The organism is Pseudomonas sp. SHLD1, assembly GCF_028640935.1.
Taxonomy (GTDB): Bacteria; Pseudomonadota; Gammaproteobacteria; order Pseudomonadales; family Pseudomonadaceae; genus Chryseomonas; species Chryseomonas aestiva.
This window is the reverse complement of record NZ_JAQZAD010000023.1, coordinates 284,516-397,089: the sequence shown is the minus strand read 5'-3', so window position 1 is coordinate 397,089 and position 112,574 is coordinate 284,516. Positions and strand designations below refer to the sequence as shown.

Below are 112,574 nucleotides of genomic sequence, written 5' to 3'. Positions count from 1 at the left end.
TTTGATTTTTTGATATCAAGCTGGCTGTAAATTCTATTTTACTAAAGTAGATTATTTTCTGCGATTTCAACTGTGATGGCTAATGAGTATGGTGAAAATGTATTTTTCGATATTAATGTTGGGTCAGAAGTAGGTAGTCAGTACAATAAATCCGTCCCCATTTATTTAAATTGTAGTCATACAGCTGCAATCGAATATAAATAGAGAGTCCCTGAATGTCTAAGTTGGCAGACCTTATTTGGAAAAGCGCCGAGTTGCTGCGCGGCGCGTATAAGGAAAACGAATACCGCAAGGTCATCTTGCCCTTTACCATCCTGCGTCGCCTCGATTGCGTGTTGCAACCCACCCGCGAAGCGGTGCGGGCACGCTATGCCGCCGTCCACGGCAAGGGCTACGACTTGGACAAGATGCTGAGCCCCGTCAGTGGCTACCCGTTTTTCAATACGTCCAAATTCACGCTCCCCAACATTGCCGAGACCCCCGACGATGTGCGCGACAACCTGGAAGCCATGATTAACGGCTTCTCTCAGAACGTGCGCGATATCTTCGACAAGTTCGGCTTCACCGCCACCCTGGACAAGCTGGCCGAAAAAAACCGCTTGTACCTAGTAGTGCAACGCTTCGCGGAAACCGACCTTGACCCCCAGAAGGTGACGAACCACGACATGGGGCAGGCGTTTGAAGAGCTGCTGCGGAAGTTCAACGATGTGTCCCCGGCGGGTGAGCAGTACACCCCCCGCGACGTGATTGAACTCATGGTAACGCTGCTGTTCAACGGCGACGACGACATCCTGTCCGTGCCCGGCGTGGTGCGCACCATGTACGACCCTACCGCAGGCACTGGGGGCATTTTGAGCGTGGCCGAAGAGCACCTGCGCAAGTTTAACGACCGCGCTACCTTGAAGCTATTCGGGCAGGAGCTGGAAGACGAGACCTACGCTATTTGCAAGGCCGACATGCTTATTCGTGGGCAAGACCCGGCCAACATCGAGAACGGCGACACGCTGGAACTTGATCGCCACCCTGGCAAGACCTTCGAATACCAAGCCGCCAACCCCCCATATGGCGTGGAATGGAAGCCCGCCGAAACCGCCGTCAAGAAAGAGCACGCTAAGGGCGCGGCGGGGCGCTTCGGTCCTGGTCTGCCCGCCATCCGCGATGGGCAAATGCTGTTTTCCCTGCACCTGTTGTCCAAGATGCAGCCCGTGGTTGCTGGCAAAGGCGGCGGGCGCATCGGCGTGGTGCACAACGGCTCCCCGCTCTTCACCGGCGACGCGGGCAGCGGCGAGAGCGAAATCCGCCGCCATATCTTGGAGCATGACTACCTCGATTGCATCGTGGCACTGCCCACGGACATGTTTTACAACACCAGCATCACCACCTACCTGTGGTTCATGACGAACCGCAAGCCCGTCGAACGCAAGGGCAAGGTGCTCCTGATCGACGCCAGCGTCATGAGCACTCTGATAAAAAAGAACCTGGGCAAGAAGCGCCGTGAATTCACGCCCAATTGTGTGGAGCGCATCGCCAAGGCGTATGCCGACTTCCACTCCATGGAGTGGACTGAGAACCCTAACGCCAAGGATGGCAAGACCGGGCGCGTGCTTAAAGCCAAGGTGTTTGACCGCGATCATTTCTTCTACCGCCGCATCACCATTGAGCGCCCCTTGCGCATGCGCTTCCAGGCCAGCGAACAGGGATTGAAGATGCTTGGCGACGACACCGCCTTTAGCAAACTGCGGCAGGAGCAAAAAGACCTGCTTACCCAAAGCATTCAAGGCGTGGACGCGCAGGCCACATACATGGATGCCGACTCGTTCCGGGCAGCACTGCACGCATCCGCCGCCTTGGTGGCCGATGCCAGCGGCCTGAGCGGCAAGGCCGCCAAACTGGCTGCCAAATCGTTGGAGCTGGCTCGCAAGCACCTGGGCACCAAGGACAAGAATGCCGAGCCCACCACCAACGAAAAGGGCGATATCCTGAGCGACTCCGAGTTGCGCGATGCCGAGTACGTGCCGTTCAACGACGACATTGAGGCGTACTTCGAAAGTGAGGTGCGTCCGCACTGGCCGGATGCGTGGGTTAACTACGACGTGAAGGACGCCAAGGACGGAAAGACCGGCGTGGTGGGCACCGAAATCAACTTCAACCGCGAGTTCTACGTGTACACGCCCCCGCGCAGCCGCGAGGCCATTGCGGCGGACATTGAGGCCAAGGAGCACAAGTTCATGGAGCTGCTTCGCGGCATCAAGGACGAGGTACTCCCATGAAGCCGTATGCAAGTTACAAGCCTTCGGCCGTGCCGTGGTTGGGGGAGGTTCCGGCGCATTGGGCTGGAAAACGGCTGCGTGATTGTGTGGAAGGTTGTTCCAACGGCGTCTGGGGCGATGATCCCGATGGGGGCGATGATGATATTCCAGTCATTCGCGTGGCTGACTTTGACCGGCCTGGTAGGCAAGTTGTTGAGTATGGAACTCTCCGCAAAGTAGACAGCGGTCAACGGGGAAGTCGGGCATTGGTCCCTGGTGACATGCTGATTGAAAAGTCGGGTGGTGGAGAACAGCAGCCCGTCGGTATGGTCGTTTCTTACTTCGGACCAGAGGGCGCAGTTTGCTCCAATTTTGTCGCCCGCATGCGTAGTCGTGAGGGAGTCGTATCTAGGTTCATGGTGTACCTCCATGCTTATCTGTATGCATCGCGAGTTACCAATATTAGTGTCAAACAGACCACAGGAATCCAAAATCTGGATTCAACGGCCTACCTGTCCGAAGCCTGTTTTGTGCCCCCACCCGACGAACAGCAAGTCATTGCCGACTACCTCGACAGGGAAACTGCCCGCATCGACACCCTGATTCATGAGAAGGATGAGCTGATCGGGTTGTTGCGGGAGTGGCGGCGGTCGGTGATTGCGGAATACACATCGGGAGCAACCCAATTACAGGGAAAGAAAGCTACCGGTAACGTGCACATGCCATGGATTCCATCGGACTGGTCGATGGTGCGCCTGGGAAAGTACGCGCGCATCGGGAATGGTTCGACCCCCCTGAAAGACAACGCCAGTTACTGGGATGGTGGCACCTTTCCTTGGCTCAACAGTGCGGTGGTTAACCGCGATACAGTGGATGAAGGTAGCGAATACGTTACTGACGGGGCCTTGCGTGCCTGCCATTTGCCTATTGTTGAGCCTGGCGCGTTGTTGGTTGCTTTGACCGGGCAGGGAAAGACACGCGGGCAAGTAACCGTTCTGCGCATCCAAGCCACCATCAACCAGCATCTGGCATATCTCGCTTTGGATGAGGCGCGTTTCGACGCCAACTTTTTGTTCTGGGCACTGACTGGCATGTACGCAGCTTTGCGAATGGTCAGTGATGGGCAGGGTGGAACCAAGGGCGCTTTGACTTGCGACGACCTGGCGCGGTTTGAAGTGCCTATGCCTTCCTTGACTGTGCAGCAAGAAATCGCATCGGCGGTATCGAGGGAGACCGCCAAGATTGACGATCTCATCGCCCACACCCACGACGAAATAACTCTCCTAAGAGAACTGCGGGCTGCCACCATCGCGGATGCGGTGCTGGGACGCATTGATGTTCGATGTGTTGCAAAAACGATAGCTGCTTGCGCTTGATGGATAACCGCCAACGGCCAATTTGATTCGCAAAAATACGAGAAGGACATCCATGGCAGCCATCCACACTGAAGAGCAGTTCGAAGACGAGATTTGTGAAGTCTTAAAAGCCCAGGGGTGGCTGCTCGATGGACCTTTGCCGTTCCAAAAAGGCTTTGCGTACGACAAAGGCTACGACCGCCGCACGGCGCTGTATCCCGAGGACGCGATTGCCTGGGTGAAGGACACGCAGCCCGATGCCTGGGAGAAGTTTGCCAAGAACCACGCCAAGAACCCGGAGGCGGTGTTCATCCAGCGGCTGGTGGAAGAGCTGGACAAGGACCGCCCGACCATCAAGAAGGAAACCCCGCAGCTCTGGGGCACGCTCTACGTGCTGCGCAAGGGCTTCAAGGATATCAACGCCACGTTCAAGATGGCCCAGTTCGCGCCCAGCAACCAGCAGAACTCTACAACCTGGGAGCACTACAAAAAGAACCGCCTGCGCGTGGTGCGTCAACTGCATTACTCGTTGCACAACCAGTTGTGCATCGACTTCGTGCTGTTCCTCAATGGCCTACCCCTGGCAACCATCGAGCTGAAAACCGACACCACGCAGAACATCGAGGCCGCGGTGCGGCAGTACAAGTACGACCGCAATCCGGTAGACGTGGCAACCAAGCAGTCCGAGCCTTTGCTGTCGTTTGGCAAGCGGGCGTTGGTCCACTTCGCCGTGAGCACCGACGAGGTGCAGATGGCGACCAAGCTTGCGGGTGCGGCCACGTGCTTTTTGCCCTTCAACCGTGGTAACCCCGATGGCATGGGCGGCGCAGGGGCGGGCAACCCGCCCGATAACGCTTCGGGCTATTCCACCGGCTATCTGTGGCACGAAGTGTTCCAGCGCGATGCCTGGCTGGCGGTAGTGGGCAAGTTCTTGTCGGTGGAGGTGTCCGAGTCTAGGGACGCCAAGGGCAAGAAGGTATTCAACACGGCGCTCTTGTTCCCTCGCTACCACCAGTGGGATGCGGTCAACAAGTTGCTCAATGCCACCCTGGTCGAAGGCGTGGGGCAGACCTATCTGGTTCAGCACTCGGCGGGGTCGGGCAAGTCCAATACCATCGGATGGCTGGCACACCGCCTTGCATCTCTGCACGATGCCAAGGACCAGAAGGTGTACAGCAGCGTGATTGTGATTACCGATCGCCGGGTGTTGGACACTCAGTTGCAAGACACCATTTACCAGTTCGACCATCAGCAAGGCGTGGTCGAAAAAATTGACGAGAACAGTACGCAGTTAGCGGGAGCCCTGGACAAGGGCAAGCTCATCATCATCACCACGTTGCAGAAGTTTCCCTGGGTGTTGGACAAAGTGAGCGGCCTGGGCGATAAGCGCTTTGCGCTTATCTTGGACGAAGCCCATTCCAGCCAAGCAGGCAAGGGCGCGGTGAAGCTGCGCGAGGTGTTGACCACCAAGGGCAAGGAGGCGGCACCCTTGGGAGCTGAACTGTCCCCGTCCACGGCCTATGACGCTGCGGTTGCGGCAGCACAGGAAGATGCCGAGCTGACAAATGAGGATGTACTTAACTCCATCATGGCGTCGCGCCAGCGCCCGCCCAATGTGTCGTACTACGCCTTCACGGCAACACCCAAGTTGAAGACCATGGAACTGTTCGGGCGCACGGGTGAAGATGGCACGCCTGAGCCCTTCCATGTGTATTCGATGCGCCAGGCCATCGAAGAGAAATTTATCTTGGACGTACTGCGCGGTTACACCACCTATGGCTTTGCCATGAAGCTGGAGCAGGCGGGCGATGACAAGATGGTGAAGTCAGGCAAAGCCAAGGCCAAGTTGTTCCGTTATGGGCTGATACATCCAACCAGCATTGCCCAGAAAGTGACGGTCATCGTGAAGCATTTCCGCGAGCACGTCATGCACCAGTTGGGCGGTCACGCCAAAGCCATGGTGGTATCGGACAGCCGCGTGGCGGCAGTGCGCTACAAGAAGGCATTCGACGACTACATCAAGAAGATGAAGTACACCGACTGCAAGGCGTTGGTGGCGTATTCGGGCGAGGTAACGGATGAGGAATCCAAGGTACTTAAAGCCAAGGAAGGCGACCTCAACGACCACAAGGAGCACGACGACGGCATCAAAGAGGCGTTCAAGACCGACGGCTATCAGGTGCTGATCGTTGCGTCGAAATTTCAGACGGGCTTTGACCAGCCCAAGCTGTGCGCCATGTACGTCGACAAGCGCCTGGATGGGGTGTTGGCGGTGCAAACTCTGTCGCGCCTGAACCGCATGTACCCAGGCAAGAAAACGACCTTCGTGCTGGACTTCCGCAACGACGCCGAAGGCATCCTCAAAGCCTTTCTGCCGTTCTACCGTACCGCGAAGATGTCGGGGGTTACTGACCCTAACTTGGTTCACACCCTGCGCCAGAAGCTGGACGACGCCGGCATCTACCTGTGGGAAGAGGTGTTGGCCTTTGCAAAAGGCTATTTCGACCCCAAGGGCAAGCAGGCTACGATTCAAGCGCCATTGAAGAAGGCGCACGAGCGGTTCAAAGCGCAGACCAAAGAGGTGCAAGATCTGTTTCGTGGCGATATTTCGTCGTACATCAGCGCCTACGACTTCCTGTCGCAACTGCGCTCCTACGACGATGCCGATCTGGAGCGCCTGCATGCGTTTTGCCGAATGCTGTTGCCTCGCTTGCAAGGCAAGGCCGGAGGCGATGAGGCCCTGGATGAATCTGTGCGGTTGGCGGGCTATAAGGTCGTCAACGAACAAAAGCACAAGCTGGACATGGAGGCGGGCACCGCCGAACCAATGAAGCCCTTGGGCACGGGCGGCGGGAAAGCCTGGGACGACCCGGAAGACCGGCTGTCGGCCATCATCAAGAAGATGAACGAGGTGTTCTCAGGCAATCTGTCGGATGCCGATTTCAAGGGCTACGCCACTACGCTGATTGGCAAAATGGTGAGTGACCCAATTTTGCAGGAGCAGGCGCAGGCCAACGACACGGTGGATGCCTTCGCCAACGGCGCTTACGAAACGAAGCTCAACAATGCCGTGGTGGATGCCTTGGAGAACCACAACGCGATGGCCGACCAGGCGCTACGGCATGAGAAGGTATTTGAGGGGCTGGCGAGTCTGCTGGTGGAGGAGGTTTATAAGCAGCTAAGGGAATCAAGTCAGCCTGCTGCCTAGGTACTGAATTACAGCGGATGCCTCGGGTTACTAAGCATCAAACCGAGCAGGCTCCTGTGCTTAACGAAGTTAGATAACCGTATCCTAAACTTTGGGATTATCTCCCTCTGCGCTTGCTACCGTCGGTGACGAGCTTACAGTAGGCAGTGCTTAAGAAGCTCTGTAGAGGGAGGCGTATTTTTTATAATTGGTGTATGGCATTATTCATGGTATCTAGAGGGTTGATATTTTAACTTGTTTATTTTTACTGATAAAAATTATTATTTATAATAGAGTGGGAGTGATCCCGCTCGGCGCCTGGCGCTGATCGGCTAGAAAGCCCGCCTGTTGGCGGGTTTTCTCATATCCAAACTACTCACCAAAGCTTCGTCAACGATGCATCCGCTGCATCCAGGGGTATAAGCGCACATCGTACATCGCGCATCGCAAACTCGACAGATCAAACTGCCAAAACCCTGTCCAACTGCTCCCCCTCCAACCAACCCCTAATCTCACTCGCCCGCATCGGCTTGGCGAACAGATAACCCTGCGCCCTCGTACAACCAAGATTCTTCAGCGCACCCAGTTCTGCAGCCGTCTCCACCCCTTCCACGATGCATTCCAGCTGCATGTCCTGGCACAGGGCGATCAGGGATTTGACGATCTTGAAGCTGGCCGGGTCGAGGTGGAGGTTGGTGACGAAGGTGCGGTCCACCTTGAGTTTGGTCAGCGGCAGCGCGTGGATCTGGCTCAGGCTAGAATAGCCGGTGCCGAAGTCGTCGAGGGAGATGCCGCAGCCCAGTTCGCGGAAGCGGCTGATGGCGCGCTGGGTCTGGCGCAGGTCCTGGATGGCGGCGGTTTCGGTGATTTCCAGGTCGAGGCAGGCCGGGTCGAACGGGCTGCACCTGATCAGTTCGACGATCTGCTGGGCGGCTTCCTCGGAGGCACAGTCGTGGGCGGAGAGGTTGAAGGCCAGGCGGATGCCCGCAGGCCAGCGCGCGGCCGCGTTTAGCGCCTTATTCAGCAGCGGCAGGGTGAGGCGATTGACCATGCCGACGCGCTCGGCGGTGGCGATGAAATCACCCGGCGGGACGTTGCCCAGCTCCGGGCTTTCCCAGCGGGCGAGGGCCTCGAAGGCCACGGTCTGCTTGCTGTGGATGTCCACGATGGGTTGGAAGACCATGTAGAACTCGCGCTCCAGGTCGGCCCGGCGCAGGGCCTGTTCGGTCAGGCCTTCGCGATTGAGTTGCTGGCGATGGGCGGTGCTGAACAGGCAGGCCGTGCCGGGGCGGTGGCGCTTGCTCTGGTACAGGGCGTAGTCGGCATGCTCATAGACGTCCGTGGCGGAAAAGGCCTGGTCGGGAAAGGTCGCGAGGCCCAGCGAGCCACTGATCTGGATGGGCAGGTCCACCAGCAGGAAGGGCTCGCGCAGGCTGGCGCAGACCCTTTCGCCAAACGCCCGCAGCTGCTCATCGTTCAAGACCCCGGTGGTGATCAGGCTGAATTCGTCGCCGCCCAGGCGGGCCAGGTGGACGTCTTCGCCCAGCAGCGTGCTCAGGCGCTGGCCGACCTGACAGAGCAGCCGGTCGCCCACGCTATGGCCATAGAGATCGTTGACCGGCTTGAAGCCGTCCAGGTCGATCAGGCCCACGGCCAGACGGGTCCCCTGGGCACGCGCGTCGGCCAGTAGCGTATCGAGGCGGGCAAAGAACTGTCGTCGATTAGCGAGGCCGGTCAGGCTGTCCTGATTGGCCAGCTTGAGGTTCTCCTCGCTGAGTTTCGCCGTCTGCGCCTGCATGTTCACCAGGCGGGTGAAGTCGCCGTACTGCGCCTTGAGGATGACTAGCATGGCGATGGACACCAGCAGGACGTCGATCGCCGTGGCCACGAAGGTGCCGATGGTGGTGGAGGCGAAGAACACCACGAAGGCGGTGTTGACCACGGCGGTGGTGGCCAGGGCCGCGGGCAGCAGGTGCATCATGCAGAAGATACAGCCGATCACGGTGATCGCCATGTAGAAGCCCACATGCGCCTGGGTATAGCTGTCGCCATAGGGAAACAGCGCCAGCGCCCAGGCGGTGAAGGCCGAGGCCACTATGGGCGCGAGTAGGTTGGTGCGCTTCAGGGCCGTCAGCATCTGCGTCGGACTGCGCGGCTGATTGCGCGTGCGGAGCCATTCGGCCGCGCGGATCACGCCGAACAGCGTCATGATCAACGGGCAGTAGACCACCAGCCAGCGTGGCGCGACGGCGTAGTGGGTGCCGGCCAGCATCAGGGTGTTGGTCAGCAGGATGAAGTACATCATCGGCAGCTGGCGCGACAGCGCGAGGTATTGCGCCTTGACCAGGCCAGGATTGTCCTTGGGCACCGACATCAGGGCACGCACGCCGAGCAGGAGTCTCTTCATCGGGCAAGGCTCTGAAAATACGACCAGGTAATCGATTGCACGGAATATCCTTTCCAGCCTGGGCGGAGCAGGGTTAAGGCTGCGCTCATGAGAGGCTGTCGGCAGGCGCCGGGATTTCTGCAGTCTTTGCGACTAGTGGCACTTGGGCAGCAGGGCAGGGGTGCAGCGCGGAAAACAGCCGTGTGCAGGCGTTGACGGGGCGCAGTAAAAAGCCCGCCGGTTGGCGGGCTTTTTCAGGTGCTTAGCTCTTAACCCAGCTTGGTCAGCAAGGCGTCCGCCGCGGCTTCCGAGCTGGCCGGATTCTGGCCGGTGACCAGGTTGCCGTCCTCGACCACGAACTCGCCCCAGTCCGGGCCCTTCTCGTAGCGGGCGCCGAGTTTCTTCAGCTCGTCTTCCACCAGGAAGGGCACCACGTCGGTGAGTTGCACGCCGGCTTCTTCGCTGTTGGTGAAGCCAGTGACGGTGCGGCCCTTGACCAGCGGGGTGCCATCGGCGGCCTTGACGTGGCGCAGCACGCCGGGGGCGTGGCAGACCAGGGCGAAGGGCTTGTTGGCCTGGGCGAAGGCTTCGAGCAGGGCGATGGAATCGCGGGATTCGGCGAGGTCCCAGAGCGGGCCATGGCCGCCGGGATAGAAGACGCTGTCGTAGTCGTCGGCCTGCACCTCGGCGAGCTTGACGGTGTTGGCCAGGGCCTGCTGCGCCTCGGGATCGTTCTTGAAGCGTTCGGTGGACTCGGTCTGGGCGTCGGCGGCGTCGCTCTTGGGGTCCAGCGGCGGTTGGCCACCGGCGGGGGAGGCCAGGGTGATCTCGGCGCCGGCGTCCTTGAAGACGTAGTAGGGAGCAGCGAATTCTTCCAGCCAGAAGCCGGTTTTCTTGCCGGTGTCGCCGAGCTGGTCATGGGAGGTCAGGACCATCAGGATCTTCATCGCGCGTTCCTCGTGTTCGAAAGGGTATCGCTAGACAGACCCTGGGTTCCTGCCGTGAGTGCCCGACTTCTTCGGCAAGCCACGAATACCGCACATAAGCAGCCGGCGAGCCGCCCGGTTGATCGCTCTGGGCGGCAAGCCGTGCGGCTCAGGGGCTATCAGGCCCAGCCGAGGGTGCCACCGGGTTCATAGCGTTCACGGGCCGCCACGGTGCTGGCGACATCATCGAGGTTATGGACGCCGATCAGCTGGACCAGGGAGTCCAGGTTATCGACCTGGCCTTCGTAGCCGGAGTCACGGAAGACATAGGTGTCCTGGCCGTAGTGGAAGACCGCGGCATTGACCAGCCCGGTGGTCGATTGAGTGACGATATTGAGCGCGGCGTACAGGCTGTGGGCGTTGGTCAGGGCTGAATCCTGGACGGTCACCACGGCCTTGGGGTCGGTAATTGCGAAGCCAAAGATAATGTTGTCTTCGCTCGCCTTGAAGTCGGTGACCGTCACATGGTTGGCCGCCAGCGCACGGTTGGCGGCGGCGCTGCTGCCGCCATCGAAGTTGGCCAGGGTGGGGTTGAGCAGGCTCAGGGTGTCACGGCCTTCACCCAGGGTGACGGTGGCGCCATGGCCGTAGTTACCTCGCAGGGTGGCATTGTGCGCGGCCACGCCTTCGGTGATCAGGATGTCGACGAAGTCACTGCCGGCGCCGGCATTGATGACCATATCAGCTTGCTGGATGTGGGCACCGATCTGGTCGCCGCCTGCGCCGGTATCGACGGTGATGGCCTTGACCCGCGAGTTGCTCAACGCCGCCACGTGCTCGAGTTCCGGGGCGGTACGGGTGCTGACCTGGATCAGATCGCCGCCGCTGCCGGTGGTCACGCTTTTGAGGAATGCGCTCTGGCTGGCATAGGTGTAGTCCGCGCCTGCGGTGTAACCATGCAGGAAGTCGATCGACAGGCCGGCCGTGGAGGTGGAGCCGTCGAAGGTCTGCAGGCCATCGAAGTGGTCCAGGGTGATCAGATCGCCTTCATTGAACTGATTGGTCGGCACGTCGGTGAGGCTGACGGTCAGCTTGGCGATGCTCGAATCCAGGGTGCTGTCACTGGCAGTGGCACCGCGGGTGTGACCGTCGAGGCGAAGGATCTGGTCTTCCCAATGACCGGTCAGGGTCAGTTCGTTCAGGGTCGAACCAGCCGTATAGTGCGGGCCCTTGGCGTCGAAGGTCTTGGCGAAGCCGACGTATTCGGGCGCGGTATTGATGTCGAGGGTGAGCCGGGGCTGGCTCTGGAAGGCGTAGTAGGTGACGCCGTCAGAGGTGCCGGCAGCCTTTGCGGGCGCGGCAACCAGGGGCGCCTTGGCAAGGGCAGCGGTGAACAGGGGGGCGGTGGTGTCCAGGGGATTATTGTAGGTCATGGCGGTCATCCTTAATGCATGTCAGGCCGAGCGCTCGCTGGACACGTTCTCGCGCAGGGCAAGACGTTTCATACAGCCGAACGTCACGCCGACAGTGCCTAGCTTTCCACGGAGCTACAGCGAACCACGCCGCAATTTCATCGGGCCACTAGTGGCACGCCGCTAAACGGTAGTGCGCTAAAAGTTCAACAACCACGCGGCCAGAACGACCAATAGCGCGATCAGGACGGGCGACCAGCGGGTGCTCAGGAGCAGCGCCAGGGCCAGTGCGGCCAGAGCAACGTCCAGTGGGCCGCGGATGCCTCCCGTCCAGACCGGATCGTAGAGCGCCGCCAGCAGCAGGCCGACCACGCCGGCGTTGAGGCCGGTCAGCGCGCGTTGCCAGCCGGGGTGGTTCCGCAGGGTCTGCCAGAAGGGCAGGGCGGCGAGCAGGATGAGCGCGCCGGGCAGAAAGATCAGGGTCCAGAGCAGGCCATTGAGCCAGGCGGGCACGGTGGCGGGCACCAGGGCACCCAGGTAGGCGGCGAAGGTGAACAACGGACCGGGCACCGCCTGGGCCAGGCCGTAGCCGGCCATGACCTGGCCCTCGCTGACCAGGCCGCTGGGCACCACCACGGTCTGCAGCAGCGGCAGCACCACATGGCCGCCACCGAAGACCAGGGCCCCCGCTCGGTAGACACCCCCGGCCAGCGGGCCCCAGGCGGGCAACAGCAATAGCGGCAGCAGGAACAGCAGCAGCGCGCCGACCCCCAGCCGCCGGGAGAGTCCGGTTCGCAGGCCCAGGGCCGGCGGCGTGGCAGCGGGCGCCAGGGCGAGACGTCCGACCAGGGCGGCCAGGCCCAGCCCCAGCAGTTGCCCCGCCGAACCGGGCAGCCAGAGCGCCAGGCCGGCGGCAACCAGCGCCAGGAGGCGACGCGGCGTATCCGGGCACAGGCTGCGGCCCATACTCCAGACCGCCTGGGCCACAACCGCCACGGCGAAGACCTTGAGGCCATGCACCGCGCCCGAGTCGGCCAATCCCGGAAAGTGGGCAAGGCCCAGGGCGAACAGGATCAGCAGCAGGGCGGAGGGCAGGGTGAAGCCGAGCCAGGCCGCCAGCAGGCCCCAGCCGCCGGCGCGCCCCAGGCCCAGGGCCATGCCGACCTGGCTGCTGGTCGGACCGGGCAGCAGCTGGCAGAGCGCGACCAGCTCGGCATAGGCGGCTTCGTCCAGCCACTGGCGCCGCGTGACGAAGGCCTGGCGGAAGTAGCCGAGGTGGGCGATGGGGCCGCCAAAGCTGGTGCAGCCAAGGCGCAGGAAGATCAGGAAGACCTGCCAGGCGCTGTCCTTATCGCGGGCGATGTCACGCATGGCGGCCCCGATCAGCCGCGCGGCGCCGCAGAGGGAATTACTACCTCGCCATCTTCCTTGACGAAGGGACCGCGCTGCGGCTCGGGCAGAATATCGAGTACCCGTTCCGAGGGCCGGCAGAGGCGGGTACCCAGGGGGGTCACCACGATCGGTCGATTGATCAGCAGGGGATGCTGCAGCATGGCGGCGATCAGGGCCGCGTCATCCAGCTGCGGATCGTCCAGGCCCAGCTCGGCGTAGGGCGTACCCTTCTGACGCAGCAGCTCGCGCACCGGCATGCCGAGGTCGGCGATCAGCCGCTCCAGCTGCGCCCGGTCGGGTGGAGTTTCCAGGTAGTGGATGACCGTCGGCTCGACGCCGGTGTTGCGAATCAGGCCCAGCACGTTGCGTGAGGTGCCGCAGGCGGGGTTGTGATAGATCGTGATGGCGCTGTTCATGGACGGTCTCGATGGTGGGAAGGGGCACCCCGTTCGTACCAGCCACGCGAGCCGTTCACCAGGCGCACGACCAGCAGCATCAGCGGTACCTCGATAAGAACGCCCACCACGGTAGCCAGGGCGGCGCCCGAGTGGAAGCCGAACAGGCTGATGGCGGCGGCCACCGCCAGTTCGAAGAAGTTGCTGGCGCCGATCAGCGCCGAGGGACAGGCCACGCTGTGGCTCTCGCCCACCAGGCGATTCAGCCAGTAGGCCAGGGCCGAATTGAACAGCACCTGGATCAGGATAGGCACGGCCAGCAGGGCGATCACCAGCGGCTGCGCCAGGATGGCCTCGCCCTGGAAGGCGAACAGCAGCACCAGGGTGGCCAGCAGGGCGGCCATCGAGAGAGGGCCCAGACGGGCCAGGGTGCGGTCGAAGGCGGCCTGACCCTGGCGCAGCAGCGCCCGCCGCCAGAGCTGGGCGAGGATCACCGGCAGTACCAGGTAGAGGACCACCGAGAGCAGCAGCGTGGCCCAGGGCACCGTGATCGACGACAGGCCCAGCAACAGGCCGACGATGGGGGCGAAGGCGAAGACCATGAGGGTGTCGTTCAGCGCGACCTGAGACAGGGTGAACAGCGGATCGCCCTGGGTGAGTCGACTCCAGACGAAGACCATGGCGGTGCAGGGCGCCGCTGCCAGCAGGATGAGCCCGGCGATGTAGCTGTCCAGCTGCTCCGTCGGCAACCAGGGCGCGAACAGCTCCCGAATGAACAGCCAGGCGAGCAGGGCCATGGAGAAGGGCTTGACCGCCCAGTTGACGAACAGGGTGACGCCGATCCCGCGCCAGTGCTGGCGTACCTGGCCGAGGGCGCTGAAATCCACCTTGAGCAGCATGGGTACGATCATGACCCAGATCAGCAGGCCGACCGGCAGATTGACCTGGGCCACCTCGATCCGGCCGATGCAGCGGAACAGCCCCGGTGCCAGCTGGCCGAGGGCGATGCCGGCGAGGATGCAGAGCGCGACCCAGAGGCTGAGGTAACGCTCGAAGGTGTTCATGGCGGGTGCTGCCGGAGGGCAGGCGGGGGGACTGTGCATGGCGGGCCTGGTCTTGTGGTTGGCGGTGGAGGGACGGAGGTCAGCAGGAGCAGCGCGGCGGTGCGCTGACCGCGCAATCATCGCCGGCGCAACAGTGCTCGGTCAGGTAACCGAGCAGGGCATTCATCTGGTCATAGGCCGCGCGATAGATGAGATTGCGGCCCTGCTGTTCCACCGAAACCAGACCGGCATTGGCCAGCTCCTTGAGGTGGAAGGAGAGGTTGCTGCGGGCTACCTCGAGCTGATCGGCCAACTGGCTGGGGGTAAGGCCGGTCGTGCCGGCGACCACCAGGGCGCGAAAGACCCTCAGGCGCTGGGCGTGGGCGAGGGCGGCAAGGGCGGAAACGACAAGTTCTTCATTCATGGTTCAATAATACAAGAATCGTTGAATCATTGAATGATAGGGCGTGGTGGGCGTTTGGTCGAGCCCCTATCAGCGGCGCAGCTGTCGCAACGCTTCCAGCACCTGCTGCAGCGGGCGACTCAGGGGTTTGTCGCGGCGCAGCACCAGGGCCAGGGTGCGGGTCAGGGGCGGTGCCAGCGGCTGCACTCTTAGTCCGTGGCGATGGTGCTCGGTGGCCACGGCGATGCCGGGCACCAGGCTGTAGCCGAGGCCGGCGGCCACCAGTTCCTTGAGCGCCTCGATGCTGCCCAGCTCCATCACCGGGCGGCTGGCCTGGCCGGCGCGGCGAAACCAGTCGTCGATCAGCAGCCGGGTGCTGCTGCCGGTCTCGAAGGCCAGAAGCGGCGTCTCAGCCAGGTCTGCCGGCGCCAGCGCGTGCGATGGCAGGGAGCTGGCGGGGGGCAGCAGGGCGACGAAGGCATCCTCCAGCAGCGGCTCCACCTGCAGGTTGCGGCCACTGGCGGGCAGGGTGACCAGGCCCAGGTCGAGGCGGTTGTCTTCCACCGCCCGCAGGACGTCCAGGGTGTTGCCGGTACTGACCCGCACATCCAGCTGTGGAAAGCGCTGGCGCAACTGGCCCAGCAGTGGTGGCAGGAGATGGATGCAGGCGGTGGCGCCGGTGCCGATGGCGATCCGTCCGCTGACCGTCTCGCCATGGCTGGCCAGCGCCTGCAGGGCCTGGTCCACTGCGGTCTGGATCTGCGCGGCGTGATCCAGCAGCAGACGGCCCGCCGCGGTGGGCTTGAGTCCGCGCCCCAGGCGCTCCAGCAGCTTGAGGCCCAGGCGCCGCTCCAGCTGGCGGATCTGCAGGCTGACCGCCGGCTGGCTCAGCCCCAGGCGATCGGCCGCGGCGGAAAAGCTGCCGGTGGCGACCACCTGGACGAAGGTCTGCAGCTGTGTGAGGTTGAGGTCGGCCATGAAGGTTTTGCTTATACCGGTGATAACCGAGCATAGCTTTATCTTTGGCTGGCCGTCCCGGCATGATCGCTTCATCGACCCCGCGAATGGACCTCTCCCGTGAACACCGCCCTGCAGTTGCGCGATGCCACCCCCGCCGATCTGCCGGCCATCCAGGCCATCTATGCTGAACATGTGCTGCGCAGCTGCGCCAGCTTCGAGCTGGAGCCGCCGGACCTGGCCGAGCTGGAACGCCGGCTGGCAGCGGTGCGCCAGGCCGGGCTGCCTTACCGGGTGGCCGAGCTGGACGGGGAGGTGGTGGGCTATGCCTATGCGGTGCTCTATCGCCCGCGACCGGCCTATCGCCATACCGCGGAAGACTCGGTGTATGTGCGCGACGGCCTGGGTGGCCAGGGTATCGGCCGGCGGCTGCTGGAAGAGATCATCGCGGCCTGCACGGCGGCGGGCTTTCGCCAACTGGTGGCGGTGATCGGCGACAGCGCCAACCAGGGCTCCATCGCCCTGCACCAGCGGCTGGGTTTCCGTACCGTCGGCACCTTCGAGGCGGTGGGCTTCAAGCATGGGCGCTGGGTGGATACGGTCATGATGCAGCGCAGCCTGGGAGAGGGCGAGCGGACCCCGGGTACGCGCTGATGACATTGATGCCGAGCGATCGCGCCATCTGGCAACTGGGGCTGATGCAGTTGCTCGCCTGGGGGGTGGCCTTCTATCTGCCGGGCGTCTACGGCCCGGCGATGGCCGCGGGACTGGGCTGGGACGCGCGCTGGGTCTATGGCGGCTTTTCCCTGGCGATGCTGACCATGGGCCTGGTCTCGCCCTTCAGCGGCGCGGTGATCGAACGCCTGGGCGGCTGTCGCACCCTGCAACTCGGCCTGGTGCTCGATGCCCTGGGCTGCCTGGGCCTGGCAGCGGCCCAGTCGGCGCCGCTGTTCTACCTGGCCTGGGTAACCCTGGGCGTGGGCATGCGCCTGTCGCTGTACGACGCCGCCTTCGCCACCCTGGCGCGCCTGGCCGGCGAACGCTCGCGGGCGGTGATGGTGCGCATCACCCTGCTCGGCGGCCTGGCCTCGGCGGTGTTCTGGCCGCTGGGGCACTGGTTGCTGGAGGTGCTGGGCTGGCGCCTGGGGTTGGTGGTCTATGCCGGCATCGCCCTGACGGGCTTGCTGCTGCTCTTGCCACTGCCCAATGTGCGTGGACGCTTGCCCAGTGCCGAGTTGCCGCCCGCGGCAGGGGACGGCTCGCCGCGCCTCGCCGGCGTGCTGTTCGCCACCGGGATGGCGTTGATCGGCTTTCTTTCGGCGGGATTGTCGGCGCATCTGCCGGCGCTGCTGGCCGAGCGTGGGGTACCGGTAGGGGTGGCGGCACTGTGGGGGATCGGCCAGGTCTGCGCGCGGCTGGCGGAGCTGGCGTCCGGCCAACGGCTCTCGGCGCGTCAGCTGAATCTGTTGCTGGGCCTCGGCCTGCCGCTGAGTTTCGCCCTGGCGCTGGCGAGCGAAGGCCATCTCGGCCTCACCGCCGGCTTCGTCTTTCTCTATGGCGCCCTCAACGGCCTGGTGGCGGTGCTGCGAGCCAGCCTGCCGCTGGAGTTGTTCGATCGGGCGCTCTATGCGCGCCTGACCGGCAAGCTGCTGGCGCCGAGCTTCCTGCTCTCGGCGGCAGCCCCCTGGTGCTATGCCCTGGCGCGGGAGAGTTGGGGGGATCGCGGCCTGCTCGGGCTGTGCCTGCTGGTCAGCCTGGGCGTGACCCTGGCGGCGGTGGGGCTGCTCGGTCGGCGGCGTCCGGCGCCGGCCTGAGTGGGGCGCCAGTCCGTGAGCTAGTTCAGGCGGCGGGCGAACTGACCCACCGCACCGACCACGCGCTGGGCCCCGTCCTGGATCTCGGTGATGCGGGTGCCGGCGGCGTTGGCCAGTTGCAGGCCCTGTTCCGCCTGGTGCTTGCTCGCCGCCATGTTGGCCACGGCGGTCTGCGCCAGTTGCTGGTTCTGCTGCACCACGCCGACGATCTCCTCGGTGGCCTTGCTGGTGCGGCCGGCCAACTGGCGGACCTCGTCGGCCACCACGGCGAAGCCGCGGCCCTGCTCGCCGGCCCGCGCCGCCTCGATGGCGGCGTTGAGCGCCAGCAGGTTGGTCTGTTCGGCGATGCCGCTGATGGTCTTGACGATGGTGCTGATCACCAGCGACTGCTCGCCCAGGGCCTCGATGCCGTTGGAAGCGACCTGCAATTCCTCGGCGATCTTGCGCATCACCGAGACGGTGTTCTGCACCACCTCGGCGCCTTCACGGGCGCTTTCATCGGTCTGCTGGGAGATGTCGAAGGCTACCTTGGCGGCTTCGGCCACCGCCTGCTCCTGCTCCACCTGGGCGGTGATGACGGTGGCGAATTTCACCACCTTGTACAGCTCGCCACGGGTGTTGAGGACCGGGTTGTAGGAGGCTTCCAGCCAGACGGTGCGACCGTGGCTGTCGATACGCTTGAAGCGGCTGGCGATGAATTCGCCGCGATTCAGCCGTGCCCAGAACGCCTGGTAGTCGGCGGAGTGACTCTCTTCGCTGGTGCAGAACATGCGGTGGTGCTTGCCCTGGATCTGCTTGAGCGAATAGCCCATGCCCTGCAGGAAGCGGTCGTTGGCGGTGAGCACCTCGCCGGCCAGGTTGAATTCGATGACCGCGGTGGATCTCAGCAGGGCGTTGATGAGACCGGAGTGTTCGGTGGAGGTCTCCACCTGTTCGGTACGGTCGTTGCCGTAGCAGATGGTCTTGTGGATGCGGCCATCGGCGTCACGCAGCGGCTGCCAGGTGGCATAGAGCCAGGCTTCCTGGCCGTTAGCCCGCAGCAGGCGGTACATGCCGCTGGTCTGGTTGCCCTGGCTGAGCGCGCTCTTGAGGTCGCGATAGCAGGGCAATTGTTTGACGTATTCGGGAATGAAGGCGTCCAGCGGACGCCCCACCACGTTCTCCGGCCGGTAGCCCATCTCCCGGCAGAAACGTTCGTTGACCCGCTCGACGTTACCCCGGTCATCCACGGTAAGACTTAGCGCCTGGCTTTCGAAGCCAGCGTGCAACTGACGCAATTCGGCGACCTCGGCACGCAGTTGGGCGAGTTCGGTCTTGAGCGGGCGATTAAACATGGCAGGGCACCGAGAGGAGTGAAAGTATGACTTCCACTACTTCGACGGTGCCGGGATTTTCTTAAGGGAAGCTAAGCGACTTTCGACTAAAGCCGCAGGCGTCAGGCCTGACGGCTGGCGATGAAGCGCCGGAAGACAGCCAGGGTGGCCTCGCTGACATGGTGTTCCATGCCCTCGGCATCGCGCCGTGCGGTATCGGCGTCCACGCCCAGGGTCAGCAGGAAGGTCTCCACCACATGGTGGCGGGCGCGACTGGCTTCGGCCAGGGCTTCGCCTTCGGGGGTGAGGAAGACGCCGCGATAGGGACGCTGCACGATCAGGCCGGCGGCGGCCAGGCGCTTGAGCATCTTGGCCACGGTCGGCTGGGCGACGCCGATGCGCGCGGCGATGTCCACCTGGCGGGCTTCACCACCGTCCCGGATGAGGTCGGAAATGAGCTCGACATAGTCTTCGATCAGCTCCTGACGATGGGCTTCGCGGACCTGTTGAAAACCTTCCATATGAATGGATGGATCGACCAACCGATTCAGCAGTTCGTCGTCCTTTGTCATGTTGCCCACCTGAATGACCTTCTCCGCAAAGACCTGAGGCGCGTCGGGAGGACGCGTGCGGGCGCCATTTTGACCGAGTTGCGGGCGAATACCAAAGATTCCTTCGCCAATGGGCGTTATCGACGGATGAGATAGAGATTTTTTATTGCTGGATGTGTGAATTTTAGCCTAGGCTAAATTCTCCAAAGGGTAGTCCTACCTAGCCGCACGAGTCCGTCATGAAAGAATCCGCCAGCTACGTCGAGCCTGCCTGGCAGGAGCCTGCGCCGTCCGCCCGGCCCAGCCTGGGGCGGATGAACGCCAGCGTGCCGGTGCCCGAGGGCGGCAGCTGGTTTCGTCGGCTGCTGGCGTTCGTCGGCCCGGGCTACATGGTCTCGGTGGGCTACATGGATCCGGGCAACTGGGCCACGGACCTCGCCGGTGGCTCGCAATTCGGCTACCTGCTGCTGTCGGTGATCCTGCTCTCCAATCTCATGGCCATCCTGCTGCAGGCCCTGGCCGCGCGCCTGGGCATCGCCACCGGGCTGGACCTGGCCCAGGCCTGCCGGGCGCGCTATTCGCGGCCGGTGAGCCTGCTGCTGTGGATCGCCTGCGAGATCGCCATCATCGCCTGCGACCTGGCCGAGGTGATCGGCACCGCCATCGCGCTGAATCTACTGTTCGGCATCCCGCTGATGTGGGGCGCCATCCTCACGGCCCTGGACGTCTTTCTCATCCTGCTGCTGATGAATCGCGGCTTTCGCTGGCTGGAAGCCTTCGTCATCGCCCTATTGACGCTGATCTTCGTCTGCTTCGGCGTGCAGATGGTGCTGGCCCAGCCATCCCTGGCCGCGGTGTTCGACGGGTTTCTGCCCAAGGCGGAGATCGTCACCAATCCAGCCGCGCTGTACCTGGCCATCGGCATCATCGGCGCTACCGTGATGCCCCATAACCTCTACCTGCATTCCTCCATCGTGCAGACCCGCGCCTACCCGCGAACCGAGGCGGGGCGGCGCATGGGCCTGCGCTGGGCGGTGGCCGACAGCACCCTGGCACTGATGCTGGCGCTGTTCGTCAACGCGGCCATCCTGATCACCGCCGCGGCGGTGTTCCACAGCGCCGGGCGCACCGACGTGGCCGAGATCCAGGATGCCTACCACCTGCTGTCGCCGATGCTGGGCGTGGGTATCGCCTCGCTGCTGTTCGCGGTGGCGCTGCTGGCCTCGGGCATCAACTCCACGGTCACCGCGACCCTGGCTGGCCAGATCGTCATGGAAGGCTTCCTGTCGCTGCGCATTCCCGACTGGGCGCGGCGGCTGATCACCCGCGGCATCGCCGTGATCCCGGTGGTGGTGGTGACCGGTCTCTACGGCGAGAGCGGTACGGCCAAGCTGCTGGTGCTGAGCCAGGTGGTGCTGTCCATGCAGCTGCCCTTCGCGGTGATTCCGCTGGTGCGCTTCGTTTCGGATCGCCAACTCATGGGGAGCTTCGTGATCGGGCGGGTCACGCAGGTGCTGGCCTGGGCGATCGCCGGATTGATCGTGGTCCTCAATGTGAAGCTGCTGGCCGATATGCTGCTCGGATAGCGGACAACTGAGGTCCTATGACCTCTGAAGGCTCTGGAACAAAGGTTTGGGAACTTCCAAAAGCGTGACGGTATCAATCCGTTACCACAATAAGTTCTTCCCATAACCACCCGGAGCACATGCCATGTCCTATGACGCCCGCCACACCCCAGCCTATGCAGCCACCACGGCCACCGCGACCGCGCCCCTGTTGAAGCGTATTTCCTGGAGTTCGATCATCGCCGGCGTGGTCATCGCCCTGACCGTTTCGCTGCTGCTGAGCCTGCTCGGCACCGCCATCGGCTCGGCTTCCATCGATCCGCAACAGGGAGCCAATCCGCTGTCCGGCCTGGGCAAGGGCACCGGTATCTGGGTCGGCGTCAGCGCCGTGGTCTCGGTCTTCATCGGCGCCTGGATCGCCGGTCGCCTGGCCCAGCGCGAAGGCGCCCTGCATGGCATCCTGGTCTGGGCCAGCGTGACCCTGGTCAGCGTCTATCTGGTGTCCAGCGCTGTGAGCGGCGTGGTGCGTACCGGTCTGAACGTGGCGGGCAGCGGCCTGTCGATGATCGGCAGCGGCCTGTCCCAGGCGGCACCGGCGCTGACCAACCAGGTTCAGGACCAGCTGCGTCAGCAGGGTATCCAGCTCGACCTGGGTGATCTGCAGAACGAACTGGAAACCGCGCTGCGCCAGACCGGCAAGACCGAACTGCAGCCGGAGAATCTGCAGCGGCAGGCTCAGGGCGCCGAACAGGATGCCAAGAACACGGCCCAGAACAGCGCCAACAATCCGCAGCAGACCGATGACCAGCTGAGCGCCCTGCTGGATCGTCTGAAGCAGCGTGGCGACCAGGCCTGGAACGCCGCTGACCGTCAGGCACTGGTCAACCTGATCAAGGCCCGCACCGGCAAGAGCGACGCCGAGGCCAACGCCATCGTCGACAAGGCCCAGCAGACCTACCAGCAGGCCTATGCCAAGTACCAGGAGCTCAAGGCCCAGGCCGAGCAGAAGGCCCGCGAAGCGGCTGACGTGGCTGCCCGCAAGGTCTCCCAGGCCAGCTGGGTCCTGCTGATCAGTCTGGTGATCGGTGGCATCGTCGGTGCCATCGGTGGTGCCCTGGGTCGTCGTACCCAGCCGGCCAACAAGGTGGTCGCTGCCTAAGCGTAACCTCTGGCGGATCCCGCGGGATCCGCTGTCAAGGCACGCGGCCCGGACTGGCGACAGTCCGGGCCTCGTCGTTTAGGGGCCGGTGCTTTTCCTAGCGGTCTGGCCGCAGTACCCGGGCGAGCAGCTGCAGGCACAGCGCCAGGTCGGGGCGTTCGGCGCCGAACAGGGTGCGATAGATCAGCGGAGCGACCAGGCCGTCGAGCAGGGCGTCCAGGGGCGGTGCCGGCTCGCCACGCCGGTGGGCACGTTCGAGCAGCAGCTCCAGGCGTTCCCGGGTCGGTTCGGTACAGCGCACCGCGCAGCACGGATCGGTGGCCGCCAGGGCATCCCTGAGCATGGCCTGGCCCGGCGTGGAGGCGAGGTCGTCGACATAGTGTTCCAGCCAGCGTTCGAGATCGCCTCTGAGGCTGCCGGTGTCCTCCGGTGGCTGGTCCGGGCGCAGGCGCTGCAGGTCGACGTCGGCCAACAGGCTGGGCAGATTGCCCCAGCGGCGATAGAGGGTCGAAGGCGTGACCCCGGCGCGCGCGGCGATCAGGGGGACGGTGAGGGCTTCCCGGGGCTGCTCCTGCAGGAGCGTCAGGACGGCCTCGTGGATGGCTTGCTGAACGCGGGCACTGCGGCCGCCGGGGCGGGCTTGCTTGTTGGTCATGGTGACAGGATACCCGGCTCTTAACGCAAACGCATTGCTTTTGCCGCAGGAAGGGTTCAGGCTTTAAAGCAATTATTTAGCTTTAAGGTATGGGCATGTCTTCTCTGAACGGCTCTTCCTCCGCACGCCTGACGCTGCTGGGCTCGGTACTGCTGGCCTTCCTGGCCGCGTCCAGTGCACCGACCCCCCTTTATGCCAGCTACCAGCAGGCCTGGGGCTTTTCCACCTTCTGGCTAACGCTGGTGTTCGCCGTCTATGCCTTTGCGCTGCTGGCCGCCTTGCTGGTGGGTGGGCGGCTGTCCGATCACCTGGGGCGCCGGCCGGTGATCCTGGCGGCGCTGGTGCTGGAAGCCGGCTCCATGCTGCTGTTCCACCAGGCGCATGACCTTGCCGACCTGGTGCTCGCCCGCGCCTTGCAGGGCCTGGCGACCGGAATCGCCACCAGTGCCCTGGGGGCGGCGCTGCTCGATGTGGATGCCGAGCGCGGCCCCTGGTTGAACAGCCTGACGCCGCTGCTCGGCATGGCGGTCGGCGCGCTGGGTTGCGGTCTGCTGGTGGAATTCGCGCCGGCGCCGTTGCAACTGGTCTATCGACTGTTCCTGCTGCTGTTCGTGTTGCAGGGCCTGGCGCTGTTGCGCCTGCCCGACCGCGTACCGCGCCGGCCGGGCCTGCTCGCCGCCTTGCGTCCCCAGCTGGCGGTGCCGCCCCAGGCCCGCGCCACGCTCTGGCGGGTATTGCCGCTGGAGCTGGCGGTCTGGGCGGTGGGCGGCTTCTATCTGTCGTTGATGCCGGGGCTGGTCAAGGCGGCGACCGGTACGACGTCGATCCTGGTTGGCGGAGTGGTGGTGGCCGGTCTGACGCTCACCGGTGCGGCCTGTCTGCACGGCTTGCGCCTCTGGCCGGCGGCGCGCCTGCTGCGGCTGGGGGCGGGCACCCTGGTGGCCGGTCCGGCAGTGCTCTGGCTGGCGGTGGCCAGCGGTCAGCTGGGCTTCTTCGCCCTGGGTACCCTGGTCACCGGCGTCGGCTTCGGCAGCGGTTTTCTCGGCGCCACCCGCAGTCTGCTGCCGCTGGCGGAACCGACCCAGCGCGCCGGGTTGCTGGCCGCCTTCTATGTGCTCAGTTACCTGGCCTTCTGCCTGCCCGCCCTGGCGGTCAGCGCCCTGGTGCCGCGGCTGGGCCTGGCCGGCGCCGCCGAACTCTATCTGGGCGGGGTGATCCTGCTGGCGGCGCTGGGGGTGCGCAACAGCCTGCCGCGCGCCTGCGTGCAGCCGGGTTAGGCGTTGTCTGAAAAGGGCCTGCGCTCGGTCAGGCGGCATTAAAAATCCGCTGGATCGCCAGCCCGGTCGGAATGCTCATTTACCCCTCGTGAACTCGAGCGCGAGCCCGGTCCACTTCCCCACGGATTTGATTCGCTGGCGCTCACCCTTCGGGCCAGCCGTTGGCTGTTACTCCCCTTGGTCGTTGCGCCTTGCCTGACCTTCGCTCGGCGACGTTACAGACAAGCCCTAGAGCAGAATGTCGGCTGGGCCGAAGATGGCCCGTTCGACGGGGCTGCCAGTGGCTCGCTCCTCATTGGAAAAGCCGTCGTGGTCGCGCAGCGAACCGAAGTCGATGCCGGTCAGCTGCTCGATGTGCAGGACGCTGCACTGGTAGGTACGCAGGCGGCCGAAGGCGATGGACAGCTGGTCGAGTTCGCGGCGCTGGTCGATCAGATAGGCGCTGGCGGAGGGCTTGCCGTCGTCACCGAGAAAGGCCACCACCTTCCAGAACGCCTCGGGAATCCGGGCCTCGCGATAGGGGCGGTCATCCGCGCGCAGGACCGGGCCGCTGAAGACGGTGATGCGCGCCTGCCAGCGCTGGGTGTTGTCGAGCAGATAATCCTCCAGCTCCAGCCAGGTCCGCTGGTTGAAGGCGGCCATCTGCGGTGCGCAGTTGGTGAAGTGGAAGGTGTCGCGGTTGGCCTGGGTGGCGGCGGCGCCCCAGTTGGGGTCCTGGCGGCGCACCAGGTGGCCGCGATCGAGCAGGTTGTCGGCATAGAGCGCTTCCCCCAGCTGGGCCTCCAGCGGCACCCGGCCGTCGTAGGCCCAGGCGTCGCGACTGCGGGGCACCTCGACGTGCTGGTCGCCATCGATGTTGACCCCGACCCAGAGCGCCATCCGCCGGCTGCGCGAGAGGCTGACCGAGAAGTGGGTGTAGTCCAGGCGATCGCCGGAGGCGGGCAGCGGATGGACGTCGCCGGCCAGGGGCGCGCTCGGACGCGGCCAGGGGACCTGGAAGTCGCCCAGGAAGTCGGCCTGGTAACCCTGGCGATCCGCCAGGCTGGCGGCGGGGGTGATGCGCGGCGCAGCGCTTCTCAGGTTGGCGGGTTGCGCCGGCAACAGGGGATGCAGGTCGGCGAGGCGCGGACGATAGGCGAGATCGACGGCAAAGGGCTGGCTGGGCATGGGTTGTCTCGACGCAGAGGGCGAACCGCCAGCGCAGCACAGGGAGGTGACCGGACGATGACGACGGTCAGCGAAGTGGTATGCACTGGCGCTAGCTGGCAAACTCGTTCGCGACCTAACGATTCCAACCGAGATCCCTGAGTGAACCGCCCATGAAGCTATCGCTGTTTTCCCCCTTTGCCCGTCGGAGCGTCTGGCTGCTCGGCGTGCCCGGCCTGCTCCTCAGCGGCGCCGCCCTGGCCAGTCAGCAGTCCGATGCCAAGGGCTTCGTCGAAGACGGTGACCTGACCCTGCTGCTGCGCAACTACTACTACCTGCGCCAGAACGAGGGCGACGGCCATGGCGCCGCGGCGCGCAACAGTCGCGATCCGCGCAGCTGGACCCAGGCCTTCCTGCTCAACTACACCTCGGGCTTCACCCAGGGCACCGTGGGCGTGGGCGTGGATGCCTATGGCTACCTGGGCCTCAAGCTGGATGGCGGCGATGGCCACGCCAACACCCCGAACATGCCGGTGGACGGCGACGGCAGCCAGCGCAGCGAATTCAGCAAGGGCGGCGCGGCGGTCAAGCTGCGCGTCTCCAACACCGTGCTCAAGTACGGTGACCAGCAACCCACGGCGCCGGTGCTGGCGGCGGGTGGCAACTGGCTGTTTCCGCAGACCGCCCGGGGCTGGAGCCTGGTGAGCCAGGAAGTCGATCACCTGATGCTCGAAGGCGGTCATTTCACCGCCGCCACGGCGCCGCGCACCACAGGTTCGGACGGCGGCATCTTCGCCGGCTACGCGGGGGTGGAAGCGGCCTCGGCCAGCTATGCCGGGGGCGTCTACAAGTTCAGCGATCACCTGAGCGCCTCGCTCTACGCCGGCCACTTCGAGGATGTCTGGGACCAGTATTACGGCAACCTCAACTATGTGGTGCCGCTGGCCGCCGAGCAGAGCCTGACCTTCGACGCCAACCTCTATCGCACCCTGGACGCCGGCAGCGCCAAGGCCGGCAGCATCGCCAACACCGCCGGCTCGCTGGCCGCCGCCTTCCAGACCGGCGCCCACACCTTCACCCTGATCCACCAGCGCATCCATGGCGACCAGCCCTTCGACTACGCGGTCTTCGGCGCGCCGGTGCCGGGTTCCTTCGGTGACTCCATCCTGCTCGGCAACTCGATGCAGTTCTCCGACTTCAACGGCCCGGGCGAGCGCAGCTGGCAGGCCCGCTACGACCTGAACATGGAAAGCTACGGCGTGCCGGGCCTGAGTCTGATGGTGCGCCATACCCGTGGCAGTGGCATCGACGGCACCCACGTGGCGGCGGATTCGGCCTACGCCGGCCTCTATGGCGACGGCGACAAGGAACACGAGACCGATCTGGAGGCCAAGTATGTCCTGCAGAACGGCCCGGCCAAGGACCTGAGCTTCCGCCTGCGCCAGGCCTGGCATTCCGGCAGCCAGAGCACCGGCGGCACCGTGGCCGAGACCCGGCTGATCACCGAATATCCGCTGAATATCCTCTGATGGGCGGCGCTCTGTAGGTTGGGCCTTGTAGGTTGGGTTGAGCGTCGCGAAGCCCAACAGTCCGTTGCCATCGGCATGTCCGGGGATGCCCTCACCCCAGCCCTCTCCCAGGGGGAGAGGGGGTAGTTCGGTGTGGGCGGGTGCCTCGTAGGTTGGGCTGAGCGTCGCGAAGCCCAACGGTCCGTTGGCCATCGGCACGTCCAGGAATGACCTCACCCCAGCCCTCTCCAAAGAGGAGAGGGGGTAGCCGCGTAGAGTGGATAACGGCGCAGCCTTATCCACGTCCAGGTGCAGTTGATCAGCGGAAAACGCTGCGCGGTTTTCCACGCTACTGACGCCTTGGCAGCGCGACACCAGGGGACAAGCCACCCCCGCGCCGGACCCAATCGCCCCCTCTCCCTTGGGGAGAGGGTTGGGGTGAGGGTTGCCCCCACCAACGGTGCCAGGGTCATGCGCGGCTTGTTGGGCTTCCGCGATAGAGATGCCTCAACCCAACCTACATGGCTGGGCCTCGTAGGTTGGGTTAAGCGTAGCGAAGCCCAACAGCCCGTTGGCATCGGCATGTCCGGGAATGCCCTTGCCCCAGCCTACCTCTAAGAGGAGAGGGGGTAGCCGCGTAGAGTGGATAACGACGCAGCCTTATCCACGTCCAGGTGCAGTTGATCAGTGGAAAACGCTGCGCGGTTTTCCACGCTACGGACGCCTTGGCAGCGTGTTACCACGAGCAAACCACTCCCCGCGCCGGACCAACCGCCCCCTCTCCCTGGGGGAGAGGGCTGGGGTGAGGGTTGCCCTCACCAACGGTGCCAGGATCGAGCGCGGCTTGTTGAGCTACGGCGATGGAGTAGCCTCAACCTAGCTAAGTCCAACCTTGGCTACTTGCCACCTTTGGCCATCGGCATGTCCGGGAATACCCTCACCCCAACCCTCTCCCAAGGGGAGAGGGGGCAGTTCGGTGTGATCGAGTGCCGTGTAGGTTGGGTTGAGCGCAGCGAAGCCCATTTCAGACTTTCGCTCGCGATTCCTCCAGCAGCCGCTCGATCTCCCCATGCAGTCGCTCGGTGGCACCGGCGCGGTCGATCCACCATTCGGTGGACCAGACGCGCAGCAGCGTCCAGCCGAGGCCCTGGAGGATGGCGCTGCGGGTCTTGTCGCGGTCACGGGCGGTGGCGGCGCTGTGGTAGGTGGCGCCGTCGCATTCGATACCCACCAGGTAGTCGCCCGGGCGGTCGGGATGGACGATGCCCAGGTCGATGCGGAAACGCGACACGCCGATCTGCGGCACCACCTGCCAGCCCTTGGCCTGCAGCGCCTGGGCCACGGCTTCCTCGAAGGGCGAATCGTGCCCGCCCAGCGAACCCTTGACCGCGGCGGCCAGGGCCTGGGGCCCGCGCTGGGCGAATTCGAGGAACAGCTTGAGATCGCGCACCGCGCGGGCATTGGTGCGATTGAGGTCGATCAGCCCCGGATCGAAGGAGGAGAACACCAGCATCTCCCGCCGCGCCCGGGTCACGGCGACGTTGAGCCGGCGCCAGCCACCGTCCTTGTTCAGCGGACCGAAGTTCATCGACATCGTATTGGCGCCGGGCTCGGTGGGACCGAAGCCGATGCCGAGCATGATCAGGTCGCGCTCGTCGCCCTGCACCGTTTCCAGGTTCTTCACCACCACCGGCTCGGCCAGGTCCTCGGCGAAGTGCGCCTCGATCTCCGGGTGCTGTTGACGCGCGCGGTCGAGCAGGTCGGTGACCAGCCGCTGCTGTTCGCTGTTGAGGGTGATGATGCCCAGGCTGAGACCGGCGAAGGCCGGATCGAGCAGGCGCTTGACCGCTTCGGCGACCATGGCCTGGGCCTCCAGGGCGTTGTGCCGCCCCTTGCCCTTGGCGTAGACGCCGTCCACCCGCCGCCATTCCACCGCGCTCGGACGGATCTCCGGCGCGGGAAAGGTGATGAGCTTGCCGTCGTAATAGTGGTGGTTGGAAAAGGCGATCAGGCTCTCGTGGCGACTGCGGTAGTGCCAGTTGAGGCTGTGGCTGTAGATGCCGGCGCCCAGGCATTCGTCGAGGATGCTCTCCAGGTCCTCGGCGGTGTCGTCCTCGCCGGCGGCGCGGTCGAAGAAGCGCGTCGGCGGCATCTGCCGGGGGTCGCCGGCGATCACCACCTGCACGCCGCGGGCGATGGCACCCACCGCGTCCCAGGGGGCGATCTGCGAGGCTTCGTCGAAGATCACCAGGTCGAACAGACCGCCGTCCGGCGGCAGGTACTGGGCGATGGACAGCGGACTCATCAGCATGCAGGGCGCCAGTCGCGCCAGGGCGTCGCCCATTTCCAGGGCCAGCTGGCGCAGCGGCTTGTGCCGCCGCTGCTTCTGCAGTTCGTGCTTGAGCACGGCGAAGCCGCCGCCCTGGCGCGCCGCGTCGTTCTTCGGTGGCAGGCCGTGGCAGAGCAGGGCGCGGATATGGCGCACGGCCAGGGTCTGCAGGCGATCGTCCAGCCGGCGATAGGCCTGGATGTCGCTCTCGTGCTCGGCCGGGACGAAGTCGCGCAGCAACGGCTCGGCGTCCAGGGCGGTGGCGGCGAACCAGCGGGCATAGGCGGTTTCGAACAGGGCTGCCAGGTCCTCGACCGAAGCGACCGTGGCGCGGGCGATCAGAGTTGCCAGGCCGAGGGCGTCGGCTTCCTCGCGGACGCGCTGCCAGTCGCACCAGGCCTTGAGGCGACCTGGCTGACGCAGCAGCGCGGCAGCGGTACGCACCAGCTCGGCGGCGGCGGTATCACCGGCCAATCCCGCCTGCGCGGCGAATGCCTGGCGGGCGGCTTCGGCCGCGTCGAGGGCCTCGGCGAAGGCACTGCCGGCCGGGGCCAGGGTGGTGTCCACCGGCTGGTCCTCGGGATGCTGCAACCGGCGCGCTGCCGCCTGGCGCAGGGCCAGCAGCTGCTCGGGCGTTTCGGCCAGGGCCGGCAGCGCCGCGCTCAGTCTTTCCGCCAGGACGCGGCGCGCGAGCAGGGCATCGAGATCGCTGGTGACACCCTGCCAGCCACTGATGCAGGCCAGGGTGGGCGCCAGTTCGTCCAGTTCGGTGAGCAGGGTGCGCTGACGCCGCAGCCGCGGCAGATCGGCCGCCACATCGGGCTGACCCTGGGTTTCGCCCTGGCGGGCGAGATCCTGGGTGACCTGTCGCTGGGCGCGGCTGGCGAAGATCCAGAAGCGCTGCCCGGCGGCGTCCCAGGCGGTTTCCAATTGGGTCAGGGCGACACGGCGACAGGCTTCGGCGGCATAGGGCACCGACAGCTCGCGCTCCAGCGTCTGGTAGTCGCGCAGCAACTCCAGGGCGCGCCCCAGCTGGCGCTGACGCTCGGCGGCGCCAGGCCCGAAGGCGAAGGCCAGATCCTGGCCAGCGGCGTTCTGCAGCAACTCGGCGAATTCCAGCAGGCGACGGGGCGCCACCTGGTCCGCCAGTGGCAGACCGAGGACATCGCGCAGGCGTTGGCGCGCCTGCTGCAAGGCGTGTTGGCTGTCGCGGAGCCGTTCGGCGGCGGTAACCAGGGCATCCTGCCAGGCGTTGGACCAGGGATGGGCCGGCAAGAGGGCGAAATCCGCCGCCAGGCTGCGGCCGGTCTCGGCGTGCAGGGCCAGGCGCCGCACGGCGTTGCGCAGCTCGGCCAGGCCCTCGGCGTCATGGGCGTCGGCGTTGGACCAGGCGAGTCGCGGGGTATCGGGAGCGGCGTCGCGCAGTACCCGACCGATGCTCTGCTGCAGGGTCAGGCCATTGGGCCAGCGCCGGTGCAGGCGCTCCACCACGGCATTGAGGCGATCGCGCAGGCGCTCCACCTCGGCGGCCTCGGCCAGCCATTCCTCTTCGTCGAGGCCGTCGCGGGTATCCCAGGCGCGCTCCAGCTGCTTGAGCACCTCGGCCTTGGAGGCCTTGCTCGAATGCAGTTCCAGGCAGAACTCGCCGAGTCCCTGGGCCTCCAGGCGGCGATACACCACGTCCAGCGCCGCGCGCTTCTCGGCGACGAACAAGACTCGCCGGCCGAGCGCCAGGTTGTGGGCGATCATGTTGGCGATGGTCTGGGACTTGCCGGTGCCGGGCGGGCCGTCGAGCACGAAATCCTGGCCACCGGCCGAGGCCAGCACCGCCGCCAGCTGCGAGGAATCCGCCGGCAGCGGGGTGAAGAGTTCCGCCGGGGTCACCTGGCGATCCAGCTCGCGCTCGCGGGGAAAGCTGCCGCCGCTCAGGTAGGCGCCGGACTCCGCGGTGCGTTCCAGCAGGTGGCGCACCAGCGGGCTTTCCAGCAGCTGGTCGCTGCGTTCGGTGAGGTCCTTCCACATCAGGTACTTGGCGAAGGAGAACTGGCCCAGCAGCAATTCGCTGCTGACCTCGAAGCCGGGCAGGTCGCGCACCGCACGCCGCACCTTGGTCCAGATGTTGTCCACGTCGATGCCGTTGCCATCGCCGGGCAGCGGGCCGTCGAGTCCGGGGATGTCCAGATCGAAGTCGTGACGCAAGAGCTCCAGCAGGGTCAGGTTGAAGCGCGGCTCGTCCTCGAACAGGTGCAGGGTGATGCCGCTGGCGGCGCTCTGCCGTTCCAGGCGCACCGGCAGCAGGATCAGCGGCGCGCGGTAGTGCTTGGGATCGTCGGCGGCCTTTTTCCAGCGCAGGAAGCCCAGCGCCAGGTAGAGGGTGTTGGCGCCGCCCTCGTCGAGATCGCTGCGGGCGCGGCGATAGAGCTCCACCAGCGCCGCGTCCAGCTTGGTCGCATCCAGGGGGGCGACCACCTCGCCGCGGGCCAGGGCGCCGCGGGCGTATTCGTCGTCGAGATTCTCGTGTTCGCGGGCTTCGTGCAGCACGGCGTCGCGGCCGCTTACCGCCAGGTCCGGCAGCGGCACCAGGCGCAGCGCCCGGCCCTCGGCCAGGCGATCTTCCAGCGCCGCCGGCTCGGGGCAGAGCAGGGGCACGCTGCGGGCGTTGTCCGGCACGTGCAGCAGGCGATTGCGGGTGGTGAGATCGAGCAGCTTGCGTTGCCACAGCGCCAGGCGCCCGACCGGGGTGGTCGGTGCCGCCTCGACGTCCACGTCGAACGCCGGCAGCGGCGGGGCCTCTTCCAGAGCTTCGCCCGGCAGCAGCAGACCGTCCGCGTTGCTGGCCGGCTGGCCGGGCACCGCCAGCGGGCGGATGCGCTGCAGGCGGGCACGGCGGACGTCCAGGGCCAGTACGAAGGTCTCGTCGTCCAGCTGCCGCTCGGCCAGTTGCATGGCCTGACTGAAGGACGGCGGCGGCGAGGCGGTGGCCTGGGTGGTCTCGAAGACCAGCAGGTCCTTGAGCGCCACCCGCTTGCGTACCGGCTCGGCGTCGTCGGTGAGCAGCTGGGCGAACTCCTGGGGCTGCAGCCAGACCCCGGCGAAGGCATGGCCGCGGGTGATGACCAGCAGCGGATTGAGGCCGGCCTGTTCCAGCGCCGCGCAGGCGAGCAGGGCGAGATCCAGGCAGGTGGCCAGGCCACCGTCGAGGATGCTGCCCGGCGTGCGGATCTTCTGGCCCTGGCGCTCGAAGCTGGCGGGCGGCACCGCGTAGGTCAGCTGCAGACCGCACAGCGCCGACCAGAGCGCCGAGCCCAGCTCCCAGACGCGTCGCCGCGAGCCGCTCTCGTACCCGTCCAGCGCCGTGGACTTGCCGGCGCGGCGCAAGACCTCGGCGGCCGCGCCCAAGAGGCGATCCACCGCCGGATCGTTGGGCATGACGAAGGCCGCCGCCAGTTCCGGCATGCTGTCCACGCCACCCCACTGGTTGCGGGCCAGCAGCTCGACCGGATAGCGCCGCGTCTGCAGGATCGTATCGCCCTGGCGCACCGTGAAGGTCAGCTGGGCGACCAGGCTCTCCTGCAGGCTGCCGAGCAGGGCGGCGTCGAATTCGAGGTCGCGGTCATCGAGGTAGAGGGTGCCCTGGGGATCCAGGCGCTCCAGGTGCCAGGTGCGCGGGATCACGAAGGCCGGCTCGGCCGTGACCGTCAGACTGAGGTCGGCGAGGGATTCCTGGCCGCTGTGGGTGAGGCGCAATTCGCGCAGCACGGGCACCGCGTTCTGGTGCGCCGCGAAGCCGATCTTGCCGGCCAGCACCAGTTCGACATCCACGCTCATCGCCTACCACCCTTGCTTATTGCCTAAGGTAGATGAATGTACAGTAGTGGGCGAGTCGATGCAGCCCATAGCCCGCCTGGGCAAGCGGAAAAAGTCCTTTGGTGACGGGCGGTTGCGTGGTTTGAGCGATAGGTCGCGGTTCAGGCTGCCAGGGTCGGGAAGACCAGGCTGAAATGGATGCCCCGTTCATTCTGCTCGACCTCGGCACGACCGCCGTGCAGGCGCATGATCGCCGCGACGATGGCCAGGCCCAGGCCATTGGAATCATGGGGTTGATGGCGGGAGGGATCGGCGCGATAGAAGCGGTCGAACAGCCGTTGCAGATGCGCGGGCGCCAGGGCGGGGCCGGTGTTGCTGACGCTGATCCGGCCACCCTCCGCCTGCAGGCGGATTTCGCCATCCGGTTCGGCATAGCGAATGGCGTTGGCCACCAGGTTGCTCAGGGCGCGGCGCAGCATCAGCGGATCGGCGACCACCTGGCCGCCACCGGCCACCACCAGGCGCAGGCCGCGCTCGTCGGCCGGCCCTTCGAAATAGTCGGCGATGCGCGCCAGCTCTTCGTCCAGCCGCAGCGGCTGCGGGGTCAGTACCGCCTGGGCGTCGTCGGCGCGGGCGAGAAAGAGGATGCTCTCCACCAGCCGCGAGATGCGCTCCAGCTCTTCCAGGTTGGACGCCAGCAGCGCCTGGTAGTCCTCGGCGCTGCGCACCTGGCGCAGGGCGACCTCGGTATGGCCCATGAGGGCATTGATCGGGGTGCGGATCTCGTGGGCGAGGTCGGCGGAGAACTGCACCAGCCGGCCATAGCCGTCGGCCAGTCGCGCCAGCATGGCGTTGTAGTTTTCCACCAGCGGCTGCAGCTCGCGCGGGGCATCGGCCAGCTCCAGGGGCGCGGCCAGCCGGGTCGGGGTGATGCCGCCGGCGTGGCGGGCGATGCGCCGTAGCGGCGCCAGGCCGCGCCGCAGCAGCAGATAGCCGAGTCCGGCGGTGGCGAGGAAGGCCAGGGTCACGGCGCCGAGCAGTCCGAGACGGAAGTCGGCCAGGGTGGTGTCCTCGTTACGCAGCACATGGGCGGCGGTCAGTTCCACCGGGCCCTCGGGGGTGTTCACCGCGACCCGCGCCGCGCGCCAGCGGGTGCCGTCGGCCAGCTGGCCTTCGCGCAGATCGGCCCGTGTCGGTCGCCGCGTCTGCGGCACCACGGCCAGGTCGGGGAGGGTGATCTGCAGCGGATTGGAGGCGATCACCGGCTTGGCGCCCGGCGTGCCGATGAGAAAGACGTCCTGTTCGTTGCCCAGCATGTTGGCGAACAGCTGCGGACTGCGCCCCAGGGTCTCCAGCGACAGGTCGGCGCTGAGCAGGCTGCGAAAGTGCGCCAGCCGCCCGAGCAGCGCGTAGTCGGCGCGCTCCAGCACGGTACGTTCCAGGCTGTGGTAGAGAAAGGCTCCCGCACCGCCCACGGCGAGCAGCGCCACCAGGGCGAAACCCAGGGTGGCGCGCAGGATCAGCGAGGGTGACCGCGCGCTCAAGGCCGCACCTCGCAGACGTAGCCGATGCCGCGCACGGTATGGATCAGCTTGACCGGGTAGGGGTTGTCGACCTTGGCGCGCAGCCGCTTGATGGCCACGTCCACCACATTGGTGTCGCTGTCGAAATTCATGTCCCAGACCTCGGCGGCGATCAGGGTGCGCGACAGCACCTCGCCTTCGCGACGCAGCAGCAGGTGCAGCAGGGCGAATTCCTTGTTGGTCAGCACGATGAGGTCGTCGCCACGGGTCACCCGCCGCCGCAGGAGGTCCAGCTGCAGGTCGGCCAGGTGGAACTGCTCGGGCTCGCGCACCACGCCACGGCGCAGCAGGGTGCGGATGCGCAGCAGCAGCTCGACGAAGGAGAAGGGCTTGACCAGGTAGTCGTCGGCGCCCAGCTCCAGGCCGCGGATGCGATCCTGCAGGCCGTCGCGGGCGGTGAGAAAGAGCACCGGCACGTCGAGCTTCTTGCGCAGGACTTCCATGATCTGCCAGCCGTCGATGCCGGGCAGCATGACGTCGAGGATGACCAGGTCATGGCGGCCGTCCAGCGCCAGGTGCAGGCCATCGGCGCCGTGCTGGGTCCAGTCGACCGCGTAGCCGGATTCGCCGAGCCCCTTCTTCAGGTACTCGCCGGTCTTCTGGTCGTCTTCGATGAGGAGAATATGCATGACGTCATGGTAGGGCCTCCGGTCGCTTCGCTGGGTGACATTTTTGTCATTCGCCGGTCATCTTGCTGACCCCCCACGCGTCGCACTGTGGCGGGGCGATTCCCTATCCCAGGAGGTTTCATGCGTACCCAGACTCTGCTCCGCGGTTCCCTTGCCCTGCTGCTCGCCAGCAGTACCCTGCTGGCCCAGGCCGCGCCCATGCCCACCGTCAAGCCCATGCGCGGCACCGTGGACAGCGTCCAGGGCGACACCCTGGCCTTCACCACCCGCAACGGTGCCCACCAGACCCTGATGCTGGATGACAAGACCAGCTACCGCGCCGTGTCCAAGGCCAACCTGGATCGCATCGAAGCCGACAGCTTCATCGGCTCGGCCGCCACGCCGCAGCCGGACGGCACCCTCAAGGCGCTGGAAGTGACGGTGTTCGAGGCCAGCCTGCGCGGCTCCGGCGAAGGCCACTACGGCTGGGAAAACGCCGATGGCAGCACCGGCACCATGACCAACGGCACCGTGGGCGAACTCAAGAAGGCCAACGGCCGCACCCTGACCGTGCAGTACAAGGGCGGCGAGAAGCAGCTGGTGGTGCCGGAAGACGTACCCATCGCCTATGTCGAGAAGGGCGACCGCAGCCTGCTCAAGCCCGGTGCCAAGGTGGTGCTGTTCCCCGCCGAAGACGGCAAGCACGCCAAGGGCGTGGCGGTAGGGAAGGACGGTTTCACCCCACCCATGTAAGAACCTACTCACGGTCTGCTGCGCGTCGGCCAAACTGTGTTGAAAATGTCCTGGGTCGCCAGCCCGGTCGGAATGCTCATTTACCGCTCGTAAACCCGAGCGCGAGTCCGATCCGCTTCCTCAGCCATTTTCGCGGGGCCGCCTAGGCCTTGTTTGTCTCTAGCTCGCGAGATCGTGAGCAGATTCTAAGACCTCCGGCGGTCGGGCAACCGACCGCCTCCATCTCGCGGTGAAGAGGGAATGTCATGACCACCTCGCGACGGCGTCTGGTGCACCGCTGGCCGGTGCGCCTCACCCATTGGCTCAACGCCCTGGCGATGCCCTGCATGTTCATGAGCGGCTGGGCGATCTACAACGCCTCGCCGCTGTTCCCCTTCACCTTTCCTGCCTGGGCGACCCTCGGCGGCTGGCTGGGCGGCGCCATCGCCTGGCACCTGGCGGTGTTCTGGCTGCTGCTGGTCAATGGCCTGATCTATCTGCTCTATGGCCTGTTCAGCGGCCACTTCCGGCGTGATTTCCTGCCGCTGTCGCCGCGTGCCATCGGCCGTGATTTCGCCGCGGCCGTGCGCCTGCGCCTGGGTCATCGCCTCGGCACCTACAACGCCGTGCAGCGCCTGCTCTACTGGGGCGTACTGGTCCTCGGGGTGCTGGTGGTGCTCTCCGGCCTGGCGATCTGGAAACCGGTGCAGTTGCAGGGGCTGGCGGCCCTGCTCGGCGGCTTCGACACCGCCCGCTACGTGCATTTCTTCGCCATGGCCGGCATCGGCGCCTTTGTCGTCGTGCACCTGGCCCTGGTCATCCTGGTCCCCCGCACCCTGCCGCCGATGATCACCGGTCGGGCGCACGAGGAGGTTAACGATGAGTCGGCGTGAACGGCTGCGCCTGGAGCCGGCGCAACAGCGACAGGTGGAAAATCTGCAACGACGCCTGCTGCTCAAGCAGGGCCTGACCGTGGGCGCCCTGGCCATGCTCAGTGGCTGCAACCTGCAGGACGGCGACAGCGTCGACAAGGTGCTCTGGTCCATGTCGCGCTTCAACGACCGGGTGCAGGCCTGGCTGTTCGGCCGCGAGCGCCTGGCGCCGACCTATGCCGCCAGCCAGATCACCAACCCCTTTCCCTTCAACGCCTTCTACCCCGAATACAACGTTCCCGAGGTGGACCTCAGCGACTATCGCCTGGAGGTCTCCGGCCTGGTCGCCAACAAGCAGGCCTGGACCCTGGAAGACCTGCGCCGCCTGCCGCAACGCGCCGACATCACCCGCTTCATCTGCATCGAGGGCTGGAGCGCCATCGGCCAGTGGGGCGGCGTGCCCCTGCGCACCTTCCTCGAACGCATCGGCGCCGACACCAGCGCCAAGTATGTCGGCTTCAAGTGCGCCGACCGCTACTACTCCAGCATCGACATGGCCTCAGCGCTGCACCCCCAGACCCTGCTGGCGCTGGACTTCGGCCAGGTGGCCCTGCCGCCGGACTACGGCTATCCGCTGCGGCTGCGGGTACCCACCAAGCTCGGCTTCAAGAATCCCAAGCACATCCAGGCGCTGTTCGTGACCAACGACTATCCCGGCGGCTACTGGGAAGACCAGGGTTACAACTGGTTCAGCGGGATCTAGGGGCAACGTCCGCTGCGCGTCGGCCGAACTGCGTCGACAAGACCCTGGGTCGCCAGCCTGGCCTAGGCGGCCCTATCGGAAGGCTCATTTACCACTCGTGAACCCGGGCGCGGGTCCGATTCGCTGCCTCGGGTCTTCGCGCCCTGTCTGGCTCCCGCTCGCGAGACGATGACTAGGCCTTTGATGGCGGAACCCCGGCCTGGAGGTAGAGTCGAGATACCACCATCCTCTACCGGGAGCTCCCCTCATGTCCGCTCATCCCTCGATCGGTTTCATCGGCTTCGGCGCCATGGCCCAGCGCATGGGCGCCAACCTGCGCGAGGCCGGCTATACGGTCAGCGCCTATGCCGAACACCAGCAGGACGGCGAGCGCCATGGCACGCCGATGGAGTCCCTGGCGACCCTGCTGCCCCAGGCCGAGGCAGTGATCGTTTCCCTGCCCAACGACGCCATTCTCGAACAGGTCCTGCTCGGCCCCGACGGCGTGCTCGCCCGCCTGGAAAGCGGTCGGCTGCTGATCAACACCAGTACCAACTCGCCCGCGCTGTCGCTGCGTCTGGAAGCGGCCGGCAGGGCTCGCGGCATTGCCGTGGTCGAGGCGCCCGTGTCCGGTAGCACGCCCGAAGCGGAAAAGGCGCAGCTGGTGGTCCTGGCCGCCGGCGAACCCGAAGCGGTGGAGCGTGCGCGGCCGATTCTCGAAGTCCTGGGCAAGACCGTGCACCACGTCGGTCCGACCGGGCAGGGCGCGGCCATCAAACTGGCTATCAACGGCCTGATGGGCGCCGGGCTCGCGGCCCTCGCCGAGGCGCTGGCCTATGCCACCCGCGCCGGCCTGGATGCCGAGGTGCTGTTCGAGGTGTTCGGCGACCTGGCGGTGCTCTCGCCCCATCACCAGCGCAAGCTGGCGGCGCTGCGCGACGGCGACTTCGCCCCGCAATTTCCGGCCGCGCTGATGCATAAGGACATGGGCCTCCTGCTGGCCGAACTCAACGCCACCTTCCAGGGCGCGCCGACCCTGGCCGCCGCGGCGCAGCAACTGGCGCTGGGCGCCGAGTTGCATCCGGATGCCGACTACCTGATCACCGCAGATGTCCTGCTGGAAGAGGCCGAAGACGCCGCCACCCGTTAACGGACCTGGCCGCACGCATGGGCGTGCGGCCAGGAACACCTCAGACGTCGGCAATCCCCAGGACCTTGGCGGTCTCCGCGCGACTCTGCCGGCAGGCCGCAGCATCGGTCTTCAGATCGACGCCGTAGGTCGGCAGGATGCGCCTCAGTGCCGGCAGCCAGGCGTCTTCGGTGAGGCGCTCCGGGAAGCAGGTTTCCAGCACTTCCAGGGCGATGGCCGCTGCCGTCGAGGCGCCGGGCGAGGCGCCGAGCAGCGCGGCGATGGATCTGTCCGCGGCGCTCACCAGTTCGGTGCCGAATTCCAGTTCGCCCTTCTTGCTCAGCAGGCCGTGCTGGCCGGTGGGCTTGATGGTCTGCACCCGCTGCCCGGCCACGGCTTCCTGCCAGTCGCGCTTCTTCGCCAGGGGGAAGAATTGCTGCAGCATGGCGAATTGCTGGCTGGAGCTCTGGAAGATCTGCCCGATCAGGTATTCGGTCAGGTCGATGTTGTCCTTGGCCACGTTCAGCAGCGGCAGGATATTGTCGTGGCGTAGCGAGGTGAAGAGATCGGTCAGGGCGCCGTGCTTGAGGAAGCGCGAGGAAAAGCCCGCATAGGGTCCGAACAGCAGCGAGCGCTGGCCGCCGATGATACGGGTATCCAGGTGCGGCACCGACATGGGCGGCGAGCCCGAGGGCGCCTTGCCATAGACCTTGGCCTGGTGCCGTTCGGCCAGTGCCGGGACGTCGCAGCGCAGCCAGATGCCGGAGATGGGAAAGCCGCCGAAGCCGTGGCCTTCCGGAATGCCGGACTTCTGCAGCAGCGGCAGCGAGCCGCCACCGGCGCCGATGAAGACGAACCTGGCGGTGACCTCCGTCCGTCCGCCATGCTCGACGTCCTCCACCGTCACCCGCCAGCGACCGCTGTCGGTACGCGCCAGATCCACCACCCGCTGGTGATAGTGCACGGCGAAACCGGATTGCTGACTGAGCTGGCGCACCAGCAGGTGGGTGAGGGCGCCATAGTCGACGTCGGTCCCGGTCACCATGCGCGTCGCGGCCACCGGCTCGTCGGCACTGCGCCCTTCCATGAGCAGCGGTGCCCACTGGGCGATCTGGGCGCCGTCTTCGCTGTATTCCATGCCGTGATAGCAGTGATGGGCGCTCATCGTCCGATAGCGTTCACGGAGGAAGGCGACGTTCTCCGTCCCCCAGACGAAACTCAGGTGCGGGCAGGCATGGATGAAGGCCTGCGGATCGGGGATGGTGCCCTTGCGCACCAGATAGGCCCACAGTTGGCGCGAGAGATCGAACTGGGTGTTCACCTTGAGCGCCTTGGCGATGTCGACGCTGCCGTCGTCTCGCTGCGGGGTGTAGTTCAGCTCGCAGTTGGCGGCATGGCCGGTCCCGGCGTTGTTCCAGCCCTGGGAACTCTCTTGGGCGCAGTCGTGCAGACTCTCGAACAGGGTCACGCTCAGGCTGGGGTCGAGTTCCTTGAGCAGGGTGCCCAGGGTGGCGCTCATGATGCCGGCGCCGATCAACACGACGTCGGGTGAATCCGTGGAAGATAAGGACATGCCAGGTTCCTCGCGGTCAGGGGTTTGACGGTGGTGCAATACGACGGGGCGGCCGAGCGGCCAGGAGGCCATGGCGCGCTCCTGCAGCCCTCCGATCTGCCGGGGCTCGCGGCTTGCGCCGCGCGAGCCCCGGACAGGCTAGAGCAGGGTGGTCAAGGCGATGCCCAGGGCGATACCCGGGATGGCAACCAGGGTGCTGAACAGCACGCTCCGCGCGGCGTCCTCGGTGTAGACGCCGTGGGCCATCGCCAGCGTGGGCGCCGCCGTGGCCGCCGGCAGTACGCCGAGCAGGAATACCTGCTGGAGCAGCGCGCCCTGCAGGCCCACGGCCAGGCCGACGCCCAGCATCACCAGCGGTTGCAGCAGATTCTTCAGGGCCACATTGAGCCCGATGTCGCGATCCAGCCGCGGTTGGATGCCGGACAGGATCAGGCCCAGGGTGAACAGCGCGACGCCCCCGGCTGCCCGCCCTATCTCGTCCGTCGCCGTCACCAGCAACTGGGGCAGGCGGATACCCAGCAGCGCACAGAGCAATCCCAGCAGCGGCAGGATCACCAGCGGCTGGCGCAGCGCCTTGCCGAGCGCCTGGCGGGCGCCACCGCCGCTCAGCAACAGCAGCGACAGCGGGATGACCACCAGGGTGAAGATCAGATTGCCGACGATCACCGCCAGCACGGCGGAGGGGCCGATGGCGGCGGTCAGCACCGGCGGCCCGCAATAGGCCATGTTGGGAAAGGCCACCGTGATGCCGCGCATGGCCCCTTCGCGCCACGTCCGCCCACCGCGGTAGCGACCCAGTAGCAGACCCAGCAGCCAGACGCCGATGAGTCCGCTAGCCAGGGTCGCCACATAGGGCAGGTTGAGGACCTGCTCGGGGCGGGTGTGGGCGGCGGCGAGAAACAGGGCGATAGGCAGGGCGAAGGTGACTACGAAGGTTGCCAAGGGCTTGCTCGCCGTCTGCGGCAGCACCTTCCAGCGGCCGGCGCCCCAGCCCAGGACGGTAACGAAGATGATAGGGGCGAGTGCCTGGGAAATGGTCTCGATCATGAGCGAGGCCCCTTGGGAGCCAGGGACATGGCGAAAGACTGGCTGAATGGCGTTGGATCATCGAATGGACTGCAAGGCATCCGAAACTCCTGTGCCCGCCCAGATGCGGGTCTTCGATTGAAGAACTCATCGCGGCCTCTTCCCGCGTAGCGCCAGTATCGGAGTGCCGGCCGTTACGCCTGAAGGGCTCTGCAATGCAGGTTTACCGTTTCTCTGAGGGCAAATGGAAACGTTTGTTTGTACCTGCTGGTGCGACATTTCGTCGCATCTAGACCTTTGTCGAGTTCCCGGGGAAGCCTCTATATGAACCTCATGCTGGCCGCGGAAAGGCGCCGGCCTGTCCGGATGCAGCGCCAGCGAGCGTCCGCTAAGCTGACTGGCCTGGCCCGATACCGGTGGCCAGTGGAAGTACCCGGTGCAAGGAGACGGCATGACCGCGACCACCCCACGCTTCTGGCACGATCCCGCGCTGCCCTTTCTCGAAGCCCGTTCCATCCAGGACGGCCGCACGCTCTGCTATGCCCCGCATTCCCACGAAACCTTCTCCATCGGTACCGTGCTGGGTGGGCGCAGTCGCTATCACAACGGCTCGACCCGCGAACTGGTGGGGGCGGGCACCCTGGTGCTGATGAATCCCGGTGACGTCCATGCCTGCAATCCCCAGGGCGAGGACGCCTGGCGCTATCGCATGCTGCACGTGGACGCCGGCTGGCTGGCCGACCTGCAGCGCCCGGGTGCCGACGACTTCCAACCGCTGGCCGTACCGCTGTCCCGTGACGCCCAGCTCTACGCCGGGCTGGAAGCCCTGCATGCCTGCCTGACCGATCCGGATAGCCTCACCCTGCAGCGCCAGAGTCAGGCGCTGCTGTATTTCGAAGCCGTACTCGCCCGCCTGGGTCGGACCCCGGTCGCGGCGACGCGGGCCCGCGAGGATCGCCGCCTGAGGCGCGCCGCCGAGTTTCTCGATGCCCACTGCAGCGAGGGCGTCAGCCTGGACCAGCTCAGCCAGGTGGCGGATCTCTCGCCCACCCAGCTGATTCGCAGCTTTCGCCGGCGCTATGGCCTGACGCCCCACGCCTACCTGATCGACCGCCGCATCCGCCTGGCGCGGCAACGCCTGCGTCGGGGCGATGACCTGGCCGAGGTCGCCCTGGCCACCGGCTTCGCCGACCAGGCCCATCTGCAACGCACCTTCAAGCGCCTGGTGGCGGCCACCCCCGGTCAGTACCGCGCCGCTTCAGCCCTCCCATAGCAGTGAGGCGGCGCACAGCACCAGCAGCGCGGCGAGGACGCGATTGAGCAGGCGCAGGCGGGCCGCCGACGGTGAGTGGCCACGCAGCCATTGGCCGGCCACGGCCCAGCAGGCCAGGGAGGCGAAGCAGATCACCAGATAGAGGCCGGCGAACAGCGCCAGGCGCCCGCGATCTTCGCCGACGAACAGCGCCACCCCGGCCGCGGCGGCGAGCCAGGCCTTGGGATTGAGCCATTGCAGCAGGGCGCCGTCGCGAAAGCCCGGGCAGGCTGCCACCACGCCGCTGCCCAGGTCCCCTGTGGCCCGTGCCAGTTTCCAGGCCAGGTACAGCAGGAAGAGGGCGCCGGCCACGCGCAGGATCCAGAGCAGCGCCGGCCAGGCGGCCAGTACCTCGTGCAGGCCGAGGCCAACGGCCAGCAGCAGGACGACGAAACCCAGGGTGGCGCCGGCGACATGCCACAGGGCCGATCGCCAGCCATGGGTGAGGCCGGTGTTGAAGCCCACCAGGTTGACCGGGCCGGGAGAGAGGGACGCCACCAGGGCAAAGGCGGCCATGGACAGGATCAGGGTCATCGCGAGGTCTCGACAGTTATGGAGACCTCAACCTAGCGATAGTGACCCCTGGCGGTATTGAAGAAAATGACCCTTCCGGCCCGACGAAAGGCGGGAATTCGCAGCGTTTCGCTGACGTCCATTACAGCGAGCCTAGCGCTCCCCCGGTGGTTTCAACGTCGCTGTCGGCCACCGGGGCTTTCTCTTCGCGGATCCTGGCGCGCTAGGGCGCGATAGGCAGGGTAAACCTGAAGGTGCTGCCCTGACCCAGGGCGCTGGTGACGCTCAGCTCACCGCCGTGGGCCTCGACGATACCCTTGGCGATGTACAACCCCAGACCGTGACCGGTGGGATTGTCTTCCTGCACGTGCCAGAAGCGCTCGAACACCCGTGCCTGCTGCGCCTGGGTCATGCCGCGGCCGTTGTCGGTCACGCTGATCTCGGCCAGGTTGCCGAGCTGCCGCATGCTGAGTTGCACCAGGCCGCCTGGCGCGGTGAACTTGATGGCATTGCCCAGCAGGTTCATCAGCACCTGGAAGATGCGCTCGGCTTCCACCAGTACCTGGAGATCCGGATCGGCGGCGTATTCCAGGCTGATGTTCTTGACCTCCGCCAGCGGCCGCGACAGCAGGATCGGTTGCGCGCAGACGTCTGCCAGTCGTGCCGGTTTGAGGTCCAGCACCAGGCGATTCGACTCGATCTTCGACAGGTCCAGCAGGTCGCTGATCAGGGCGTTCATGCGGTTGGCCGCGGTCTCTATCACCTGCAGCGAACTGGGCAGCCGGTCATCGCCCAGCGCCAGCTTTTCCAGTTGGCGCTGCAACATCCCCACCTTCATCAGGATGATGGTGATGGGGCTGCGCAGGTCATGGGAAACCGCCGCGACGATCTCGTCGCGCAGGCGTACGGCCTGACGCTCGCGTTCGACCTGACGCGCCAGGTCCAGCTCGATGGCCGAACGGCGCAGGTCCTTGGCGGCAAACAGATCGGCCGGGCGCCAGCGTTCGGAGCGCAGGCGTACCAGCTCCTTCCAGGCATCGAAGGAGCGCCGCGGATGCGGATAGTTCAGTCCCGGACCCGATGCGGATGACGTGGCTTCCAGCTTGGCCGGGTTGCCACTCCAGACCACGGTGGTGACGATCTCGGGACGGAACCAGAGCACCAGGTTGCGCACCGGTTTGGGTAGCGCCAGTGCCAGGACGCCGCTGACCCGGTCGCTATAGCGGCGGGCCTCGGGCAATTCGTCGGCCAGGCAGCGGGTCGCATAGATGCCCGAGGCGTCCATCTCGGCCGTCACCCAGGCGGCGAGGGTACGGATGTCTTCCGCGTTCGGGCATTCGCCCAGGGTGCTGAGCTCATCCTCCACCAGCACCGCGACACCGCCGGCATTCACCAGCTCCAGGAGATCGGCGGGTCTTTCGGCGAGGCCACTGAGTACCTCGCCACGGCTGTCGCACATGCCCTGGATCAACGCCGCCAGTTGCGCCTCGCGGGCATCGATCTCGCGTTGCACCTGGCGATTTTCCAGCGCGCGAATCATCAGCGACACCAGCACCCCGACCGAGCGGCAGGCCATCCGCGTGCGATAGGGCAGATACAGGGGTTCGCGGTGGCCACAGCTGATCAACCCCCAGAGCTTGTCGTCGCTGATCAGCGACACGCTCATGGAGGCACGCAGGCCCTGGTTGCGCACATACTGGCAGTGGATGGGCGAGACACTGCGCAGCACGGCATGGGTCAGGTCGATGGGGTCGCGCTCGGTGCCATGCAGAAAGGCCGGTACCAGCGGGATCGCCTCGTACTGGGCGTCGGGAATATTGCGGATCCAGTTTTCGCGATAGAGCGCCCGGGCCTGGGCGGGAATGTCGGCCGCCGGAAAGTGCATGCCCAGATAGCTGTCGATGTCGTCGACACGGTCCTCGGTCACCACCTGGCCATCGCCGCCGTCATCGAAGCGATAGACCACTACCCGGTCGAAACCGGTGAGGGCGCGCACCTCGCGCACCGCACCCTCGCACAGCTCGGGCAGGGTGCGAGCCTGCTGCAGGCGGGCCAGGGCGCGCGCCAACCCGGCGGGCTCGACGCCGCCATGGTCGTCCGGCTCGAATTCCAGGAACACCAGGCCGTGGCTGCGATGCAGGATCACGTCCATGTCGCGAAGCGGACGCGCCCAGCTCAGCGGATTGGCTTCTTCCAGATGCTCCAGCGTCAGCGCCTGCTGCACCTGTTGGACCAGCTCGAGCGGCAGCGCCTGCTGAAACGGACGATGCAGCAGCTCGACCTGCGGCTTGCCCAGCAGCTCGGGCAGGTTGCGGCTGACATGCTTGATCAGCCATTCCCTCTCATCGAAGGCCAGGAGGTAACCGTGTGCCTGGATGGCGCCTGGAATGCGGATTGGCTCGCTTTCGCAGCTTTGCAGCGACTGACCGGAAGGTGCAGCAATCATGCGACTGTCTCAGATGAACTCTTGAATAGGACCGCGCCGAGGCGTTCCTGTTAAGGCTTCGGTACCGAATGGCTGTGAATGTGATGTCGATCACAGGCGCTTCCCAGGCATCGCACCCGCTTTGTATTTTCTGCATTCGATAACAATTATCGCGATCATTTTCTGACGAGAGGTTCATCTCCGGCGTCGGGTCCCATGGCTGGCCTCCCGGGCTGACGGCGGTATCATGGCGCTTTGACCAGAGTTCAGCCATGGCCCGCTTACGCCCCTTGCCCATCATCGATCGCAGCCGGGATGACCTGTTCATGCGCGAGGCCCTGGTCCTGGCCGAGCGGGGCGCCGAACAGGGCGAGGTGCCGGTCGGGGCCGTGGTGGTACTCGACGGAGAGGTCATCGGTCGCGGTTTCAATCGGCCCATCGGTGCCCACGATCCCAGCGCCCATGCCGAGATGGAGGCCATCCGCGATGCCGCCGCGCGGCTGGCCAACTACCGGCTGCCCGGGGCGACGCTCTACGTCACGCTTGAACCGTGCAGCATGTGCGCCGGCCTCATCGTCCACAGTCGCATCCAGCGGCTGGTCTATGGCGCCAGCGAGCCGCGCGCCGGCATGGCCCAGAGTCGCGGGCGCTTCTTCGAGCAGGACTTTCTCAATCACCGGGTCCTGGTGGAAGGCGGGGTGCTGGCCGAGGCCTGTGGCCAGGTGCTGACCGGGTTCTTCCGCGCACGGCGCAATCCCGCGGCCAGCGAAGGCTAGGCCGCCAGTTCGCGCATCCGCGTGAGCACGGCGTTCAGGCCGTTGCTGCGCGATTGCGACAGCTGGCGTTCCAGCCCGAGTTCGCCCAGCCAGCCGTGGATGTCGAGGCGACCCAGTTCTTCACGGGTCAAGCCGTTGGCGCGCACCAGCACCACGGCAAGCAGCCCCTTGAGCACCCGGGATTCGCTGCTGGCGCGAAAGAAGTGACGATCGCCCTGGGCTTCATGGGTCAGGCGTACCCGACTCTCGCAGCCCTGCACCAGATCCTCGTCGCGTTCCTCGAGCACCGCCTGCAGGCGCTCGGCCCACTGCAACAGCAGTCGCGAGCGCGCCTCCCAGCCCTTGGCGATGATGAAGGCGCGGCGAGCTTCCGCCGCATCGGGAAGCAGATTCATCGCAGCAGCTCCAAAGCGTTGTCCAGGGCAGTGAAAAAGCGCTGCAGGTCCTCGGCATCGTTGTACAGGCCCAGGGATACCCGCAGTGCACCAGGCGTCTGCAAGGTCTGGAACAGCGGCATGGCGCAGTGCTGACCGGCGCGCACCGCGATGCCCTGTTCCCCCAGCAGATGGGAAAGATCGCCGACATCGATGCCCGCGACCTGGAAGCTGGCCAGGGCGATCTGGGGTTCACCCAGCACCTGGACGCCGTCGCGGGCAGCCAGTCCGGCCAGGAGCTTCAGACTGAGCGCCTGCTCGTGACCGCGGATCAGCGTCTCGTCCTGACCCTGTAGCCAGTCGACCGCTGCACCCAGGGCGATGGCCGCGCCTATGGGCGGCGTCCCGGCTTCGAAGCCCATGGGCGCGGCATGGAAGCGGGCCTCGGCAAAGGTGGTGTGCTGCACCATCTCGCCGCCGAACTGCCAGGGCTTGAGCCGCGCCAGACAATCGGCCTTGCCCCAGAGCACGCCAATGGCCTCGGGGGCATAAAGCTTGTGGCCGGAAAAGACATAGAAGTCGGCGTCGAAGTCGCCCGGGCGATGGCGGCCATGGACCGCGCCCTGGGCGCCGTCCACCACCAGCCAGGCCGGCGAGCGCGCCCGTACCAGGGCCGCGAGCTCCGCCAGCGGTTGCCAGGTGCCGAGCACATTGGACAGCTGGCTGACCGCCACCACGCGCGTTCGAGGGCCCAGCAGCCGCTCGGCGGCTTCCAGGTCCAGATGACCGCTTGGGGTCAGGGGGATGACCCTGAGTTCAAGGCCCCGACGCCGGGCCAGCTGCTGCCAGGGCAACAGATTGGCATGGTGCTCAAGGGCGCTGATGAGAATCTCGTCACCCGCCGCGCAGGCGTCTTCCAACCCGTAGGCCAGCAGATTGAGGGCCTCGGTCGCGCCGCGGGTCAGCACCACCTCGTGCGGCGAGGCCGCGCCCAGCCAGGCGGCGATCCGTCCACGGGCGCCTTCGTAGGCGGCGGTGGTCCGCTCGGCGGCCCAGTGCTGGGCGCGATGCACATTGGCTGCACCCAGGCTGTAGCTGGCCAGCAGGGCATCCAGCACCACCTGGGGCTTCTGCGCCGTGGCGGCGCTGTCGAGGTAGGTGATGCCGTCGGCGGCGAAGGCGGTGAAAGCCGGAAACTCGGCTCTCCAGGGAGAGGGTAGCGACATGGCGACAGCTCCGGGGTAGCCCGCCTGGAGCGGGCTGCCCGGTTGTGGACTCAGTTGTGCGCGTGCAGCGCTTCGTTGAGTTCGATGGCGGTCTTGTTGGTCTTGCACTCGACCGCGCCGGTTTCCGAATTGCGGCGCAGCAGCAGGTCGCTCTGACCGGCCAGTTCGCGCGCCTTGACCACCCGTACCAGCTGGTTCTGGTCATCCAGCACGGCGACCTTGGTACCCGCGGTCACATAGAGGCCGGATTCCACGGTGCAGCGATCGCCCAGCGGGATGCCGATGCCGGCGTTGGCACCGATCAGGCAGCCTTCGCCGACGCTGATGATGATGTTGCCACCGCCCGACAGGGTGCCCATGGTCGAGCAGCCGCCGCCCAGGTCCGACCCCTTGCCGACGAAGACGCCCGCGGAGACGCGGCCTTCGATCATGCCCGGGCCGGCGGTACCGGCGTTGAAGTTGACGAAGCCTTCGTGCATCACCGTGGTGCCTTCACCCACATAGGCGCCCAGGCGCACGCGGGCGGTATCGGCGATACGCACGCCGGCCGGCACCACGTAGTCGGTCATCTTGGGGAACTTGTCCACCGAGAAGACTTCCAGCAGCTTGCCGCGCAGACGGGCCTCCAGCTGCTCGGCCGGCAGCTCGGCCAGGTCCACGGCGCCCTGGTTGGTCCAGGCCACGTTGGGCAGCAGGGCGAAGATGCCGCTGAGGTTCAGGCCATGGGGTTTGACCAGGCGATGGGACAGCAGATGCAGCTTCAGGTAGGCCTCGGGGGTGGAGGCGGGCGCGGCGTCCTCGGCCAGCAGCGTGGCCACCAGCGGCTTGTTGCTTTCCGCCAGGCGGGTCAGCAGCGCCGACTGCACGGCATCGATGCCCTTGAGGGCTTCGGCCAGACCGCGGGCCTGGGCCGGAGCGAAGGCGATGGCCTGGTTGCCGCCCTGGTACTCCAGCAGTGGCGCGACCGCTTCGACCAGCGCCGCCGAGGGATTCAGCAGAGGCTGTGCATAGAAGACTTCCAGCCAGGCGTCCTGGCGATTCTGGGTGCCGACACCGAAGGCGATACTGAAGAGGGCATTCGACATGAGACTGTTCCTTTGCAGAGGCACCGATCCGGTCGGTGCGAGATGTTCGGTAGTAGGGGCGGTGGCCGCGGGGTCAGTTCAGGGCCGCGGCATAGAGCTCGGGCTTGAAGCCCAGCAGGGTACGGTCGCCGAGATCGAGCACGGGTCGCTTGATCATCGAAGGCTGCGCCAGCATCAGGTCGATGGCCCTGGCGGTATCGAGGTTGGCCTTCTGGGCGTCGTCGAGTTTGCGGAAGGTGGTGCCGGCGCGATTGAGCACCTTGTCCCAGCCATGCTCCGCGCACCAGGCCGCCAGCCGTTCGCGGTCGATGCCGCTCTGCTTGTAGTCATGGAAGTGATAGGCCTGGCCATGCTCATCGAGCCATTGGCGGGCCTTCTTCATGGTGTCACAGGCCTTGATGCCGTAGAGGCTCAGGCCACTGGCCGCTGCGGGCATGGCGTTCTCCTGCGAAAGACTGCAACCGCGGATTATGCCATGACGGGCCGGAAAAGGGCCGGGCGTCGCGCCCTGGGTGACGAGGGCAGGCGCCGGAAAGCAGAAGGCCGGGGAGTCCCCGGCCTTGGCGATCAACCGCGGCTTTTCACGCCGTAGGTTTCGTCGAGGGTGCCGGGGGTGCCGTCACCCTTGGGCGCGTAGTCCCGCGGCGCCTCGGTCGGACCGTCGATGCGCTCGCGACTGGACGGGTAACGCTGCTCGGCGCTGTGCAGCGAAGCCAGCAGGTGCTGACGGGTCAGCTCGTCCTGGGCCAGACGCTCGGCGCCTTCGGACAGGTGCGACTGCATGTCCTGGTAGGTCTGGGTGAGCTTGCGCACCAGGCCGGCGGTGGTGCTGAAGTGGCTGGTGACCTCGTGCTGGTAGTCGTCGAACTTCTTCTGCAGGTCATCCAGCTGGCGCTGCACGCGGCTCGGCGCGGCACCCGGCACCAGGCGCGCCAGCAGAAAACCTATCCCGACCCCGATCAGCAGCGCGATCAGGGGCAACAACCAGGTAGTGAGCGACTGTTCCACGAAACTTCCTCTATGAGCGGCTTTGCTTTACGGTAACGGCAGACCGACGAGCCTGTACACTGGGTTGCGTCATCTGCCATTCGCTGGGCGTCATCATACCCCGCAGTCAGGCATCGCGCAGGATCGACCCTATCAAAATCAACTCCTTGGATGAGCACTGTTCGTCCGGGATCACGGAGTCAAGCGTGTCAGCCCGTGAACAATCCCTGCTGCTGGAGGGCCCCGCGGGCACTCTGGAAGCGCTGTACCAGAGCCCGGATGCCGCCACCGGCGCGGTCCTGCTCTGTCATCCCCATCCGCTCCATGGCGGCGCCATGCAGAACAAGGTGGTCGCCACCCTGCAGCGCATCGCTCGGGACGCCGGCCAGGCCACCCTCAGATTCAACTTTCGTGGCGTCGGCGCCAGCACCGGCGTGCATGCCGGCGGTGAAGGCGAGATCGACGATGCCGCGGCCGCCGCGGCCTGGTTGCGCGAGCGCCATCCCGACCTGCCGCTGACCCTCTGCGGTTTCTCCTTCGGTTCCTGTGTCGCCGCCTGCCTGGGCGGCCGCCTGGAAGGCGAGGGCGTGGCGGTGGAGCGGCTGTTCATGCTGGCGCCGCCGGTGGAGCGTTTCGCGGTCGACGGTCGCCTGCCACAGCGGGCGCGCCTCACGGTGATCCAGCCCGAAGCCGACGAGGTGGTGACCCCTGAGCGGGTCTATGCCTGGTCCGCCGCGCTCGAACAGCCGCACGAATTGCTCCGCGTCGCCGAGTGCAGCCATTTCTTCCATGGCAAACTCGTCGAACTCAAAGATCTGGTCCTGCCGCGCCTGCAGGCCTGACCCTCGTTAGTCTCTCGGATTCCCAGCGCCTCCATGACCACTCGCATTCTCACTGGCATCACCACCACCGGTACCCCGCACCTGGGCAACTACGCCGGGGCCATCCGTCCCGCCATCCGCGCCAGTCTGGCCGACGATGCCGACTCCTTCTATTTCCTCGCCGACTACCATGCCCTGATCAAATGCGACGACCCCGCGCGCATCCAGCGTTCGCGCCTGGAGATCGCCGCCACCTGGCTGGCCAGCGGCCTGGATCCGGAGCGGGTGACCTTCTATCGCCAGTCCGACATCCCCGAGATCCCCGAACTGACCTGGCTGCTCACCTGCGTCGCCGGCAAGGGCCTGCTCAATCGCGCCCATGCCTACAAGGCCGCGGTCGACCGCAACCTGGAGCAGGGCGAAGACCCCGACGCGGGGGTGACCATGGGCCTCTACAGCTACCCGGTGCTGATGGCCGCGGACATTCTCATGTTCAACGCCCTGCGCGTGCCGGTCGGGCGGGACCAGATCCAGCACGTGGAGATGGCCCGCGACATCGGTCAGCGCTTCAACCACCTGTTCGGCAACGGGCGCGACTATTTCGCCCTGCCCGAGGCGGTCATCGAGGAAAGCGTCTCCACCTTGCCCGGTCTCGATGGCCGCAAGATGTCGAAGAGCTACGACAACACCATCCCGCTGTTCGGTAGCGCCAGGCAGCTCAAGGACGCCATCGCCCGCATCGTCACCGATTCGCGCCTGCCCGGCGAGCCCAAGGACCCCGACAGCGCCCACCTCTTCACCCTCTATCAGGCCTTCGCCACCCCCGAGCAGAGCGCGGCCTTCCGCGCGGCCCTGCTGGATGGTCTGGCCTGGGGCGAAGCCAAGGGCCAGCTGTTCGAGTTGCTCGATGCCGAGCTGGGCGAGGCCCGCGAGCGCTACGCGGCGCTGATCGCCCGTCCCGACGATCTGGAAGACATCCTGCTGGCTGGTGCTGCCAAGGCCCGCCGCTATGCCACGCCCTTCCTCGGCGAGCTGCGCGAAGCCGTGGGCCTGCGTTCGCTCAAGACCCAGGTCGCCACGGGTGGCGCCAAGAAGAAGGCCAGCAAGACCGCCCGCTTCGTCAGCTTCCGCGAAGGCGATAGCTTCCGTTTCCGCCTGCTCGACGCCGACGGCACCGAACTGGCGCTGTCGATCCCCTTCACCGAGGCCAAGACCGCCGGCATCACCAGCAAGCAGCTGGTCAGTACGCCGGCCACCGTCGTGGCGGCTGAGGGCAACGGCTTCCAGCTGCTGCTGGAGGATCAGATCGTGGCCGAGGGCGTCGCCAGCGATTCCCCCGCCGCGCGCGATGCGCTGATCAAGCGCACCCGGACCGCGCTCGCACAACTGGCCGAGTCCTGAAGGGCACCGGTGGTCCCTGGCGTTGTCAACGCCAGGGACCACCATTACAGTGACCACCCTTTTTTCCCATCCGACCAGAAGCCGCCATGACCCCCCTCGAGCGTTACCAGGCCGACCTCAAGCGCCCGGAGTTTTTCTACGATGCTGCCCAGGAAGAGGCCGTCCGCCATCTGCAGCGCCTCTATGACGAACTGCTCGTCGAGCCCGCCGCCAAGGGTGGCCTGTTCGGCAAGCTGCTCGGGCGCAAGACGGTAACGCCGATCAAGGGTCTGTATTTCTGGGGTGGGGTAGGGCGTGGCAAGACCTATCTGGTCGATACCTTCTATGACGCCCTGCCGTTCAAGCAGAAGATGCGCACCCACTTCCACCGCTTCATGAAGCGTGTCCACGAAGAGCTGCGCACCCTCAAGGGCGAGAAGAATCCCCTGACCATCATCGCCCGGCGCTTCGCCGACGAGGCGCGGGTGATCTGCTTCGACGAATTCTTCGTTTCCGACATCACCGACGCCATGATCCTGGCGACCCTGCTCGAAGAGCTGTTCAAGAACGGCGTGAGTCTGGTCGCCACCTCGAACATCGTGCCCGACGGCCTCTACAAGGACGGTCTGCAACGCGCGCGCTTCCTGCCGGCCATCGCGCTGCTCAAGGAACATACCGAGATCGTCAACGTCGACAGCGGCGTGGATTATCGCCTGCGCGCCCTGGAACAGGCCCAGCTGTTTCACTATCCGCTGAGCGAAGCCGTCGAGGCGGCGATGGCCAAGAGCTTCCGTTCGCTCACCGTCGAGTGCAACGACCTCTGCGAAGATGTGCCGCTGATGATCGAGAATCGCGAGATCCGCGCTCGCCGTACCTGCGAAGACGTCGCCTGGTTCGATTTCCGCGCCCTTTGCGACGGTCCGCGCAGCCAGAACGACTACATCGAGCTGGGCAAGATCTTCCAGACGGTGCTGGTCAGCAATGTCGAGCAGATGGATGCGCTCAAGGACGATATGGCGCGACGCTTCATCAACCTGGTCGATGAATTCTACGATCGTCAAGTCAAGCTGATCCTGTCCGCTGAGGTCGAGCTCAAGGACCTCTATTCCGGTGGCCGTCTGGAGTTCGAATTCCAGCGCACCCTTAGCCGTCTGCTGGAAATGCAGTCCCACGAATACCTCGCCCGACCGCACAAGCCCTGAACCCTGCCTGGGTTAGAGGATCAATCCCTTGACCCAGGTTCTCGGGAGGTACGTGTGAATTCCGATCCCTTCGCCGAGTGGGATGGCTCGCCCACCCAGGCGCGCATCCTGCAGAAGCAACTCGCCAAGCAGGTCCTGCTGCACGACGACTTCGGCACGCCGCGGCGTTACGCCGGTGTCGATGTAGGTTTCGAGGAGGGCGGCGAGATCACCCGCGCGGTGGCCGTCCTGCTGGATGCCGAGACCCTGCAGCCGCTGGCCCATGCCGTCGCCCGCATCCCCACGGTGATGCCCTATGTCCCGGGACTGCTGTCCTTTCGGGAGCTTCCCGCACTGCTCCAGGCGCTGGCGGAATTGCCGGAGACTCCCGACCTGGTGTTCTGCGATGGCCACGGCGTCGCCCATCCCCGCCGGCTGGGCATCGCCGCTCATCTGGGTGTGGTCACCGGTCTGCCGACGATCGGCGTGGCCAAGAAAATCCTTACCGGCCACCACGGCGAACTCGCCGAGACGCGCGGCAGCCAGGTCGACTTGCTGGATCGCGAGGGCGGAGTGATAGGAACGGTGCTGCGCAGCAAGGATCGGGTCAAGCCGCTGATCGTCTCGCCCGGGCACCGGGTCGGCCTGGCCACTGCGCCGGCGCTGGTCATGGCCTGCGTAAGGCGCCATCGCCTGCCGGAACCCACGCGACTGGCAGACCACCTGGCCTCACGCCGTCAGGGCTCGGCGGCTACCCAGGCGCTATTTTCCTTCTGATTCTCTGCTTGCTTTTTTACCCTGAGCGGGTATCATGCCGCAGCTTTCTTGGCGGGGGATGCCTAAGCCTGCCGAGATCGCCGTAGCGGACGCCGACCCGAGCCCCCGAAGAGCGTCTGTTTCCGGCTGCCCCTGACTTGTCTGGGGTTGCACTGTTGTGTAGAATTTGCCGTCTTTTTACCAGGGCGGCCTCTGAGGCCATAGAGAATGAAAACTTTCACCGCAAAACCGGAAACCGTTAAGCGCGACTGGTACGTCGTCGACGCTGCTGGCCAGACTCTGGGTCGTCTGGCTACTGAAATCGCCACTCGCCTGCGTGGCAAGCACAAGCCCGAATACACCCCTCACGTTGACACCGGCGACTACATCGTCGTCATCAACGCCGAGCAGGTTCGTGTGACCGGTGCCAAGACTACCGACAAGATGTACTATCATCACTCCGGTTTCCCGGGTGGCATCAAGTCGATCAACTTCGAAAAGCTGATCGCCCGTGCTCCCGAGCGCGTCATCGAGACCGCCGTCAAGGGTATGCTGCCGAAGAACCCGCTGGGTCGCGACATGTATCGCAAGCTCAAGGTGTACAAGGGTGCGAACCATCCGCACACCGCTCAGCAGCCCCAAGAACTCAAGTTTTAATCGGGATAGTACAACATGTCGGCAACTCAAAATTACGGTACCGGCCGTCGTAAGACTGCCACCGCTCGTGTCTTCCTCCGTCCGGGCACTGGCAAGATCTCCATCAACGATCGCGCTCTGGACACCTTCTTCGGCCGCGAAACCGCGCGCATGGTCGTGCGTCAGCCCCTCGAGCTGACCGAGACCCTGGAGAAGTTCGACATCTACGTTACCGTCGCTGGCGGTGGTGTGAGCGGTCAGGCCGGTGCTATCCGTCACGGCATCACCCGTGCTCTGATCGAGTATGACGAAGGCTACCGCAGCTCCCTGCGCAAAGCCGGTTACGTCACTCGTGACGCCCGTGAAGTCGAGCGTAAGAAAGTCGGTCTGCGCAAAGCGCGTAAGCGTCCGCAGTACTCCAAGCGTTAATCCTTCGGGATACGCTCGAAAAACCCAGCCAATGGCTGGGTTTTTTTATGCCCAGGATTTTTCCCACATGGGCGCCGGAGTCTCGGGCAGGCGGGCTATCTCGCCTGTCGTTGGGCTTCGCTGCGCTCAGCGCCGACCTGCCCGGTATGTCGAGGCACCATAGGTTAGGTTGAGGCAGCTCCATCGCCGAAGCCCAGCCCGTCTATCTCGCCAGCACCGGGCTGCGCTGCGCTCAGCGCCAACCTGCCCGGTGTGGCGAGGCACCGTAGGTTGGGTTGAGGTAGCTCCACCGCCGAAGCCCAGCAGCCCGTCTAGCTCTCCAGCATCGGGCTTCACTGCGCTCGGCGCCAACCTGCCCGGTATGGCGAGGCGCCATAGGTTGGGTTAAGGCAGCTCCATCGCCGAAGCCCAACAGGCCGTCTATCTCGCCAGCACCGGGCTTCGCTGTGCTCAGCGCCAATCTACCCGGTATGGCGAGGCACCGTAGGTTGGGTTGAGGCAGCTCCATCGTCGAAGCCCAACAGCCCGTCTATCTCGCCAGCACCGGGCTTCGCTGTGCTCAGCGCCAACCTGCCTGCTATGTCGAGGCGCCCTAGGGTGGCTGAGGCAGCTCCAATTCGGCGCCCGGCACCCAGGGCCTATGCCTCTCCGTCTTGGGCTCGGCGTCGGCCTGTAAAAGGCTTCTATAGCCTTACCTGGGCCGGCGCGAGTACGTATTCGAGCGTGTACCGCCGCCTGTGTGGATTCCAGGCATAAAAAAAGGGGCGCCTAGGCGCCCCTTTTCATGGGTGGCTGAGATCAGCCGGGGTGATTTTCCCGGGAGTCCTTGAGCTTGCGATCGAGTTCGGCCTGAGTGGCTTCATCCTCTTTCACGGCATCGGCCTTGGGCGCTTCGTCAGTGACACTTTCCTGACCGGTCAGGGCGACGCTGGCCGCTTCTTCCTGGGCCGGGCTGGGCACGACCTCGACCGGCTCTTCCATCACGATCGGTGCCGACTCGGCCTCGGCTGCGGGCAGCTCTTCGGTCGCCTGGACGGGCTGGGCCTCGGGCGCCTGCTGCGGCTCCACGGTGCCTACCGCTGCGGTGGCGAAGGTTTCCTCGGTTTCGGCGATAGCCCCCAGGGCGGGTGCCTCGGCCTGCTGCTCGGTCTGGTTGGCGCGAGCGGCTTCAGCTTCACGAGCCATGCGCTCACGGCGACGACGCTCGCGCGGGTCGTTGGAGGCGCGGCCCGCGGCCGACTCTGCAGTTTCGGCTTCGACCGGTGCGGCAGGAATGGGGGCGGGGGTCGTGACCGGGGCGACCTGCTCGGCGGCAGGTGCGGCAATTTCCACTTCCTGATGCGGTGCGCGCTCGTCCTGGAGCTGGCTCACGTTGGGCGTGAGGATCTCCGGCTGGGCAGGCGCCTCGGCGGCAGGCTGCTCCATCGCGGTTTCCCGGGTGAATTCAGCGGCAGGAGTGTCGGCAGCCACTACCGGCTCGTGCTGGCGAACCTCGCGAGCCTCTTCCTGGGTGGCGACGGCAGTGACGCTCTCGCTCACCACGACAGCGGTACCCAGAGCTATGGCGGCGGGCGCTACAGTGGCGTCGGTACCCGGCTCCTCGTCTTCGATGAAGTTGCCATTGGCATCGCGCTGGCGCTCGCGACGGTTGCTGCGGCGACGCTGACCGCGGGAACGACGACGCGGACGCTCTTCGCCTTCTTCCAGCTCGTCATTGCCTTCCAGTACTTCTTCTTCGTTCAGCTCTTCGGCGCTGGCCGCTTCCTGACGCTCTTCGCGCGCCTTGCGCTCTTCACGGGGCTGACGCTCTTCCCGCGGCTTGCGCTCCTCGCGCGGCTGGCGCTCTTCGCGAGCCGGACGCTCTTCGGCACTCACGTGCTCTTCGCGCGGCTGGCGATCTTCACGGGGTTGACGCTCTTCGCGCGGCTGACGCTCTTCGCGAGTGGCACGCTCCTCGCGGGGCTGACGCTCTTCACGAGGCTGACGCTCCTCGCGCGGCTGGCGTTCTTCACGCGGTTGACGCTCTTCGCGGGTGGCGCGCTCTTCGCGGGGCTGACGCTCCTCGCGCGGCTGGCGTTCTTCACGCGGTTGACGCTCTTCGCGGGGCTGACGCTCCTCGCGAGCCGGACGGTCTTCACGGGGCTGACGCTCTTCCCGCGGCTTGCGCTCTTCGCGGGCTGGACGCTCGCTGCGCTCGCCACGATCGGCGCGGGGCTGACGCTCTTCGCGCGGCTTGCGCTCGTCGTCACGACGACCTTCGCGGCGGCGATTCTGCTGACGGCCGTTGCGGCGTTCGTCCTGGCTGCGCTGCTCGTCGCTGCTCTTGGCGGCGACCGGTGCGGCAACGGCCTTGTCGGCCATGGGCTGCTCTTCGGTCTTGCCGGCGAACAGGCTGACCAGGGACTTGACCAGGCCCTTGAACAGATTGGGCTCGGCGGTGGCCTTGGCTGCGGGAGCGGCGGGCGCCACGACTTCGGCGGTGACCGGGGTAGGGGCGGGTGCGCGCTCGGGCGCGACCTTCACCGCCGCTTCCTGGCGCACCAGGGTGCGGGTGGAGCTGACCGGCTGCACCTCTTCGGCTTCGGTGTTGGCCATCTCGTAGCTGGACTGGCTGTTCAGCAGCTCGGGATTGTCGTCACGCAGACGCTGCACTTCGAAGTGCGGGGTCTCGATGTGATCGTCCGGCAGGATGATGATGCGCACGCGGGTGCGCAGCTCGATCTTGGTGATGCTGTTGCGCTTCTCGTTGAGCAGGAAGGACGCGACCTGGATGGGTACGTGGGCGCGGACTTCGGCGGTGCGATCCTTGAGAGCTTCTTCCTCGATCAGGCGCAGGATGGCCAGCGACAGGGATTCCACGTCGCGGATGATGCCCTGGCCGTTGCAACGGGGGCAGACGATGCCGCTGGTTTCGCGCAGGGAAGGGCGCAGGCGCTGGCGGGACATTTCCAGCAGGCCGAAGCGGGAGATACGACCGATCTGCACGCGGGCGCGGTCTGCTTCCAGGGCTTCGCGGACGCGATCTTCCACGGCGCGCTGGTTCTTGACCGGAGTCATGTCGATGAAGTCGATGACGATCAGGCCGCCGATGTCGCGCAGGCGCAGCTGGCGGGCGATTTCCTCAGCCGCTTCCAGGTTGGTCTGCAGGGCGGTTTCTTCGATGTCGCCGCCCTTGGTGGCGCGCGCCGAGTTGATGTCGATGGACACCAGGGCTTCGGTGGGGTCGATGACGATGGAGCCGCCCGAGGGCAGCTTCACTTCACGCTGGAAGGCGGTCTCGATCTGGCTTTCGATCTGGAAGCGATTGAACAGCGGGACGCTGTCCTGGTACAGCTTGATCTTGCTGGCGTACTGCGGCATCACCTGGCGGATGAAGCTCAGGGCTTCTTCCTGGGCTTCGACGCTGTCGACCAGGACCTCGCCGATGTCCTGGCGCAGGTAGTCGCGGATGGCGCGAATGATGACGTTGCTTTCCTGATAGATCAGGAAGGGACCCTTGCGCTCGCCCGAGGCTTCGTTGATGGCGGACCAGAGTTGCAGCAGGTAGTCGAGGTCCCACTGCAGCTCTTCGGTGCTGCGACCGAGGCCGGCGGTGCGCACGATCAGGCCCATGTCGCCCGGGGCGTTCAGGCCGTTCAGGGCTTCGCGCAGTTCGTTGCGCTCTTCACCCTCGATGCGACGGGAGATGCCGCCCGCGCGGGGATTGTTGGGCATCAGCACCAGGTAGCGACCGGCGAGGCTGATGAAGGTGGTCAGGGCGGCACCCTTGTTGCCGCGCTCTTCCTTTTCGACCTGGACGACTACTTCCTGGCCTTCGGAGAGCACTTCCTTGATGTTGACGCGGCCTTCCGGGTTCTTCTTGAAGTATTCCCGGGAGATTTCCTTCAGTGGCAGAAAGCCGTGGCGGTCAGCGCCGAAGTCGACGAAGGCGGCTTCCAGGCTGGGCTCGATGCGGGTGATGCGGCCTTTGTAGATGTTGGCCTTTTTCTGTTCGCGGGCTCCGGACTCGATGTCCAGATCGAACAGACGTTGACCGTCGACCAGGGCAACCCGCAATTCCTCGGGCTGGGTCGCGTTGATGAGCATTCTTTTCATGTAATACCACTACGTTCCAGGCTCTCGGCCTACGTGGTGGCAACAGGATTCAGGAGAAGGGTGCACGGGGTCGTATCGAAGCCGGTCCAAGCCGGCCTTCGTGTCCAGCAGCAGGCCCGGGGGGCGTGCCGCGACTACGTCTCCTGCAGGCGCTTGAGCGACTGCCGTTGCAGCTCCACAAGAGGAGGAATCAACCAGGCATGGTGCGGGCGTGACAGCCGAAAGGCTCAGGCAGCCGGGTCGTCGCGGGATTCGTGTCAGGTGTCGCGGTTGGAGCATCGGCCGTTGGCCTTGAGGCTTCCACCTGCGATCGTCACCTTGGCCGAAGCTGGGCGCGAAGCGGGCTGCAGGCGTACTGTCAGGCTACGCGATACGCTGGTTGTGCATCTCCATCCTGCACACAATCTTCAGGAATCTGGTGCCGCCCGCAAGGTCCGGAGCGGTTGTCGTTTTACAGCTGACACCCTGGGTGCCGCTGCCTTGGTTACCAGGCGGATCGCAGCTCGCCACTCACCCCCTTGGGCAGAGTCGGCGGTCTGCTGGACGGCCAGACGTCCAGTGACTATTGCATTTGCAGCCTATTATTCGCGGGCGGAATCTACGGCCTCGCGAGCGGTGCCATCCAGACAGGACTGATAACCGCCTCCGGACTATAGCAGCAAGCTTTAAGTGCTTCAAATAAGGGAAAATTGCTATCATCTGCCGATGACTAAGCCTCCTTCTCCCAGCACCGGCGTTCAACTGCTCGATGTGCCCGCCGACTATGCCGGCCAGCGTATCGACAACTTCCTGCGTACCCAGCTCAAGGGTGCGCCCAAGACCCTCATCTATCGCATCCTGCGCAAGGGCGAAGTACGGGTGAACAAGGGACGCATCAAGCCCGACTATCGTCTGCAGGCCGGCGACCAGATCCGCGTCCCGCCGCTGCGCCTGTCCGAGCCTGACGAGCCGGCGCCCCTGGCCAAGGGACTGCTCGAGCGCCTGGAGGACTCCATCGTCCACGAGGACAAGACCCTCATCGTCATCAACAAGCCGGCCGGCATCGCCGTGCACGGCGGCAGTGGCCTGTCTGGCGGGGTCATCGAGGTCTTTCGCCAGCTGCGTCCCGACGCCCGCGACATCGAGCTGGTCCATCGTCTCGATCGGGATACCTCGGGCCTGCTGATGATCGCCAAGAAGCGCAGCATGCTGCGCTTCCTGCACGAAGCCTTGCGCGGCGACGGCGTGGACAAGCGCTATCACGCCCTGGTGCGGGGCCATTGGCCGGCAGCGAAGAAAAAGATCAGCGCGCCGCTGCTGAAGAACACCCTCAGGTCCGGCGAGCGCATGGTCGAGGTTAACGACGAGGGCAAGGAGGCGCTCACCGAATTCCGGGTACTGCGGCGCTATGGCGATTTCGCCACCCTGGTCGAGGCGCGGCCGGTGACCGGGCGGACCCATCAGATCCGCGTCCACGCGCGCCATGCGGGGCACGCCATCGCCGGCGATCCCAAGTACGGCGACGAAGCCTTTTCCCAGGAGATCCGCGAACTCGGCGGCAAGCGACTGTTTCTGCACTCGGCGAGTCTGGTGATTCCCTTGCCCGAGGGCGGTGAGCTGCGCCTGGAGGCACCGGTCGACAGCACCTGGAGTCAGACGCTGGAGCGTCTGGATGCCTGACTACCAGCTGCTGATCTTCGATTGGGACGGGACCCTGGCGGATTCCATCGGCCGGATCGTCGAGGTCATGCACGTCGCGGCCGAGCAGTTGGGGTTGCCGCCGCGTAGCGACGTGGCCATCAAGGGCATCATCGGCCTGGAGCTGGTCGCGGCGATCCAGACCCTCTATCCGCATCTGGTGACCCCGGCGCAGATCGAAGGCTTTCGCGATGCCTACAGCGCAGAGTTCGTCCGTCGCGAGCAGGCGGCGTCGCCCCTGTTTCCCGATGTGCTGAGCGGGCTGCAGCGCTTTCGCGCCCAGGGTTATCAGCTGGCCGTGGCGACCGGAAAGAGCCGGCGCGGGCTGGCGCGTTCGCTGCAGCAGCATGGCTTGAGTGAGTTCTTCGACATCACCCGCTGCGCCGACGAGGCCGCCGGCAAGCCCGATCCGCAGATGGTGCGGGAAATTCTCGCCCACTGCGGCGTGGCGCCGGAGCGTGCCCTGCTGGTTGGGGATGCCGTCTTCGACCTGGAAATGGCGCGGCGTGCCGGGGTCGCTGCGGTCGGGGTCGCCTATGGTGCCCAGCCGGCCGAGGTCCTGAGGGATTTCGGGCCGCGCCTGGTGATCGAAGCTTTCGCGGACCTGGCGCTATGGCTGGGTGACAATGTTGTGTGCAGGAGTGATGGCGGGCATGGCTGACGAGTGGAAGGAAGACAGCGGACGTACGCGTCCGGCGGACGACAAGACCTGGGCCCTGATCGAGAAGACCATGCTTGCCAGCGTGCGCGAGCAACGGCGAGCGCGGCGCTGGGGCATCTTTTTCAAACTGCTGACCTTCGCCTACCTGATTGTCATGCTGGTGCTGTTCACGCCCCTGCTGTCCCTGGGCAAGAAGGGCGGGGTGACCGAGTCCGGCGCCCATACTGCGCTCATCGAACTCAAGGGGATGATCGCCGACGACGAGAAGGCCAGTGCCGACAATGTCGTGACGGCGCTGCGCAAGGCCTTCGACGACAGCAACACCCGCGGTGTGGTGCTGCGGATAAACAGCCCAGGCGGCAGTCCGGTGCAATCCGGCTACATCTATGACGAGATCAAGCGTCTGCGCGGCCTGCATCCGGACATCAAGCTGTACGCGGTGATCGCCGACCTGGGTGCCTCGGGCGCCTACTATGTGGCCAGTGCGGCCGATGCCATCTACGCCGACAAGGCCAGTCTGGTCGGCTCCATCGGCGTGACCGCGGCTTCCTTCGGCTTCGTTGGCACCATGGAAAAGCTGGGCGTGGAACGGCGGGTCTATACCTCCGGCGAGCACAAGGCCTTCCTGGATCCCTTCCAGCCGCAGAAGCCCGAAGAAACCCGCTTCTGGCAGCAGGTGCTGGATACCACCCATCAGCAGTTCATCGACAGCGTCAAGAAAGGCCGCGGCGATCGACTCAAGGTCGAGGGCCATCCCGAGTTGTTCTCCGGACTGGTCTGGTCCGGCGAGCAGGCGCTTTCCCTGGGGCTGATCGATGGTCTTGGCAGTGCCAGCTACGTGGCACGGGATGTGGTCAAGGAGGAGCGCCTGGTCGACTTTACCCAGGAGGACTCGCCCTTTGATCGCTTCGCCAAGCGCCTGGGTGCCAGCGTCGCCGAGCGTCTGGCCCTCTATATGGGCTGGCAGGGTCCGGCGCTGCGTTAGCCGCTGCCAGCTGCGGCTGGCCTAGGGCACCTGCAGTCCTGCCTGGCGCAGCAAGGCGGCCAGGCGGATCAGTGGGAGGCCGATCAGGCTGGTGGGATCCTCTCCCTGCATGGCTTCGAACAGGGCGATGCCGAGGCCCTCGGCCTTGAAGCTGCCAGCGCAGTCATAGGGTTGCTCCGCCCGCAGGTAGCGGTCGATCGTCGCAGCATCCAGCGGGCGAAAGCGCACCTGAAAATCCACCACCTCGCTTCGGCACTCGCCGGTCCGACTGTCCAGTACGGCCAGTCCGGTATGGAACACCAGGGTGCGACCGCTGGCCCGGGCCAACTGCTGGTGGGCACGGTCGTGATTCAGGGGCTTGCCAAGAATCTCTCCGTCTATGGCAGTCGCCTGATCCGAACCGATGATAAGGGTCGGCTCCCGCTGATCGGCCAGGGCGGCGGCCTTGGCTCGGGCCAGGCGTTCTACCAGCGCCCGCGGGCTCTCGCCGGATAGCGGCGTCTCGTCGATGTCCGGCGACTGGTGGGCGAAGGGCAGGTGCAGCCTTTCCAGCAATTGGCGGCGGTAAGGCGAGCTGGAAGCGAGTAGAATGAGAGGCATCAGTTTGTTCTCGGGCGAGGTCGACCAAAGGTCGGTCGGAGTCGCTTCGGGGTTAATTTCCTTTGACAGCCGTAAGGCCGTCCCTATAATGGCGCGCTTATGTTGAATGGGCCAATTCCACCTCAGGTCGATCCTCGCAAATTGGCGGATCGCGGCGTAACCCTCAAGGGTGAGCTGCCTCTCGCGAACATGCGGCGTGTCGGCGAGCAGCTCGTGAAGTCCGAAGGCGCGGTTGCCGTCGTCCTCGACTTCGGGCGTGATCAACAAAAGCAATTCGTCATCCATGGTGTCCTGGATACCAAGGTCGAGATGATTTGCCAGCGTTGTCTGGAGCCGGCAGTGCTTCCCATTAGCAGCGAATTCGATTTCGCCGTGCTCTGGGAAGGGAAGTCGGCCGATGCCTTGCCACAGGGTTACGATGCCCTGGAGGTTGGTGACGAACCCCTGGATCTGCATAGTCTGATCGAAGAAGAGCTGCTGCTCGCGCTGCCGATCATTCCCGTGCATCCAGAAGGTGCTTGCCAGCATCCGGAAGGTTTCGAGGCGCCCGAAGAGCCGGCGGACGAGGAAAAGCGACCCAACCCGTTCAGTGTACTTGCGCAGTTGAAGCGTGACCCAAACGTTTAGGAGTTAAATCATGGCTGTTCAGCAGAACAAAAAATCCCGTTCCGCTCGCGACATGCGTCGTTCGCACGACGCCCTCGAAGCGAACGCTCTGTCCGTGGAAAAGAGCACCGGTGAAGTTCACCTGCGCCACCACGTGTCGCCCGACGGTTTCTACCGCGGTCGCAAAGTGATCGACAAAGGTTCCGACGAGTAATTCTCGATCGAAATCGTCATCGCGATCGATGCAATGGGCGGGGACTTCGGTCCCCGCTGCATTGTTCCTGCTTCACTCGACGCCCTCGAGCGTTTCCCCGCCTTACACCTCCTTCTCTGTGGTCAGCGCGACGCCCTGTCGGCCTGGTCACCGCCTGCCTCTCTTGCCGCTCGCCTGCAGTTCGAATACGTCGATGGCCTCGTCGGGCCCGATGAGCGTCCCGCCAGTGTGGTGCGCAGTCGCACCCGTACGTCCATGCATGCCGCGCTCGAAGCGGTACAGCAAGGCCGTGCCCAGGGCTGCCTGAGCGCCGGCAATACCGGGGCGTGGATGGCGCTTGCGCGCCTGCTGCTCGGCACGCTGCCGGGCATCGATCGCCCGGCCATGATGTCGGCGCTGCCCGGGCAGGGCCGGCATCAGACGCTGCTGCTGGATCTTGGCGCCAATCTCGACACCACCGCCGAACAGCTGGTGCAATTCGCCTATCTGGGGGCGGGTGCGGCCCAGGCCCGGGGCGTGGTGCGGCCAAGGGTCGCGCTGCTCAATGTCGGTCGCGAACCGGGCAAGGGCACGCCGGTGATCCAGGACGCCGCACGGCGCCTCGCCGAGAGTCAGGCCTTCGACTTCATCGGCTTCGTCGAGGGCAGCGATCTCTATGCCGCGGTGGCGGATGTGGTGGTTTGCGATGGCTTCACCGGCAATGCCGTGCTCAAGTCGGGAGAGGCGTTGCTGCGCCTGCTGGTCGAGCGCAGCGGCACGGCCTCCTGGCTCGAGCGTCAGTTGCTGCAGCCGTGGCTGGCCCGGCGTTTCCGCCACTGGGATCCGGAGTTGCGCAACGGCGCGAGCTTTCTCGGCCTGAATGCGGTGGTGGTGAAAAGCCATGGCGCGGCAGGCGAAGTCGGTCTCGTTCAGGCCATCGAGCGTTCCCTGCGCGATGTGGAGACTGATCTCCCCGGGCGGATCCGGTTAAACTTGGCGGTTCTGAAAGCGGTGTGACCGACCGGTCGACACCGACATCTCAGTCTGTCAGTGGCGGAACCGCGGTTTCGCCGGCAATGGACCTACAAGAGACCTGCCTATGTCCGCCTCTCTCGCTTTCGTCTTTCCCGGTCAGGGTTCCCAGGCCCTGGGCATGCTGGGTGAGCTGGCTACGCACCACGCGCTGATCGGCGAAACCTTCGCCGAAGCGTCCGCCGTCCTCGGCTATGACCTCTGGGCGCTGACCCAGCAGGGCCCGCAGGAGTCGCTCAACCAGACCGACCGTACCCAGCCCGCCATCCTGACCGCCTCCATCGCGCTGTGGCGTCTGTGGCTGGCCGAGGGCGGCGCCAGGCCGGCCTATGTCGCCGGTCACAGCCTGGGCGAATATTCGGCGCTGGTCGCCGCGGGCAGCCTGCCGTTCGTCGAGGCGGTACGCCTGGTGGCGCGCCGCGGTGAGCTGATGCAGGAAGCCGTGCCCGCCGGGCAGGGCGGCATGGCCGCCATCCTGGGTCTGGAAGATGCCCAGGTGCTGGCCGCCTGTGCCGAAGCCGCCCAGGGTGAAGTGGTGAGCGCGGTCAACTTCAATGCCCCGGGTCAGGTGGTGATCGCCGGTGCCGCCGCTGCGGTGGAGCGCGCCATCGAGGCCTGCAAGGCCTTGGGTGCCAAGCGCGCCGTGGCCCTGCCGGTCAGCGTGCCCTCCCACTGCGACCTGATGCGTCCGGCGGCCGAGCGCTTCGCCGAGGACGTGCGTGGCTGCGCCTGGAGCCAGCCGGAGATTCCGGTGGTGCAGAACGTCAATGCCGGCGCCAACACCGATCTGGCCAGCCTCCAGCAGGATCTGCTGGCCCAGCTGTACAGCCCGGTGCGCTGGGTCGAGTCTGTGCAGTACCTGGCTGCCCAGGGCATCACCCACCTGGTGGAGTGCGGCCCCGGCAAGGTACTGGCCGGCCTGAACAAGAGATGCGTCAAGGGCGTGGAAACACTGGCCCTGGACACCCCCGACGCCTTCGCCGCCGCGCGCGCGGCTTTTTGAATCGAGGAAAACGAGATGAGTCTGCAAGGTAAGGTCGCCCTGGTCACGGGCGCCACGCGTGGTATCGGTCAAGCCATCGCCCTGGAACTGGGTCGGCTCGGCGCCACGGTGATCGGCACCGCGACCAGCGAGGCGGGCGCCCAGCGCATCGCCGAGTCGCTCAAGGCCAATGGCATCGAAGGTACCGGTCTGGTGCTCAACGTGTCCGACAACGCCTCCGTCGCGGCCGCCCTCGAGCAGGTCCAGGCGCAATTCGGCGCGCCGTCGATCCTGGTCAACAACGCCGGCATCACCCGCGACAACCTGATGCTGCGGATGAAGGACGATGAGTGGTTCGACGTGATCGATACCAACCTCAACAGCCTGTTCCGTCTCTCCAAGGCCGTGCTCAAGGGCATGACCAAGGGTCGCTGGGGTCGTATCATCAGCATCGGCTCGGTGGTTGGCGCCATGGGCAACGCCGGTCAGGCCAACTATGCCGCCGCCAAGGCCGGTCTCGAGGGCTTTACCCGGGCGCTGGCCCGCGAGGTGGGTTCGCGCAACATCACCGTCAATGCCGTGGCCCCGGGGTTCATCGACACCGACATGACTCGCGAGCTGCCCGAAGCCCAGCGCACCGCGCTGCTGACCCAGATCCCGGCCGGCCGCCTCGGTCAGGCCGACGAGATCGCCAAGGTGGTCGGCTTCCTGGCGGACGAGGGCGCGGCCTATGTGACCGGCGCCACGATCCCCGTGAACGGCGGAATGTACATGAGCTGACCGACGTTACCCCCGCGCGGCTATTGCGCTAAGCTGGTAAACTGTCGGACCAGCAATGGCCGCGCATACGTCTTGATGTCGCGTCAGCTTGAAATACGGAAATCCCTTTCTATACACTTACGCGCAATCCGTTGTGCGGATTTTTCCTTTAGGAGTGAGAACACGGTATGAGCACCATCGAAGAACGCGTTAAGAAGATCGTCGCTGAGCAGCTCGGCGTGAAGGAAGAGGAAGTTACCAACAGCGCTTCCTTCGTCGAGGATCTGGGCGCCGACTCCCTTGACACCGTCGAACTGGTGATGGCTCTGGAAGAGGAATTCGAGACCGAAATCCCGGACGAGCAGGCTGAGAAGATCACCACCGTCCAGGAAGCTATCGACTACATCGTTGCTCACCAGCAATAAGTAGTCGCCAGTTTCGGACAAAAGAAGCCGCACGTCCTGTAGGGCGTGCGGCTTTTCTTTAGGTCCAAGGTCAAGATCGATGCAATCGGCTGTTTTCAAGAGGGGTGGCCGCCCCGGAAGGACAAGAGGAGTTGGGTGTGTCGCGTAGACGTGTCGTGATCACGGGTATGGGCATGGTATCGCCGCTTGGCGCCGATGTGGCGAGCAGCTGGGAAGGCATCCTGGCCGGTCGCAGCGGTATCGCGCCGATCGAGCATATGGACGTCTCTGCCTTCAGCACGCGGATCGGCGGATCGGTCAAGGGATTCGACGTGGAGCAGTATCTGTCCGCGAAGGAAGCCCGCAAGCTGGATCTGTTCATCCAATACGGTCTCGCCGCCAGCTTCCAGGCCATGCGTGACAGCGGTCTCGAGGTCAACGATGGCAATCGCGAGCGCATGGGTGTCGCCATGGGTTCCGGCATCGGCGGACTGACCAATATCGAGGCGAATTGCCAGTCGCTGCTCGCTCAGGGTCCACGCCGTATTTCCCCCTTTTTCGTACCGGGCTCCATCATCAACATGGTGTCCGGCTTCCTGTCGATCCATCTGGGTCTGCAGGGCCCCAATTACGCCATCGCCACCGCCTGTACCACGGCAACGCACTGCATCGGCATGGCGGCGCGCAACATCGCCTATGGCGAAGCCGACGTCATGGTTGCCGGCGGTTCGGAGATGGCGACCTCGGGTCTGGGTCTGGGTGGCTTCGGCGCGGCGCGTGCCCTGTCGACCCGCAATGACGATCCGACCCGCGCCAGCCGTCCCTGGGATCGCGATCGCGATGGCTTCGTGCTGTCCGACGGTGCCGGCGCCCTGGTGCTGGAAGACTACGAGCACGCCAAGGCGCGGGGCGCCCGCATCTATGCCGAGCTGATCGGCTTCGGCATGAGCGCCGACGCCTTCCACATGACCGCCCCGCCGGAAGACGGCGCGGGCGCCGCTCGCTGCATGAGAGCGACGCTCAAGGATGCCGGTATAGCGCCGGAAGCGGTCGACTACGTCAACGCCCATGGCACCTCCACGCCGGCCGGCGACCTGGCCGAGGTGGCGGCCTTGAAGCAGGTGTTCGGCGAGCAGGCCAAGCGTCTGAGCGTGAGCTCCACCAAGTCCATGACCGGTCACCTGCTGGGCGCCGCGGGCGCGGTGGAAGCCATCTTCACGGTGCTCGCCCTGCGCGACCAGGTGGCGCCGCCCACCATCAATCTGGACAATCCCAGCGACGGCTGCGATCTGGACTTCGTGCCCCACGAGGCGCGGCAGCGGCCCATCGAAGTGGCCCTGTCCAATTCGTTCGGCTTCGGTGGCACCAACGGCAGTCTGGTGTTCCGGCGCTTCGAGGCTTGATCCAGGACTGGCTCAACGGCCAACCGCTGGACCCTGGTCTGCAACGCGATCGGGGTCTGGCCTATGGCGATGGGCTGTTCGAGACCATCGCGGTACGCCGGGGCCAGCCGCGTCTGCTCGACCGTCATCTGCAGCGGCTGGCCACCGGTTGCCAGCGGCTGCGCATTCCCTGCGACCTCGCTCAGCTTGAGGTTGAAGTCCGCGCCTATGCGGCGCTGCTGGGGGAGGGCGTCGCCAAGCTGCTGTACACCCGCGGCGATGGCCTGCGCGGTTACGCCCCGCCGGCCGAACCCGAGGTGCGGCGCCTGCTGCTGGCCTCGCCCACGCCGGCCTACCCACCGGCGCACGCGATCGAGGGCATCGCCCTCTATCCCTGCGCGACGCGCCTGGCTATCCAGCCGTTGCTGGCCGGGCTCAAGCACATGAATCGACTCGAACAGGTCCTGGCGCGCGGAGAATGGACCAGCACCGACTATGCCGAAGGCCTGATGCTGGATCAGGACGGCCGGCCGATCGAAGGGGTGTTCAGCAATCTGTTCCTGGTCTGCGCGGGGCGGCTGCAGACCCCCGCGCTCGATCGCTGTGGCGTGGCCGGGGTGCTGCGCGGTCTGCTGCTCGACCTCGCCGCTCAGGCAGGCATCCAGAGCGAGGTCCGGCCGCTGGCGCTGGACGATCTGCTCGGTGCCGACGAAGTTTTCCTCTGCAACAGCCAATACGGTATCTGGCCCGTGCGCCGGTACGCAGCCGCGAACTGGTCCGTGGGGCCGGTGACCCGTAAACTGCAAGGTTCGATAAACGAGATTCTGGAATAGCCGATGCGCAAGGCGAGAGCTCTGCTTACGGCGGTATTGGCCGCCGGTGGCCTGCTGCTGGTCCTGGCCGGTTGGCGCCAGCACCAGGCACTGATTCAGCCGCTGAAAGTCGACGGCGAGCAACTGATCGAGATCCCCAAGGGCGGGACCCCGGGCGGCAGTCTGCTGCGCCTGGAAGAGCAGGGCGTACTCGACGGCGCCTTCTGGCTGCGCCTGTACTGGCGCTTCAATCTGGCCGGGCAGACGCTGCACAGCGGCGAATACCGTCTGACCCCGGGCATGACGGTGGAGCAATTGTTCAGCCTCTGGCGCAAGGGCGAGGTGGTGCAATACGGCCTCACCCTGGTGGAGGGCTGGAATATCCGCCAGGTTCGCGCTGCGCTGGCGCGCCAGCCCAAGCTCGACCACGACACCGCCGAGCTGGACGATGCGGCCCTGATGAAACGCCTGGGGCTGGACGGCCAGCACCCCGAGGGACGTTTCTTTCCGGATACCTATCGCTATGTGAAGGGCCAGCGCGAATCCGACCTGTTGCGCCAGGCCAATCAGCGGCTGCAGTCCGTGCTCGATCAGGAATGGCAGGCGCGTGATCCCGCGGTGCCCTACAAGGACGCCTACCAGGCGCTGATCATGGCCTCGCTGGTGGAAAAGGAAACGGGCGTCCCCGAAGAGCGCGACGAGATCGCCGGGGTCTTTGTCCGGCGACTGGCGGCCGGCATGCTGCTGCAGACCGATCCCACCGTGATCTATGGCATGGGCGACCGCTATAACGGCCGGATCACCCGCGCCGATCTGCGCGAGCCCTCGCCCTACAATACCTATCTCAACGCGGGACTGCCGCCGACACCCATCGCCATGCCCGGTCGCGAGGCCATCCATGCGGCGCTGCATCCCAAGGAGGGTGACAGCCTGTACTTCGTCGCCCGTGGCGACGGCAGCCATGTCTTTTCCAAGGACCTGGAGGCGCACAACCAGGCGGTCCGCGACTTCCAGCTCAAGCGACGTGCCGACTATCGCTCCAGTCCCGCTCCGCAGACGTCCGAAACCAAGGAAACCCCATGACGGCAAACGGTCTGTTCATCACCCTCGAAGGTCCCGAGGGTGCGGGCAAGAGCACCAACCGCGACTATCTCGCCGAACTTCTCGGCGCCAGCGGGCGCGAGGTGGTGCTGACCCGCGAGCCGGGTGGTACGCCGCTGGCCGAGCGCATCCGCGAGATCCTGCTGGCGCCAGCGGCCGAGCCGATGGCCGTGGATACCGAATTGCTGCTGATGTTCGCCGCGCGCGCCCAGCACCTGGCCCAGGTCATCCGGCCCGCCCTGGCGCGGGGTGCCCTGGTGCTCTGCGATCGCTTCGTCGATGCGACCTATGCCTACCAGGGCGGCGGCCGCGGCGTACCCGTCGAGCGCATCGCTACCCTGGAGGCCTTCGTGCTGGGCGACCTGCAACCCGATCTGACCCTGGTGTTCGACCTGCCGGTGGACATCGGCCTGGCCCGTGCCGCCCGGCGTGGCGCCCTGGACCGATTCGAACAGGAGCAGCGCGCCTTCTTCGAGGCGGTGCGCCAGACCTATCTGGATCGCGCCCGGGCCGTGCCGGCCCGCTATCGCCTGATCGATGCCTCGCGCAGTTTGGCCGAGGTACAGGCGGAGCTGCGCGCCCTGGTCGCCACCCTGGAGCCGACGCTCGGTGGCTGACGTCTATCCCTGGCAGCAGGACCTCTGGGCGCGGATCTCGCCCCGGCGGCAGCATCCCCATGCCTATCTGCTGCATGGCCCGCGCGGCATCGGCAAGCGTGATCTGGCGGAACGCCTGGCCGCCCTGCTGCTGTGCCAGGCGCCCCAGGGCGATGCCGCCTGCGGCCAGTGCAAGGCCTGTTCCCTGCTCAGGGCCGGGACCCATCCCGATTACTGCGTGATCCAGCCGGAAGAGGCCGAGAAGCCCATCCGCGTCGATCAGATCCGCGGCCTGGTGGACTTCGTCACCCAGACCGCCCAGCTGGGCGGGCGCAAGCTGATCCTGCTAGAGCCGGTCGAGGCGATGAACCTCAATGCCGCCAACGCCCTGCTCAAGAGTCTGGAGGAGCCCTCGGGCGCTACGGTGCTGCTGCTGGTGAGTCACCAGCCGAGTCGCCTGCTGCCCACCGTGCGCAGCCGCTGCGTGCAGCAGGCCTGTCCGGTGCCCTCGCGCGCCGAGAGTCTCGCCTGGCTGGGTGAGCGCCTGCCGGACCTTGAGGAAGAGATCCGCATCCAGTTGCTGGTGCTGGCCGGCGGCTCGCCGTTGGCGGCCCTGCGCCTGCATGGCGAGGACGTGCTCGCCCGTCGAGCCCTGGTGGTGGAGGGGGTGAAGCGCCTGCTCAAGCGCCAGGCGGCGCCCAGTCAGCTGGCCGAGAGCTGGAACGCCGTGCCGCTGCCGCTGCTGCTCGACTGGTTCTGCGAATGGACCCATGGCGTCCTGCGCCAGCAGTGGGGTGGTGCCGATGCCGAAGCCGCACCGGACATGGCCAAGGTACTGGGTTATCTGGCCGAGAAGAGCGCGCCGCAGACGGTGCTGGCCCTGCAGGAATGGCTGCATGCCGAGCGGCAGAAGGTGCTGGGCAAAGCCAACCTCAACCGCGTATTGTTGCTGGAATCGCTGTTGATCCGCTGGGCCGGCCTGGTGCCCGGGCGCTAGCGATCCGCGCGTTCGTCTTGCCTGTCTCGAGAGAATCTCATGAGTTTGCCGCAGAACCTGGGCCCCCGTAATGGCATCCTGTCCCTCACCATCAAGGACAAGTCGGTGCTCTATGCCGCCTACATGCCCTTCATCCGCAACGGTGGTCTGTTCATTCCGACGGGCAAGACCTACAAGCTCGGCGACGAGGTCTTCATGCTGCTCAACCTGATGGACGAGCCGGACAAGATCCCGGTCGCCGGCAAGGTCGTCTGGATCACCCCCAAGGGCGCCCAGGGCAATAGAGCCGCCGGAGTCGGTGTGCAGTTCAACGAAGGCGACAATACCGCGCGCAACAAGATCGAAACCTATCTGGCCGGCTCGCTGAAGTCGGACCGTCCCACCCATACCATGTGATGCCTGCGCCGTCCCGCTCGGGGCGGGGGCGTCGCTGCTGATTCAAGGCTATTTTCCGTGCATTTCGTCGACTCCCACTGTCACCTGGATCGACTCGATCTATCCCTTCACGACGGCTCCCTGGACGCAGCGCTGGATGCCGCGCGCGCCCGGGGCGTCAGCCAGTTCCTCTGCATCGGCGTCGATGCCGGCAACGCTCCCACGGTGCAGGCCCTGGCCGAACGCTATGCCGACGTCCACTGCGCGGTGGGCATCCACCCGCTGGATGCGGCCCAGGGCAGTGCCATCGATCTCGACTGGCTGCTGGCGCGGCTGGCTCATCCCCGCGTCGTCGCCATCGGCGAGACCGGGCTGGACTATCACTATCAGCCGGACACCGCCGAGATCCAGCAGCGCTCCTTCGCCCTGCACCTGGAGGCGGCCCGCCGCACGGCGCTGCCCCTGGTGATCCATACCCGCGAAGCGCGGGCCGACACCCTGGCCATGCTGGGCGCCGCTGACCTGCCGGGCGCCGGGGTGCTGCACTGCTTCACCGAGGATTGGGCGACGGCCAAGGCCGCCCTGGACCTGGGCTTCTACATTTCCTTTTCCGGCATCCTGACCTTCCGCAACGCCGGCGACCTGCGCGACGTCGCGCGCCAGGTGCCGGCCGATCGCCTGCTGGTGGAAACCGATTCGCCCTATCTGGCGCCGGTGCCCCACCGCGGCAAGGCCAATCTGCCGCAATTCGTGGTCGAGGTCGCCCAGTGCCTGGCCGACGTGCGAGGCACCAGTCTGGAGACCCTGGCCGAGCAGACCACGGCCAACTTCCGGCGGCTGTTTCCCCGCGCCATCCTCTAGGCAAAAAAATGGCCCGGGTATCCTGGGATACCCGGGCCGGACCAGCGGTTCGCCTGGACGGAGAGCCGCCTGCCTGGCCCGCGCCGCGGGGGTCGACGCGACCAGTCACTTGAGTATTGGTCAGCTCGGAAAAAGGTCCAGTCGGGATTGGACGTTTTTTAAACAGTTTTGGAATAGCGCTGGCCCGACACTGGCTATCCCGGGCCTTTCAGACCCCTAGAAGCGCGCCAGTGCCCCGACCAGATCCAGCGTTTGCTCGAGTACGTGCTCGCTGGTATAGAAATGGGGCGACAGGCGGATGCCCGGACCCCGCTGGGCGCAGACCACGTCGGCGGTCTTGAGACGTTCGAACAGTTGGCGGTTGTCCCAGCCCTCGAGCGAGAAGGTGAGGATGCCCGAGCGCCGCTCGACGTTGGCCGGCGAATGCAGGACGGCACCGGGCAGGCGGCGGATATGGCTGTCGAGCAGCTCGATCCGCGCCAGCAGGTCCTTGCCCACCTGTTCCATGCCGGCATCCTCCAGCAGTGACAGACTCGCCTCCAGGGCCACGGCGCCGAGCATGTTGGGGCTGCCGCACTCGAAGCGCATCGCCGTCCTGGCCGGTTGCCATTCGCGCTGGCTGTAGTCGCCGGCGTTGTCCAGCATGTGCCAGCCGTACTCGTGCAGCTTCAGCTGCTCGCGCAGATCGGCGCGGCAATAGAAGACGCCCAGGCCTTCCGGGCCGAGCATCCACTTGTGACCGTCGGCCATGGCGAAGGCGCAGTTGCAGGCCTGGGCATCGAAGGGCAGGGCGCCCAGTTGCTGGATGGCGTCGACACACAGCAGCACGCCCTTGGCGTCGCAGCCCTGGCCCAGCTGGGGCAGGTCCAGGCGCAGGCCGCTGGCGTACTGCACGGCGCTGATGGCCATGAGTCGGGTGCGCGGGCCGCAGGCAGCCAGCAGATTGGCCTCGGGAGTGTCACCCAGGCTGACTTCCACCACCTCGACGCCAAAGCGGGCCAGGGCTTCCCAGACCACCCGGTTGGAGGGGAACTCCTCATCGCTGATCACCACCTGGTCGCCGCTCTGCCAATCCAGGCCGAAGGCAACGAAGGAGAGCGCTTCCGAGGTGTTCTTCACCAGGGCGATGTCGCTGCTGGACGGCGCATTGAGCAGGCGGGTCAGGCGATCGCGCAGGCGCTGTTCCATGACCAGCCAGGTCGGATAGTTGCGCGCGCCGTATTGGCAGTTTTCGGCGGCGAATTCGGTGACGGCCTGCGCAGCGCGCTTGGGCCACGGGGCCACGGCCGCGTGGTTGAGGTATCTCATGGCGTAGGCCTGAGGGAATTCGTGCTTCCAGGAAGACATTGACTCGATCCGTACAATCTGGGTGTGATGGGGCATAATAAGGGGCGCGCCCGCGCGGTTCACCGATGCTTTCGGTGCAGCTCGCCCAAGGTGTGACGAAGTGCCGGTATGCCGAGGGGTGACTGGCGATTCGAAGGCCCTATCCCTTTTCAAAACAACAAGTGGGCTGCCATGCAGAAAGAATCCCGCAAAGTCCGCGAGTTCCGTCGCCGCGAACAGGAAATCCTCGATACCGCCCTGCAGCTGTTTCTCTCCGAAGGAGAAGACAGCGTCACCGTCGAGATGATCGCCGAGGCGGTCGGTATCGGCAAAGGCACCATCTACAAGCACTTCAATTCCAAGGCCGAGATCTATCTGCGCCTGATGCTGGATTACGAGCGGGACCTGGCCGAGCTGTTCCAGTCGGACAACGTCGCCCGCGACCGCGAAGCGCTCTCCCGCGCCTATTTCGAATTCCGCATGAGCGATCCGCAGCGCTATCGCCTGTTCGATCGACTCGAGGAGAAGGTGGTCAAGACGCGTCAGGTGCCCGAACTGGTCGAGCAGCTGCACAGCATCCGCACCTCGAACTTCCAGCGGCTGACCAGTCTGATCGAAGGCCGGATCGACGAAGGCAAGCTCGAGGACGTACCGCCCTATTTCCATTACTGCGCCGCCTGGGCGCTGGTGCACGGGGCCGTGGCCCTTTACCATTCGCCGTTCTGGCGCGACGTGCTGGAGGATCAGGAAGGTTTCTTCCAGTTCCTCATGGAGATCGGCGTGCGCATGGGCAACCGCCGCAAGCGAGACGTCGAAACGCCTGTCCGATCCTAGGGTCCGATAGAGGCAAGGGATGCCGCGCCATCCCTTTTCTCTTGTCCCACTGGAGTACCCCCAAGATGATCGTTGACCGCCAGGGTAGGGCGTTTCGCAACTTGCGGATCAGCCTCACGGCGGCCTGCAACTATGCCTGTACGTACTGCGTGCCCGACGGCAAGCGGCTCGTGGCGGCGCAGGACGAACTCAGTGCCGAAACCATGGCCCGGGGTGTGGAATACCTCATCGATGCCGCCGGTATCGAACGGCTGCGCATCACCGGGGGCGAACCCCTGGTCACGCCGCGGCTGGAACCCTTTCTCGCCCGGGTCTCACAGCTCGGCCTCAAGGACATCAGCCTGACCACCAACGGTCAGCTGCTGCCACGCAAGCTGGATTTCCTCATCGACCATGGTATCCGTCGCCTCAACGTTTCCCTCGACACCCTCGATGCCGCAGCCTTTCCGCGTCTGGCGCGGGGGGGCGATCTGGCCACGGTGCTGGCCGGACTGGAAGCGGCCCGGGCCGCCGGTCTCAAGATCAAGCTCAACATGGTGCCCCTGCGTGGCCAGAATCTCGACCAGGTGCTGCCGCTGCTGGACTATTGCCTGGAGCGGGGTTTCGAGCTGAGATTCATCGAGCTGATGCGCATGGGGCACCTGGCCAAGAATCCCGCGACCTTCAACAACCAGCTGGTGCCCCTGGCCGAATTGCTGGAGATCATAGGTTCGCGCCATGCCTATGTGCAGGCCGATGCGCCGGTGGATTCCACGGCGCTGCGCTATCGCGTCGAGTCGGGCGGGCACTTCGGCGTCATCGCCAACGAAAGCGTGCCCTTCTGCCGGACCTGCTCGCGGCTGCGCCTGTCGTCCACCGGCTGGCTGCACGGCTGCCTGTCGTCGAGCAACCGCCACTATGTCGGCGATCTGCTGGACAAGCCGCGTCACCTGGCATTGCCAGCGCTGCAGCGGCTGCTGGTCAAGGCCCTGGGCGACAAGCAGGAGGTGGCCTTCTCGGGGGGCGTGACCGTGATGAAGATCATCGGCGGCTGATCTACCGGCTGCGCCTCGAACTGGCGCGAAAGCTGCTAAGGCCCCTGTATCGACGACAACTTGGCGCCGGACAGGGGTCTGCTCTTCATGGTCAAACTGCGTTTTCTATTCATTTCCGTGCTGCTGGCCTGCCTGGGCGGCTGCATGAACGTCAGCGACATGGCGTCCGGTGTCGAGTACCACCTGCGCGACGCGGGGCTGCTCGACTACAGCAAGACCCAGCGGCTGAACAACTTTCGGCTACAGGCCGACTCCTACATCTACATAGCCCAGGGTGCCTTCGTGCCCGTGGGCCATCCCTATGCCCGCCCGAACGTGGTGGCGGAAGAGGCCTTCAAAGGCTTTGTGGAGTACTTTCCGCGGGTAAGGAGAGCAGACAAACCGGAGGGTTTCGACGAGGCCATGGCCAAGGCCCGCCAGCTCGGGGCCCACTATGTGCTCTATACCCGCTTCGCCGGCGCAGACGACCGCATCGGCACCTGGGAGGAATGGGAAGACCAGGACGACATCGGCCGGGTCGGGCGCGATCGCAGCGTCGTGCAGATGATGCTGGTGGAGACCGCTACCTTCCGCCTGGTGGACACGGCGCGGATCCGCAGTCGTGGCGGCTTCCTGACGTTCTATGACGAGCGCCCGGAAGACCTGCTCGGACCGGCGCTCAACGAATATGCCCAACGCCTGCTTGGTTTGGGCTCCCGGTAGAGGAGAAGGGCGTGACCCAGATTGACGTGACGCGGAATCTGCTGGCGCAGCTGCCAGTCGCTGAGGACGGCAAGCTGCCGCCCGTGGAGCTCTGGCATCCGCCGTTCTGCGGCGACATCGACATGCGCATCGCCCGGGACGGCACCTGGTATCACCAGGGCACGCCCATCACCCGCCCGGCCATGGTACGGCTGTTTTCCACCATCCTGCGCCGCGATCCCGAGCGCTATGTACTGGTGACGCCGGTGGAGTGCGTGGGCATCCAGGTCGAGGATGTGCCCTTTCTGGCCGTGGATGTCGAATGGCGTGGCGACGGAACAGACCAGGCGCTCGATTTCCTTACCAATGTGGGTGACAGGGTCGCCGTCGATGCCGAGCATCCGCTGCGCTTCGCCGAGCAGGATGACCAGCCGGCGCCCTATGTGCGAGTGCGCGGCGGTCTGGAGGCGCGGCTCAACCGGGCGGTGTTCTATCGGCTGATGGAAAGGGTCGAGGAGGGCACCCACGAGGGCCGCTCCTGGCTCGGCCTCTGGAGTCGCGGCAGCTTCTTTCCCGTCGCGCCCGCTGAATAGAGAAAGGGCCCCGAGGGGCCCTTTTTTTACGCTTACATGTTGGGGTAGTTGGGACCACCGCTGCCTTCCGGCGCCACCCAGGTGATGTTCTGCGCCGGGTCCTTGATGTCGCAGGTCTTGCAGTGGACGCAGTTCTGGGCATTGATCTGGAAGCGCGGCTCGCCGCCGTCGCGGACCACCTCGTAGACCCCGGCCGGGCAGTAGCGCTGGGCGGGTTCGTCGTACAGCGGCAGGTTCTGCGCGATGGGGATTGAGGGATCCCTGAGCTTCAGGTGAACCGGCTGGTCTTCCTCGTGGTTGGTGTTGGAGAGGAACACCGAGGACAGCTTGTCGAAGCTCAGCTTGCCATCCGGCTTGGGATAGCTGATGCGCGGCGCCTCGTCGACCTTCTTCAGGCAGGTGTGGTCCATGCGTCGATCGTGCAGGGTGAAGGGCAAGGCGCCACCCAGCAGGTTGTGCTCGACGAAGGCGAAGGCCGGGCCCAGTAGCGGACCGAACTTGTGCATGGCCGGACCGAAGTTGCGGCTGGCGTGCAGTTCTTCCTGCACCCAGCTGCCCTTGAAGCCATCGACGTAACCCTGGAGTTCGTCGCCTTCGCGACCGGCCGCCAGGGCGGCGACGATGGCGTCGGCGGCGAGCATGCCGGACTTCATGGCGGTGTGGCTGCCCTTGATCTTGGCCGGATTGAGGGTGCCCAGGTCGCAGCCGATCAGGGCGCCACCGGGGAAGACCATCTTCGGCAGGGAATTCAGGCCGCCCTTGACCAGGGCACGGGCGCCGTAGGAGACGCGCTTGCCACCTTCCAGGTACTGGGCCACCACCGGGTGGTGCTTGTAGCGCTGGAATTCGTCATAGGGCGAGAGGTGCGGATTGCTGTAGGCCAGGTCGACGATCAGGCCGACCACCACCTGGTTGTCTTCCAGGTGATAGAGGAAGGAACCGCCCGGGTTCTCCTTGTCCAGCGGCCAGCCGGAGGTATGGATCACCAGACCCTGCTCGTGCCTGGCCGGATCGATCTCCCACAGTTCCTTGATGCCGATGCCGTAGTGCTGCGGATCGGCGCCTTCGCCGAGCTTGAATCTCTGGCCCAGCTGCTTGCCCAGATGGCCCCGGCAGCCTTCGGCGAACAGGGTGTACTTGCCGCGCAGTTCCATGCCGGGGGTGTAGACCCCCTCCTTGGGCTGGCCTTCGCGATCCACGCCCAGGTCTCCGGTGATGATGCCGCGCACCACGCCCTGCTCATCGATCAGCGGCTCCTGGGCAGCGAAGCCCGGATAGATCTCCACGCCCAGGGCTTCGGCCTGCTGGCCCAGCCAGCGGCAGAGATTGCCCAGGGAAATGATGTAGTTGCCCTCGTTGTGCATGGGCTTGGGCACGAAGAAATTCGGCACCTTGGTCGCCTGGCGATCACCCTTGAGCAGGTAGATATCGTCGCGTTTGACCGGGGTGTTCAGGGGCGCGCCGAGTTCCTTCCAGTTGGGAAAGAGCTCGTCCAGGGCGCGGGGTTCGAAGACGGCGCCGGAGAGAATGTGGGCACCGACCTCGGAGCCTTTCTCGACCACGCAGACACTGATCTCCTGGCCGTTTTCGGCCGCCTGCTGCTTGAGGCGACAGGCCGCGGACAGGCCCGCGGGGCCGGCCCCGACGATCACAACGTCGAATTCCATGTATTCGCGTTCCACGGCTCACTCTCCTCAGGCAAAACTCACGATCTGGTTATTTATGTAGGGGTGCAACAAAAGACTTCATTATATCCGGCGTGCTCCCTGGCACCCATTCAAACGTTTGTTTAAATTTTCTGCAAGCCTGTTAGACTCGGGAGTTACTGGCCCCTGACGGACTGTCGCGTTGACCCCTGCTGCCGTGGAGGTCAACATAAGAAGGATTTGCAACACGGTGTGGACCGACAGGGGTCGTGTCCAACGCAAGGCCGCCTTGGCGTCCTGTTTATTCACCAGAATAAATCGAGGGATTCATGAAGGTTCTCGTAGCTGTCAAACGCGTGGTGGACTACAACGTCAAGGTCCGCGTCAAGGCCGACCAGACCGGTGTCGACCTGGCCAACGTCAAGATGTCCATGAACCCCTTCTGCGAGATCGCCGTGGAAGAAGCGGTGCGCCTGAAGGAAAAGGGCATCGCCAGCGAGATCGTGGTCGTGACCGCGGGTCCCGCCCAGGCGCAGGAACAACTGCGTACCGCCCTGGCACTGGGCGCCGATCGCGCCGTGCTGATCGACACCGGCACCGCCGAGCTGTCGTCGCTGACCACCGCCAAGCTGCTCAAGGCCGTGGTGGACAAGGAACAGCCGCAGCTGGTGATCCTCGGCAAGCAGGCCATCGACAGCGACAACAACCAGACCGGCCAGATGCTGGCCGCTCTGACCGGCTTCGCCCAGGGCACCTTCGCCTCCAAGGTGGAGCAGGCCGCCGACGGCCTCAGCGTGACTCGCGAGATCGATGGCGGTCTGCAGACCGTGGCGCTCAAGCTGCCGGCGGTGGTGACCACCGACCTGCGCCTCAACGAGCCGCGCTACGCCTCGCTGCCCAACATCATGAAGGCCAAGAAGAAGCCGCTGGAAACCCTGACCCCGGACGCCCTGGGCGTGGCGGTGAAAGCCTCCTACGAGGTGGTCAAGGTGGAAGCTCCGGCGGGTCGTCAGGCGGGCATCAAGGTCAAGTCCGTGGCCGAGCTGGTCGAAAAACTCAAGAACGAAGCTAAGGTGATCTGATGGCCATTCTCGTCATTGCCGACCACGACAACGCCAACCTCTTCGGCGCTACCCTGAACACCGTTGCTGCGGCCCAGGCCATCGGCGGCGATATCCATGTGCTGGTCGCCGGCCAGAACGCCCAGCCGGTCGCCGACGCCGCCGCCAAGCTCGCCGGCGTTGGCAAGGTGCTGCTGGCCGACAACGCCGCCTATGCTCACCAGCTGCCAGAAAACGTCGCGCCGCTGGTGGTCGAGCTGGCTGCCAACTACAGCCACGTCCTGGCCGCTGCCAGCACCAATGGCAAGAACTTCCTGCCGCGCGTCGCCGCGCTGCTGGACGTCGACCAGATCTCCGAGATCATCGCCGTCGAATCCGCCGACACCTTCAAGCGGCCGATCTATGCCGGCAACGCCATCGCCACCGTGCGCTCCACGGCGCCGGTCAAGGTGATCACCGTGCGCGCCACCGGTTTCGATCCGGTCGCCGCCGAGGGCGGTTCCGCCGCCATCGAAGCCGTGGGCCTGGTCAAGGATGCCGGCATCTCCAGCTTCGTCGGCGAAGAGCTGGCCAAGTCCGACCGGCCCGAGCTGGGCGCCGCCAAGGTGGTGGTCTCCGGTGGTCGCGGTCTGCAGAACGGTGACAACTTCAAGATCCTCTACGCCCTGGCCGACAAGCTGGGCGCAGCGGTGGGCGCCTCGCGCGCCGCGGTGGACGCCGGCTTCGTGCCCAACGACATGCAGGTCGGCCAGACCGGCAAGATCGTCGCGCCGCAGCTGTACATCGCCGTCGGCATCTCCGGGGCCATCCAGCATCTGGCAGGCATGAAGGATTCCAAGGTGATCGTCGCCATCAACAAGGACGAGGAGGCACCGATCTTCCAGGTGGCCGACTACGGCCTGGTGGGTGACCTGTTCGAATTGATCCCCGAGCTGGAAAAGGCCATCTGAGGCCCTCCCCCGTGCAAGAGCCCGCCCTTTGGCGGGCTTTTTCATGGGCGCGGCAAGGCCTCTGGCAGAGGCCCTGGCGTCAAGGAGGGGTGCGCCGGTTCCTTGTCGTTTTTGGACATTGCCGCCCCGGGAAGGGAAGGGTTAAGGTCGGGCCTAGCTGTACCGGTATACCTTCAGGGTAGCCTGCTACTGTTCCGCTTTCGTCCAGGAAGACGCCATGACCAATCTGTTGCTCTACCAGCGCATCGCCCAGCAACTGGCGAACGACATCCGCACGGGGGTCTACAAGCCCGGCGAACGGGTACCGTCGGTGCGCAAGCTGAGTCAGCAGTTGGGCGTCAGCCATGCCAGCGTCCTGCAGGCCTATGCCACCCTGGAAGACCAGGGGCTGATCCGGGCCCGGCCGCAGTCGGGCTTCTATGTGCACCAGACCCCGGCGCTGACCGCGCCGACGCCGGACATCGCCACGGTGGAACGGCCCAGCCTGGTGACCCGCGCGGGCATCATCAACCAGGTGCTGGCGGAATCGCGGCGGGAAGGCGTGGTGCCCCTCGGCATGGCGGTCCCCCAGCCCGACTACCTGCCCTTGCGGGCCCTGCACCAGCAACTGTCCAAGGTGACCCGTTTCCAGGCTCGCGCGGCCTTTTCCTATCTGCACAGTCCGGGCTACGAGCCCCTGCGCCGCCAGGTGGCCATCCGCCTGCGCGATGCGGGGGTGGTGGTGGGTCCGGAAGAGGTGGTGATCACCCATGGCTGCGTGGATGCGCTGCAGATGTCGCTGCGGGTGCTGACCAAGCCGGGCGATCTGATCGCCACCGAATCGCCGTCCTACTACGGGCTGCTGCAGCTGGCCGAGGTGCTGGGGCTCAAGGTGATCGAGATCCCCTGCGATCCGGAAACCGGGCTCAGCGTCGAGGCGCTGCAGCTGGCCGCGAGCCAGTGGCCGGTCAAGGCCCTGGTGGTGGCCGCGCGCCTGAGCAATCCACTGGGGGGCAGCATGCCGGAGGCGCGGCAGAAGCAGCTGCTCAGGCTGGCGGCCGAGCGCAACATCGTCATCGTCGAGGACGACATCTATGGCGAGCTGACCTACGACAGCGGCTCCAAGGCGCTCAAGGCGCTCGACAAGCAGGGTCGGGTCATCTACTGCTCGAGCTTTTCCAAGACCATTTCGCCAGGCGTCCGCATCGGCTGGGTGGTGGCCGGGCCCTACCAGGAAGACATCTGCCGCCTGCAGACCTTTACCACCCATTCCGCCTGCAGCGTGACCCAGATGGGCGTCTCCGCCTATCTGGAGAACGGCGGCTATGACCGCCACCTGCGGGCCATCCGCCAGGAATACCGACGCAACATGACCGCCTTCCAGCTGGCGATCCAGGAGCACTTTCCCGAGGGTACCCAGATGAGCCGGCCCAATGGCGGCTTCATCCTCTGGGTCAGCCTGCCGGCGCGGGTGGACACCCGTCTGCTGCACCAGCGCGCCCTGGATCAGGGGGTGAGCATCGCGCCGGGCATGATCTTCAGCAACACCGACCAGTTCAATCACTGCATCCGCCTCAATTGCGGTCTGCCCTGGGGGCGCGATGCCCAGCGGGCGCTGATGACCCTTGGGCTGCTCGCCCGTCAGCTCTGCCAGGAAAGCCTGGCCGCCTAGCGGCACGCCTGGAACCCGCTGTAGGGCGGCGGAGTCGGTTGTAGAGACTGACCCCTGTCGCGCCCGGTGCCTTGCTCCGGGCGCGACACCCTGAGTGTGGTGAGCCCATGCGTGGATACCTGGCAACGACGGCGCTGGCCGTAACCCTGCTGTTGGCGGGCTGCGATAACGAGTCACCGCCCGCCACGGCCAAGGCGCCTCCAACCGTGGCTCCAGCGCCAGCAGCGCCGAAGCCTTCGGTGGCAACCGAACCCCAGGGCAGCGCCGCCGATCTGCGCGCCTACCGCCTGGACCCGCTCCCGACCAGGGCCTTCGTGCTGCCTGCACCGCCACCCAAGAAGCAGGACCTGGCCAGGAACAGCCACCTAAAAAAAGCTGCCGTGCCCAAGCCGGCGCCGGCTGTCGCCCATCCGCTCGACCTCAGCGTGCCCGGTGAAGCGGCTGCGTCCCAGTCGGTGAGCACTCGCCGCCTGGGCGCAGGCAAGGCCGACAACAACGTCGCCGAGGCAGGTCTGCTGCCACAGCTGTTTCGCAAGGAGGGCGACCCCGGTCGTTTCGAATTGGGCGGTCGGGTGATCAGTCGGGATCGCAGCGACGACTTCGAAGGGGCGGAGGTCGAATTGCGCTTTCGGCGCTAGTCCGTTGCTGCCAGGTGGTCGGTACTGAACACCGGCCCGGAACTTCATCGCCGCAACGCTTGCCGACAGTTCAGGTGGCGGACACAACGTCTGCCCGGATTCGGGAGCGTTCCATGCCCAGTGCGACAGGCAAGATCCGTTATGCAGTGGTAGGCGGTGGCTGGATTTCCCAGGGCGCCTTCATGCCCGGGGTTGGCCAGACCAGCAATTCCGAGATGACCGCCCTGGTTACCGGCGATCCCGTCAAGGCGCGGGATCTGGCCGCCAAGTACGGTCTCAAGAGTTATACCTACGAAGAATTCCCGGCGCTGCTGTCTTCCGGCGAGATCGATGCGATCTACCTGGCCACGCCCAACTTTCGCCATCTGGAGTTCGCGGTACCGGCGCTGGACGCCGGCATTCACGTCCTGCTGGAAAAGCCCATGGCGATCAGCGAGGAAGAATGCCTGGCAATCAACGCCGCGGCTGCGCGCTCCGGAGCCAAGTTGATGATCGCCTATCGGCTGCACTGCGAGCCGGGCACGGTGGAAATGATCGAGCGGGTGCGCAACGGCGAGATCGGCGATCCGCGCCTGTTCACCTCGACCTTCACCCAGCCGGTCGACACGGCCAACCACCGCGCCCAGAGCGGCTTCTGGGCTGGCCCCGTTACCGACATGGGGCCCTATCCACTCAATGCCGTACGGTCGCTCTTTGGTGACGAGCCCATCGAAGTCAGTGCGGTCGGGGTGCAGACACCCGGGCGCGACATCACCACCTGGGATGCCGTGACCGTGACCTTGCGCTTTCCCGAGGAGCGGCTGGCGACGTTTTCCGTCAGCTTCAGCGGCCCCAACACCGAGCGCTTCCAGCTGGTGGGTCGCAAGGGCGAGATCGAGGCTTCACCGTGCTTCGGTTTCGGCGAAGGCGTCGCCATCGGCTATCGCCTGACCGTGGAGGGGGAGACAGCAGAGTTCAAGGCGCCGGTGGTGGATCATTTCGGCGGCGAGACGGCCTATTTCTCAGATTGCCTTCTTCAGGATCGCCAGCCGGAGATGGATGGGGAGGAGGGCTGGCGCGACGTGCGCGTGCTGGCGGCCATCGAGCGCGCCCTGCAGAGCGGTCAACCGCAATCCCTGGAGCCGCTACCCAAGCGCCAGGGGCCAACCCGCGAGCAGGTGCGCAGCCTCCCACTGGCGGAGGTGCCGGAATACGTCAACACCAAGGTCCCGCTGGAGTCCTGAGACCACGAAGCCCTGCCGCACGTGATGTGGCAGGGCTTCGTCCGGACAACCAGGGTGCGCGATCAGCGGTCCTGGGCCTCCTTGGCATCCATCTCGGCATTGCGCTGCCGGATCTTGGATTTCTGTTCGTCGGTCAAGGGCACCTTGCGCGCCGTGTCCTTGAGCATGAGCAGGCTGCCGACCACCGAGCCGATGGCGACCAGCAGGATCAACCAGGCATACCAGGGCATCTTTCTTCTCCTTGAGTGGCTATATCGCTTCGACCACGGGAGCGGCTGTCAGTGCGCCCGGCAGCTCGCATTCGTGCGTCTGGCCCAGGCGGCGTAACCCAGGTCGTAGAGCCAGTTGAACGCCAGGGTATAGGGCAGGAAGAACAGGATCAGTCCCAGGTCCAGCAGCAGCGCCTGCCAGAGACCGATGGACAGCCACCAGGCGGCCAGGGGCACCAGCACCACGATCAATCCCCCTTCGAAGCCGAGGGCGTGCAGCAGCCGGACACCCAGGCCACGGCTGAAGCCCAGGCGCTCCTGCAGTCGATCGAAGCCCAGGTTGAAGATCAGATTCCAGAGCATGGCGATGGCGGAAAAGGCAGCGGTAAGCAGGCCCATGTGCCCGAGTGAGCGATCCAGCAGCCAGGCCAGGGTCGGGGTGGCGAGCAGCACGGCGATGCCTTCGAAGAGCAGGGCATGCAGCACGCGGGCACTGGCGGGACGCTGGGTGAGCGGAATGGACATGAGACGACTCCACGATGGACAGGCCCTCAGTCTCATCGGTTAAGCTGGGGAGATCAAAATGGATTCCATAGGCTGAGCCGATATGTATCCCAATGCCGAAGCCCTCGAGGCATTCGTCGAGGCGGCCGCGACAGGCTCCTTCAGTGCGGCGGCCCGGGTGTTGGGCAAGCGTCAGTCCAGTATCAGCGAAAGCATCGCCCGGCTGGAGGACGAATTGGGGTTACCGCTGTTCGATCGCCAGGGCCGCTACCCGGTGCTGACGGCGGCCGGCGAGCAACTGCTCGACCAGGCCCGTGCCGTGCTCTCGGCCCATGACCGCCTGGCCAATCGCGCCACCCAGCTCGCGGCCGGCGTGGAGCCCCGCCTGACGCTGGTGATTTCCGATACCTACCAGCCCACCCGCTATGAAGCGCTCCTGGCCGAGCTGGACCAGCGCTATCCGGATCTCGAATTCGAATGCCTGATCGCCGAAGACGCCGATGTGCTCAACCTGGTACAGGGGCGGGCGGACCTGGGCCTGCTGGCGGGTCAGCCGCCGTACCCGGCGGATATCGAGGCCGCGACCCTGGATGGCCTGGTGACCTTTGGCCTGTACGTGGCTGCCGATCACCCGCTGGCGGCGCTGTCGCGGGTCACCACGGCTGACCTCGCACCCTATCGCCTGTTGCGTCTGAGCACCGTGATTGAATCCTCCCAGCAGGTCTGCCGTCTGCCGGACACCCGCGGGCGCTGCTGGTCGGCGCCCGACTATCTGCTGCTGCTGGACATGGCCGTGCAGGGGTTCGGCTGGGCCGAGCTGCCGCTCTGGTTGGTGACGAACTTCGGTCAGGACCGCCTGGTGGAACTGGCCGTCCCTGGCTGGCCGCAGCGGGTGGCGGTGGATGTGGTCTGGTCGCGCCGGCGGCCGCTGGGGCCGGCGGGCAACTGGCTGCGCGAGCGATTGCTCAAGCCGAGTTGAAGGAGGGGAGCGCATGCAGACAGCGGCCAAGTGCCGGCGCGGCGCTTTTCTGCGAAAATGCCGGCCTTTGCCGTTTTGCCGAGAGCGCCCATGTCCGCCTGCCAGTCTCCCATCATCGTCGCCCTGGATTTCCCTTCGTCGTCCGCCGCCCTGGCGCTGGCCGACCGCCTCGACCCCGCCACTTGCCGGGTCAAGGTCGGCAAGGAGCTGTTCACCGCCAGCGCCGCCGGCGTGGTGGAAGCCCTGCGCACGCGCGGCTTCGAAGTCTTCCTCGACCTGAAATTCCACGACATTCCCAATACCACCGCCATGGCGGTCAAGGCCGCGGCGGAGATGGGCGTCTGGATGGTCAATGTCCATTGCTCGGGCGGCCTGCGCATGATGACCGCCTGTCGCGAGACCCTGGAGGCCTTTCAGGGTCCCAAGCCGCTGCTGATCGGTGTCACCGTGCTGACCAGCATGGAGCGCGAGGACCTGGCCGACATCGGCCTGGACGTGGATCCCCAGGAGCAGGTCCTGCGCCTGGCCGGTCTGGCCGCTCGCGCTGGCCTGGACGGTCTGGTCTGCTCGGCCCAGGAGGCCTCGGCGCTCAAGGCCGCGCAGCCGACGCTGCAACTGGTCACGCCCGGCATCCGTCCGGCCGGCAGTGCCCTGGACGACCAGCGCCGCATCCTCACCCCGCGTGAAGCCCTGGATGCCGGCTCCGACTACCTGGTGATCGGCCGGCCCATCGCCCGCGCCGCCGATCCGGCCCGCGCCGTGGAAGAGATCCTCGCCACCCTGAAATAAGCGGTAAACCTCCGGGGCGGCGGTCGCCGGCAAAAGGTGCTGCTATTCTCGTTCTGCAGGCCGACGCCTTCTCGTGTCGGCGCAAGGCGAGAGACCTCAGGGCATGCACGATAGGTTGAACGCCTGTCTCAAGGCGGTAGACGGCGTTTTGTTGGGCAAGGAAACCCAGGTCAGGCTGGCGCTGGCCTGCCTGCTGGCGCGGGGTCACCTGCTGATCGAGGACCTGCCCGGGATGGGCAAGACCACCCTCAGCCATGCCCTGGCCAAGGTGCTGGGGCTGTCCTTCCAGCGCATCCAGTTCACCTCTGACCTCTTGCCCGGCGATATCCTCGGCACCTCGGTGTTCGATCGCGACAGCGGACAGTTCGTCTTCCATCCCGGGCCGGTGTTCGCCGAACTGCTGCTGGCCGACGAAATCAATCGCGCCACGCCCAAGAGCCAGAGCGCGCTGCTGGAAGCCATGGAGGAGGGGCAGGTGACCATCGAGGGCGCCACCCGGCCTTTGCCCGATCCCTTCTTTGTCATCGCCACCCAGAATCCCATCTCCCAGGGCGGCACCTTCGCCCTGCCGGAATCCCAGCTCGATCGCTTCCTGATGCGCCTGTCGCTCGGCTATCCCGGGCGCGCCGCCGAGCGGGCGCTGCTGCTCGGCGGTTCCGGACGCGAGCAACTGCCGCGGCTGGAGCCCCTGCTGGATCACGCCCAGCTGCGGCTGATCCAGGCCGAGGTGCCGCGTATCCACGCCAGCGAGGCGGTAGTGGACTATGTGCTGCGCCTGGTGGAGGCCACCCGCACCCAGACCTCCTTCGCCCTGGGCCTGTCGCCGCGCGGCAGCCTGGCGCTGCTGGCCGCGGCGCGGGCCTGGGCACTGCTGGCGGGGCGCGACCATGTGCTGCCCGAGGACGTTCAGACGGTGCTGCCGGCGGTGGCCGGGCATCGCCTGCGCGACATCGCCGACCCTGCCCGGCACGGTGGCGGCGCCCTAGTGCAGTGGCTGCTGCGCGAAGTCCCGGCGCTGTGACCGGCGGCGCCTGGCAGCGCTATCGAGACGGCTGGCTGACACGGCGGATTCCACCGGCCAATCGCATCACCCTCGATCAGCGACGCATCTTCATCCTGCCCACCCGCCAGGGCGGCGCCTTCGCCATCGCCTTGCTGCTGATGCTGCTGGCCGGCATCAACTACCAGAACAGCCTGGCCTATGGCCTGACCTTCCTGCTGTTTTCCCTGGCGCTGGTGGCCATGTTGCACACCTATCGCAACCTGGCCGGCCTGCAACTGGTCGGCGGCGGCGCCAGCCCGGTGTTCGCCGGGGAGGTCGCCGGATTTCGCCTGCGCCTGGAGAGCAGTGGCCGCGCGCACCAGGGCATCGGCCTGGGCTGGCGTAACGAGCCGCTGGTGCTCAGCGACGTACCGGCGGCGGAGAGCGTCGCCCTGCAGATCTTTCACCCGGCGCCGAGCCGCGGCTGGCTGAGGCCCGGACGGCTGCGGGTGGAGAGCCGCTTTCCCCTCGGCCTGTTCGTCGCCTGGAGCTGGCTGGACCTGGACGTGCGTGCCCTGGTCTATCCGCAGCCACTGGCGACCACGACGCCGCTGCGCAGTGGCCAGGATGCCGGAGGCGAGGAAGGCCAGCGCCAGGCGGGGCAGGGCGCCGACGACTTCCAGGGTCTGCGCCCCTATCACTCCGGCGATTCGCGCCGGCGGTTGGACTGGAAGGCCTTTTCCCGGGGGCAGGGCCTGCTGGTCAAGGACTTCACCGCCCTGGCCGGCAGCGAACTCTGGCTGGATTTCAGCGTACTCGATGGGGACACCGAGACCCGGCTGTCCTGGCTGTGCCAGGCGGTGCTGGACTGCGGCGCCCACCAGCTGCGCTTTGGCCTGCGCCTGCCCGGGGTGGAGCTGGCGCCCGCCACCGGCGAGAGCCAGCGTGACGCGGCGCTGCAGGCCCTGGCCCTGTTCGGACGGCCGACATGAGCACCGCCGTGCCGCAACCCATTCCGCGCATCGCCCTGATCTGGCTGCTGGTGGCCCAGGCCCTGGTGATCCTGCCGCATCTCACCCATCTGCCGCCCTGGGTCGGATTGCTCTGGGCCTTTTGCGCCGGCTGGCGGGTGCTGCTGTTCCGCATGCAGGTGCGGGCGCCGACGCGGATCGAGAAGGGCGGCCTGCTGCTCCTGGCCATGGGCGGCATCTGGTTGTCACGCGGTTCCTTCATCGGCCTGGACGCCGGTGCCGTGCTGCTGCTGGTGACCTTCGCCCTCAAGCTGATCGAGATGCACAGCCGCCGCGATGCCCTGGTGGTGATCTACCTGGGTTTTTTCGCGGTGGTGATCGCCTACCTGTTCGAGGACGGCCTGCTCGCCGCGCTCTACAGCCTGCTGCCGGTGACCGCCCTGGTGGCGGCGCTGATCGGTCTGCAGCAGAGCGCCCTGGCCAGTCGGCCGCTGGCGACGCTGAAGGTCGCCGGTACCCTGCTGCTGCAGGCGGTGCCCCTGATGCTGCTGCTGTTTCTGGTGTTTCCCCGGATCGGTCCGCTGTGGTCGCTGCCGCAACCGGGCGACCAGGCGCGCACCGGACTGGGCGACAGCATGGCCCCCGGGGAGATCGCCCAGCTGTCGCAATCCGCGGAGCGGGTGTTCCGGGTCAGCTTCGCCGGCGACCGGCCCGCGCAGCGCGACCTCTACTGGCGGGCCACCACCTACGAGCGCTTCGATGGCGCGCGCTGGTCGGTGGATCCCGATACCGCCTGGAGTCCGGAACCGGCCTGGACGCCTGGCGGAGCCCGGCTGGATTATCAGGTGGTCATGGAGCCGAGCGGTCGGCCCTGGCTCTATGGCCTGGACGTGGCGCGCAGCGATCAGCGCGACGTGCGCCTGGCCAGTGACTTCCACCTGCAGCGCCGCCGCCCGGTGGACCAGGCGCTGCTCTACCGGGTTTCCAGCTGGCCGCAGGCAATCCGCGAGCCTGAGCGGCTGTCCGCCTCCAGCCAGCGGCGCGCGCTGCAGCTGCCCAGTGGCGGCGAACCGCGTACCCGTGCCTGGGTGGCCCAGCTCAAGACCCGCGCGTCGACACCCGAGGCCCTGGCCCAGGCGATCCTGGCCTATTTCCGCCAGCAGCCCTTCGTCTACACCCTGCAGCCGCCCACGGCGAGCGTCGATGCCATCGACGCTTTTCTCTTCGACAACCATCGTGGCTTCTGCGCCCACTATGCCGGCGCCATGACCTTTGCCCTGCGGGTGGCGGGCATCCCCGCGCGGGTGGTGGCGGGCTACCAGGGCGGTGAATTCAACGTGGCGGGTGGCTACCTGCTGGTGCAGCAATTCGATGCCCATGCCTGGGTGGAATACTGGTTGCCAGGACGCGGCTGGATCAGCGTCGATCCTACCGCCCAGGTGGCGCCCGAGCGGATCGAGCGTGGCCTGCAGGAGGCCCTGGCGGCCCAGGGCGCGGCCAGTGAATTCCTCGCCGACAATCCCTTCGCCGCCAATCGCTATCGCAACCTGGCCTGGCTCAACGACCTGCGTCTGGGCTGGGATCGCATCAACTACGGCTGGCAGCGCTGGGTGCTCAACTATCAGGAAGACACCCAGGGCGAAGTGCTCAAGCGGCTGCTCGGCGAGGGCTCGCTGCAACGCCTGGCCCTGCTCCTGGCAGGCGTGGTGCTGGGCGTCCTCGGGGTGATGGCGCTGCTGGTGCTCAAGCCCTGGCAGCGAACGCGGGATCCCCTGCTGACGCGCTTCGGCCAGTTCGAGGGCCTGCTGGCGCGCCAGGGGGTGAAGCGGCAAGGCGGCGAGCCCGCCGGCAGCTTCGCCGCGCGCGCCATGGCCGAATTGCCGGCGTCACGCGTGGCGATCATGGCGTTCTCCGCGGAATTCCAGGCGCAGCGCTATGCCGGTCGGCCGCCGGATCCGGCGGCGCTAGCGAGGGCGCTGAAACAGTTGAAACGCCAGCTGCGTGAGCGTCAGGCGCGCAGCGACTGAGGTAGGGGGAGCGCGTCGGGTTCCTGCAGGGCGAAGGCCACCAGGCAGACGACGGCCGCCAGGATCAGCGGTTGCGGGTGCGGGTTGCCGAGTGCCTGGGCGATGCAGCCCAGGCCCAGCAACAACAGAGCGGCGGAAGTGAGGGTGCTGACCGAGCGCATGGCGGTTCTCCAAAAACGTGCGGGCATCTTGCCGCCTGTCGGGCAACCGCGCGAATGCGCTCTCGCTATGGAGGCTATAGGCGCAACTGGCGGATCGCCTGATTCAGGGTTCCTGCGAGGGCGGCCAGTTCGGTGCTGGTGCTGGCCGACTCCTGCGTCAGCAGCATGGTCCTTTCCGTGACATCGCGGATGCCTACAACCGACCTGCTCATCTCTTCCGCCACCTGCGCCTGCTGCTCCGCGGCAACGGCGATCTGGGTGTTGCTGTCACGCATCAGGGTCACGGCGGCGGTGATGTCGGCCAGGGCCTGGCCGGCGGCACCGGCCTGGACCACGCAGTCGTCGGCCTTGAGCGAGCTCTCGCGCATGAATTCCACGGCATCGCGGGTGCCGGCCTGGAGGCCGTCGACCATGCGGGTGATCTCGTCGGTGGAGCCCTGGACGCGCTTGGCCAGGTTGCGCACCTCGTCGGCCACCACGGCGAAGCCACGGCCGGCCTCGCCGGCGCGGGCCGCCTCGATGGCGGCGTTGAGCGCCAGCAGGTTGGTCTGCTCGGCGATGCCGTGGATGACGTTGACCACGCTGGTGATGCGCTCGCTGTTCTCGGCCAGCTCCTGGATCATCACCGCGGTCTGCTGCACGCCCTGGGAGAGGTCGGCGATGGAATGGCTGACGCGCTCCACCGCCTGCTGGCCGGCGCCGGCCAGGCGATCGGCTTCCTGGGACTGGTCGCGGGTGCCGGCGGCGTGCTCGGCGATCTGCTGCACGGTGGCGCTCATCTCGTTGATCGCGGTGGCCGCCTGGTCGGTCTCGTGCTGCTGATCGTGCATGCCGCCGCGGACGCCCTGCATGCCGCTGGCCAGGCGTCCGGCGCCTTCGTCCAGGCGCGAGGCGCTGGCGGCCACGGTACCGACGACGCGGGTGTAGCTGTCCTGCATGGCGTTGAAGGCCTGGGTCATCTGCCCCACCTCGTCGCGTCCGCGCACCTCGACCCGGGCGGTGAGATCGCCGTCGCGCTCCACCCGCAGCATGGTGTCCTTGAGGCGGTGCAGATTGCCGAGGATGAAGCGGATCAGCAGCTGCGAGGCCACCAGCAGCACCAGCATCAGCACGCCCACGGCCAGGGCGTATTCCGGCGCCCGGGCGATAAAGATGTCGCCGAAGGTCGGGGCGGTCAGCCTGGCGGCCGCCTCACCCATGGCGGCCTTGACCGCCTTGAGCTGCTCGGCGCGACCGGAGACTTCCAGCTGCATGGCGAACAGCACCAGCAAGAGGCTGGTGACGAAGGCGACGGCATTGACCGCCCAGAATTTGTACTTGAGGGAAATATCGCGCAGCCAGGCAAACATAGGGGGCATCCAGTCGGCGGGGCCGCACAGCCTGGCAGGCCGGCGCGCCCCGGATCTTGACTGGCGTCAACGTCCTGCAGGGAGGAGGGCGACGCCGCGGAACAAGCCCTGAGGTTAACGGCCCCGGCCTGCGCGACTTTAGCGCAGCGGCGCTCCGCGCCTAGTCGTATTCCTCCACCCGCTCTGGCTCGGTGATCTCCGGCAGGTCGAAGAAGGCGCGGGCGGTGGCGGTGGTGTGCAGGGCGGTCTGCTCGGGCGTTTCGTTGCGCAGGCGGGCCACGGTGCGCAGGATCTCCGGCAGGAAGGCCGGCTCGTTGTGGCCATGGCGCGGCTTGGGTCTGAGGGTACGCGGCAGCAGGTAGGGGGCATCGGTTTCCAGCATCAGCCGGCCGACCGGGATCTGCCCGACCAGTTCGTGCAGGTGCAGGCCACGGCGCTCGTCGCAGATCCAGCCGGTGATGCCCAGGTGCAGGTCAAGATCCAGGTAGCCGTAGAGCGCCTTGCGTTCGCCGGTGAAGCAGTGCACCACGGCGGCCGGCAGATGGTCGCGATAGTCGCGCAGGATCGCCAGCAGCCGCTCGCTGGCGTCGCGCTCGTGGAGAAACACCGGGCGGTGCAATTCGGCGGCCAGGGCCAGTTGCTCCTCGAAGCAGCGCTCCTGCTGCGGTCGCGGGGTGAAGTCGCGATTGAAGTCCAGGCCGCATTCACCCAGGGCCCGCACCTTGGGTTGGCTGGCCAGGTCACGCAGGGTCCTGGCGGCAGCGGCGTTCCAGGTCGAGGCCTCGTGGGGATGGACGCCCGCGGTGCTGAACAGGACTTCACCGGCATCCAGGCGCAGGCAGAGGTTGAGGGCGTTCTCGCTGTCTTCCAGGGTGGTACCGGTCAGCACCAGTTGCATCACACCGGCGGCCCGGGCCCGCTCGATCACCGCGTCCACCTCCTTGAGCAGACTGGGGTGGGTGAGGTTGACGCCGATGTCGATCAATTGCATGGTGCGGACCTTCTACAGACTTTGTTCGCTCATTCTATCCGTAGTCCGGGTGCTATCGGCGCTGTCCCGGCCAGGTCAGGAGTCCTGGATGCCGTTTCGATTCACCCTTGCCGTCCTCGGCTGCCTGCTCGCCGGTTCCGTCCAGGCGCGGCTCGGCGTCCTGCCACCCGAAGCACCGCGGCATGTCGCGGCCCGCGACCTGGTCGCCATCGAGCGGGCCGGTGAATTGCGCGTCCTGGTCAACCAGAGTCGCCACAGCTCCGGCGAATGGAACGGCCAGGCGCTGGGCATCGAGTATCGGCGCCTGCAGGCCTTCGCCCGCTACCTGCAGCACCAGCCCGGGGGCCGGCCGCTACGGCTGGTCTTCGTGCCCAAGGCCAAGGACGATCTCCTGGCGGCGCTGCAAAGAGGCGAGGGCGATCTGGTGGCGCCGGGCGAAACCCTGCTGCCGCCGCCGCGTTCGGCACTGATCGCCGCGTCGGTGGCGGCGCCCGCCAGCCTGGTGGTGGTGGGCGGACGTGGCCAGCGCCTGCCACGCCATCTGGAACAACTGGCCGGGCGCCGGGTGGTGCTGCCCCAGGGCAGCGCCGCCGGCCCGGCCCTGGAACGGCTCAACGTCCAGCTGGAAAGGCGTAAATTGCGGCCGGTGCAGATCGAGTGGGCTGATCCGACCCTGGCGGTGGAAGACGTCCTGGAGCTGACCCAGGCCGGCATCTATCCGCTCAGCATCGTCGAATCCGGCCTGGCCCATCGCTGGACGCGGGTGCTGTCGCGCCTGCGAGTGGCCGATCGGGTGGTGGTGGCCCATGACCAGGCGCAGCTCTGGTATCTGCGCGCCCCGGCGCACCAGCTCGCCGAGCGGATACGGGCCTTCGCCCGGCAACCCCAGGCGCGTGACGACGACCAGGCCTTTCGCCAGGCCTATGCGCGTCGCTATCAGGTGCGCGATCCGCTACAGGCCCATGACCGCAAGCGCCTGGCCCAGGTGCGGCCGCTATTGCAGCGCTATGCCAAGGCCTATGACTTCGACTGGCTGACCCTGGCCGCCATGGCCTACAAGGAATCCGGCCTCGATCCCCATGCCCGCGGTGCCGGCCGCGCCGCGGGGCTGCTGCAGATCACCCCGCGCGCGGCGCGCAGCGTCGGGGTCCGCAACCTGCATTCCGCCGAGGACAACGTCAAGGCCGCCACCCGCTATCTGGCTCGCCTGCGGCGAGAATTCTTCTCCAGTCCGAAGCTGACCGAGCGCGAGCGCCGGGCCTTTACCCTGGCGGCCTACAACCTGGGACCGGAGCGTGTCCAGGCGCTGCGGGCCAAGGCGCGCAGGCAGGGGCTGGACGGCGATCGCTGGTTCTTCCAGGTCGAGCGCATCGCCGCCGAGGAGGTGGGTATCGGGGTGGTCAACTACGTGGCCAGCGTCAACAAGTACCGGGTGGCCTTCAGTCGTGAACGGGCGCGCCTGGAAGCACCGGCCGTGGCGGCGACGAGCGCCAGGGCGACCCGCCGCGAAGACGGTTGAAGCCCGCTTGACAGGGCAGTCGGGCCCTCCCTAGGATGATCCTGCGCCGATTTAAACAGCAACTTGCGGGGCGCTTACAAATACCGCTAAAGCGCTGGACGGAAGAGGCCTCGTACTACCGCCCAGCTGGATCCACGAGGCGGAATTTCGTCCATGCTACCTCTCCCGCTACGCCTTACCCCCCTGACCCAGGGCAAGCTCGCCTGTCATCCCGCCATCCTGCTCGGCGGCCCCGATCAGCCCACCCTGCTGCGCTATCTCGAAGGCTGGCCGAGGCGCTGGCCCCACAGCCGTACCCTGCAGATCCGCTTCGCCGACCAGGCCGAGCAGCTACGTGGCTTTGCCGACGACAGCTTCGACTTCGCCGTGGTGCAGTCGTCCGGCCAGGCCGGTCTCGCACCCCTGGTGCGGGAATTGACCCGGGTGGCGCGTCAGGGCGTGATTACCCGGCGGCGCTAGCGCGGGTATCGGCCAGCCTGAAGCCTCCCTTGCCGGCCAGCTTGGCGGTGTAGAGCGCCTGGTCCGCCCGCGCCAGCAAGGCCGGACTGTCCTCCGTGGTCCGCTGCAGGGCGATGCCGATGCTCACGCTCGTACCCTGAGGCAGCAGACGTCCGAGGATACGCCGGGCCAGGTCCTGAGCCCCGTTTTCGGTGGCGTCCTGCACCACCAGCAGGAACTCGTCGCCGCCCAGGCGTCCGGCGAAATCACCCTGCCGCACGCTCAGGGTCAACACCTCGCCGCAGGTTTGCAGCAAACGATCGCCGGCGGCATGGCCCTGGGCGTCGTTAACACCCTTGAAGTCGTCCAGGTCGATATAGAAGACCGCCACGCGCCCAGATCCTGAACGCGGTCGGTGCAGGGCGCCCTCGAGCAGCGCGAGGATGCCCGCACGGTTGTAGAGTCCGGTCAGGCTGTCGTGAGTGGCATGCCAGCGGCTATCGAGTTCGGCCGTCAGTGCGCGGACCAGGGTGCGATTGAGCTTGTCCAGCAGTATCCAGTTGGCCGTCAGATAGAGCGGTGCCTGCAACAGGAACAGCCGCAGCATGGGCTCGGGCTGGAACAGGGTGGCCAGTTTCATCGGGACGTCGGTCAGCAGGATCTGCAGGAAGGCATAGCGTGGAATGCCCTGGTTGCGCATGGTGATGGCCCCGTTCATGGCCACTGCCGAGGTACAGCCCAGCACCTGCAGCACCACGTCGCCGCTGAGAACGCAGGCGGCCGTGCCGACACCCAGGGTAGCCGTCCAGAGCAGCCCAAGTACCAGTGAAACCTCGCTGAGCCATGGCGGCGCCAAGCCGTCCATCAGCTGGATGCAATGCAGCAGCACCAGGCGGGTGAGCCAGATCAGGGTATCGAGAATCATCCAGCCGAGGAACAACGGCGTGGGATGCAGGAAGGCGCAGGTCCAGCTGATCAACAGACTGTTCAGAGCTCCGACGAACATGGCGCCCCGTGAGGAAAACGGGCCGGCCAGGAGCTGCTGCTGCAGATTTTCGTCGAGCGGGTCCCGCGTGGTCACGAGCCAGCGGAGTACAGGCTGATTGGGCAAAGCGTAGAGCGGCGCTCCCATGCGGCGAATCCTTGCTTGAGAAGGGGGCGGTCCTCCGCCGTATGCGCCGTGGATGTTGCCTTAATTGTGTGATGCAGATCACGTTTTTCGGACGGGAGTGTCTGTTGGGTCGATCAGTTATCGAGGTATTCGATCTCGACGATGTACCAGCGCTGTTCGCCAGCCGGCGTCTGCAGGCGGACTTCCGCGTCCAGCGCCTTGCCGACCAGTGCCCGCGCCAGGGGCGAGTCGATGCTGATGAGGTTCTGCCGGAGGTCCAGTTCGTCCGGGCCGACGATGCGATAGCGCTTCTCGGCGCCGTCATCGTCTTCCAGGGTGACCCAGGCGCCGAAATAGACCTTGCCCGGATCGGCCGGGCGCTCGCGGATCACCTTGAGATTCTCCAGCCGCTTGCGCAGGAAGCGCACTCGGCTGTCGATCTCGCGCAGCATCTTCTTGCCATAGATGTACTCGGCGTTCTCCGAGCGATCGCCCAGGGCGGCCGCCTCGCTCACCGCCTGGGTGACCTGGGGCCGGCGCACGTTCCACAGCTCGTGGAGTTCGGCGCGCAGCCGGGCTTCGCCGGCGGCGGTGATCAGGGGCGTGCCGGCGGTGCGCGGCGGACGGTAGCGACTCATGGATCAGCTTTCTCTCAGGATCAGTAACGGACTGGCGGTGAGGGCCCGCCGCGTACCCAGCAGGCCCGCCGTGCCGACCAGCAGGGCGCCCAGCACCGGCAGGAGCAGCAGCCAGGGATGGGGTTGCCAGTCCAGGTCGAAGGCCAGCCGGTAGAGCAGGGCGCTGACGATCTCGCAACCGAGTGCCGCGAGCAAGCCGCTGGCGCCACCGAGCAGGATGAATTCGGTGCGCCGCGCCCGTTGCAGCAACTCGCGCCGCGCACCCAGGGCGCGCAGCAGGGCGCCCTGGCGGATGCGCTCGTCGAGGGTCGCCTGCAGGCCGGCCAGCAGCACGGCGATGCCGGCGGCCAGCACGAACAGCAGCACGAACTCCACCGCCACGCTGACCTGGCGCAGGATACTGCGCAGCTGGTCGAGCAGGGCGTCGATGGGCAGCAGGGTCACCGCCGGGAACTGTCGGGCCAGGGCCAGCAACTCGCGGTCATGGTTCGGCGGCAGGTAGAAGCTACCCAGGTAGGTGAAGGGCACACCCTCCAGGGCACCCGGGGCGAAGATGACGAAAAAGTTCGGCTGGAAGTTGTCCCAGCTGACCTGCCGCAGGCTGGTGATCCGCGCTTCGATCTGGCGGTCACCGATGACGAAGCCCAGGGTGTCGCCCAGGCCGACGCCGAGGCTGCGCGCCAGCTCGCTTTCCAGCGAGACGCCGGGCAGCTCCCCGGCGGGCAGCGCGTCCCACCACTGACCGGCTTCCAGGCGGTTGCCGTCCGGCAACCCCGCCGACCAGGTCAGGTTGAGATCGCGCCGGGTGGCTCGGCCACCGCGGGAATCGTCTTCCAGGCCTTCCTGGGCCGGATGCCCCTTCACGCTGACCAGCCGCCCCTGCACGATGGGATAGAGCGGACTGGCGTGGGGCGAGAGATTGCCCACCGCCGTGGCGAAGGCCTGGCGCTCGTCCGGCAGGACATTGAGGGCGAAGTGGTTGGGCGCCTCGGCCGGCAATTGCGCCTGCCAGCGTTCCAGCAACTCGCCCCGCAGCAGCACCACCAGGCTCATGGCCAGCAGGATCAGGCCGAAGGCCAGGGTCTGGCCCACTGCTGCCAGCGGATGGCGCAGCAGTTGGCCCAGCCCCAGTCGCCAGGCCAGGGGCGCGCCCTGCATCCCCCGGCGCAGGCCGCGCAGGGCCAGGTAGAGCAGGCTGCCGAACAGCAGCCCGGCGAGCAGGCCACCCACCAGCAGCGCCAGGGTCAGGCGCAGATCCAGCGACAGCCGCCACATGATCAGCCCCAGCGCGAGCAGGGCGCAGCCATAGACCAGCCAGGTGCGCAGGGGTACGGGCTGCAGGTCGCTGCGCAACACCCGCAACGGTGGGACCCGCCCCAGGGCGGCCAGCGGCGGCAAGGCGAAGCCGACCAGGGCGACCATCCCGGTGCCCATGCCGGCCAGCGCCGGACCGATCCCGGCGGCCGGCAGGCGCGCCGGCAAGAGTCCGTGCAGCAGCTCGAACAGCACCAGCTGCGCCAGCCAGCCGAGCAGGGCGCCGAGCAGACTCGCCGCCAGGCCCAGCAGCCCCAGTTGCAGGCCATAGAGCACCAGGGCGTCGCGCCGGGTCAGGCCCAGGCAGCGCAGCAGGGCGCTGGCGTCGAAGCGCCGGGTGGCGAAGCGATTGGCCGACAGTGCCACGGCCACGCCGGCCAGCACCACCGCCACCAGACTGGCCAGGCCGAGATAGCGCTGCGCGCGCTCCAGGGCGTTGCCCAGTTGCCGATTGCCGTCGCCCGGTCCCTCGAAGCGCTGGTTGGCGGCCAGCGCCGGCGTGAGGGCCTGGCGGTAAGCGGCCAACGCTTGAGGCTCGCCGCGCCAGAGCTCGCGGTAGCGCACCCGGCTGCCGGGCTGGATGACGCCGGTGGCGGCGACGTCGTCGAGATTGATCAGCACCCGTGGCGTCAGGCTGTAGAAGTCGCCGGCGCGGTCGGGTTCATAGGTGAGCACCCGGGTGATGGTGAGGGTCTTGCGCCCGATGTCCAGGCGATCGCCGACCTTCGCGTCCAGGGCCAGCAGCAGGCGTGGTTCGACCCAGGCTTCCCCGGGTGCCGGAGCGCCACCGGGCTGGTCGGGCGCATCTGGCGCCGCAGCGCTGCGCACCTCGCCGCGCAGGGGGAAGTTGGCCTGGACCGCCTTGACGCTGGCCAGCTGCAAAGCCTCGGCACCTGCCGCCATGGTGCTGAAGTTGAGCGAGCGGCTGTGTTCGAGGCCGAGCTGCAGGCCGGCGTCCACCTGGTCCGGGCGCGACGGTTCGCTGCCCAGCAACACCAGGTCAGCCGCGAGGAATTCGCTGGCGCGATTTTCCATGCCCGCGCCGAGGCGGGCGGTGAAGTAGCCGATGGCGACGCTGGCCGCGACGGCGATCACCAGCGCCAGGCAGAGCATGCGAATCTCACCGGCGCGGAGTTCGCGCAAGCTCTGCCGCCAGGCCAGCCCGAACAGTCGCGTCAGCGGTAGACCGGTGCGCCTCATGCCGCGACCTGCCGACCGCCTTCCAGGCGCAGTTGGCGGGCGCAACGGGCGGCCAGGCGCTCGTCATGGGTCACCAGCACCAGCGTCGTGCCCCGCTCGCGATTGAGTTCGAACAGCAGATCGCTGATATGGGCGCCGGTACGGCTGTCGAGATTGCCGGTGGGCTCGTCCGCGAAGAGAATGCTCGGACGCGGCGCGAAGGCGCGGGCCAGGGCCACCCGCTGCTGCTCGCCACCGGAGAGCTGGCGCGGGTAGTGCCGCAACCGTTCGCCCAGACCGACCCGTTCCAGCAGGGCCACCGCCTGTTCCCGGGCCTGGCGCGCACCCTCCAGTTCCAGCGGCAGCATGACGTTTTCCAGTGCCGTGAGGCTGTCCAGCAACTGGAAGGACTGGAAGACGAAGCCCACCCGTTCCGCACGCAGGCGAGCGCGGGCGTCTTCGTCGAGGGTATCCAGGCGCTGACCGGCGAGATGGACCTCGCCGCCGCTGGGCAGATCGAGACCGGCCAGCAGGCCGAGCAGGGTGGACTTGCCGGAACCCGAGCTGCCGACGATGGCCAAACTGTCGCCGGCCTCCAGTTGCAGATCCAGCGCCTGGAGGATCGGCAGCGCGCCTTCCGCGCCCGTGACGACCTTGCTAAGGTCGCGTGCCAGCAGTATGACTTCGCTCATGAGGATTCCGATGCCGTATTCGAAGGGCCCGCACGCGGGCGGCTGTGGCGAGTTAGAGTCAAAAAGCCGGGCGAAGTCCAGTGCGCCTTTGCGCCAAGGCATTGCCTGGCTGCTGGCCGTGCTCTGTCTGACCCTGACGCCCCTGGCCATGGCGCGCACCCTGCTGGTGGTGGGCGACAGCATCAGCGCCGGCTACGGCCTCGCCGAAGGCCAGGGCTGGGTGCGGCTGCTGGAGCGGCGCCTGCAGGAGCAGAAGCTCGACTACCAGGTGGTGAATGCGTCCATCAGTGGCGACACCACCGCCGGTGGCCTGGCGCGACTGCCAAGGCTGCTGGCCGATCATCAGCCCACGGTGGTGGCCATCGAGTTGGGCGGCAACGACGGCCTGCGGGGCCAGCCGCTGGCCCAGTTCGAGCGCAACCTCACCGCCCTGGTGGAGCAGGCCAAGGCCAAGGGCGCCCGTGTCCTGCTGCTGGGCATGCGCCTGCCGCCCAACTACGGACCGCGCTATACCGACGGCTTCGCCCAGGTCTACACGGACGTGGCCAAGGCCCAGCAGGTAGCCCTGGTGCCCTTCCTGCTCGAAGGGGTAGGCGGCGATCCCGCCTTCATGCAAGCGGATGGCATCCACCCTCGGGCCAATGCCCAGCAACGCCTGCTGGACAACGCCTGGCCGCAGCTGCAGCCGCTGCTGCGCGACTGAACGTCGGACTTTTCCCCGACGGGGCTTTCCGCTAAGGTTGCGCGCCCCGCCGGTCCGGCCAATCGACCGCCCGGCGGAACCGCCCCTGGAGTATCCCGATGTCCCGCCTTTCCCGGTCCATGCATGGCTATCAGCTGATCCAGCCCGATGCCCAGCTCGACCTGTTCGCCTGCCGCGAGGGGCGGGTCCATATCGTCGCCCGGCAGCTGGAGCTGGGCTCGCCCACCGACCGGACCCTGTGCGGCACCCTGTTGCCGGCGCGGCCCCGATTGCATCCGCTGAATCGCCGGGCGCTCGGCCTCAAGACCCTCTGCCCGGCCTGCATGCAGCGGCTGCAGGGCGCCAAGCGAGGCCTGCCGAATCCGTTGCAGGTCTTTTGAGAGCCTGACCAAAGTCCGCCGCGGGTCGGCGAAACGGTGTCGAAAATCCCTTCGGAAAGCTCATTTACACCTTGTAAACTCCGCTTCCCCAGGTCCTTTCGCCTGGTTTGGCGCTCGCTCGCGAGCCTTTGAGCAGGCGCTGGGCTCTGCCGGAGGCGGGGTGAGCCGTGTACAATTCGCGCCGTCACCTTTTTGCTTCTTGCAAGGATTCATCCCATGCCCGCGCGCGTTTCGACCCTGGTCGGTTCCCTCTCGCTGTTTGGTCTGTTGAGCGCGGGTACGGCGCAGGCACTGGAGTTGCCGCTGCCGCCACCCGGTGAAGACGTGGTCGGCGAGGTTCAGGTCATCAAGGCCGCCTACGAAGACACCTTCGCCGATCTCGGCCAGAAATACGATCTGGGCTACACCGAGATGGTGGCCGCCAATCCGGGCGTGGACGCCTGGCTGCCGGGCGCCGGCACCGAGATCGTGCTGCCGACGCGGTTCATCCTGCCGCCCGGGCCGCGCGAAGGCATCGTCATCAACATCGCCGAATACCGCATGTACTACTACCCCAAGGGTGGTCATTCGGTGTTCACCTACCCGCTGGGCATCGGTCGTGATGGCTGGGGCTCGCCGGTCGGCGTGGCCAAGGTGGTGGACAAGATCAAGGATCCGGCCTGGTATCCGCCGGAATCCATCCGTGCCGAGCACGCTGCCGAAGGCGATCCGCTGCCCAAGGTGGTTCCGCCCGGTCCGGACAATCCCCTCGGTCCCTACAAGATCCGCCTGACCCTGCCGGGCTATCTCATCCACGGCTCGGACAAGAAGTTCGGTATCGGCATGCAGGTCAGCCATGGCTGCTTCCGCATGTACAACTTCAACGTCACCGAACTGGTCGGCATGCTGCCAATCGGCACGCCGGTGCGCATCATCGACGAGCCCTACAAGTTCGGCGTGAGCCAGGGCAAGCTCTATCTGGAAGCTCATCAGCCGGTCAACCTCAAGGGCGACCCGACCGACATCGACCGTCAGGCCGCGGTGGTCAATGCGCTGATCAAGCGTGACGACCTGCTGCAGGCCAACAGCGCGGTGAACTGGAACACGGTGCGGGACGTGGTGCAGGGCCAGGACGGCCTGCCGGTGGAAATCGCCGACCTGCCTGCCGGCATGGTTACCGGTACGGTGGCCAAGGCGCCGGCCAAGACCCTGTGATGGCGACCGGCCGAGCGCGCTCGGCCGGCCACACAAACAAAAAGCCCGCCATCTGAGATGGCGGGCTTTTTGTTTGCTCCGGGAAAGGCGACTGTTGCCACTCGCCTTTCCAGCCGAGGCGCTTACTTGCGGCTGGCTTTTTCCAGCATACGCAGGGCGCGCTCGTTGGCTTCGTCAGCGGTCTGCTGAGCTTTCTGAGCGGCGGCCAGGGCCTCGTCAGCGTGACGGTAGGCTTCGTCAGCACGAGCCTGAGCGCGGGCAGCTGCGTCTTCGGTAGCGGTCAGGCGAGCTTCGCTTTCCTTGTTAGCGGTGCTGCAACCAGTGGCCATAGCAGCGGCCAGAGCCAGGGCGGCGAATTTCAGAGCGTTGTTCATCGTAAACCCCTTGAGGTAGACATCCTGTTTTAAGATCAATTTCCCAGGTGGAAAATTGCGGCTACATACTACTCATTACCGGTCGTAAGTAAACTGAGTGAACCCGTTGAAGAGGGATTTTTTGCGGAAATTCCTCTCTTGCTCCCCGTGTTCGTCCCCGAATGCCCGCACCCGGCACCAGCAACTGCTTGGATGGCTGAAAGCCACGAACGTTTCAAAACGTTAGAGGATGACCGGAAGTTGTCAAGGTCAAAGCCGCGCCTGCTCCCGCGTGAGCAGCCCTGATATAGTGTGATTTCTCGGTGCGACGGCTGGTCAGAACCTGCTTCTTCCGGAGGGGTCTGACGCGCTGTGGCTCAGTCCCGCACAGGAAAGGTGCGTTCTCGTCTTCGGGTATCATCGATAACAATGGATAAGGCGGAGCCAAACCGCCAAGGAGTAGTCATGAATGAATCCCTGCACGTGGAACACGATGAAGCCAATCATCAATTCCACCTTTCTGTCGACGGTCAACGCGCCTATCTCGCCTACATGGATCTGGGCAAGCAGACGATGGATTTCTATCGCACCTTCGTCCCCGATGCCCTGCGCGGGCGCGGCCTTGCCGCCAGGCTGACCGAGCACGCCTTGAACTATGCCGAGAGCCGCGGCTACAGCGTCATACCGTCCTGTTCCTATGTGGAGCACTACCTGGAACGGCGTGGCCAGGTGACGCCGCTGGCCTGAACGGCCGCGCCATGAAAAACGCCGGGCTCAGCCCGGCGTTTTCGTATCCGCTGGCGGATCAGCTGCGCGCGCGACGCGGCAGTACGGCCGTGAGCTTGCGGTGCATGTCGAGAATGCTCTTCTCGGTCATGGCCCAGTCGATGCAGGCGTCGGTCACCGAGATGCCGTACTCCAGCTGCGACAGATCCGCCGGAATCGGCTGGCTGCCGAAGCCCAGGTGGCTTTCCACCATCAGGCCGACGATGGAGTTGTTGCCCTCGACGATCTGGTTGGCGACGTTGTCCATCACCAGCGGCTGCAGGGCGGCATCCTTGTTGGAGTTGGCGTGGCTGCAGTCGACCATGATGTTCGGCTTGACCTTGGCCTTGACCAGCGCCTGCTCGCACAGGGTGACGCTGACCGAGTCGTAGTTGGGCTTGCCGTTGCCGCCGCGCAGGACCACATGACCATAGGCATTGCCCTTGGTCATCACCACCGAGACCTGGCCGCGCTGGTCGATACCCAGGAAGCGGTGCGGACTGGAGACCGACTGCAGGGCATTGATGGCGACCGTCAGGCTGCCATCGGTGCCGTTCTTGAAGCCGACCGCGGAGGAGAGGCCCGAAGCCATTTCCCGGTGGGTCTGGGATTCGGTGGTGCGGGCACCGATTGCCGACCAGCTGATCAGGTCCTGCAGGTACTGGGGGGAGATGGGGTCCAGCGCCTCGGTGGCGGTGGGCAGGCCCATTTCCGCCAGGTCCAGCAGCAGCTGGCGACCGATGTGCAGGCCGTCCTGGATCTTGAAGGAGTCGTCCAGGTAGGGGTCGTTGATCAGGCCCTTCCAGCCCACGGTGGTCCGGGGCTTCTCGAAATAGACGCGCATGACCAGATAGAGGCTGTCGCTGACCTGAGCGGCCAGTGCCTTGAGCCGCTCGGCGTATTCGTGGGCGGCCTTGATGTCATGGATAGAGCAGGGGCCGATCACCACGAACAGGCGATGGTCCTTGCCGTCGAGGATGTCGCGGATGACCTGGCGGCCCTGGGCGACGGTGTCGGCGGCGAGATCGCTCAGCGGGATCTCCTGCTTGAGCCGCTCGGGCGTGATGAGCGGCTCGTTGGCTTCGATGTTGAGGTCGTTAAGGCGGGGCTGTGCGGCCATGGTGCTACTCGTCGGTCACGGCGCTGCGACAGGACGGGGCCCGTGCAGGCAAAATACGGTGGAGAGGGTGGGGCACCTTAACGCGTGTCCCGCCCGGTCACAATGGTTACGACGCTATTGGCGAGCCTGAGGGCGCGCCTTGGCGATGATCGTGGCGAGGAAGCGATGGAATTGGACGATGGGACGGCGGATGCCGTCCTGCTGGCGGCGCCCGGGCGCTCGCTGCTGATCTTCACCAGCGTCGGCTGCGCCACCTGCCGGCTGGCGCGCCAGGTGCTACCTGGGGCGAGGCTGCCGGTCGACCGACTGTACTGGGTGGACGCCGAGCGCAGCGGCGGCCTGGTGCAGCGCTATGGCGTCTTTCATCTGCCGGCGCTGTTTCTGGTCCGGGACGGCGAGTTCCTCGGCCCGGTACAGGCGCCGCTACGCGAGCCGGCCCTGGTGGCGGCGATCCAGGCGGCGGATGGGCGCGAGTCCGAGGAACTGCCCTGAGCGTCCTGAGCAGGCTCTAAGGCGCGGGTTGCAGCGCAATTGGCGATCCCCTGCTACGCTGGTTAGGCTATCCCGCGTCGTACCGGCCCGATCGGCTGATCTGGCCAGGAGGAATCGTGATCCGCTCGCTGCTTTACGCCACGGACCTGGGCCTCTGTTCGCCCTATGTCTTTCAGCATGCCTTGACTCTCGCCCGTATCCATCAGGCCCAGCTGTATGTCGTCCATGTGGTGGAGCCGCTCGGCCTGCTGGCGTCTACCCTGTTGCAACAGCATCTGGACGGTGAATCCCTGGACCGCCTGCGCAATGGCGGTCTGGATCTGGTCCTGGAGACCATCGAGCAGCAGGTGTTCGAGTCCCTGCGCGAGGACCTGCTGGAAACCCCGGCCACCGTGGGGCTGGTGCGTGCGGTACGGGTGGTGCAGGGCGATCCGCCAGCGGCCATCCTCAAGCAGGCCCAGGAGTTCGCCGCGGATCTGCTGGTGATCGGCAGTCGCAGCCAGGGCGACGCCCAGGTGACGCCCCTGGGGCGTACCGCCAGCCGCCTGCTGCAGACCGCACGCATCCCGGTATACCTGGTGCCGCTGCGTCAGGGCTGATCCGTAAGCGTCAGCCTTACTCCTCCGCGACTTAATTCGATTTCGGTCTAGAAAAAGCTTAAGGGCTGCATTACTGTTATATGCTTGCGCACGGGGTCAGCGAGGAGCCGGCATGAAGCTGCAACAGTTGAGATATATCTGGGAAGTCGCCCACCACGATCTGAACGTATCCGCCACGGCCCAGAGTCTCTATACCTCGCAGCCCGGCATCAGCAAGCAGATCCGCCTGCTCGAGGACGAGCTGGGCGTCGAGGTCTTTGCCCGCAGTGGCAAGCACCTGACCCGGGTGACCCCGGCCGGCGAACGCATCATCCAGACCGCGGGCGAGATCCTGCGCAAGTGCGAGAGCATCAAGCAGATCGCCCAGGAATTCTCCAACGAGCGCAAGGGCACCCTGTCCATCGCCACCACGCACACCCAGGCGCGCTATGCGCTGCCGGACGTGATCAGCGAATTCATCAAGCAGTATCCGGACGTGGCCCTGCACATGCACCAGGGCTCGCCGACCCAGATCGCCGAGATGGCCGCCGACGGCACCGTCGACTTCGCCATCGCCACCGAGGGTCTGGAGCGCTTCAACGACCTGGTGATGATGCCCTGCTATCGCTGGAACCGCTGCGTCATCGTGCCCCAGGGCCACCCCCTGGCCAAGGTGGAGCACCTGACCCTGGAGCATCTGGCGGAACAGCCGCTGGTGACCTACGTCTTCGGTTTCACCGGGCGCTCCAAGCTCGACGAGGCCTTTGCCCGCCAGGGCCTGGAGCCCAACGTGGTGCTGACCGCGGCGGACGCCGACGTCATCAAGACCTATGTCCGCCTTGGCCTTGGCGTGGGCATCGTCGCCGACATGGCGGTGGATCACAAAGCCGATGCCGATCTGGTCTGCCTGGACGCCAGCCACCTCTTCGAGGCCAGCGTGACCAAGATCGGCCTGCGCCGCGGCACCTTCCTGCGCGGCTTCATGTGCGATTTCATCGGCCGCTTCGCGCCGCACCTGACCCGCGATGTCCTCACCGAGGCCATGCAGACGCCTTCGCGACAGGAGCTGGAAACCCTGTTCCACGGGGTGACGTTGCCGACGTACTGAGGCCGGTTTTTTCGACGGTTTATCGCTGCCATCGCCGCCATGGGCCGTTCCTACAAAAGCATCACGCCCTGTAGGAGCGGCCCATGGCCGCGATAGAGGTTTTACTCCTCCAACCGCCACTGCTCCAGCAGCAGCTGCGCGGCCGCCGACAATCCCGCGCCCTGGCGCACCAGGATCGAATAGGGCTCGTTGCGGGTGCGCTGGACCACCGGCAGGCGGCGCAGCAGGCCGTGTCTCTCGCCGAACTGGGCGATGTCGCTGGGCAGCATGGCCACCTGATTGGCGTCTTCCTGCAGCAGGCCGAGCAGGGTGAAGGTCGAGGAGGTTTCCACCGGATAGCGGGGAAACTCCAGTTCTGCGGCGCGAAATTCCCGTTCCAGGGTCAGGCGCATGGGCAGGTTGGCCGGATAGACGATCCAGCGGCTGTCGACCAGCTCGGCCAGCCCCAGCGTCTCCGACTCCGCCAGCGGATGGCGGGGATGGCAGACGATCTCCAGCCGCTCTTCGCGCACCTCCAGACAGTCATAGGCATCCGGCCGGCGGCTGACGCTGCTGCGGCAGATGGCCACTTCGATGCGGCCGGCGTCGAGCAGGTCGAGCAGGCGCACACTGGTGTCCTCGATGATCTCGATCCCCAGCTGGGGTTGCGCCGCACCCAGGCGCGACACCGCGGCGATCAAGCGGGGCACGGCGCCCATGATCACGCCCACCGCCAGCCGGCCTCCTTCACCCTGGAGAATGCCGAGCATCTCTTCGCGCAGATGGGCCAGGTCGCTCTCGATCAGCCGCGCATAACGGATCACGCAGCGGCCCAGGTCATTGGGCTGCAGGCCCTGGTGGGTGCGCAGGAACAGGGTGGCGCCGAGGGTGCTCTCGATCTCGTGCAGGGCCTTGGTGGCGCCGGGCTGGGAAATGGCGATGCGTTCGGCGGCCTTGTGCAGCGAGCCCTCCTCGTCGAGGGCGATCAGCAGGCGCAGTTGCCGCAGGCGCAGACGGGAGGCGATGGAGCCTAGGGATGGCAGCATGGGAATAACCGTTGGTTATCACGGGATAGGGAGTTCTCATTAGGCAGGCCCCGTAGCGCCGAGTAAAGTCCTTCTCAGGCGATAACCAACAAGGAGAATGCCATGCACCTGATTCAGTTCGAAGACCAACAGGGCCAGCGCCGCGTCGGCGTGGTCGAGCGCGGCGAAGTCCGGCAGGTCCGGGGGGCGACCAGCACTCGAACCCTGGCGCTGCAGGCCATCCGCGCCGGCGTATCGCTGGAGTCTCAGGTGCAGACCCTGGGCCTGGAGCCCGGACCGGCCTATGCCGAGCTGCTCGACGCCGGGCGCCTGTTGCCGCCGCTGGACCACGAGGACCCGGCGCACTGCCTGGTCACCGGGACCGGTCTTACCCACCTGGGCAGCGCCGCCACCCGCGACAAGATGCACCAGCAGAACAGCCAGGAGGAGGCCAAGCTGACCGACTCCATGCGCATGTTCAAATGGGGCGTGGAGGGCGGTCGGCCCGCGACCGGCACTGCCGGTGCCCAGCCGGAATGGTTCTACAAGGGCGACGGCGGCATCTTGGTGCGCCCAGGCGCCGACATCCCGCTGCCGGAGTTCGCCGAAGATGCCGGCGAAGAGCCCGAGCTGACCGGTCTCTATGTGATCGGCGACGACGGCAAGCCCTATCGGCTGGGTTATGCGGTGGGCAACGAATTCTCCGACCACGTGATGGAACGCAAGAACTATCTCTATCTGGCCCATTCCAAACTACGCTACTGCAGCTTCGGTCCGGCGCTGCGCACCGGTGAGCTACCGCGCCATCTGGCGGGCACCAGCCGGATCCGTCGCGGCGAACAGGTGGTCTGGGAGAAGGAGTTCCTCTCGGGCGAGGACAACATGTGCCACAGCCTGGAAAATCTCGAGTACCACCACTTCAAGTACGCGCAGTTCCTGCGACCGGGCGATGTCCATGTGCATTTCTTCGGCACGGCGACCCTGTCCTTCGCCGACGGTGTGCGCGTCGAGCCGGGCGACAGATTCGAGATCGCGGTGCCGGAATTCGGCGAGCCGCTGAGCAATGGCGTCAAGGCCGGCACGGCAGCCTTCCAGCCCGGGCAGGTCCGGCAGCTCTGATAGTTGTATGATGACTGCTGACTATGCGAATGCTAGAGTGGGTATCGCACAGGCTGGCCCGGCCGCTCGGACAATGAGCGTGCCACCCTTTCGAAGACCGCCCCGCAGCGGGTGGTCTTCCCTGAACCCCTAGGTATAAGGAGTCGAGAACAATGCAGATCCAAGGCAAGAACTACATCGGTGGCGCTCGCAGCGGCGAGGGCGAGGTGCGGGTCTATAGCATCGACGCCACGACCGGCGAGAAACTGCCCTACGAATTCTTCCAGGCTTCGACCGCCGAGGTCGATGCCGCCGCCCGCGCCGCCGAGCAGGCCGCGCCCCTGTACCGCAAGCTGAGCGCCGAAAAACGCGCCACCTTCCTCGACGCCATCGCCGACGAACTGGATGGCCTGGGTGACGACTTCGTCCAGCTGGTCTGCCAGGAAACCGCGCTGCCGGCCGGTCGCATCCAGGGTGAGCGTGGCCGTACCAGCGGCCAGATGCGCCTGTTCGCCAAGGTGCTGCGCCGCGGTGACTTCCATGGTGCGCGCATCGATACCGCGCTGCCCGAGCGCAAGCCGCTGCCGCGCCCTGACCTGCGTCAGTACCGCATCGGTCTGGGTCCGGTGGCCGTGTTCGGCGCCAGCAACTTCCCGCTGGCGTTCTCCACTGCCGGTGGCGACACCGCTGCGGCCCTGGCCGCCGGTTGCCCGGTGGTGTTCAAGGCCCACAGCGGCCACATGGTCACCGCCGAATACGTGGCCGACGCGGTGATCCGCGCCGCCGAGAAGACCGGCATGCCCAAGGGCGTGTTCAACATGATCTATGGCGGTGGCGTGGGCGAGCAGCTGGTCAAGCACCCGGCCATCCAGGCCGTGGGCTTCACCGGTTCGCTGCGCGGCGGTCGCGCCCTGTGCGACATGGCCGCGGCTCGTCCGCAGCCGATCCCGGTCTTCGCCGAGATGTCCAGCATCAACCCGGTGGTGGTCCTGCCCGAGGCACTCAAGGCCCGTGGCGAGGCCATCACCGGCGAACTCGCGGCGTCCGTGGTCCTGGGCTGCGGCCAGTTCTGCACCAATCCGGGCCTGGTCATCGGCGTGCGTTCGCCCGAGTTCAGCAGCTTCCTCGAGCGCCTGGCCGGTGCCATGAACGAGCAGGCGCCCCAGACCATGCTCAATCCAGGCACCCTGAAAAGCTACGAGAAGGGCGTCGCGGCGCTGCTGGCCCATTCCGGCGTGCAGCACCTGGCCGGTGCCAACCAGGAAGGCAACCAGGCGCGTCCGCAGCTGTTCAAGGCTGACGTGAGCCTGCTGCTGGAAAACGACGAGCTGCTGCAGGAAGAAGTCTTCGGTCCCACCACCGTGGTGGTCGAGGTGGCCGACGAAGCCCAGCTGCAGCAGGCGCTGCAAGGCCTGCATGGTCAGCTGACCGCCACCCTGCTGGCCGAGCCGGCCGATCTGCAGCGCTTCGAGGCCATCATCGGCCTGTTGGAGCAGAAAGCCGGTCGCCTGTTGCTCAACGGCTATCCCACTGGCGTGGAAGTCTGCGATGCCATGGTCCATGGCGGTCCCTATCCGGCGACCTCCGATGCCCGCGGCACCTCGGTCGGCACCCTGGCCATCGACCGCTTCCTGCGCCCGGTGTGCTACCAGAACTACCCGGACGCCTTCCTCCCGGAAGCCCTGCAGAACGCCAACCCGCTGGGTATCCAGCGCCTGGTGAACGGCGAGAACACCAAGGCCGCGATCTGATCGCGCGCTTTTGAGTGGTAGAGGACCCGGCGTCGCGAGACGCCGGGTTTTTTATTGGGCGGTGAAGGGGAGTGGCAGGACAGTGGAGAAGGCTGCGCCCTTTGCCACGCTACGGAGCACGGAGGCGAGCGGGTAGCACCAAAACAAAGGCCGCTCCCGGGAGCGGCCTTTGCCTGGGTCGGAGAAAGCCCTACTTGCCAGCGAACTTGAAGATCGTCGTCTGGGTGTAGGTCTGGCCGGGATCCAGGCGGGTGGTGGGGAAGTTCGGCTGGTTGGGCGCATCCGGGTAGTGCTGGGTTTCCAGAGTGAAGGCACCCCAGTGGCCGTAGGTCTTGCCGGCCTTGCCCTTGATGTTCCCCTCCAGGAAGTTGCCGGTATAGAACTGCACGCCCGGTTCGGTGGTGTAGAGGGTCAGGGTGCGACCGGAGCTCGGATCGCTTACCACGGCAGCGGCCTTCTGCAGATCGCCGGCGGTGTTGAGCACCCAGTTGAAGTCATAGCCACCCTGCTTGGGTTCGGCGTACTTCAGCTGCTGGTTTTCGTCGGCGATATGCTTGCCGATGGCGGTCGGCTTGCGGAAGTCCATCGGCGTGCCGGCCACCGGTGGCAACTCGCCGGTGGGGATCAGCTTGGCGGTCACCGGGGTGTAGGTGTCGGCATTGAGCATCGCCACCTGCTTGAGCACCGTGCCACTGCCGGCGCCGGCGAGGTTGAAGTAGCTGTGGTTGGTCAGGTTAAGCACCGTCGGCTTGTCGGTGGTGGCGCGGTACTTGAGGGTCAGCTGGTTGTGCTCGTCCAGCTGGTAGGTCACCTGGGTGGTCAGGGTGCCGGGAAAGCCCATCTCGCCATCGGGGGAGACATAGCTCAGGGTCACGCCGACCCAGCCGTCGCCCTTGGCCGGCTCGGCCTTCCACACCTTGGTGTTGAAACCCTGGGGGCCGCCGTGCAGGGCGTTGGTCTTGTCGTTCTGGGGGATCTGGTAGCTCTTGCCATCGAGGCTGAAGCGGCCCTCGGCGATGCGGTTGCCGAAGCGGCCGATGGTGGCGCCAAAGAACACGGTGGGGTTGTCGAGATAACCCTGGACGTCATCGAAGCCCAGGACCACGTCTTCGCTGTGGCCCTTGCGGTCGGGCACCTTGAGCGCCTGGAGTACGCCGCCATAGGTGATGACGGTGGCCTGCATGCCGTGGCTGTTGGTCAGGACGAACTTCTCGATGGGGGTGCCATCGGGCAGCTTGCCAAAGCTCGACTGCTGGCTGCTGAGGCCGGCCGCCTGGGCGGTAAGGGTGCTGATCATGAGTGACAGTCCAAGTCCGGTGAGGGCTAACGTGCGTTTCATCTCGACCACCTTTTCGGTTTGTTGTTGTACAGGGAACAGCGGGTTGCGGGTTGTTGGGCTTCGCTGCACTCAACCCAACCTACGAG

General features: G+C 66.0%; 102 protein-coding genes and 2 pseudogenes. 62 read left to right on the top strand and 42 right to left on the bottom strand.

All coding sequences use genetic code 11. The features are described 5' to 3' along the window. Window positions 1–215: 215 nt before the first annotated feature. The 3 genes from PVZ77_RS17930 to PVZ77_RS17920 are packed head-to-tail and all read left to right on the top strand — an operon-like array spanning window position 216 to window position 6,812. Window positions 216–2,270 carry a type I restriction-modification system subunit M gene (locus PVZ77_RS17930; RefSeq protein ID WP_273807884.1) on the top strand — a complete coding sequence of 685 codons (2,055 nt, stop codon included), beginning with the start codon at window positions 216–218 and terminating at the stop codon, window positions 2,268–2,270. Continuing rightward, the gene (locus PVZ77_RS17925) at window positions 2,267–3,625 is read left to right on the top strand and encodes a restriction endonuclease subunit S (RefSeq protein WP_273807883.1); all 1,359 of its coding nucleotides are present in this window, start codon (window positions 2,267–2,269) and stop codon (window positions 3,623–3,625) included. Before PVZ77_RS17930 ends, PVZ77_RS17925 begins: the two co-directional genes overlap by 4 nt. A 52-nt stretch (window positions 3,626–3,677) precedes the next feature. After that, window positions 3,678–6,812, top strand: a complete 3,135-nt coding sequence (locus PVZ77_RS17920) for a type I restriction endonuclease subunit R (RefSeq protein WP_273807882.1) — start codon at window positions 3,678–3,680, stop codon at window positions 6,810–6,812. 439 nt (window positions 6,813–7,251) lie between these two features. Here the strand turns inward: PVZ77_RS17920 and PVZ77_RS17915 are convergent, their stop codons facing one another. From PVZ77_RS17915 to PVZ77_RS17880, 8 genes are all read right to left on the bottom strand, one after another. Continuing rightward, window positions 7,252–9,198: a putative bifunctional diguanylate cyclase/phosphodiesterase gene (locus tag PVZ77_RS17915; RefSeq protein ID WP_273807880.1), complete on the bottom strand. Its 1,947-nt coding sequence runs from the start codon at window positions 9,196–9,198 to the stop codon at window positions 7,252–7,254. A 248-nt stretch (window positions 9,199–9,446) separates the two neighbouring features. Then, window positions 9,447–10,124: a type 1 glutamine amidotransferase domain-containing protein gene (locus PVZ77_RS17910; RefSeq protein ID WP_273807879.1), complete on the bottom strand. Its 678-nt coding sequence runs from the start codon at window positions 10,122–10,124 to the stop codon at window positions 9,447–9,449. A gap of 158 nt (window positions 10,125–10,282) precedes the next feature. Then, complete coding sequence (locus PVZ77_RS17905) at window positions 10,283–11,536, bottom strand: hypothetical protein (protein ID WP_273807878.1); 1,254 nt, start codon at window positions 11,534–11,536, stop codon at window positions 10,283–10,285. A gap of 177 nt (window positions 11,537–11,713) precedes the next feature. Further along, on the bottom strand, window positions 11,714–12,886 hold the full coding sequence (chrA, locus tag PVZ77_RS17900; protein WP_273807877.1) for a chromate efflux transporter: 1,173 nt from the start codon (window positions 12,884–12,886) through the stop codon (window positions 11,714–11,716). An 11-nt stretch (window positions 12,887–12,897) separates the two neighbouring features. Beyond that, on the bottom strand, window positions 12,898–13,323 hold the full coding sequence (gene arsC / locus PVZ77_RS17895) for an arsenate reductase (glutaredoxin) (RefSeq protein ID WP_273807876.1): 426 nt from the start codon (window positions 13,321–13,323) through the stop codon (window positions 12,898–12,900). Further along, window positions 13,320–14,366 carry an ACR3 family arsenite efflux transporter gene (arsB, locus tag PVZ77_RS17890; protein WP_443218014.1) on the bottom strand — a complete coding sequence of 349 codons (1,047 nt, stop codon included), beginning with the start codon at window positions 14,364–14,366 and terminating at the stop codon, window positions 13,320–13,322. Before arsB ends, arsC begins: the two co-directional genes overlap by 4 nt. Window positions 14,367–14,445: 79 nt before the next feature. Then, window positions 14,446–14,769: an ArsR/SmtB family transcription factor gene (locus tag PVZ77_RS17885; RefSeq protein ID WP_273807874.1), complete on the bottom strand. Its 324-nt coding sequence runs from the start codon at window positions 14,767–14,769 to the stop codon at window positions 14,446–14,448. Between the two features lie 69 nt (window positions 14,770–14,838). Next, entirely contained in the window at window positions 14,839–15,726 is an 888-nt protein-coding gene (locus PVZ77_RS17880) for a LysR family transcriptional regulator (protein WP_273807873.1), read from the bottom strand. Window positions 15,727–15,825: 99 nt separating this feature from the next. Between PVZ77_RS17880 and PVZ77_RS17875 the strand changes: the two genes are divergently transcribed. Continuing rightward, window positions 15,826–16,359 carry a GNAT family N-acetyltransferase gene (locus PVZ77_RS17875; RefSeq protein WP_273807872.1) on the top strand — a complete coding sequence of 178 codons (534 nt, stop codon included), beginning with the start codon at window positions 15,826–15,828 and terminating at the stop codon, window positions 16,357–16,359. Beyond that, the gene (locus tag PVZ77_RS17870; protein ID WP_273807871.1) at window positions 16,359–17,519 is read left to right on the top strand and encodes an MFS transporter; all 1,161 of its coding nucleotides are present in this window, start codon (window positions 16,359–16,361) and stop codon (window positions 17,517–17,519) included. The genes PVZ77_RS17875 and PVZ77_RS17870 overlap by 1 nt, the downstream gene beginning before the upstream one ends. A 20-nt stretch (window positions 17,520–17,539) precedes the next feature. Here PVZ77_RS17870 and PVZ77_RS26145 read toward each other — a convergent pair. The 3 genes and pseudogenes from PVZ77_RS26145 to mntR form a co-directional block, all read right to left on the bottom strand. Next, window positions 17,540–17,977 (bottom strand): annotated as a pseudogene (locus tag PVZ77_RS26145) (methyl-accepting chemotaxis protein); the annotation flags it as partial. A 99-nt stretch (window positions 17,978–18,076) separates the two neighbouring features. Beyond that, window positions 18,077–18,853: pseudogene (locus tag PVZ77_RS26140) on the bottom strand (PAS domain-containing protein); the annotation flags it as partial. 101 nt (window positions 18,854–18,954) lie between these two features. After that, window positions 18,955–19,404 carry a manganese-binding transcriptional regulator MntR gene (mntR, locus tag PVZ77_RS17860; protein ID WP_017640022.1) on the bottom strand — a complete coding sequence of 150 codons (450 nt, stop codon included), beginning with the start codon at window positions 19,402–19,404 and terminating at the stop codon, window positions 18,955–18,957. A gap of 218 nt (window positions 19,405–19,622) precedes the next feature. Between mntR and PVZ77_RS17855 the strand changes: the two genes are divergently transcribed. Together PVZ77_RS17855 and PVZ77_RS17850 are read left to right on the top strand one after the other, a co-directional pair. Further along, window positions 19,623–20,969: an Nramp family divalent metal transporter gene (locus PVZ77_RS17855; RefSeq protein ID WP_273807869.1), complete on the top strand. Its 1,347-nt coding sequence runs from the start codon at window positions 19,623–19,625 to the stop codon at window positions 20,967–20,969. 124 nt (window positions 20,970–21,093) lie between these two features. Continuing rightward, window positions 21,094–22,107, top strand: coding sequence for a YrzE family protein (locus PVZ77_RS17850; protein ID WP_273807868.1), 1,014 nt, complete (start codon window positions 21,094–21,096; stop codon window positions 22,105–22,107). A gap of 97 nt (window positions 22,108–22,204) precedes the next feature. On the opposite strand, the gene PVZ77_RS17845 is transcribed toward PVZ77_RS17850, so the two are convergent. Further along, complete coding sequence (locus PVZ77_RS17845; protein ID WP_273807867.1) at window positions 22,205–22,762, bottom strand: TetR/AcrR family transcriptional regulator; 558 nt, start codon at window positions 22,760–22,762, stop codon at window positions 22,205–22,207. A gap of 95 nt (window positions 22,763–22,857) precedes the next feature. On the opposite strand from PVZ77_RS17845, the gene PVZ77_RS17840 reads away from it, so the two are divergent. After that, on the top strand, window positions 22,858–24,039 hold the full coding sequence (locus PVZ77_RS17840; RefSeq protein WP_273807866.1) for an MFS transporter: 1,182 nt from the start codon (window positions 22,858–22,860) through the stop codon (window positions 24,037–24,039). A gap of 228 nt (window positions 24,040–24,267) precedes the next feature. Here PVZ77_RS17840 and PVZ77_RS17835 read toward each other — a convergent pair whose 3' ends face one another. Beyond that, the gene (locus PVZ77_RS17835; RefSeq protein ID WP_273807865.1) at window positions 24,268–25,206 is read right to left on the bottom strand and encodes a DNA/RNA non-specific endonuclease; all 939 of its coding nucleotides are present in this window, start codon (window positions 25,204–25,206) and stop codon (window positions 24,268–24,270) included. A gap of 152 nt (window positions 25,207–25,358) precedes the next feature. On the opposite strand from PVZ77_RS17835, the gene PVZ77_RS17830 reads away from it, so the two are divergent. Then, window positions 25,359–26,714, top strand: a complete 1,356-nt coding sequence (locus PVZ77_RS17830) for an OprD family porin (RefSeq protein ID WP_273807864.1) — start codon at window positions 25,359–25,361, stop codon at window positions 26,712–26,714. A 1,003-nt stretch (window positions 26,715–27,717) separates the two neighbouring features. Here the strand turns inward: PVZ77_RS17830 and PVZ77_RS17825 are convergent. From PVZ77_RS17825 to PVZ77_RS17815, 3 genes are all read right to left on the bottom strand, one after another. Beyond that, window positions 27,718–32,850, bottom strand: a complete 5,133-nt coding sequence (locus tag PVZ77_RS17825) for a DUF4011 domain-containing protein (protein WP_273807863.1) — start codon at window positions 32,848–32,850, stop codon at window positions 27,718–27,720. A 140-nt stretch (window positions 32,851–32,990) separates the two neighbouring features. After that, entirely contained in the window at window positions 32,991–34,373 is a 1,383-nt protein-coding gene (locus PVZ77_RS17820; protein WP_273807861.1) for a heavy metal sensor histidine kinase, read from the bottom strand. Continuing rightward, the gene (locus PVZ77_RS17815) at window positions 34,370–35,041 is read right to left on the bottom strand and encodes a heavy metal response regulator transcription factor (RefSeq protein ID WP_273807860.1); all 672 of its coding nucleotides are present in this window, start codon (window positions 35,039–35,041) and stop codon (window positions 34,370–34,372) included. Before PVZ77_RS17815 ends, PVZ77_RS17820 begins: the two co-directional genes overlap by 4 nt. A gap of 120 nt (window positions 35,042–35,161) precedes the next feature. Here PVZ77_RS17815 and PVZ77_RS17810 point away from each other — a divergent pair, with 120 nt between their 5' ends. From PVZ77_RS17810 to PVZ77_RS17795, 4 genes are all read left to right on the top strand, one after another. Continuing rightward, complete coding sequence (locus PVZ77_RS17810) at window positions 35,162–35,773, top strand: hypothetical protein (RefSeq protein WP_273807859.1); 612 nt, start codon at window positions 35,162–35,164, stop codon at window positions 35,771–35,773. A 245-nt stretch (window positions 35,774–36,018) separates the two neighbouring features. Then, window positions 36,019–36,645: a cytochrome b/b6 domain-containing protein gene (locus PVZ77_RS17805; RefSeq protein WP_273807858.1), complete on the top strand. Its 627-nt coding sequence runs from the start codon at window positions 36,019–36,021 to the stop codon at window positions 36,643–36,645. Next, complete coding sequence (locus PVZ77_RS17800) at window positions 36,632–37,387, top strand: molybdopterin-dependent oxidoreductase (RefSeq protein WP_059226651.1); 756 nt, start codon at window positions 36,632–36,634, stop codon at window positions 37,385–37,387. The genes PVZ77_RS17805 and PVZ77_RS17800 overlap by 14 nt, the downstream gene beginning before the upstream one ends. 247 nt (window positions 37,388–37,634) lie before the next feature. Next, complete coding sequence (locus PVZ77_RS17795; RefSeq protein ID WP_273807857.1) at window positions 37,635–38,516, top strand: NAD(P)-dependent oxidoreductase; 882 nt, start codon at window positions 37,635–37,637, stop codon at window positions 38,514–38,516. Between the two features lie 40 nt (window positions 38,517–38,556). Here PVZ77_RS17795 and mqo read toward each other — a convergent pair whose 3' ends face one another. Together mqo and PVZ77_RS17785 are read right to left on the bottom strand one after the other, a co-directional pair. Further along, window positions 38,557–40,068, bottom strand: a complete 1,512-nt coding sequence (gene mqo / locus PVZ77_RS17790) for a malate dehydrogenase (quinone) (protein WP_273807856.1) — start codon at window positions 40,066–40,068, stop codon at window positions 38,557–38,559. 138 nt (window positions 40,069–40,206) lie between these two features. Next, a complete protein-coding gene (locus tag PVZ77_RS17785; RefSeq protein ID WP_273807855.1) occupies window positions 40,207–41,115 on the bottom strand; it encodes an AEC family transporter in 909 nt (302 codons plus the stop codon). Between the two features lie 430 nt (window positions 41,116–41,545). On the opposite strand from PVZ77_RS17785, the gene PVZ77_RS17780 reads away from it, so the two are divergent. Beyond that, the gene (locus PVZ77_RS17780) at window positions 41,546–42,367 is read left to right on the top strand and encodes an AraC family transcriptional regulator (RefSeq protein WP_273807854.1); all 822 of its coding nucleotides are present in this window, start codon (window positions 41,546–41,548) and stop codon (window positions 42,365–42,367) included. Here the strand turns inward: PVZ77_RS17780 and PVZ77_RS17775 are convergent. Further along, window positions 42,353–42,940 (bottom strand): LysE family translocator, encoded by a 588-nt coding sequence (locus PVZ77_RS17775; protein WP_273807853.1) that lies wholly within the window; start codon window positions 42,938–42,940, stop codon window positions 42,353–42,355. The two genes, PVZ77_RS17780 and PVZ77_RS17775, sit on opposite strands and share 15 nt — an antisense overlap. A 202-nt stretch (window positions 42,941–43,142) precedes the next feature. After that, window positions 43,143–45,365, bottom strand: a complete 2,223-nt coding sequence (locus tag PVZ77_RS17770; protein ID WP_273807852.1) for an ATP-binding protein — start codon at window positions 45,363–45,365, stop codon at window positions 43,143–43,145. Window positions 45,366–45,616: 251 nt separating this feature from the next. Between PVZ77_RS17770 and tadA the strand changes: the two genes are divergently transcribed. After that, complete coding sequence (gene tadA, locus PVZ77_RS17765) at window positions 45,617–46,120, top strand: tRNA adenosine(34) deaminase TadA (protein WP_273807851.1); 504 nt, start codon at window positions 45,617–45,619, stop codon at window positions 46,118–46,120. On the opposite strand, the gene PVZ77_RS17760 is transcribed toward tadA, so the two are convergent. The 5 genes from PVZ77_RS17760 to PVZ77_RS17740 all read right to left on the bottom strand — a co-directional run bounded on the left by PVZ77_RS17760 (window position 46,117) and on the right by PVZ77_RS17740 (window position 49,813). Further along, window positions 46,117–46,515: a SufE family protein gene (locus PVZ77_RS17760; protein ID WP_273807850.1), complete on the bottom strand. Its 399-nt coding sequence runs from the start codon at window positions 46,513–46,515 to the stop codon at window positions 46,117–46,119. The two genes, tadA and PVZ77_RS17760, sit on opposite strands and share 4 nt — an antisense overlap. Beyond that, window positions 46,512–47,720 carry an aminotransferase class V-fold PLP-dependent enzyme gene (locus PVZ77_RS17755; protein ID WP_273807849.1) on the bottom strand — a complete coding sequence of 403 codons (1,209 nt, stop codon included), beginning with the start codon at window positions 47,718–47,720 and terminating at the stop codon, window positions 46,512–46,514. Before PVZ77_RS17755 ends, PVZ77_RS17760 begins: the two co-directional genes overlap by 4 nt. Before the next feature lie 50 nt (window positions 47,721–47,770). Continuing rightward, window positions 47,771–48,805, bottom strand: a complete 1,035-nt coding sequence (gene dapD, locus PVZ77_RS17750; protein WP_273807848.1) for a 2,3,4,5-tetrahydropyridine-2,6-dicarboxylate N-succinyltransferase — start codon at window positions 48,803–48,805, stop codon at window positions 47,771–47,773. Between the two features lie 73 nt (window positions 48,806–48,878). Then, the gene (locus PVZ77_RS17745) at window positions 48,879–49,241 is read right to left on the bottom strand and encodes an ArsC family reductase (protein WP_273807847.1); all 363 of its coding nucleotides are present in this window, start codon (window positions 49,239–49,241) and stop codon (window positions 48,879–48,881) included. Between the two features lie 131 nt (window positions 49,242–49,372). Further along, a complete protein-coding gene (locus PVZ77_RS17740; RefSeq protein WP_064307427.1) occupies window positions 49,373–49,813 on the bottom strand; it encodes a YhcB family protein in 441 nt (146 codons plus the stop codon). Window positions 49,814–49,998: 185 nt separating this feature from the next. Here PVZ77_RS17740 and PVZ77_RS17735 point away from each other — a divergent pair, with 185 nt between their 5' ends. From PVZ77_RS17735 to rpsI, 6 genes are all read left to right on the top strand, one after another. Beyond that, window positions 49,999–50,634 carry an alpha/beta hydrolase gene (locus PVZ77_RS17735; RefSeq protein WP_273807846.1) on the top strand — a complete coding sequence of 212 codons (636 nt, stop codon included), beginning with the start codon at window positions 49,999–50,001 and terminating at the stop codon, window positions 50,632–50,634. A 33-nt stretch (window positions 50,635–50,667) separates the two neighbouring features. Beyond that, window positions 50,668–52,014, top strand: a complete 1,347-nt coding sequence (locus tag PVZ77_RS17730; protein ID WP_273807845.1) for a tryptophan--tRNA ligase — start codon at window positions 50,668–50,670, stop codon at window positions 52,012–52,014. Window positions 52,015–52,100: 86 nt separating this feature from the next. Continuing rightward, window positions 52,101–53,195: a cell division protein ZapE gene (zapE, locus tag PVZ77_RS17725; RefSeq protein WP_208692212.1), complete on the top strand. Its 1,095-nt coding sequence runs from the start codon at window positions 52,101–52,103 to the stop codon at window positions 53,193–53,195. A 54-nt stretch (window positions 53,196–53,249) separates the two neighbouring features. Further along, the gene (nfi, locus tag PVZ77_RS17720) at window positions 53,250–53,951 is read left to right on the top strand and encodes a deoxyribonuclease V (RefSeq protein ID WP_273807844.1); all 702 of its coding nucleotides are present in this window, start codon (window positions 53,250–53,252) and stop codon (window positions 53,949–53,951) included. Between the two features lie 207 nt (window positions 53,952–54,158). Then, window positions 54,159–54,587 (top strand): 50S ribosomal protein L13, encoded by a 429-nt coding sequence (rplM, locus tag PVZ77_RS17715; protein WP_007160609.1) that lies wholly within the window; start codon window positions 54,159–54,161, stop codon window positions 54,585–54,587. A 15-nt stretch (window positions 54,588–54,602) separates the two neighbouring features. Then, entirely contained in the window at window positions 54,603–54,995 is a 393-nt protein-coding gene (rpsI, locus tag PVZ77_RS17710) for a 30S ribosomal protein S9 (protein WP_017640910.1), read from the top strand. Between the two features lie 798 nt (window positions 54,996–55,793). On the opposite strand, the gene rne is transcribed toward rpsI, so the two are convergent. Next, entirely contained in the window at window positions 55,794–59,090 is a 3,297-nt protein-coding gene (gene rne / locus PVZ77_RS17705) for a ribonuclease E (protein ID WP_273807843.1), read from the bottom strand. A gap of 705 nt (window positions 59,091–59,795) precedes the next feature. Here rne and rluC point away from each other — a divergent pair. The 3 genes from rluC to sppA are packed head-to-tail and all read left to right on the top strand — an operon-like array spanning window position 59,796 to window position 62,413. Continuing rightward, entirely contained in the window at window positions 59,796–60,749 is a 954-nt protein-coding gene (gene rluC, locus PVZ77_RS17700) for a 23S rRNA pseudouridine(955/2504/2580) synthase RluC (protein ID WP_273807841.1), read from the top strand. After that, entirely contained in the window at window positions 60,742–61,428 is a 687-nt protein-coding gene (locus PVZ77_RS17695; RefSeq protein ID WP_273807840.1) for an HAD-IIIA family hydrolase, read from the top strand. Before rluC ends, PVZ77_RS17695 begins: the two co-directional genes overlap by 8 nt. After that, window positions 61,421–62,413, top strand: a complete 993-nt coding sequence (gene sppA / locus PVZ77_RS17690; RefSeq protein WP_273807839.1) for a signal peptide peptidase SppA — start codon at window positions 61,421–61,423, stop codon at window positions 62,411–62,413. Before PVZ77_RS17695 ends, sppA begins: the two co-directional genes overlap by 8 nt. 21 nt (window positions 62,414–62,434) lie before the next feature. On the opposite strand, the gene PVZ77_RS17685 is transcribed toward sppA, so the two are convergent. After that, window positions 62,435–63,013 (bottom strand): Maf family protein, encoded by a 579-nt coding sequence (locus tag PVZ77_RS17685; RefSeq protein WP_273807838.1) that lies wholly within the window; start codon window positions 63,011–63,013, stop codon window positions 62,435–62,437. A 99-nt stretch (window positions 63,014–63,112) separates the two neighbouring features. Between PVZ77_RS17685 and PVZ77_RS17680 the strand changes: the two genes are divergently transcribed. From PVZ77_RS17680 to PVZ77_RS17620, 13 genes are all read left to right on the top strand, one after another. Beyond that, window positions 63,113–63,640, top strand: coding sequence for a YceD family protein (locus tag PVZ77_RS17680; RefSeq protein WP_273807836.1), 528 nt, complete (start codon window positions 63,113–63,115; stop codon window positions 63,638–63,640). A 10-nt stretch (window positions 63,641–63,650) separates the two neighbouring features. After that, a complete protein-coding gene (gene rpmF, locus PVZ77_RS17675) occupies window positions 63,651–63,833 on the top strand; it encodes a 50S ribosomal protein L32 (RefSeq protein ID WP_007160601.1) in 183 nt (60 codons plus the stop codon). Window positions 63,834–63,839: 6 nt separating this feature from the next. Continuing rightward, on the top strand, window positions 63,840–64,829 hold the full coding sequence (plsX, locus tag PVZ77_RS17670; RefSeq protein ID WP_405046300.1) for a phosphate acyltransferase PlsX: 990 nt from the start codon (window positions 63,840–63,842) through the stop codon (window positions 64,827–64,829). An 82-nt stretch (window positions 64,830–64,911) separates the two neighbouring features. Beyond that, the gene (fabD, locus tag PVZ77_RS17665) at window positions 64,912–65,847 is read left to right on the top strand and encodes an ACP S-malonyltransferase (protein WP_273807829.1); all 936 of its coding nucleotides are present in this window, start codon (window positions 64,912–64,914) and stop codon (window positions 65,845–65,847) included. Between the two features lie 15 nt (window positions 65,848–65,862). Next, window positions 65,863–66,606 carry a 3-oxoacyl-ACP reductase FabG gene (fabG, locus tag PVZ77_RS17660; RefSeq protein ID WP_273807828.1) on the top strand — a complete coding sequence of 248 codons (744 nt, stop codon included), beginning with the start codon at window positions 65,863–65,865 and terminating at the stop codon, window positions 66,604–66,606. A gap of 167 nt (window positions 66,607–66,773) precedes the next feature. Further along, on the top strand, window positions 66,774–67,010 hold the full coding sequence (acpP, locus tag PVZ77_RS17655) for an acyl carrier protein (protein WP_007160597.1): 237 nt from the start codon (window positions 66,774–66,776) through the stop codon (window positions 67,008–67,010). Between the two features lie 137 nt (window positions 67,011–67,147). Further along, entirely contained in the window at window positions 67,148–68,392 is a 1,245-nt protein-coding gene (fabF, locus tag PVZ77_RS17650; protein ID WP_273807822.1) for a beta-ketoacyl-ACP synthase II, read from the top strand. Beyond that, the gene (gene pabC, locus PVZ77_RS17645) at window positions 68,392–69,204 is read left to right on the top strand and encodes an aminodeoxychorismate lyase (protein WP_273808048.1); all 813 of its coding nucleotides are present in this window, start codon (window positions 68,392–68,394) and stop codon (window positions 69,202–69,204) included. Before fabF ends, pabC begins: the two co-directional genes overlap by 1 nt. Before the next feature lie 3 nt (window positions 69,205–69,207). Beyond that, on the top strand, window positions 69,208–70,266 hold the full coding sequence (gene mltG, locus PVZ77_RS17640; RefSeq protein ID WP_273807821.1) for an endolytic transglycosylase MltG: 1,059 nt from the start codon (window positions 69,208–69,210) through the stop codon (window positions 70,264–70,266). Then, window positions 70,263–70,901 carry a dTMP kinase gene (gene tmk, locus PVZ77_RS17635; RefSeq protein ID WP_273807819.1) on the top strand — a complete coding sequence of 213 codons (639 nt, stop codon included), beginning with the start codon at window positions 70,263–70,265 and terminating at the stop codon, window positions 70,899–70,901. Before mltG ends, tmk begins: the two co-directional genes overlap by 4 nt. Continuing rightward, window positions 70,894–71,877, top strand: coding sequence for a DNA polymerase III subunit delta' (locus PVZ77_RS17630; RefSeq protein WP_273807818.1), 984 nt, complete (start codon window positions 70,894–70,896; stop codon window positions 71,875–71,877). Before tmk ends, PVZ77_RS17630 begins: the two co-directional genes overlap by 8 nt. A 39-nt stretch (window positions 71,878–71,916) precedes the next feature. Next, window positions 71,917–72,273 carry a PilZ domain-containing protein gene (locus PVZ77_RS17625; RefSeq protein ID WP_017641886.1) on the top strand — a complete coding sequence of 119 codons (357 nt, stop codon included), beginning with the start codon at window positions 71,917–71,919 and terminating at the stop codon, window positions 72,271–72,273. 57 nt (window positions 72,274–72,330) lie between these two features. Then, complete coding sequence (locus tag PVZ77_RS17620; protein ID WP_273807817.1) at window positions 72,331–73,113, top strand: TatD family hydrolase; 783 nt, start codon at window positions 72,331–72,333, stop codon at window positions 73,111–73,113. 216 nt (window positions 73,114–73,329) lie between these two features. Here the strand turns inward: PVZ77_RS17620 and PVZ77_RS17615 are convergent, their stop codons facing one another. After that, window positions 73,330–74,460, bottom strand: coding sequence for an aminotransferase class V-fold PLP-dependent enzyme (locus PVZ77_RS17615; protein ID WP_158892633.1), 1,131 nt, complete (start codon window positions 74,458–74,460; stop codon window positions 73,330–73,332). Window positions 74,461–74,631: 171 nt separating this feature from the next. Here PVZ77_RS17615 and PVZ77_RS17610 point away from each other — a divergent pair, with 171 nt between their 5' ends. From PVZ77_RS17610 to PVZ77_RS17595, 4 genes are all read left to right on the top strand, one after another. Further along, window positions 74,632–75,273, top strand: a complete 642-nt coding sequence (locus tag PVZ77_RS17610) for a TetR/AcrR family transcriptional regulator (protein WP_007160588.1) — start codon at window positions 74,632–74,634, stop codon at window positions 75,271–75,273. A gap of 65 nt (window positions 75,274–75,338) precedes the next feature. Continuing rightward, the gene (locus tag PVZ77_RS17605; RefSeq protein ID WP_273807816.1) at window positions 75,339–76,307 is read left to right on the top strand and encodes a GTP 3',8-cyclase MoaA; all 969 of its coding nucleotides are present in this window, start codon (window positions 75,339–75,341) and stop codon (window positions 76,305–76,307) included. Window positions 76,308–76,394: 87 nt separating this feature from the next. Beyond that, the gene (locus PVZ77_RS17600) at window positions 76,395–77,009 is read left to right on the top strand and encodes a DUF4823 domain-containing protein (protein ID WP_273807815.1); all 615 of its coding nucleotides are present in this window, start codon (window positions 76,395–76,397) and stop codon (window positions 77,007–77,009) included. 11 nt (window positions 77,010–77,020) lie between these two features. Continuing rightward, window positions 77,021–77,581, top strand: coding sequence for a DUF1285 domain-containing protein (locus PVZ77_RS17595; protein WP_443218009.1), 561 nt, complete (start codon window positions 77,021–77,023; stop codon window positions 77,579–77,581). A 32-nt stretch (window positions 77,582–77,613) separates the two neighbouring features. Here the strand turns inward: PVZ77_RS17595 and PVZ77_RS17590 are convergent, their stop codons facing one another. After that, window positions 77,614–79,263 carry an electron transfer flavoprotein-ubiquinone oxidoreductase gene (locus PVZ77_RS17590; RefSeq protein WP_273807814.1) on the bottom strand — a complete coding sequence of 550 codons (1,650 nt, stop codon included), beginning with the start codon at window positions 79,261–79,263 and terminating at the stop codon, window positions 77,614–77,616. A gap of 293 nt (window positions 79,264–79,556) precedes the next feature. On the opposite strand from PVZ77_RS17590, the gene PVZ77_RS17585 reads away from it, so the two are divergent. The 5 genes from PVZ77_RS17585 (at window position 79,557) to PVZ77_RS17565 (ending at window position 84,750) form a co-directional block, all read left to right on the top strand. Next, window positions 79,557–80,309 carry an electron transfer flavoprotein subunit beta/FixA family protein gene (locus tag PVZ77_RS17585; protein WP_273807812.1) on the top strand — a complete coding sequence of 251 codons (753 nt, stop codon included), beginning with the start codon at window positions 79,557–79,559 and terminating at the stop codon, window positions 80,307–80,309. Continuing rightward, complete coding sequence (locus PVZ77_RS17580) at window positions 80,309–81,238, top strand: electron transfer flavoprotein subunit alpha/FixB family protein (RefSeq protein ID WP_273807811.1); 930 nt, start codon at window positions 80,309–80,311, stop codon at window positions 81,236–81,238. Before PVZ77_RS17585 ends, PVZ77_RS17580 begins: the two co-directional genes overlap by 1 nt. Window positions 81,239–81,455: 217 nt before the next feature. Continuing rightward, window positions 81,456–82,889 (top strand): aminotransferase-like domain-containing protein, encoded by a 1,434-nt coding sequence (locus PVZ77_RS17575; protein ID WP_273807809.1) that lies wholly within the window; start codon window positions 81,456–81,458, stop codon window positions 82,887–82,889. A 239-nt stretch (window positions 82,890–83,128) separates the two neighbouring features. Beyond that, entirely contained in the window at window positions 83,129–83,527 is a 399-nt protein-coding gene (locus PVZ77_RS17570; RefSeq protein ID WP_273807808.1) for a hypothetical protein, read from the top strand. A 113-nt stretch (window positions 83,528–83,640) separates the two neighbouring features. Next, on the top strand, window positions 83,641–84,750 hold the full coding sequence (locus PVZ77_RS17565; protein WP_273807807.1) for a Gfo/Idh/MocA family protein: 1,110 nt from the start codon (window positions 83,641–83,643) through the stop codon (window positions 84,748–84,750). A gap of 62 nt (window positions 84,751–84,812) precedes the next feature. On the opposite strand, the gene PVZ77_RS17560 is transcribed toward PVZ77_RS17565, so the two are convergent. Both PVZ77_RS17560 and PVZ77_RS17555 read right to left on the bottom strand, forming a co-directional pair. Then, window positions 84,813–84,980, bottom strand: coding sequence for a DUF2897 family protein (locus PVZ77_RS17560; protein WP_017641898.1), 168 nt, complete (start codon window positions 84,978–84,980; stop codon window positions 84,813–84,815). 48 nt (window positions 84,981–85,028) lie between these two features. Then, a complete protein-coding gene (locus tag PVZ77_RS17555; RefSeq protein WP_273807806.1) occupies window positions 85,029–85,484 on the bottom strand; it encodes a multidrug/biocide efflux PACE transporter in 456 nt (151 codons plus the stop codon). Between the two features lie 82 nt (window positions 85,485–85,566). Between PVZ77_RS17555 and PVZ77_RS17550 the strand changes: the two genes are divergently transcribed. The 5 genes from PVZ77_RS17550 to PVZ77_RS17530 all read left to right on the top strand — a co-directional run bounded on the left by PVZ77_RS17550 (window position 85,567) and on the right by PVZ77_RS17530 (window position 91,211). Beyond that, entirely contained in the window at window positions 85,567–86,442 is an 876-nt protein-coding gene (locus tag PVZ77_RS17550) for a LysR family transcriptional regulator (protein WP_273807805.1), read from the top strand. Between the two features lie 90 nt (window positions 86,443–86,532). Then, on the top strand, window positions 86,533–87,231 hold the full coding sequence (gene pyrF, locus PVZ77_RS17545; RefSeq protein ID WP_273807804.1) for an orotidine-5'-phosphate decarboxylase: 699 nt from the start codon (window positions 86,533–86,535) through the stop codon (window positions 87,229–87,231). Window positions 87,232–87,334: 103 nt separating this feature from the next. Then, window positions 87,335–88,252, top strand: coding sequence for an AAA family ATPase (locus PVZ77_RS17540; protein ID WP_273807803.1), 918 nt, complete (start codon window positions 87,335–87,337; stop codon window positions 88,250–88,252). Beyond that, window positions 88,249–89,205 (top strand): DUF58 domain-containing protein, encoded by a 957-nt coding sequence (locus PVZ77_RS17535; RefSeq protein ID WP_273807802.1) that lies wholly within the window; start codon window positions 88,249–88,251, stop codon window positions 89,203–89,205. Before PVZ77_RS17540 ends, PVZ77_RS17535 begins: the two co-directional genes overlap by 4 nt. Next, window positions 89,202–91,211 carry a transglutaminase TgpA family protein gene (locus PVZ77_RS17530; RefSeq protein WP_273807800.1) on the top strand — a complete coding sequence of 670 codons (2,010 nt, stop codon included), beginning with the start codon at window positions 89,202–89,204 and terminating at the stop codon, window positions 91,209–91,211. Before PVZ77_RS17535 ends, PVZ77_RS17530 begins: the two co-directional genes overlap by 4 nt. On the opposite strand, the gene PVZ77_RS17525 is transcribed toward PVZ77_RS17530, so the two are convergent. The 3 genes from PVZ77_RS17525 to PVZ77_RS17515 form a co-directional block, all read right to left on the bottom strand. Next, window positions 91,193–91,372, bottom strand: a complete 180-nt coding sequence (locus PVZ77_RS17525; RefSeq protein WP_273807799.1) for a hypothetical protein — start codon at window positions 91,370–91,372, stop codon at window positions 91,193–91,195. The genes PVZ77_RS17530 and PVZ77_RS17525 overlap by 19 nt on opposite strands. Before the next feature lie 74 nt (window positions 91,373–91,446). After that, window positions 91,447–92,721, bottom strand: a complete 1,275-nt coding sequence (locus PVZ77_RS17520) for a methyl-accepting chemotaxis protein (RefSeq protein ID WP_273807798.1) — start codon at window positions 92,719–92,721, stop codon at window positions 91,447–91,449. A 160-nt stretch (window positions 92,722–92,881) separates the two neighbouring features. Further along, a complete protein-coding gene (locus PVZ77_RS17515; protein ID WP_273807797.1) occupies window positions 92,882–93,712 on the bottom strand; it encodes a TatD family hydrolase in 831 nt (276 codons plus the stop codon). Window positions 93,713–93,800: 88 nt separating this feature from the next. Between PVZ77_RS17515 and PVZ77_RS17510 the strand changes: the two genes are divergently transcribed. Continuing rightward, window positions 93,801–95,231 (top strand): transglycosylase SLT domain-containing protein, encoded by a 1,431-nt coding sequence (locus PVZ77_RS17510; protein ID WP_273807796.1) that lies wholly within the window; start codon window positions 93,801–93,803, stop codon window positions 95,229–95,231. Window positions 95,232–95,384: 153 nt separating this feature from the next. Further along, window positions 95,385–95,690, top strand: coding sequence for a hypothetical protein (locus PVZ77_RS17505; protein ID WP_273807795.1), 306 nt, complete (start codon window positions 95,385–95,387; stop codon window positions 95,688–95,690). Here PVZ77_RS17505 and PVZ77_RS17500 read toward each other — a convergent pair. The 4 genes from PVZ77_RS17500 to PVZ77_RS17485 all read right to left on the bottom strand — a co-directional run bounded on the left by PVZ77_RS17500 (window position 95,674) and on the right by PVZ77_RS17485 (window position 100,603). Continuing rightward, the gene (locus PVZ77_RS17500) at window positions 95,674–96,675 is read right to left on the bottom strand and encodes a GGDEF domain-containing protein (protein WP_273807794.1); all 1,002 of its coding nucleotides are present in this window, start codon (window positions 96,673–96,675) and stop codon (window positions 95,674–95,676) included. The two genes, PVZ77_RS17505 and PVZ77_RS17500, sit on opposite strands and share 17 nt — an antisense overlap. A gap of 239 nt (window positions 96,676–96,914) precedes the next feature. Continuing rightward, window positions 96,915–97,418 carry a transcription elongation factor GreB gene (greB, locus tag PVZ77_RS17495; RefSeq protein WP_187980005.1) on the bottom strand — a complete coding sequence of 168 codons (504 nt, stop codon included), beginning with the start codon at window positions 97,416–97,418 and terminating at the stop codon, window positions 96,915–96,917. A 3-nt stretch (window positions 97,419–97,421) separates the two neighbouring features. After that, on the bottom strand, window positions 97,422–99,932 hold the full coding sequence (locus tag PVZ77_RS17490; RefSeq protein WP_273807793.1) for an ABC transporter permease: 2,511 nt from the start codon (window positions 99,930–99,932) through the stop codon (window positions 97,422–97,424). Beyond that, on the bottom strand, window positions 99,929–100,603 hold the full coding sequence (locus PVZ77_RS17485) for an ABC transporter ATP-binding protein (RefSeq protein ID WP_273807792.1): 675 nt from the start codon (window positions 100,601–100,603) through the stop codon (window positions 99,929–99,931). Before PVZ77_RS17485 ends, PVZ77_RS17490 begins: the two co-directional genes overlap by 4 nt. A gap of 148 nt (window positions 100,604–100,751) precedes the next feature. Here PVZ77_RS17485 and PVZ77_RS17480 point away from each other — a divergent pair, with 148 nt between their 5' ends. The 3 genes from PVZ77_RS17480 to PVZ77_RS17470 all read left to right on the top strand — a co-directional run bounded on the left by PVZ77_RS17480 (window position 100,752) and on the right by PVZ77_RS17470 (window position 102,880). After that, on the top strand, window positions 100,752–101,306 hold the full coding sequence (locus tag PVZ77_RS17480; protein ID WP_273808046.1) for an arylesterase: 555 nt from the start codon (window positions 100,752–100,754) through the stop codon (window positions 101,304–101,306). Between the two features lie 98 nt (window positions 101,307–101,404). Further along, the gene (locus PVZ77_RS17475) at window positions 101,405–101,686 is read left to right on the top strand and encodes a hypothetical protein (protein ID WP_007160562.1); all 282 of its coding nucleotides are present in this window, start codon (window positions 101,405–101,407) and stop codon (window positions 101,684–101,686) included. Window positions 101,687–101,902: 216 nt separating this feature from the next. Further along, window positions 101,903–102,880 (top strand): L,D-transpeptidase family protein, encoded by a 978-nt coding sequence (locus PVZ77_RS17470; RefSeq protein WP_133862714.1) that lies wholly within the window; start codon window positions 101,903–101,905, stop codon window positions 102,878–102,880. 122 nt (window positions 102,881–103,002) lie between these two features. On the opposite strand, the gene PVZ77_RS17465 is transcribed toward PVZ77_RS17470, so the two are convergent. Next, window positions 103,003–103,254 carry an Lpp/OprI family alanine-zipper lipoprotein gene (locus PVZ77_RS17465; RefSeq protein ID WP_059315705.1) on the bottom strand — a complete coding sequence of 84 codons (252 nt, stop codon included), beginning with the start codon at window positions 103,252–103,254 and terminating at the stop codon, window positions 103,003–103,005. 444 nt (window positions 103,255–103,698) lie between these two features. On the opposite strand from PVZ77_RS17465, the gene PVZ77_RS17460 reads away from it, so the two are divergent. Continuing rightward, window positions 103,699–103,980, top strand: a complete 282-nt coding sequence (locus PVZ77_RS17460; protein WP_058790539.1) for a GNAT family N-acetyltransferase — start codon at window positions 103,699–103,701, stop codon at window positions 103,978–103,980. A 58-nt stretch (window positions 103,981–104,038) separates the two neighbouring features. Here PVZ77_RS17460 and PVZ77_RS17455 read toward each other — a convergent pair whose 3' ends face one another. Continuing rightward, the gene (locus PVZ77_RS17455; protein WP_273807790.1) at window positions 104,039–105,118 is read right to left on the bottom strand and encodes a 3-deoxy-7-phosphoheptulonate synthase; all 1,080 of its coding nucleotides are present in this window, start codon (window positions 105,116–105,118) and stop codon (window positions 104,039–104,041) included. A gap of 165 nt (window positions 105,119–105,283) precedes the next feature. Here PVZ77_RS17455 and PVZ77_RS17450 point away from each other — a divergent pair, with 165 nt between their 5' ends. The 3 genes from PVZ77_RS17450 (at window position 105,284) to cysB (ending at window position 107,296) form a co-directional block, all read left to right on the top strand. Beyond that, window positions 105,284–105,610, top strand: coding sequence for a thioredoxin family protein (locus tag PVZ77_RS17450; protein ID WP_273807789.1), 327 nt, complete (start codon window positions 105,284–105,286; stop codon window positions 105,608–105,610). 116 nt (window positions 105,611–105,726) lie between these two features. Then, window positions 105,727–106,209, top strand: a complete 483-nt coding sequence (locus PVZ77_RS17445; RefSeq protein WP_273807788.1) for a universal stress protein — start codon at window positions 105,727–105,729, stop codon at window positions 106,207–106,209. 112 nt (window positions 106,210–106,321) lie between these two features. Next, a complete protein-coding gene (cysB, locus tag PVZ77_RS17440) occupies window positions 106,322–107,296 on the top strand; it encodes an HTH-type transcriptional regulator CysB (protein WP_007160555.1) in 975 nt (324 codons plus the stop codon). A gap of 101 nt (window positions 107,297–107,397) precedes the next feature. Here the strand turns inward: cysB and PVZ77_RS17435 are convergent, their stop codons facing one another. Beyond that, complete coding sequence (locus tag PVZ77_RS17435; RefSeq protein WP_273807785.1) at window positions 107,398–108,321, bottom strand: LysR family transcriptional regulator; 924 nt, start codon at window positions 108,319–108,321, stop codon at window positions 107,398–107,400. A gap of 102 nt (window positions 108,322–108,423) precedes the next feature. On the opposite strand from PVZ77_RS17435, the gene araD1 reads away from it, so the two are divergent. Then, window positions 108,424–109,419: an AraD1 family protein gene (araD1, locus tag PVZ77_RS17430; protein ID WP_273807783.1), complete on the top strand. Its 996-nt coding sequence runs from the start codon at window positions 108,424–108,426 to the stop codon at window positions 109,417–109,419. A gap of 152 nt (window positions 109,420–109,571) precedes the next feature. After that, window positions 109,572–111,149: an aldehyde dehydrogenase (NADP(+)) gene (locus PVZ77_RS17425; RefSeq protein ID WP_273807782.1), complete on the top strand. Its 1,578-nt coding sequence runs from the start codon at window positions 109,572–109,574 to the stop codon at window positions 111,147–111,149. Window positions 111,150–111,339: 190 nt separating this feature from the next. Here the strand turns inward: PVZ77_RS17425 and PVZ77_RS17420 are convergent, their stop codons facing one another. Continuing rightward, window positions 111,340–112,488, bottom strand: coding sequence for an aldose epimerase family protein (locus tag PVZ77_RS17420; protein WP_273807781.1), 1,149 nt, complete (start codon window positions 112,486–112,488; stop codon window positions 111,340–111,342). Window positions 112,489–112,574 lie beyond the last annotated feature (86 nt).

Coding starts and splice junctions, on each gene's coding strand:
- fabG (WP_273807828.1), top strand. CDS start 65,863: ATGAGTCTGCAAGGTAAGGTCGCCCTGGTCACGGGCGCCACGCGTGGT.
- zapE (WP_208692212.1), top strand. CDS start 52,101: ATGACCCCCCTCGAGCGTTACCAGGCCGACCTCAAGCGCCCGGAGTTT.
- PVZ77_RS17815 (WP_273807860.1), bottom strand. CDS start 35,041: ATGCATATTCTCCTCATCGAAGACGACCAGAAGACCGGCGAGTACCTG.
- PVZ77_RS17500 (WP_273807794.1), bottom strand. CDS start 96,675: ATGTTCGTCGGAGCTCTGAACAGTCTGTTGATCAGCTGGACCTGCGCC.
- cysB (WP_007160555.1), top strand. CDS start 106,322: ATGAAGCTGCAACAGTTGAGATATATCTGGGAAGTCGCCCACCACGAT.
- PVZ77_RS17770 (WP_273807852.1), bottom strand. CDS start 45,365: ATGATTGCTGCACCTTCCGGTCAGTCGCTGCAAAGCTGCGAAAGCGAG.
- PVZ77_RS17470 (WP_133862714.1), top strand. CDS start 101,903: ATGCCCGCGCGCGTTTCGACCCTGGTCGGTTCCCTCTCGCTGTTTGGT.
- PVZ77_RS17560 (WP_017641898.1), bottom strand. CDS start 84,980: ATGCCCTGGTATGCCTGGTTGATCCTGCTGGTCGCCATCGGCTCGGTG.
- PVZ77_RS17920 (WP_273807882.1), top strand. CDS start 3,678: ATGGCAGCCATCCACACTGAAGAGCAGTTCGAAGACGAGATTTGTGAA.
- PVZ77_RS17840 (WP_273807866.1), top strand. CDS start 22,858: ATGTCTTCTCTGAACGGCTCTTCCTCCGCACGCCTGACGCTGCTGGGC.
- PVZ77_RS17515 (WP_273807797.1), bottom strand. CDS start 93,712: ATGCAATTGATCGACATCGGCGTCAACCTCACCCACCCCAGTCTGCTC.
- PVZ77_RS17505 (WP_273807795.1), top strand. CDS start 95,385: ATGCTACCTCTCCCGCTACGCCTTACCCCCCTGACCCAGGGCAAGCTC.
- PVZ77_RS17785 (WP_273807855.1), bottom strand. CDS start 41,115: ATGATCGAGACCATTTCCCAGGCACTCGCCCCTATCATCTTCGTTACC.
- PVZ77_RS17490 (WP_273807793.1), bottom strand. CDS start 99,932: ATGAGGCGCACCGGTCTACCGCTGACGCGACTGTTCGGGCTGGCCTGG.
- mqo (WP_273807856.1), bottom strand. CDS start 40,068: ATGTCCTTATCTTCCACGGATTCACCCGACGTCGTGTTGATCGGCGCC.
- mntR (WP_017640022.1), bottom strand. CDS start 19,404: ATGACAAAGGACGACGAACTGCTGAATCGGTTGGTCGATCCATCCATT.
- PVZ77_RS17755 (WP_273807849.1), bottom strand. CDS start 47,720: ATGTCGCTACCCTCTCCCTGGAGAGCCGAGTTTCCGGCTTTCACCGCC.
- PVZ77_RS17435 (WP_273807785.1), bottom strand. CDS start 108,321: ATGCTGCCATCCCTAGGCTCCATCGCCTCCCGTCTGCGCCTGCGGCAA.
- acpP (WP_007160597.1), top strand. CDS start 66,774: ATGAGCACCATCGAAGAACGCGTTAAGAAGATCGTCGCTGAGCAGCTC.
- PVZ77_RS17885 (WP_273807874.1), bottom strand. CDS start 14,769: ATGAATGAAGAACTTGTCGTTTCCGCCCTTGCCGCCCTCGCCCACGCC.
- rne (WP_273807843.1), bottom strand. CDS start 59,090: ATGAAAAGAATGCTCATCAACGCGACCCAGCCCGAGGAATTGCGGGTT.
- PVZ77_RS17805 (WP_273807858.1), top strand. CDS start 36,019: ATGACCACCTCGCGACGGCGTCTGGTGCACCGCTGGCCGGTGCGCCTC.
- PVZ77_RS17555 (WP_273807806.1), bottom strand. CDS start 85,484: ATGTCCATTCCGCTCACCCAGCGTCCCGCCAGTGCCCGCGTGCTGCAT.
- PVZ77_RS17870 (WP_273807871.1), top strand. CDS start 16,359: ATGACATTGATGCCGAGCGATCGCGCCATCTGGCAACTGGGGCTGATG.
- PVZ77_RS17850 (WP_273807868.1), top strand. CDS start 21,094: ATGTCCTATGACGCCCGCCACACCCCAGCCTATGCAGCCACCACGGCC.
- PVZ77_RS17585 (WP_273807812.1), top strand. CDS start 79,557: ATGAAGGTTCTCGTAGCTGTCAAACGCGTGGTGGACTACAACGTCAAG.
- PVZ77_RS17625 (WP_017641886.1), top strand. CDS start 71,917: ATGAGTTTGCCGCAGAACCTGGGCCCCCGTAATGGCATCCTGTCCCTC.
- PVZ77_RS17825 (WP_273807863.1), bottom strand. CDS start 32,850: ATGAGCGTGGATGTCGAACTGGTGCTGGCCGGCAAGATCGGCTTCGCG.
- PVZ77_RS17550 (WP_273807805.1), top strand. CDS start 85,567: ATGTATCCCAATGCCGAAGCCCTCGAGGCATTCGTCGAGGCGGCCGCG.
- tmk (WP_273807819.1), top strand. CDS start 70,263: ATGACGGCAAACGGTCTGTTCATCACCCTCGAAGGTCCCGAGGGTGCG.
- mltG (WP_273807821.1), top strand. CDS start 69,208: ATGCGCAAGGCGAGAGCTCTGCTTACGGCGGTATTGGCCGCCGGTGGC.
- PVZ77_RS17760 (WP_273807850.1), bottom strand. CDS start 46,515: ATGAATCTGCTTCCCGATGCGGCGGAAGCTCGCCGCGCCTTCATCATC.
- PVZ77_RS17855 (WP_273807869.1), top strand. CDS start 19,623: ATGAAAGAATCCGCCAGCTACGTCGAGCCTGCCTGGCAGGAGCCTGCG.
- arsC (WP_273807876.1), bottom strand. CDS start 13,323: ATGAACAGCGCCATCACGATCTATCACAACCCCGCCTGCGGCACCTCA.
- PVZ77_RS17880 (WP_273807873.1), bottom strand. CDS start 15,726: ATGGCCGACCTCAACCTCACACAGCTGCAGACCTTCGTCCAGGTGGTC.
- PVZ77_RS17465 (WP_059315705.1), bottom strand. CDS start 103,254: ATGAACAACGCTCTGAAATTCGCCGCCCTGGCTCTGGCCGCTGCTATG.
- PVZ77_RS17510 (WP_273807796.1), top strand. CDS start 93,801: ATGCCGTTTCGATTCACCCTTGCCGTCCTCGGCTGCCTGCTCGCCGGT.
- PVZ77_RS17530 (WP_273807800.1), top strand. CDS start 89,202: ATGAGCACCGCCGTGCCGCAACCCATTCCGCGCATCGCCCTGATCTGG.
- PVZ77_RS17845 (WP_273807867.1), bottom strand. CDS start 22,762: ATGACCAACAAGCAAGCCCGCCCCGGCGGCCGCAGTGCCCGCGTTCAG.
- PVZ77_RS17580 (WP_273807811.1), top strand. CDS start 80,309: ATGGCCATTCTCGTCATTGCCGACCACGACAACGCCAACCTCTTCGGC.
- PVZ77_RS17680 (WP_273807836.1), top strand. CDS start 63,113: ATGTTGAATGGGCCAATTCCACCTCAGGTCGATCCTCGCAAATTGGCG.
- rpmF (WP_007160601.1), top strand. CDS start 63,651: ATGGCTGTTCAGCAGAACAAAAAATCCCGTTCCGCTCGCGACATGCGT.
- fabD (WP_273807829.1), top strand. CDS start 64,912: ATGTCCGCCTCTCTCGCTTTCGTCTTTCCCGGTCAGGGTTCCCAGGCC.
- PVZ77_RS17930 (WP_273807884.1), top strand. CDS start 216: ATGTCTAAGTTGGCAGACCTTATTTGGAAAAGCGCCGAGTTGCTGCGC.
- PVZ77_RS17745 (WP_273807847.1), bottom strand. CDS start 49,241: ATGCCCGCAGCGGCCAGTGGCCTGAGCCTCTACGGCATCAAGGCCTGT.
- PVZ77_RS17905 (WP_273807878.1), bottom strand. CDS start 11,536: ATGACCTACAATAATCCCCTGGACACCACCGCCCCCCTGTTCACCGCT.
- PVZ77_RS17480 (WP_273808046.1), top strand. CDS start 100,752: ATGGCGCGCACCCTGCTGGTGGTGGGCGACAGCATCAGCGCCGGCTAC.
- PVZ77_RS17540 (WP_273807803.1), top strand. CDS start 87,335: ATGCACGATAGGTTGAACGCCTGTCTCAAGGCGGTAGACGGCGTTTTG.
- PVZ77_RS17485 (WP_273807792.1), bottom strand. CDS start 100,603: ATGAGCGAAGTCATACTGCTGGCACGCGACCTTAGCAAGGTCGTCACG.
- PVZ77_RS17475 (WP_007160562.1), top strand. CDS start 101,405: ATGTCCCGCCTTTCCCGGTCCATGCATGGCTATCAGCTGATCCAGCCC.
- pyrF (WP_273807804.1), top strand. CDS start 86,533: ATGTCCGCCTGCCAGTCTCCCATCATCGTCGCCCTGGATTTCCCTTCG.
- rluC (WP_273807841.1), top strand. CDS start 59,796: ATGACTAAGCCTCCTTCTCCCAGCACCGGCGTTCAACTGCTCGATGTG.
- PVZ77_RS17795 (WP_273807857.1), top strand. CDS start 37,635: ATGTCCGCTCATCCCTCGATCGGTTTCATCGGCTTCGGCGCCATGGCC.
- PVZ77_RS17455 (WP_273807790.1), bottom strand. CDS start 105,118: ATGGCCGCACAGCCCCGCCTTAACGACCTCAACATCGAAGCCAACGAG.
- PVZ77_RS17910 (WP_273807879.1), bottom strand. CDS start 10,124: ATGAAGATCCTGATGGTCCTGACCTCCCATGACCAGCTCGGCGACACC.
- PVZ77_RS17615 (WP_158892633.1), bottom strand. CDS start 74,460: ATGTCTTCCTGGAAGCACGAATTCCCTCAGGCCTACGCCATGAGATAC.
- PVZ77_RS17420 (WP_273807781.1), bottom strand. CDS start 112,488: ATGAAACGCACGTTAGCCCTCACCGGACTTGGACTGTCACTCATGATC.
- PVZ77_RS17730 (WP_273807845.1), top strand. CDS start 50,668: ATGACCACTCGCATTCTCACTGGCATCACCACCACCGGTACCCCGCAC.
- PVZ77_RS17600 (WP_273807815.1), top strand. CDS start 76,395: ATGGTCAAACTGCGTTTTCTATTCATTTCCGTGCTGCTGGCCTGCCTG.
- araD1 (WP_273807783.1), top strand. CDS start 108,424: ATGCACCTGATTCAGTTCGAAGACCAACAGGGCCAGCGCCGCGTCGGC.
- PVZ77_RS17775 (WP_273807853.1), bottom strand. CDS start 42,940: ATGACCCTGATCCTGTCCATGGCCGCCTTTGCCCTGGTGGCGTCCCTC.
- PVZ77_RS17450 (WP_273807789.1), top strand. CDS start 105,284: ATGGAATTGGACGATGGGACGGCGGATGCCGTCCTGCTGGCGGCGCCC.
- PVZ77_RS17810 (WP_273807859.1), top strand. CDS start 35,162: ATGCGTACCCAGACTCTGCTCCGCGGTTCCCTTGCCCTGCTGCTCGCC.
- PVZ77_RS17685 (WP_273807838.1), bottom strand. CDS start 63,013: ATGCCTCTCATTCTACTCGCTTCCAGCTCGCCTTACCGCCGCCAATTG.
- PVZ77_RS17575 (WP_273807809.1), top strand. CDS start 81,456: ATGACCAATCTGTTGCTCTACCAGCGCATCGCCCAGCAACTGGCGAAC.
- PVZ77_RS17525 (WP_273807799.1), bottom strand. CDS start 91,372: ATGCGCTCGGTCAGCACCCTCACTTCCGCCGCTCTGTTGTTGCTGGGC.
- PVZ77_RS17800 (WP_059226651.1), top strand. CDS start 36,632: ATGAGTCGGCGTGAACGGCTGCGCCTGGAGCCGGCGCAACAGCGACAG.
- PVZ77_RS17520 (WP_273807798.1), bottom strand. CDS start 92,721: ATGTTTGCCTGGCTGCGCGATATTTCCCTCAAGTACAAATTCTGGGCG.
- PVZ77_RS17835 (WP_273807865.1), bottom strand. CDS start 25,206: ATGCCCAGCCAGCCCTTTGCCGTCGATCTCGCCTATCGTCCGCGCCTC.
- PVZ77_RS17925 (WP_273807883.1), top strand. CDS start 2,267: ATGAAGCCGTATGCAAGTTACAAGCCTTCGGCCGTGCCGTGGTTGGGG.
- PVZ77_RS17915 (WP_273807880.1), bottom strand. CDS start 9,198: ATGAAGAGACTCCTGCTCGGCGTGCGTGCCCTGATGTCGGTGCCCAAG.
- PVZ77_RS17605 (WP_273807816.1), top strand. CDS start 75,339: ATGATCGTTGACCGCCAGGGTAGGGCGTTTCGCAACTTGCGGATCAGC.
- rplM (WP_007160609.1), top strand. CDS start 54,159: ATGAAAACTTTCACCGCAAAACCGGAAACCGTTAAGCGCGACTGGTAC.
- PVZ77_RS17460 (WP_058790539.1), top strand. CDS start 103,699: ATGAATGAATCCCTGCACGTGGAACACGATGAAGCCAATCATCAATTC.
- PVZ77_RS17830 (WP_273807864.1), top strand. CDS start 25,359: ATGAAGCTATCGCTGTTTTCCCCCTTTGCCCGTCGGAGCGTCTGGCTG.
- chrA (WP_273807877.1), bottom strand. CDS start 12,886: ATGCGTGACATCGCCCGCGATAAGGACAGCGCCTGGCAGGTCTTCCTG.
- PVZ77_RS17565 (WP_273807807.1), top strand. CDS start 83,641: ATGCCCAGTGCGACAGGCAAGATCCGTTATGCAGTGGTAGGCGGTGGC.
- rpsI (WP_017640910.1), top strand. CDS start 54,603: ATGTCGGCAACTCAAAATTACGGTACCGGCCGTCGTAAGACTGCCACC.
- greB (WP_187980005.1), bottom strand. CDS start 97,418: ATGAGTCGCTACCGTCCGCCGCGCACCGCCGGCACGCCCCTGATCACC.
- arsB (WP_443218014.1), bottom strand. CDS start 14,366: ATGAACACCTTCGAGCGTTACCTCAGCCTCTGGGTCGCGCTCTGCATC.
- sppA (WP_273807839.1), top strand. CDS start 61,421: ATGGCTGACGAGTGGAAGGAAGACAGCGGACGTACGCGTCCGGCGGAC.
- dapD (WP_273807848.1), bottom strand. CDS start 48,805: ATGTCGAATGCCCTCTTCAGTATCGCCTTCGGTGTCGGCACCCAGAAT.
- PVZ77_RS17425 (WP_273807782.1), top strand. CDS start 109,572: ATGCAGATCCAAGGCAAGAACTACATCGGTGGCGCTCGCAGCGGCGAG.
- PVZ77_RS17695 (WP_273807840.1), top strand. CDS start 60,742: ATGCCTGACTACCAGCTGCTGATCTTCGATTGGGACGGGACCCTGGCG.
- PVZ77_RS17780 (WP_273807854.1), top strand. CDS start 41,546: ATGACCGCGACCACCCCACGCTTCTGGCACGATCCCGCGCTGCCCTTT.
- PVZ77_RS17610 (WP_007160588.1), top strand. CDS start 74,632: ATGCAGAAAGAATCCCGCAAAGTCCGCGAGTTCCGTCGCCGCGAACAG.
- tadA (WP_273807851.1), top strand. CDS start 45,617: ATGGCCCGCTTACGCCCCTTGCCCATCATCGATCGCAGCCGGGATGAC.